The 115,343-nt window shown below is 55.7% G+C and carries 75 protein-coding genes and 6 pseudogenes; 37 read left to right on the top strand and 44 right to left on the bottom strand.

Features of this window, described 5'->3' with window-relative positions:
- Positions 1-137: 137 nt before the first annotated feature.
- From HDF09_RS21020 to HDF09_RS20000, 4 genes are all read right to left on the bottom strand, one after another.
- Positions 138-446 (bottom strand): enolase C-terminal domain-like protein, encoded by a 309-nt coding sequence (locus HDF09_RS21020; protein ID WP_260181844.1) that lies wholly within the window; start codon positions 444-446, stop codon positions 138-140.
- A gap of 1,086 nt (positions 447-1,532) precedes the next feature.
- Positions 1,533-2,024 carry an arsinothricin resistance N-acetyltransferase ArsN1 family B gene (locus HDF09_RS20010; protein WP_183769237.1) on the bottom strand — a complete coding sequence of 164 codons (492 nt, stop codon included), beginning with the start codon at positions 2,022-2,024 and terminating at the stop codon, positions 1,533-1,535.
- Positions 2,025-2,036: 12 nt separating this feature from the next.
- Positions 2,037-3,110 carry an ACR3 family arsenite efflux transporter gene (gene arsB, locus HDF09_RS20005; RefSeq protein WP_183769236.1) on the bottom strand — a complete coding sequence of 358 codons (1,074 nt, stop codon included), beginning with the start codon at positions 3,108-3,110 and terminating at the stop codon, positions 2,037-2,039.
- Positions 3,110-3,520: an ArsR/SmtB family transcription factor gene (locus HDF09_RS20000; protein ID WP_183769235.1), complete on the bottom strand. Its 411-nt coding sequence runs from the start codon at positions 3,518-3,520 to the stop codon at positions 3,110-3,112. Before HDF09_RS20000 ends, arsB begins: the two co-directional genes overlap by 1 nt.
- A 71-nt stretch (positions 3,521-3,591) precedes the next feature.
- Here HDF09_RS20000 and arsM point away from each other — a divergent pair, with 71 nt between their 5' ends.
- Positions 3,592-4,494: an arsenite methyltransferase gene (arsM, locus tag HDF09_RS19995; protein ID WP_183769234.1), complete on the top strand. Its 903-nt coding sequence runs from the start codon at positions 3,592-3,594 to the stop codon at positions 4,492-4,494.
- A gap of 24 nt (positions 4,495-4,518) precedes the next feature.
- A complete protein-coding gene (locus HDF09_RS19990) occupies positions 4,519-4,920 on the top strand; it encodes an arsenate reductase ArsC (RefSeq protein ID WP_183769233.1) in 402 nt (133 codons plus the stop codon).
- 1,414 nt (positions 4,921-6,334) lie between these two features.
- On the opposite strand, the gene HDF09_RS19985 is transcribed toward HDF09_RS19990, so the two are convergent.
- Entirely contained in the window at positions 6,335-7,807 is a 1,473-nt protein-coding gene (locus HDF09_RS19985) for a GDSL-type esterase/lipase family protein (protein ID WP_183769232.1), read from the bottom strand.
- Between the two features lie 223 nt (positions 7,808-8,030).
- Between HDF09_RS19985 and HDF09_RS19980 the strand changes: the two genes are divergently transcribed.
- The 5 genes from HDF09_RS19980 (at position 8,031) to HDF09_RS19960 (ending at position 19,327) form a co-directional block, all read left to right on the top strand.
- Entirely contained in the window at positions 8,031-9,563 is a 1,533-nt protein-coding gene (locus tag HDF09_RS19980; protein ID WP_183769231.1) for a family 43 glycosylhydrolase, read from the top strand.
- A 566-nt stretch (positions 9,564-10,129) separates the two neighbouring features.
- On the top strand, positions 10,130-13,738 hold the full coding sequence (locus tag HDF09_RS19975; protein ID WP_183769230.1) for a carboxypeptidase-like regulatory domain-containing protein: 3,609 nt from the start codon (positions 10,130-10,132) through the stop codon (positions 13,736-13,738).
- Between the two features lie 98 nt (positions 13,739-13,836).
- Positions 13,837-14,655 (top strand): SGNH/GDSL hydrolase family protein, encoded by an 819-nt coding sequence (locus tag HDF09_RS19970; RefSeq protein WP_183769229.1) that lies wholly within the window; start codon positions 13,837-13,839, stop codon positions 14,653-14,655.
- A 69-nt stretch (positions 14,656-14,724) separates the two neighbouring features.
- The gene (locus tag HDF09_RS19965; RefSeq protein WP_183769228.1) at positions 14,725-16,902 is read left to right on the top strand and encodes a glycoside hydrolase family 3 C-terminal domain-containing protein; all 2,178 of its coding nucleotides are present in this window, start codon (positions 14,725-14,727) and stop codon (positions 16,900-16,902) included.
- A gap of 43 nt (positions 16,903-16,945) precedes the next feature.
- Complete coding sequence (locus tag HDF09_RS19960; protein ID WP_183769227.1) at positions 16,946-19,327, top strand: glycoside hydrolase family 31 protein; 2,382 nt, start codon at positions 16,946-16,948, stop codon at positions 19,325-19,327.
- A 40-nt stretch (positions 19,328-19,367) separates the two neighbouring features.
- On the opposite strand, the gene HDF09_RS19955 is transcribed toward HDF09_RS19960, so the two are convergent.
- The 5 genes from HDF09_RS19955 to HDF09_RS19935 form a co-directional block, all read right to left on the bottom strand.
- Positions 19,368-21,764, bottom strand: coding sequence for a glycoside hydrolase family 95 protein (locus HDF09_RS19955; protein WP_183769226.1), 2,397 nt, complete (start codon positions 21,762-21,764; stop codon positions 19,368-19,370).
- A gap of 10 nt (positions 21,765-21,774) precedes the next feature.
- Positions 21,775-23,850 carry a beta-galactosidase gene (locus tag HDF09_RS19950; protein WP_183769225.1) on the bottom strand — a complete coding sequence of 692 codons (2,076 nt, stop codon included), beginning with the start codon at positions 23,848-23,850 and terminating at the stop codon, positions 21,775-21,777.
- A 61-nt stretch (positions 23,851-23,911) separates the two neighbouring features.
- Entirely contained in the window at positions 23,912-25,228 is a 1,317-nt protein-coding gene (gene xylA, locus HDF09_RS19945; RefSeq protein WP_183769224.1) for a xylose isomerase, read from the bottom strand.
- A gap of 49 nt (positions 25,229-25,277) precedes the next feature.
- Positions 25,278-25,532, bottom strand: coding sequence for a hypothetical protein (locus HDF09_RS19940; RefSeq protein ID WP_183769223.1), 255 nt, complete (start codon positions 25,530-25,532; stop codon positions 25,278-25,280).
- A gap of 22 nt (positions 25,533-25,554) precedes the next feature.
- On the bottom strand, positions 25,555-27,243 hold the full coding sequence (locus HDF09_RS19935; RefSeq protein WP_260181843.1) for a sodium:solute symporter family protein: 1,689 nt from the start codon (positions 27,241-27,243) through the stop codon (positions 25,555-25,557).
- A 393-nt stretch (positions 27,244-27,636) separates the two neighbouring features.
- Here HDF09_RS19935 and HDF09_RS19930 point away from each other — a divergent pair, with 393 nt between their 5' ends.
- Together HDF09_RS19930 and xylB are read left to right on the top strand one after the other, a co-directional pair.
- Positions 27,637-28,905: an ROK family transcriptional regulator gene (locus tag HDF09_RS19930; RefSeq protein WP_183769221.1), complete on the top strand. Its 1,269-nt coding sequence runs from the start codon at positions 27,637-27,639 to the stop codon at positions 28,903-28,905.
- A 35-nt stretch (positions 28,906-28,940) separates the two neighbouring features.
- Positions 28,941-30,422: a xylulokinase gene (xylB, locus tag HDF09_RS19925; protein WP_183769220.1), complete on the top strand. Its 1,482-nt coding sequence runs from the start codon at positions 28,941-28,943 to the stop codon at positions 30,420-30,422.
- A gap of 107 nt (positions 30,423-30,529) precedes the next feature.
- Here xylB and HDF09_RS19920 read toward each other — a convergent pair whose 3' ends face one another.
- Entirely contained in the window at positions 30,530-33,181 is a 2,652-nt protein-coding gene (locus HDF09_RS19920; protein ID WP_183769219.1) for a glycoside hydrolase family 3 C-terminal domain-containing protein, read from the bottom strand.
- Between the two features lie 185 nt (positions 33,182-33,366).
- Here HDF09_RS19920 and HDF09_RS19915 point away from each other — a divergent pair, with 185 nt between their 5' ends.
- Complete coding sequence (locus HDF09_RS19915) at positions 33,367-33,807, top strand: hypothetical protein (protein ID WP_183769218.1); 441 nt, start codon at positions 33,367-33,369, stop codon at positions 33,805-33,807.
- Between the two features lie 300 nt (positions 33,808-34,107).
- On the opposite strand, the gene HDF09_RS19910 is transcribed toward HDF09_RS19915, so the two are convergent.
- The 10 genes from HDF09_RS19910 to HDF09_RS21015 all read right to left on the bottom strand — a co-directional run bounded on the left by HDF09_RS19910 (position 34,108) and on the right by HDF09_RS21015 (position 49,783).
- The gene (locus HDF09_RS19910; protein ID WP_183769217.1) at positions 34,108-34,926 is read right to left on the bottom strand and encodes an ROK family protein; all 819 of its coding nucleotides are present in this window, start codon (positions 34,924-34,926) and stop codon (positions 34,108-34,110) included.
- Between the two features lie 329 nt (positions 34,927-35,255).
- Positions 35,256-35,771 carry a polysaccharide deacetylase family protein gene (locus HDF09_RS19905; protein ID WP_183769216.1) on the bottom strand — a complete coding sequence of 172 codons (516 nt, stop codon included), beginning with the start codon at positions 35,769-35,771 and terminating at the stop codon, positions 35,256-35,258.
- A 384-nt stretch (positions 35,772-36,155) separates the two neighbouring features.
- Positions 36,156-37,484 carry an IS1182 family transposase gene (locus tag HDF09_RS19900; RefSeq protein WP_183769215.1) on the bottom strand — a complete coding sequence of 443 codons (1,329 nt, stop codon included), beginning with the start codon at positions 37,482-37,484 and terminating at the stop codon, positions 36,156-36,158.
- A gap of 231 nt (positions 37,485-37,715) precedes the next feature.
- Positions 37,716-38,315 carry a TetR/AcrR family transcriptional regulator gene (locus HDF09_RS19895; RefSeq protein ID WP_183769214.1) on the bottom strand — a complete coding sequence of 200 codons (600 nt, stop codon included), beginning with the start codon at positions 38,313-38,315 and terminating at the stop codon, positions 37,716-37,718.
- 22 nt (positions 38,316-38,337) lie between these two features.
- Entirely contained in the window at positions 38,338-39,084 is a 747-nt protein-coding gene (locus tag HDF09_RS19890; RefSeq protein WP_183769213.1) for a 3-oxoacyl-ACP reductase family protein, read from the bottom strand.
- Between the two features lie 606 nt (positions 39,085-39,690).
- Positions 39,691-43,476, bottom strand: a complete 3,786-nt coding sequence (locus HDF09_RS19885; RefSeq protein WP_183769212.1) for an RICIN domain-containing protein — start codon at positions 43,474-43,476, stop codon at positions 39,691-39,693.
- Complete coding sequence (locus tag HDF09_RS19880) at positions 43,359-45,077, bottom strand: glycerophosphodiester phosphodiesterase family protein (RefSeq protein WP_183769211.1); 1,719 nt, start codon at positions 45,075-45,077, stop codon at positions 43,359-43,361. Before HDF09_RS19880 ends, HDF09_RS19885 begins: the two co-directional genes overlap by 118 nt.
- 177 nt (positions 45,078-45,254) lie before the next feature.
- Positions 45,255-46,043: a DUF1868 domain-containing protein gene (locus HDF09_RS19875; RefSeq protein ID WP_183769210.1), complete on the bottom strand. Its 789-nt coding sequence runs from the start codon at positions 46,041-46,043 to the stop codon at positions 45,255-45,257.
- A 193-nt stretch (positions 46,044-46,236) separates the two neighbouring features.
- Positions 46,237-48,861, bottom strand: coding sequence for an outer membrane beta-barrel protein (locus HDF09_RS19870; RefSeq protein ID WP_260181842.1), 2,625 nt, complete (start codon positions 48,859-48,861; stop codon positions 46,237-46,239).
- A complete protein-coding gene (locus tag HDF09_RS21015; protein WP_311720111.1) occupies positions 48,788-49,783 on the bottom strand; it encodes a TonB-dependent receptor in 996 nt (331 codons plus the stop codon). The genes HDF09_RS19870 and HDF09_RS21015 overlap by 74 nt, the downstream gene beginning before the upstream one ends.
- 331 nt (positions 49,784-50,114) lie before the next feature.
- On the opposite strand from HDF09_RS21015, the gene HDF09_RS19865 reads away from it, so the two are divergent.
- Entirely contained in the window at positions 50,115-51,356 is a 1,242-nt protein-coding gene (locus HDF09_RS19865) for a hypothetical protein (protein ID WP_311720110.1), read from the top strand.
- Positions 51,357-51,795: 439 nt separating this feature from the next.
- On the opposite strand, the gene HDF09_RS19860 is transcribed toward HDF09_RS19865, so the two are convergent.
- Both HDF09_RS19860 and HDF09_RS19855 read right to left on the bottom strand, forming a co-directional pair.
- Positions 51,796-53,028, bottom strand: a complete 1,233-nt coding sequence (locus tag HDF09_RS19860) for an IS110 family RNA-guided transposase (RefSeq protein WP_183769208.1) — start codon at positions 53,026-53,028, stop codon at positions 51,796-51,798.
- A 341-nt stretch (positions 53,029-53,369) separates the two neighbouring features.
- Positions 53,370-53,696: pseudogene (locus HDF09_RS19855) on the bottom strand (Rrf2 family transcriptional regulator); the annotation flags it as partial.
- 103 nt (positions 53,697-53,799) lie between these two features.
- Between HDF09_RS19855 and HDF09_RS19850 the strand changes: the two are divergent.
- Positions 53,800-54,831 carry an MBL fold metallo-hydrolase gene (locus tag HDF09_RS19850; RefSeq protein ID WP_183769207.1) on the top strand — a complete coding sequence of 344 codons (1,032 nt, stop codon included), beginning with the start codon at positions 53,800-53,802 and terminating at the stop codon, positions 54,829-54,831.
- Between the two features lie 226 nt (positions 54,832-55,057).
- Here HDF09_RS19850 and HDF09_RS19845 read toward each other — a convergent pair whose 3' ends face one another.
- Complete coding sequence (locus HDF09_RS19845) at positions 55,058-55,888, bottom strand: oxidoreductase (RefSeq protein WP_183769206.1); 831 nt, start codon at positions 55,886-55,888, stop codon at positions 55,058-55,060.
- 41 nt (positions 55,889-55,929) lie between these two features.
- Positions 55,930-56,409 (bottom strand): Rrf2 family transcriptional regulator, encoded by a 480-nt coding sequence (locus tag HDF09_RS19840; RefSeq protein ID WP_183769205.1) that lies wholly within the window; start codon positions 56,407-56,409, stop codon positions 55,930-55,932.
- 130 nt (positions 56,410-56,539) lie between these two features.
- Here HDF09_RS19840 and HDF09_RS19835 point away from each other — a divergent pair, with 130 nt between their 5' ends.
- From HDF09_RS19835 to HDF09_RS19820, 4 genes are all read left to right on the top strand, one after another.
- Complete coding sequence (locus tag HDF09_RS19835; protein WP_183769204.1) at positions 56,540-57,019, top strand: nuclear transport factor 2 family protein; 480 nt, start codon at positions 56,540-56,542, stop codon at positions 57,017-57,019.
- A 71-nt stretch (positions 57,020-57,090) separates the two neighbouring features.
- On the top strand, positions 57,091-58,104 hold the full coding sequence (locus HDF09_RS19830; protein WP_183769203.1) for a zinc-dependent alcohol dehydrogenase family protein: 1,014 nt from the start codon (positions 57,091-57,093) through the stop codon (positions 58,102-58,104).
- Between the two features lie 1,017 nt (positions 58,105-59,121).
- Complete coding sequence (locus tag HDF09_RS19825) at positions 59,122-59,625, top strand: hypothetical protein (RefSeq protein WP_183769202.1); 504 nt, start codon at positions 59,122-59,124, stop codon at positions 59,623-59,625.
- On the top strand, positions 59,612-60,553 hold the full coding sequence (locus HDF09_RS19820; protein WP_183769201.1) for an aromatic alcohol reductase: 942 nt from the start codon (positions 59,612-59,614) through the stop codon (positions 60,551-60,553). Before HDF09_RS19825 ends, HDF09_RS19820 begins: the two co-directional genes overlap by 14 nt.
- A 378-nt stretch (positions 60,554-60,931) precedes the next feature.
- Here the strand turns inward: HDF09_RS19820 and HDF09_RS19815 are convergent, their stop codons facing one another.
- The gene (locus HDF09_RS19815; RefSeq protein WP_260181841.1) at positions 60,932-63,625 is read right to left on the bottom strand and encodes a glycoside hydrolase family 2 TIM barrel-domain containing protein; all 2,694 of its coding nucleotides are present in this window, start codon (positions 63,623-63,625) and stop codon (positions 60,932-60,934) included.
- A gap of 236 nt (positions 63,626-63,861) precedes the next feature.
- Positions 63,862-65,025, bottom strand: coding sequence for an IS481 family transposase (locus tag HDF09_RS19810; protein WP_183769200.1), 1,164 nt, complete (start codon positions 65,023-65,025; stop codon positions 63,862-63,864).
- A 335-nt stretch (positions 65,026-65,360) separates the two neighbouring features.
- Between HDF09_RS19810 and HDF09_RS19805 the strand changes: the two are divergent.
- Positions 65,361-65,765 (top strand): annotated as a pseudogene (locus HDF09_RS19805) (ArdC family protein); the annotation flags it as partial.
- A 567-nt stretch (positions 65,766-66,332) separates the two neighbouring features.
- Here the strand turns inward: HDF09_RS19805 and HDF09_RS19800 are convergent.
- Both HDF09_RS19800 and HDF09_RS19795 read right to left on the bottom strand, forming a co-directional pair.
- Positions 66,333-69,848, bottom strand: coding sequence for an alpha-mannosidase (locus tag HDF09_RS19800; RefSeq protein ID WP_183769199.1), 3,516 nt, complete (start codon positions 69,846-69,848; stop codon positions 66,333-66,335).
- A 289-nt stretch (positions 69,849-70,137) separates the two neighbouring features.
- Positions 70,138-73,554: a TonB-dependent receptor gene (locus tag HDF09_RS19795; RefSeq protein ID WP_183769243.1), complete on the bottom strand. Its 3,417-nt coding sequence runs from the start codon at positions 73,552-73,554 to the stop codon at positions 70,138-70,140.
- 199 nt (positions 73,555-73,753) lie between these two features.
- Between HDF09_RS19795 and HDF09_RS19790 the strand changes: the two genes are divergently transcribed.
- The 3 genes and pseudogenes from HDF09_RS19790 (at position 73,754) to HDF09_RS19785 (ending at position 75,455) form a co-directional block, all read left to right on the top strand.
- Entirely contained in the window at positions 73,754-74,857 is a 1,104-nt protein-coding gene (locus HDF09_RS19790; RefSeq protein ID WP_311720102.1) for a LacI family DNA-binding transcriptional regulator, read from the top strand.
- 192 nt (positions 74,858-75,049) lie between these two features.
- Positions 75,050-75,291: pseudogene (locus HDF09_RS21010) on the top strand (IS6 family transposase); the annotation flags it as partial.
- A 20-nt stretch (positions 75,292-75,311) separates the two neighbouring features.
- Positions 75,312-75,455, top strand: coding sequence for a hypothetical protein (locus HDF09_RS19785; RefSeq protein WP_183769198.1), 144 nt, complete (start codon positions 75,312-75,314; stop codon positions 75,453-75,455).
- 109 nt (positions 75,456-75,564) lie between these two features.
- Here HDF09_RS19785 and HDF09_RS19780 read toward each other — a convergent pair whose 3' ends face one another.
- Positions 75,565-77,799 (bottom strand): GH92 family glycosyl hydrolase, encoded by a 2,235-nt coding sequence (locus HDF09_RS19780; RefSeq protein ID WP_183769197.1) that lies wholly within the window; start codon positions 77,797-77,799, stop codon positions 75,565-75,567.
- A gap of 182 nt (positions 77,800-77,981) precedes the next feature.
- Here HDF09_RS19780 and HDF09_RS19775 point away from each other — a divergent pair.
- The 3 genes and pseudogenes from HDF09_RS19775 to HDF09_RS21005 form a co-directional block, all read left to right on the top strand.
- Positions 77,982-78,807, top strand: a pseudogene (locus HDF09_RS19775) (IS91 family transposase); the annotation flags it as partial.
- A 497-nt stretch (positions 78,808-79,304) separates the two neighbouring features.
- Positions 79,305-79,634, top strand: a complete 330-nt coding sequence (locus tag HDF09_RS19770) for a hypothetical protein (RefSeq protein ID WP_183769195.1) — start codon at positions 79,305-79,307, stop codon at positions 79,632-79,634.
- 150 nt (positions 79,635-79,784) lie between these two features.
- Positions 79,785-79,913 carry a hypothetical protein gene (locus HDF09_RS21005; protein WP_260181838.1) on the top strand — a complete coding sequence of 43 codons (129 nt, stop codon included), beginning with the start codon at positions 79,785-79,787 and terminating at the stop codon, positions 79,911-79,913.
- A 418-nt stretch (positions 79,914-80,331) separates the two neighbouring features.
- On the opposite strand, the gene HDF09_RS19765 is transcribed toward HDF09_RS21005, so the two are convergent.
- The 3 genes from HDF09_RS19765 to HDF09_RS19755 form a co-directional block, all read right to left on the bottom strand.
- Positions 80,332-80,718 carry a hypothetical protein gene (locus HDF09_RS19765; RefSeq protein ID WP_183769194.1) on the bottom strand — a complete coding sequence of 129 codons (387 nt, stop codon included), beginning with the start codon at positions 80,716-80,718 and terminating at the stop codon, positions 80,332-80,334.
- Positions 80,719-81,989: 1,271 nt separating this feature from the next.
- Positions 81,990-83,852: a choice-of-anchor D domain-containing protein gene (locus tag HDF09_RS19760; protein WP_183769193.1), complete on the bottom strand. Its 1,863-nt coding sequence runs from the start codon at positions 83,850-83,852 to the stop codon at positions 81,990-81,992.
- A complete protein-coding gene (locus HDF09_RS19755) occupies positions 83,849-85,738 on the bottom strand; it encodes an NHL repeat-containing protein (RefSeq protein WP_183769192.1) in 1,890 nt (629 codons plus the stop codon). The genes HDF09_RS19760 and HDF09_RS19755 overlap by 4 nt, the downstream gene beginning before the upstream one ends.
- A gap of 362 nt (positions 85,739-86,100) precedes the next feature.
- Between HDF09_RS19755 and HDF09_RS19750 the strand changes: the two genes are divergently transcribed.
- The 3 genes from HDF09_RS19750 to HDF09_RS21420 all read left to right on the top strand — a co-directional run bounded on the left by HDF09_RS19750 (position 86,101) and on the right by HDF09_RS21420 (position 87,700).
- Positions 86,101-86,946, top strand: a complete 846-nt coding sequence (locus tag HDF09_RS19750) for a helix-turn-helix domain-containing protein (protein ID WP_311720095.1) — start codon at positions 86,101-86,103, stop codon at positions 86,944-86,946.
- An 8-nt stretch (positions 86,947-86,954) separates the two neighbouring features.
- Positions 86,955-87,245 carry a TetR-like C-terminal domain-containing protein gene (locus tag HDF09_RS21200; protein WP_311720093.1) on the top strand — a complete coding sequence of 97 codons (291 nt, stop codon included), beginning with the start codon at positions 86,955-86,957 and terminating at the stop codon, positions 87,243-87,245.
- A gap of 200 nt (positions 87,246-87,445) precedes the next feature.
- Positions 87,446-87,700, top strand: a complete 255-nt coding sequence (locus tag HDF09_RS21420) for a LysR family transcriptional regulator (RefSeq protein ID WP_183769190.1) — start codon at positions 87,446-87,448, stop codon at positions 87,698-87,700.
- Here the strand turns inward: HDF09_RS21420 and HDF09_RS19735 are convergent.
- Positions 87,662-88,534 carry an inositol oxygenase family protein gene (locus HDF09_RS19735; RefSeq protein ID WP_183769189.1) on the bottom strand — a complete coding sequence of 291 codons (873 nt, stop codon included), beginning with the start codon at positions 88,532-88,534 and terminating at the stop codon, positions 87,662-87,664. The two genes, HDF09_RS21420 and HDF09_RS19735, sit on opposite strands and share 39 nt — an antisense overlap.
- 561 nt (positions 88,535-89,095) lie before the next feature.
- On the opposite strand from HDF09_RS19735, the gene HDF09_RS19730 reads away from it, so the two are divergent.
- Both HDF09_RS19730 and HDF09_RS19725 read left to right on the top strand, forming a co-directional pair.
- Positions 89,096-89,926 (top strand): Ca2+-dependent phosphoinositide-specific phospholipase C, encoded by an 831-nt coding sequence (locus HDF09_RS19730; protein ID WP_260181836.1) that lies wholly within the window; start codon positions 89,096-89,098, stop codon positions 89,924-89,926.
- A gap of 159 nt (positions 89,927-90,085) precedes the next feature.
- A complete protein-coding gene (locus HDF09_RS19725) occupies positions 90,086-91,111 on the top strand; it encodes a LacI family DNA-binding transcriptional regulator (protein ID WP_183769188.1) in 1,026 nt (341 codons plus the stop codon).
- A 2-nt stretch (positions 91,112-91,113) separates the two neighbouring features.
- Here the strand turns inward: HDF09_RS19725 and HDF09_RS19720 are convergent, their stop codons facing one another.
- Positions 91,114-92,415, bottom strand: a complete 1,302-nt coding sequence (locus HDF09_RS19720) for a GRP family sugar transporter (RefSeq protein ID WP_183769187.1) — start codon at positions 92,413-92,415, stop codon at positions 91,114-91,116.
- A 351-nt stretch (positions 92,416-92,766) separates the two neighbouring features.
- Here HDF09_RS19720 and HDF09_RS19715 point away from each other — a divergent pair, with 351 nt between their 5' ends.
- Entirely contained in the window at positions 92,767-94,425 is a 1,659-nt protein-coding gene (locus tag HDF09_RS19715) for an alkaline phosphatase family protein (RefSeq protein ID WP_183769186.1), read from the top strand.
- Between the two features lie 354 nt (positions 94,426-94,779).
- Here HDF09_RS19715 and HDF09_RS19710 read toward each other — a convergent pair whose 3' ends face one another.
- Positions 94,780-96,474 (bottom strand): TonB-dependent receptor domain-containing protein, encoded by a 1,695-nt coding sequence (locus HDF09_RS19710; protein ID WP_260181835.1) that lies wholly within the window; start codon positions 96,472-96,474, stop codon positions 94,780-94,782.
- Here HDF09_RS19710 and HDF09_RS21415 point away from each other — a divergent pair.
- The 4 genes from HDF09_RS21415 to HDF09_RS19695 all read left to right on the top strand — a co-directional run bounded on the left by HDF09_RS21415 (position 96,469) and on the right by HDF09_RS19695 (position 99,339).
- Positions 96,469-96,798: a PLDc N-terminal domain-containing protein gene (locus tag HDF09_RS21415; RefSeq protein ID WP_406705128.1), complete on the top strand. Its 330-nt coding sequence runs from the start codon at positions 96,469-96,471 to the stop codon at positions 96,796-96,798. The genes HDF09_RS19710 and HDF09_RS21415 overlap by 6 nt on opposite strands.
- Before the next feature lie 48 nt (positions 96,799-96,846).
- Entirely contained in the window at positions 96,847-97,281 is a 435-nt protein-coding gene (locus tag HDF09_RS19705) for a DUF6632 domain-containing protein (protein ID WP_183769185.1), read from the top strand.
- Between the two features lie 45 nt (positions 97,282-97,326).
- Entirely contained in the window at positions 97,327-97,719 is a 393-nt protein-coding gene (locus tag HDF09_RS19700) for a DUF6632 domain-containing protein (RefSeq protein ID WP_183769184.1), read from the top strand.
- Between the two features lie 249 nt (positions 97,720-97,968).
- Positions 97,969-99,339, top strand: coding sequence for an alpha-L-fucosidase (locus tag HDF09_RS19695; RefSeq protein WP_183769183.1), 1,371 nt, complete (start codon positions 97,969-97,971; stop codon positions 99,337-99,339).
- Between the two features lie 545 nt (positions 99,340-99,884).
- On the opposite strand, the gene HDF09_RS19690 is transcribed toward HDF09_RS19695, so the two are convergent.
- The gene (locus tag HDF09_RS19690) at positions 99,885-101,825 is read right to left on the bottom strand and encodes a winged helix-turn-helix domain-containing protein (RefSeq protein WP_183769182.1); all 1,941 of its coding nucleotides are present in this window, start codon (positions 101,823-101,825) and stop codon (positions 99,885-99,887) included.
- Positions 101,826-102,115: 290 nt separating this feature from the next.
- Between HDF09_RS19690 and HDF09_RS19685 the strand changes: the two genes are divergently transcribed.
- The 4 genes from HDF09_RS19685 (at position 102,116) to HDF09_RS21000 (ending at position 108,884) form a co-directional block, all read left to right on the top strand.
- A complete protein-coding gene (locus tag HDF09_RS19685; protein ID WP_183769181.1) occupies positions 102,116-102,814 on the top strand; it encodes a hypothetical protein in 699 nt (232 codons plus the stop codon).
- A gap of 638 nt (positions 102,815-103,452) precedes the next feature.
- Positions 103,453-106,611: an ATP-binding protein gene (locus HDF09_RS19680; protein ID WP_183769180.1), complete on the top strand. Its 3,159-nt coding sequence runs from the start codon at positions 103,453-103,455 to the stop codon at positions 106,609-106,611.
- Between the two features lie 89 nt (positions 106,612-106,700).
- Entirely contained in the window at positions 106,701-108,122 is a 1,422-nt protein-coding gene (locus HDF09_RS19675) for an FAD-binding oxidoreductase (protein WP_183769179.1), read from the top strand.
- 105 nt (positions 108,123-108,227) lie between these two features.
- Positions 108,228-108,884: a hypothetical protein gene (locus HDF09_RS21000; protein ID WP_260181848.1), complete on the top strand. Its 657-nt coding sequence runs from the start codon at positions 108,228-108,230 to the stop codon at positions 108,882-108,884.
- A gap of 96 nt (positions 108,885-108,980) precedes the next feature.
- Here the strand turns inward: HDF09_RS21000 and HDF09_RS20995 are convergent.
- The 7 genes and pseudogenes from HDF09_RS20995 to HDF09_RS19640 form a co-directional block, all read right to left on the bottom strand.
- A pseudogene (locus HDF09_RS20995) lies at positions 108,981-109,349 on the bottom strand (PAS domain-containing protein); the annotation flags it as partial.
- A gap of 137 nt (positions 109,350-109,486) precedes the next feature.
- Positions 109,487-109,831 carry a hypothetical protein gene (locus HDF09_RS19665; protein ID WP_183769178.1) on the bottom strand — a complete coding sequence of 115 codons (345 nt, stop codon included), beginning with the start codon at positions 109,829-109,831 and terminating at the stop codon, positions 109,487-109,489.
- A 33-nt stretch (positions 109,832-109,864) separates the two neighbouring features.
- Positions 109,865-110,645: pseudogene (locus HDF09_RS19660) on the bottom strand (IS5 family transposase).
- 153 nt (positions 110,646-110,798) lie between these two features.
- Positions 110,799-111,935 carry an aKG-HExxH-type peptide beta-hydroxylase gene (locus HDF09_RS19655; protein WP_183769177.1) on the bottom strand — a complete coding sequence of 379 codons (1,137 nt, stop codon included), beginning with the start codon at positions 111,933-111,935 and terminating at the stop codon, positions 110,799-110,801.
- A 30-nt stretch (positions 111,936-111,965) separates the two neighbouring features.
- Positions 111,966-113,138 carry a radical SAM protein gene (locus tag HDF09_RS19650; RefSeq protein WP_183769176.1) on the bottom strand — a complete coding sequence of 391 codons (1,173 nt, stop codon included), beginning with the start codon at positions 113,136-113,138 and terminating at the stop codon, positions 111,966-111,968.
- 166 nt (positions 113,139-113,304) lie between these two features.
- The gene (locus tag HDF09_RS19645) at positions 113,305-113,499 is read right to left on the bottom strand and encodes a hypothetical protein (RefSeq protein WP_183769175.1); all 195 of its coding nucleotides are present in this window, start codon (positions 113,497-113,499) and stop codon (positions 113,305-113,307) included.
- A gap of 495 nt (positions 113,500-113,994) precedes the next feature.
- Entirely contained in the window at positions 113,995-114,981 is a 987-nt protein-coding gene (locus HDF09_RS19640) for an IS481 family transposase (protein WP_183769174.1), read from the bottom strand.
- Between the last annotated feature and the right edge of the window lie 362 nt (positions 114,982-115,343).

Raw genomic sequence — 115,343 nt, 5'->3', positions numbered from 1 at the left:
ATGTCCAGCTTCCCGCAAAAGCGCTCGAACCCATCGCCACCGTCCTCGTTCTCAATACCAATTAGATCGAGTGAAACTCTTCGGTAGGATCGAAAAGGGGCTTTCGGCGGCGGACACGTCGTCACTCTCGCATCGGTCTACTCCGAGTCAACCGGCATCTGTGTCAAAGATGCCCAAGCTTCGCCGTCTGGAAAGGAATACCTCTCCAAGCAATCCTGCTTGACCTGGATACTGTATCCCGGTGTCTGAGGCATCAGGTAGTGGCCGCGACGAATGCGTACCGGGTCGGCAAAGTGCTCATGCAGATGGTCGACGTATTCGATCACGCGGTCCTGCATGGTCCGGCTCACGCGAAGGTAGTCGAAAGCCGAAAGATGCTGGACAAACTCACAAAGGCCAACACCGCCGGCATGCGGGCAAACCGGCACGCCCATCTTCGCAGCCATAAGGAGGATCGTTCCCCCTGGCGGTATAACCGCGTAATGGTGCAATGGTTTCGCTGAATGCCATATCGCGCGACCCTCGCCAGTTGGTCCGCGGACATCTTCACGTAAGTGCCGGACGGAACAGAGAGCATCTGCATGCCAGCCAACCCTTCGAACGTCGCCAGAGCCGGCAGGCGTGTCCAACTGCTTCAATCCCGATTTGGAGAAGACCCGCGTGGAGCATACATGTGCGCAGACCATTCCGCCATCCTTGAGCTCCGCGAGTATGCCGAATGGTTGGATAAGACGAGAGACCGCCTCTGCATCTCTTGCAGATACTGCCTGATCAAGATCTCGTAATTGACACGGTTGTCCCTCCGCCACTAGAGAAGTCTAAGCCAACTCAGCGCGGATTGTTCGACGGCCTCTGAGGGCTATCCAACTCTTACTCTTGATGCAAATTGGATTTTGTTCCCTCGTTAGTTGAACGGAATCTTCTGATCCGATTGGTCGGCCAAGGATGGATGGCGCACATCTGACCGAACCACCACAACAGGTGGCCCCATCTTTGCGGATGTTTGCGCCATCCTTGCACCTACGCCCATTCATCTGCCCCCTTTAGGGTATTTAGTTCTGAAGCGATAAGCGTAATGTGTTTCCTGAGAGTTCAGGTTTGATTGGTCATTCCTGTGTGCTGTCCTGCATCGGCTGCCGGGCACAGAACAGCTAAGACCAAGGGGGCAGCAGCATGATTACGTTCGCTGTGGGGGTTCTGTTTACCGTGATTGTTCTCGTTGGTTTTAGTTTCCTCTCGACAGCCTCGGTGGCATGGTTCTTCAAATACCGGAAACCACACGATACCTTGCCCTCAATAGACAAGAACAATTGATAAAACGAGTTAGCTGTCTGTCATCCCACTCGGCGTTCAGATTGGACTTGACGCGCCCAGCCGCCTAGTTCCACCGAACGAAAGCTCAAGGAGACCGTTACGAAACTCGAATCTTGGATTTCGCTACTGGAGTGATGGAAATTTCGGGGGAGAACAGTGAGGACGAGCTCGGGGCTCAAATCCATCAGCAGTTTTGCAGTTGTTCGGTCATTAGCTCATCACCTTTCGGTTAGCAGGAGTTGCCAATAGCCAACATCGATCCACTGGTCGAATTTGTTGCCGACCTGCCGGAACTGCGCAACTTTCTCGAATCCGAACTTTTCGTGGAACGCGACGCTTGAAACATTCGGAAGGGCGATGCCACCGATCACTGTGTGAAGCTGGCGATGTCTTAAATCGGCCAGAAGGGCGCGGTACAACTGCGATCCGATGCCAAGCCTCGTTGCTTGCGGTCGCACATAGACGGTTGATTCGACGGAATGACGGTAGGCACAACGGCCTTTCCACTTGCTGGCGTAGCAGAATCCCAGGACCTGCGCGCCTTCTTCCCACACTAACCAAGGCAGGTTCTGAAGGGTGTCCTGTATGCGCTGCGCCATGTCTTCTGAAGTAACGGCCTGCTCTTCAAACGTGATGGTTGTCTCAAGAACGTATTGGTTGTAGATGTCACAGAGCTGCGTTGAATCACTGACCGTGGCCTGTCGAATCATTGCGAGAACTCCTTAGAAAAGCCTCTTCCTCATCCAGAATGCGACGTTTACCAGTCCGATGAGGGCTGGCACTTCGATCAACGGACCGACCACGCCAACAAACGCCTCTCCAGAGTTCAGCCCGAACACAGCCACAGCTACAGCAATGGCGAGTTCAAAGTTGTTGCCTGCTGCGGTGAAGGAAAGTGTTGCTGATTGCGCGTAGTCAGCTCCCAGCCGCTTGCCCATCCAGAAGCTGACTATGAACATGATGAGGAAATAGACCACCAGCGGAAGCGCGATCCTCACTACGTCCAGCGGCAACCGCACGATCAGATCTCCTTTGAGGGAGAACATCACGAGGATGGTGAATAAGAGCGCGATGAGCGTGAGCGGGCTGATGCGTGGAATGAAGCGTCCCGTGTACCATTCCTCGCCCTTCGACCGCATGAGCACGTACCGCGTGACAAAGCCCGCAGCAAACGGCACTCCGAGGTACAGGCCAACGCTTTTCGCAATCTGTCCAATGCTGATGTCTACGACACTGCCTTGAAGACCGAACCACTTCGGTAGCACTGTCAGGAACGCCCAGGCATAGAAGCTGTAGAAGAGCACCTGAAACACACTGTTGATCGCAACCAACCCGGCCACGTAATCTGTGTCACCCTCAGCAAGGTCATTCCAGACCAGCACCATTGCGATGCACCGCGCAATGCCAATCAGGATCAAACCGCGCATGTAGGCCGGTTCGCCGCGCAGGAATATCACAGCAAGCGCGAACATCAGTACGGGACCTATGAGCCAGTTCTGTACCAGTGAGAGGCCGAGTACCCGCTTGTTGCGAAAGACTTCGCCCAACTTCTCATAGCGAACCTTCGCCAGCGGCGGGAACATCATCAGGATGAGGCCGATAGCAATAGGAATGTTCGTCGTTCCTGCCTGAAAGCGATTTACGACGGTAGCCGAGCCAGGGACGAAATGCCCGATGCCGACGCCTATCGCCATCGCAAGGAATATCCAGAGCGTCAGGAAGCGGTCGAGAAACGACAACTTCTTGCGAGCTGCAGGCGCGCAGGTTTGACCTTGAGAGATGAGCGTAGGAGGCATCAGCAAGCCTCGCAGCAGTTGTCTAGGACCTGTGCAGGAAGAGGCGCGCCATCCAGTGAAGCGTACTTGGATGGTGAGCAACACGCCTTCACCAACTGGGCTCGATCCTTCTGCATCGTCTTCTCTTCCTTCAGCCATTCCAGAGTTTGTTTCAGGATTTGTGCCGCGCCGATATGTGGTGGCATGACGATCCGATAGTGCATCCACTTTGCTTCGCGCCGCGCTGAGACAATACCGGCGCTACGGAGGTAGGCCAGGTGGCGCGAAATCTTAGGCTGTGGTCCGCCAAGAATCTCCACGAAGTAACAGACACAAACCTCCTGTTCTCCCATGAGGTTCAAGAGGCGAAGCCGCGTGCTATCACCCAGGGCTTGGAAGAACCGCTCAATATCGTATGTTTGCTTTGCCATGTTTGATGTATACGCCTTGACGTATACGAAAGCAATACATATATTCACCTAAGCAGATATGAGGAGGCAGTATGTCGGAGCAAATCTTGGATTCGATCAGATCGAAGTATGGAGCAGTTGCTCAGAGCAATCTCTCGAACGAGCACGCGGGAGTTCAGGCAGTCGCCGAAGCGTTTGGGTACTCCGCCGAAGAACTCACTTCTATTCCTGCGGATGCAAATATGGGGCTTTCGTGCGGGAATCCAACTGCTACGGCTCACCTGCGTCCCGGTGAGGTCGTCGTCGATCTTGGGTCGGGTGGTGGCCTCGATGTGTTCCTCGCATCGAAGATGGTCGGCCCAACGGGCAGAGCAATTGGCGTTGATATGACGCCATCAATGATCGAGCGCGCCAGAGCCAATGCTGTCAGCGATAGTTACACCAATGTGGAGTTCTATCTGGCAATGATCGACAAGGTCCCACTGCCCGATGCTTCGGTCGATTGCGTCATCTCGAACTGCGTTCTAAACCTAGCGCCGGACAAGCCGTCGGTGTTTCGTGAAATATCTCGCATCCTGAAGCCGGGAGGGCGGCTCGCGGTGAGCGACATCGCCCTGAAACACGAACTCCCCGAAGACATTGCCAAGAGCATGGCTGCCTACGTCGGGTGTATCGGAGGTGCGATCAAGATGGATGATTATCGGGAAGGGCTGCTTGCCGCAGGTTTCGAGCACGTTGAAATCGTCGATAGCGGCTCTGATCTTAATGCCTACGCCAAGGTCGAAAATCAGGCTGGTTGTTGCTCGCCCACAATGGGTGATACAGCCGCCTGCTGTGCGCCCGCGCCGAGCAGTGAGCCCACGGTTCACGAAGAACTCACGGAATTGCTCTCAAAGTATGACGTGAACGCAGCAGCTGCGAGCGTGAAGGTATATGCGGTCAAACCCAGCAGCTTGGCGTCGAAATCGTGCTGCGGTCCGACCTGCTGCTCTTAGCTCAAACCAAGATTGGGAGTACCGATGTTTAGAGTGATCTTCGCTTGTGTTCACAATGCAGGACGGTCCCAGATGGCTTCTGCGTTCTTCAATCACATGGCCGATCCAGCAAAGGCTGAGGCCATCTCGGCAGGTACGGAACCTGGTTTACGCATCCATCCGGAAGTTCTGGTTGTGATGCAGGAAATCGGCATCGACCTCAGCGACGCCAAGCCGCAGAAGCTGACTGAGGAGCTGGCGCGTGACGCCCAGCTCCTCATAACGATGGGATGTGGTGACCAATGCCCCTACGTGCCGGGCCTCAGACGAGACGACTGGCCCTTACACGACCCGAAAGGCTTGCCAGCAGATGAGGTGCGAACTATCCGCGATGACGTAAATGCCAGAGTGAAGAACCTGATCGAAACAGAGAACCTCGGAAAGTAGGCCAAGACCGAGGAATTAAAAGGCGCGCCGGAGGGCGCGCCTTTGTCGTTCAACTCGCCCGTAAACCCGAACCTGAGTTTCGTAACAGTCTCGAACAGGCCCGCTGAGGAGGGTCGCGAAGGAGGCAAACCAACGAAGAAATCAATGCTTCCATCGTGCGGAAATACGATGTTCTGTGCGTGGCTCTGACCATCGGCATCACGTGTACATATTCCAACCGTTCCGTTAGGCCAATACGTACGGAAGCCATTTAGCGAATCGCCTTCGAACGTGAACTCTATAACACCTTTGTAGCGATCATCGTAAGGCAGAATTTTGCCACGGAAATCAATGAATAACTTTCGTTGACGTTTCCAAAGCAGCAGGAGCGCCGAATGAAATGCAAAAGCATCGTTCGTCAATCGCGCTAATTCATCGAAGCTAATCAGTTGATAGCTGCCGGACAGTATCCGCACGCTATCGTCGTGTATAGCGTAGTCAGAATGAAATACCGCGTTCCGAATGGTGTGGCTGTAGATGCCTTTCAACGCAGCGCCTACCTCTGCAAAGCCTGCTTGAACTGCCATTTTTTCGATTTCTTCAATCTTGGCAATTGGATTTGCAGGAACGATGCGAGTCTTCTTGACACCGCTTACCTTATAACCTTTACGTTTGTTTAAGTGAATCAGGGGTGACGTAGAGTATTTCAGGCCGAGGCGCAATCGCAACAGGTTCGCTAAAAGATCGTATGGAACGCTCATCTCGATCATGTGGCTATAAGACATGAGCGCAATACGCGCTTGGGTGTTGGCCGGATTGGGAAAGCTGTCTTCCGGTAACTGAAGCCGTTGTAGTTGAGAGCAATCCTCTAGAAATGCGATGGATTCCGTGTAGGAATCCCAACCTGTATCCTGCATCCCCGTCACACGCACCATAGTGCAAGCCCATTCAAACATCCGGTGGACTTGATTGAAGTCATCACACCAGAAGAGAGGGTTCAGGATGTCAGCGTAGTGCCTTATTCTGTTGACGGGCTGGTCAGTCGCTTTTTCATCTTGCTCTGACAATACGATACACTCCCACAAATGATGATCTTCGTGGTGGGCACAGCAGGATTCGAACCTACGACTTCCACCGTGTGAAGGTGTGCTAAAGGTGGACGGCTGCACATTCTAAATGGGATAATAGCCGGTAGAGTGGGCAGAAGCCGGCATTCCGGGCTCTGTTTGGCATCAAATTGGCATCAAGTTTCTAACCAGTGGGCGTGGGCTGACCGTGGGGGTTCAGCCCATTTTCTTTGCTTTATAAGCTAAGAACCCTATACCCCCTGTGTTCATAAAATCATCGTGGTCTATGCTGTGGAATCAGACCGACTATGGTCTTGCTTTTGGAGTAGGACCCTTCCGGTCCATGCATGCACCGATGATCCGTTGATTTACCGGAATGCTTGCAGGAGGGCATCTGCCCAGATTTCGTAGCCGGCATTGCTCGGGTGTACTCCGTCAGGCATCAGCGACTTGGGCAGGGTCTGATCTGATGCAAGAAACTTCGGTCCTAGGTCGACGATTTTAATGCCTGGTCTGTTTTCAAAACGTTCGACCAAGAGCTGATTGACTCGGCGAATCGGTTCACGAAGGGGATCCTCCGGGGCGAAGCCACGAGGGAAGATGGACATAAGGATAATTGAGCTCGTCGGGGAACGATTTTTCAGCTCGCGGCAAATCTCCTCGATGCCGTCAACGACCTCAGCCGGTGAACTAGCGCGTGCGTTCTCTGTTCCGGTCAGATTGTTAGTACCGATGTTCACGATGATGAAGTCTGGATGAAGTTCATCGAACTCGCCCTGACGGAGTCGCCAGAGAACATTTTGTGTACGGTCCCAGCCAAAGCCCAGATTGAGAACAGATATATCGCCAAACGCATGCTGCCATGCGGGCTCTCCATTGAGGTGTGATGCGGCTGGCACACCTGCCCAGAAATGGGTGATCGAATCGCCGATGAGGACGATTCGCGGATTCATCATCTTTCCAATAGCTAGTTCGGCATGGTGACGGGCGTACCAGTCGTAGGAGTCTTGTTCGAGACGCTCGACAGGGATCAGAGCCGTATTGATATCCGTCATCGACTCGAGAGATCTGCGCGGTTTCTCGCCCAATAAGCGTGCTAATGTAGGCTCGATTGCCTCTGCCATCTTGTACTGCCCCTTTGTGTCGGGATGCAACGCACCAGGATGGCCGGGCAGTCGCGGGTCGTAGTAGATGGCAGCGTTGAGCCTGCCATTCAGAAAGAAGATGCTGCTGATATCGAGATATGTGACGCGTGGGTTCTCGGAATAAACGCGAGCGAGATAGCGATTGACCTCCTGATCTACAGCCGATTTTTGTGGTGAAAGCTCACTCGGCAGCAAGCCGATCAGCAGGATGTGTGTTGAGGGAAGACGTTGTTCTAATTCGGCAACGACCGCGTCGATACCAACCTGGGTCTGAACGGCGCTTTGGTTCGCTACACCCGTATTGTTGGTGCCGATCAGGACGACGACCACCTTAGGAGATACACCGCCGAGTTCTCCATTCTTTATGCGCCAGAGTAGATTAGCCGTTGTATCTCCACTGAAGCCGAGGTTAATGGCGCTTCGTGCTCCGTAAAAGGTCTGCCAGGTGGGTTGGAAGTTTTCGTCGGGGAGCTTCGACTTCTCATAGTTCTGCGTAATCGAGTCACCTAGTAGTAGAAGCGGCGTATCTGGATGTGCTTTGACTGCCAGAAGAACAGCATCGTGCCGCTGAGCCCACCAGAGTTCGCCTAAGCGGTCAAGCGGAATCGCGCCAAGATTTGCTTGCGGAGAAGTCTGACTCGAAGCCACACTGATCAAGACAAGTAGCAGCGCAAGCAAGCGACCGAGAAAATTCATAGAACCCAAATATATAAGAGGCCCCTCATATATAAGAGGCCAGTGGTCGATTAGATCATCCGCAAAAAACCTCAGCACCTTGAAGCAGCGGATACAGTCGATTTTTGGCTGACCGCTATAGCTATATTGGAACATGACAAGTGTTAGCCTTTAGTCTTCATCAACAACTGGTGTCCATAAGGCTCAGGGGCATATCCATGGCAGTTCCACTTCAGGCTTACGCATGATTACGCGCCGCCGTTTCTTCCGCGATGCATCCGCAGCGTCGCTCGCATTCAGTCTCACGCCTGGTCTGCGGATCCTATCCGCAGAGATCCCGTCCAGCGTCTACACCAATCCCATTATGGGCGGAGATCATCCCGACGCTAGCCCCATCCGGGTTGGCAACGAGTTCTACCTCACTCACTCCAGCTTTGACTACGCCCCAGGTCTGCTCATCTGGCACTCGCTCGACCTCGTTAACTGGAAGCCCGTCGCCGCCGCGCTGCATGGCTACTACGGCAGCGTATGGGCACCCTACCTCTGCGAGTATCAGGGCCACTTTTATATCTACTTCCCCGCCAACAACCGTCTCTTCGTCGTCCACGCCTTACATCCCACCGGCCCATGGAGCGAGCCCATCGACCTCGGCGTCTCCGCCATCGACCCCGCCCACATCGCCGAGAATGGCCGCCGATTTCTCTACACTAACGGTGGCCAGATGCTCGAGCTCACGCCCGACGGTCTCTCTGTAAAGTCCCCATCTCGCCCAGTCTTCGAACCCTGGCCCGTACCTTCCTCCACGCGCATCGAATGCACGTGCCTCGAAGGCCCTAAGCTGCTTGCGAACAATGGCTACTTCTATCTGAACGTCGCCGAAGGAGGCACTGGGGGCCCGGCCACGAGCCACTCCGTCATCAGCGCCCGGAGCCGCCACGCGGAAGGCCCTTGGGAGTTCTCGCCCTACAACCCCATCATCCATACGCAATCGCGAGACGACCGCTGGCTCAGCCTTGGCCACGGCCGCCTCGTCGATACTCCGGACGGCAAGTGGTACATGACGGTGCACTCTTATGAGAACGGCTATCGCACCCTTGGCCGCCAACTCCTGCTCCTTCCCATCGTCTGGACGACAGACGGTTGGTTCCGTGAGCAGCCGGAGACCGGCGCCGACTCAGTCCTCCCCATGCCCGTACCCGGCCGAAGCCAGCAGTCATTCCTCGACCCATCGGACCAGTTCGTAACTGCAGAGCTCGGCCTTCAATGGGGGTTCTGGCATCAATACGACTCGACGCGTTTCGATACAGGAAAGGGCTACCTCCGCCTTAACGCCAAGGGCAAGGGCCTATCCGACACATCGGTCCTCACCGCATCCGTGGGAGGTCACGCATACACCGTCGAAGTCGATGTCGAGATCGATCCCGACTGCGAAGCCGGCCTCCTCCTCTTCTACGACCCCGAGCACGCAACCGGCATCACACTGGGCCCTCAAGACTTGAGTATCCGAGCAGGCAACGGTCTTGTTTTCAACCACTCATTAGCCAACCCCACCCGCGCGACCCTTCGCATCGTCAACGACCGCCAGGAGATCGACTTTTACTTCCGCTTGCTTGATCAACCATGGCAGCGTACCCAAGAATCGGCCGAGATCTCCGGAATGCACCACAACATCCTGGGCGGTTTTCTCGACGTCCGACCTGCCCTCTCAGCCTGGGGTACTGGCTGCGCCACTTTCCGCAACTTCCGCTTCTGGCCCCAAATAAACCTCCCCACTTGATTTTGCGCGTTGCATCAGGACCACCGAGCGCCACATCATCCCACCAAACGTGCGTCCCGACCGGTGCGTCTACTAATTTCGGGGAAGGGCATCAACCAACTGCGATCTCTAAGAGTCGCATAACCGGCCTTGGCGAGCAGCAAGAGGTGTGGCGCAAATCAAACCACATAGATTTCCTCTCGGTATTGCTACGGAGCTTGCCCTGAAAGATCAGGGCCTACGGAGCGGCTGTGTCTTTGTAGGCGCTTTCATTTATTCCTTGTTCCCTACTTACATTGCTGTTGTAAAGGGTGAGTGCATTAAAGTCCATTGCCATAATAATATCTTGTCGCGCGCTCATTCTATGGTGCTTCGTTTTGCGCCTCAACCCCATCAAGCTCCTTGCTCTCTACAAAACATTCATAAAAATTGGTTTTTATCGCCCAAATTTCCTGGTTGACTGTTTCTGTTCGCGTGTTCTATGCTCATTCCGATTTCGTACAAGACTAAATCTATTCTCTGGCATAGAGCTATCCACCAGCAATTAGTTCGTGTCGCAAAAAAATTGAAGTGAAAGAGGCCGCACCATGCTTTTCGCAAAGTCTAACCTCCAACTCAAGTGGAGCTTCGCTTTACTCCTCTTGCTGACCGTCTGCTTGCTCGGCACCGCACCACACATGCAGGCGCAGACCACTGCCAGTCTCTCGGGCAACGTGGTCGATACTACCGGTGCCGTCATCCCGGGAGCTACGGTCACCCTCACCAACACCGCAAGCAGAGACAAACGCGACGTCACCTCCAACTCATCCGGCTACTTCACCTTCGCCGGTGTCATCCCCGGGACCTACACGGTGCAGATAGCGGCGCCCGGCTTCCGCGGGTTTCGCCAGGATAATGTGACAGTCGACCCGGGAGATGTGCGCAATCTCAACAACCTCAGCCTCACCGTCGGCGGCACAACCGATACCATCACTGTAGAAAGCGCTGCCAACGAGATCGCGCCGCAGGACTCCGGCGAGCGCTCGGCACTGTTGAGCACCAAAGACATTGATAGGCTTCCGATTGAGAGCCGCAACCTCTCTGAGTTGCTAAAAATTCTTCCTGGAACCACGACCACCGCGAGTAGCAAGGGCAACGGCCCAGGGTTCGACTTCAGTGATAACGGGTCTTCAGGTTCTGCGGTTGGAGTAGGTCTCAACACCAACGGCGCCCCCTATCGTGGAGGCACGGCCTATCTTCTGGACGGCGCAAGCATCATCGATCCCGGTTGTGCGTGCTGGTCCATCGCGACCGTGAACCCGGATATGACCCAGGAGGTTAAGGTTCAGACCTCCAACTTCGGCGCCGATGCGGCCCAGGGTCCCGTCGTCATCAACGTGATCAGCCGCTCCGGTTCATCAGAGTTCCATGGTCAAGGGTATTTCTACGCGCGTAACAGTGTGCTGAACGCCAATACTTGGCAAGACAAGCACAGCACAACTCCAACGGCGCGGCCGGACGCTTCTTACTACTATCCGGGTGTTAGCGTGGGGGGGCCGATCCTTATTCCGCACACCAACTTCAATCACAGCCGTAAGCTGCTTTTCTGGGCTGGGTTCGAAGATTTTCGTCAGACTCTTCCAGCGGCCTCACCCTTAACCTCTTATGTGCCGACGGCAGCGATGCGCGCGGGCAACTTCAGCCTCAGCGATCCGGACAACGCCGCACTCTGCGCTACGAGCACAGGAAACGATTTCTGCCAGTCACTGAACGGCGGATACGCTCCGGACGGAACGAAACTGAGCGGTACGCAGATTCCTGCGCAGTATCTCGATCCGGGTGCGCTGGCATTACTGAAGCTCTTCCCCCAGCCCAATACGAATCCCTCGAGCAACGGCAGCGGCTACAACTACTTTCTGCAGACGACCAATGTCCACAATGGATATATCTACCGCGGCCGCGTGGACTACAACCTCAGCGACAAAAACAAGTTGTTTGTGAGCTACCAATACGGCAGCGACTCCGAGACCAGCCTGGCACATATCTATTACACGCCTTCCAATGCCATCGCCTATCCTGGCGGTCCGCTTGTAAGTGCCGTTCATTCTCACGTGTTGAGCGGCAGCTACATTCATGTGTTTAACTCCGCGGCGACCAATGAACTACGCGTCGCCGTGGGCTGGCTCGACAATCCGTTCTCTGCCAGCAACCTGAAGGCGATGGAGATCTCTACCCTCGGCTATCCCTACGGCAGCGTTTACAACAATGCCTCCCAGCTTGTGCCGTCAATCAACTCGCCGGGAGCCCGTACGTTGCCCGACATCTCACAACCAGACCTGTTTGGAAATGGCGGAGTCTACAACACCAACAAAAAGGCCCCGTCTGTGGCCGATGACGTCACGTTCGTCTACAGAACACATACTTTTAAGATGGGTGGTTACTGGAGCCGGTCCGGTAATAAGCAAGAGACCTATGGTTCTCCCAACGGGGCGCTCTCATTTGCAAGTGGGGCAAAGACCGATCAGGTCACCGGCCTGACCATAGGCACGGTCAATCCGCTGGCAAACTTTCTGATGGGCATCACAAGTGGATTCACGCAGAACAACAGTAATCCCACCGACGACATGGCCTACACCACAGGCGCCGGCTATTTCCTGGATAACTGGAAGACGACCCGCCACCTGACGCTCAACCTCGGACTTCGCCTCGAACACCTCGGTCGATGGCAGGACAACACTGGTACCGGTCTTGCAGTGTGGGAACCGAATCGCTACGCTGCCGACGTCAGCGCAGGCAAGATCTATCCTGGCGTCTATTGGCATGCTACCGATGGGTCTGTCCCGAACGGAGGATCTCCCGTACAGACGATCTTCTTCGAGCCTCGTCTTGGACTCGCCTATGATGTCAAAGGCAACGGTGAGACCGTTGTACGCGGCGGCTGGGCGGCCTATCGCTGGAACGATCAGTACAACGACTATGCTGGTCCGCTCCAGACATCGCTCGGGGTCAAGACGTACAACTCCAGCAACAATCAAGCAATCACCCTCAAGGAGGTTGCAGCGCTCGGGGCGAACTCAGCGTCTCTCGGCTCTTTGCCTTCGAGCGTGTATGCAACAGATCAGGCTGACGACAAGGTTGGCGTGACCTATGCTTACAACCTGACTATCTCACAGCGCATTCCGCGCAACATGCTGCTCGAGGTAGCTTATGTTGGTAACCAAACCCAGAACATTCTGATGGGCGGACAGAGCAACGGTTCTGGAGTAGGCGGGGCAAACTTCGTCAACCAGAACAAGATTCCGCTCGGCGGTCTCTTCAAACCAGATCCTATTACTGGGGCTCCTGCACCGGTCGATCCAGAGAACGTTCCCAACATCGTGGACTACTTCCCCTACTACAAGGGCTACGGAACAAATGCAATCTCGGTCAATACTCACTCGGGTTATGCGAACTATAACGGTGCGCAGGTCAGTCTGCTTCGCCAGACGGGCCGTGCAACTTTCAATGTCAACTACACCTATTCAAAGTCCCTTGGAATCGTTGGGAGCACACTCGATGCATTCAACGTCGCCAATAACTATGGCGTGCTGAACATCGATCGGCCTCACGTCATCAACACTTCCTATGCCTTTGATCTTGGCTCGCCCATTCACGGTCATCTCTTTGCGGGTGGATTTGTGAACGGGTGGACGCTCTCCGGCACCACCACCTGGCAGTCAGGTGGTAACCTGCAGGCAAACACAAGCCAGAATCTCGGCTTGACCATCGAGAACACCACGCTTGGCCACACCGTAGGGTCATCCACTTTCTACGGAACGCCATTCAACAGTGTGCTCCCGCTAACCATCTGCAATCCTACTGCCGGCCTCAAGAACTATCAGCACGTCAACCTCGATTGCTTCACCGCGCCACAGATCGGGCAGGTTGGAGACCGTCAGGCCCCGTATCTCAGCGGCCCGTCCTTCTTCGACTCCGATCTCGGCGTTTACAAGAGTTTCCACATCACGGAGCACCAGGCGCTGGAGATTCGCGGATCTGCCTTCAACTTCCTCAACCACCCGCTGCCCGGCTACAGCACCACGGATCTGGTGACGCTGAAGCTTCAGACTCCAAATAACAGTTCCTTCGTCTCTCAAGTCTCGAATGTCGACCGTGGCATCACCGACGCGAAGTACACCCAACGCACCCTGTTGCTCGCAATCAAGTACCACTTCTAACGGAGCTGTTCTTGCTTGCTGAACTGGACGAGCTCTGTCGCCACCTGCCCTGGCGGCAGGGCTCGTCTCATCTCGATCGAAACCTTTCGGAGAACTAAATGAAGGTTGCAACTAGCCTCCTGCTTTCTGGTGCTCTTTCGTTCATTGCCTCTGCCGGTATTGCTCAGAGTTCAACCGTCCCCGCGTCGCCCCAGGCCGTCGATCCCATCTACATACTCCCCCCCGCCTCATTGAACACCCAGCAGGTATCCACACTGCAAAAGCTCGGCGCTGACTGGCCACAGCTCGGTCGCTATCGCGAGGAGAACGCAAAGCTACCTCCGCCCGAAACAGGCGAGTCTCGCATCGTCTTTATGGGCGACTCCATCACCGACTCGTGGGGCCGCAACGTCCCCACTCCATTTTTTCCCGGCAAGTCCTACATCAATCGCGGGATCTCCGGCCAGACCACAGGTCAGATGCTCGTACGCTTCCGCCAGGATGTCATCGACCTTTCGCCGGCAGCTGTCCTGATCCTTGCCGGAACCAACGATCTCGCAGGCAATACTGGCCTCTCGTCACTTCAGATGATCGAAGATAACCTGCAATCAATGTGCGAATCCGCGAAGGCTCACGGCATTCGCGTCATCCTGGCGTCTGTTCTTCCGGTTAGCGACTATCCATGGCGTCGCGGTCTCCATCCCGCCGCTGAAGTCCGTCAACTCAACGACTGGATCAAACACTACACACAGTCTAACGGATTCGTTTACCTCGACTACTACTCCGCGATGACCAATGATCAGGGAGGCCTCGACGCCGGCGTCTCCCCCGATGGTGTCCATCCAAACGCTGCCGGCTACGCCATTATGGCGCCGCTTGCCGAGAAGGCCATCCAACAGCCGGTCAACCAGACGACGGTGCCAACAATCACCAAATAAGCAGGATTCTGCACTCAGCGAACGCATTCGCTCTACAACTCACACCGAACGATAGGAAATATTGCCTCCATGCATAGGTTCAACCGATCCGTCTCCATCGTGTCTGTACTCGCTGTCGTCTCCATTCCTCAACTCCTCCAGGCGCAGCAGGGGTATCGCTTTCAGGACACGCATCTCCCCGCCGAAGAACGCATCACCGACCTGATCGGCCATATGACGCTCGAGGAAAAAGTGCAGGCGCTCAGCACAAACCCAACCATCCCCAGGCTTGGCGTGGTCGGAACACAGCACGTTGAAGGGCTGCACGGGCTCGCCCTCGGAGGTCCTGGCGGATGGGAGGGCAAGAACCTCCCCGTCATTCCCACGACACAGTTCCCCCAATCGCGCGGACTCGGCCAGACTTGGGATCCCGCGCTCGTCCAGAAAGCCGCCGCTGCTGAAGGCTACGAAACTCGCTACGCCTACGGTAAATACCATCGTGGCGGCATGGTCGTCCGCGCACCTAACGCCGACCTCAGTCGCGATCCCCGCTGGGGCCGCAGCGAAGAGTCTTATGGCGAAGATCCGTTCCTGGTCGGAACCATGGCTACTGCCTTTACCCGCGGCCTGCAGGGCGACGATCCGCACGTCTGGCTCACCGCGTCGCTCCTGAAGCACTTCCTCGCCAACAGCAATGAAGACGGCCGCGACGGTTCCTCCTCGAACTTCGACGAGCGCCTCTTCCGCGAGTACTACTCAGTCCCCTTCCGCATGGCCATCCAGCAGGGCGGGGCCAATGCCATGATGACCGCCTACAACGGATGGAACGGCGTACCGATGATCGAAAATCCTGTGCTTCGCTTTACAGTCATGAAGGAGTGGGGATTCGACGGTATCCTTTGCACTGACGGCGGCGCTCTCACCAATCTTGTCACCCATCACCATGCCTTCAAAACCATGTCCGAAGCCGCCGCGGCTGCAATTCACGCCGGTATCAACCAGTTCCTCGACGACTACCGCCAGCCCGTCATGGACGCGCTCAAACAGAACCTCATCACCGAGCAGGAGATAGATGCCAACATCCGCGGCGTCTTCCGTGTCATGCTGCGGCTAGGCATGTTGGACCCTGCAGAGCATATTCCCTATGCCAAAATCGGCACCTTAGATCAAGCCAAAGGTGATCCCTGGAACTGGCCTGAGCGACACGCTCTCGTACGTCAGGTCACCGACGAGTCCATCGTGCTTTTGAAGAACGAAAACAACATCCTTCCCCTTCGTCCCGACAACGCAAAAAACATCGTAGTCATCGGCCCACTCGCCGATCGTGTAGCACTTGACTGGTACAGCGGTACTCCCCCCTATATCGTGACGCCGCTCGCAGGAATCCGAACACGGGCTGGATCTTCCTCCTCTGTCACCTTTTCGAAAGGCGATGATCCAAACGAAGCTGCCGCTCTTGCCGCCAAAGCCGACGTAGCCATCGTGATCGTGGGTAACCACCCTACTTGCGACGCTGGATGGTTCAAATGCGCACTGCCGAGCGAGGGCAAAGAAGCGATTGATCGCAAGAGTCTCACCTTGGAGCAGGAGGAGCTCGTCAAGGCTGTCTACGCCGCCAATTCCAAGACCGTTGTTGTACTGCAAACGAGCTTCCCTTACACGACCAACTGGACCCAGGAGCATATACCAGCCATCCTGCAGATCACTCACAACAGCGAAGAGCAGGGAAACGCCCTCGCGGACGTGCTCTTCGGTGACTACAACCCAGCGGGACGTCTAACCCAGACCTGGGTTAGCTCCATCGATCAGCTTCCTCCCATGATGGACTACGATCTTCGCCACGGACGAACTTACCTTTATCTGAAGCAGAAGCCTCTGTATGCCTTCGGCTTCGGTCTCAGCTATACGACTTTCGCCTATTCGAATCTGCGCGTCAGCCCATCCAGCCTCGCGCCGAACGGCGACCTGACCGTCAGCGTTGACATACGCAACACAGGTGCGCGAGATGGTGACGAAGTCGTTCAACTCTACGTCGCCTATCCTCACTCAGCCGTGTCGCGTCCCATCGAAGAGCTAAGAGGCTTCGAACGCACGCACATTCGCGCTGGTGAATCCAAAGCTGTCACTCTTCACCTACCTGCGCAGTCGCTCGGCTACTGGAGCCAAACACAACATGCCTTTGTTGTTGAACCTGGCCCCATCGAACTTCGAATCGGTGCCAGCTCGGACGATATCAAGCTAAGCAAAACCTTGAACGTCGCCCGTTAGTCACGGACCCTCTGATAGATACTTGAACAAAGAAGAGAAAATTATGTCCAGGCACATCCGCACCGCTGTCCACTTCATTCCGCTCTCTTGTCTCTGCGCGCTCCTGGTAACTCCGGTGACGCGCGCTCAGCAGCTGTCGCTCTCTCGCGATAATGCCACCGTGCTCGTCGAGCCCTACGCGCCAAATATCGTTCGCGTCTCCATTAGCCTGCGGCGCGAGGATGCACTCGCTGCACCTGGTTATGGCATCGTAGCGACGCCAGCTCCTACAGGATGGACAGCCGGGAGCGACACTTCAGGTGACACCTTGCGGTCCAACCGCCTTGTCGTCACGGTCTCACCCCAGGGGCCGAAGTGGGTTCCCACCGGAACCAGCGCCGACATAGCGAAGTTCTTCAACGGCTCCACTCCAGGCGTCGGCCTCTCCATCAAAACCCCCAATAATGCGGACCTCGTTCGCATGCAGGGCTGGCAGATGTCGGTCCCCAACCACAAGGACGGCAACGCCGACATCCTCTACGACCGCCGCTCCACTGACGCACCCTTCTTCCAGGTCGGCGCCAGCTTCGCCTCACCACCGGATGAGCACTACTATGGCTTGGGTCAGAATCAGGAAGGCTACCTCGACCATCGCAACCATGTACTCCGTTGTGCTCACGACTACAACGCACCCTCTGGCCAAAGTGTATGTGTACCATTCATAGTTACAAACAAAGGTTACGGCATCCTCTGGGACAATCCATCCGCGACCACCGTCGCCTTCGGATTCAACGATCAGGTACGTTGGACATCAGATGTCGGCCAACGAGTCTCTTTCTTCGTCATCGCTGGTGCAACTTACGATGAGATCTACGCCGGCTATCGTCTGCTCACTGGCTCAACCCCTATGCTCCCAAAATCCGCATACGGCTACATTCAGAGTAAGCAGCGCTATACCAGCCAGGCCGAACTTCTCGGTGTGGCGCACGGATATCGCGAACGCCACTACCCAATCGACGACCTAGTCATCGACTGGTTCCACTACACCATCATGGGTCAGATGGACATGGATCCCACCAAGTGGCCAGACCCCGCGGCGATGAACAAAGAACTGCACGCCTTGAACTTCCACACCATGATCAGCATCTGGCCCCGCTTCGTACCAGAGGGCCGTTACTACAACACCGTGCTAAAGAATGGATGGTTCGAGCACCTAGCCGACGGCACGCCTACCAATGGCTTACCCTACGACCGCGCCGGCTCAGACATCGACATCACGAACCCGGACGCTGCAAAGTGGTACTGGGACGTCGTCAAAGAGAACTACATCAGCAAAGGTTTCGACGCCTTCTGGGCCGACGAGACCGAGCCAGATCTTCCTCCTAACGGAAGCTACTTCCACATTGGCCCTGGCACGCAGTTCTTCAACATCTACCCCCTCTTTCACACTGCAGCTTTCTACAATGGCTTTCGCGAAGACCTTCCGACTAGGGCGCTCATCCTCGCTCGCGACGCATATCTCGGCGCGCAGCACAACGGCGCCATCTTCTGGTCCTCCGACATCAGCGGAAATTGGGACACCCTGAAACGTCAGGTCCCAACCGGCATTAACTTCGTGGCATCGGGTACACCCTACTGGAGCACCGACATCGGCGGCTGGCAGTATCTTCCCTCGCATCACACTCCGCTGCACACCCCGCTCATCGACCCCTCTGATGCCCGCGAAAACATTGGCCACTACGATGACTATCCCGAGCTCTACGTCCGCTGGTTCGAGTACGGAGCCTTTCAGCCCAACTTCCGCAGTCACGGAAGCCGTCCGCAGAATGAGGTGTGGTCCTACGGCAAGCAGGCCGAACCAATCCTCGTGAAGTATCTTCGTCTTCGCTATCAGCTCATGCCATACATCTACAGCCTCGGCCACATGACCAACCAGACCGGTGCTCCCTTCATGCGCGGCCTGTTCATGGACTTCGGAAGCGACCCCAAGGTTGCCAATATCGCTGACGAGTATATGTTTGGACCTGCTCTGCTGGTCGCTCCGGTAACAGAGCAGGGAAGTACATCACGCGAGGTTTATCTGCCTGCTGGAACTGACTGGTACAACTTCTGGACGAATACGAAAGTGCATGGTGGACAGACCATCACTGTCGATGCTCCCATCGACACGATTCCCCTCTTCGTTCGTGCCGGTTCAATCATTCCTCTTGGCAGTGTTGTTGAAAGCACCAACGAAGATCAGAAGATCGATCGCGTTCGCGTCTACCCTGGAGCCGACGGCGACTTCGACCTCTACCGTGACGACGGCAACACCTACAACTACGAGAAGGGCCAGTTCCAACTTACCCATCTTCACTGGTCCAACGCGACAGCCAAGCTGACCCACAGCGGTCCAGACGCATGGAGCGCGCCCGATGCCTCGGTCCTCGAGGTAGAAAACCGATAGATAGAGTCGCATCTTCTGAGACGGGTTACTCGCACGCGCTCTAGCTAACCGTTCGCAGCAACCCGTCGAGAACCTTCCTCGCTCCAGCCTTCATCTGCAACTCCCGAACAACCGATCCATAGCGAACTCTGACAACCCCATCGCGCTCTGACAGCAGCCTCAACTCAGTCATTCGCCCAGCTTTCCAGGTCACTCCAACTGTCATTCCTCCTATCGCCCTTAGCCCGTCGACTCGGCCCTCGGGCAGTGCGGAGGGTAATGCTGGAAGCACGCGAACTTCATTCGGACGGCTATCCAGCAGCATCTCCGCAATCGCGGCCGTGGCCCCAAAGTTGCCATCGATCTGGAACGGCGGATGCGAATCCCACAAATTCGGAAAGCTTCCCGCCGAACTCTGTTTAATAGGATCCACGGGATTCCAGAGGTTTCGGAGTAAGGCATAAGCATGGTCTCCATCTCCGAGCCGCGCCCACAGCAACATCTTGTAAGCAAGCGACCAACCCGTTGCGCCATCGCCTCTTACCTCCAGCGACTGTCGCGCCGCCTCAGCCAGCTTCGGAGTTGCTTCAGGATCGATCTCTTCTCCTGGATACACGGCCCACAGATGCGAAACATGACGATGATGCGGATCGACCTCGCGATATGGTTCAAGCCACTCCATCACGCGGCCGTCGGCGCCAATCTGGATAGGAGCAAGCTGCGCCTGCGTCTGGATCAGCTTCGTTCGTAGATCCTCGTCCAGTCCAAGCTTCGCCTCCGCCTCTGCCGTCGCGCCAAACAGGTAACGAAGATTCTCCTCGTCGATCGCAGGTCCCATGCACACGCTGGCCTTCCGTCCATCGGGCATGTAAAAAGTGTTCTCCGGCGAATTGGAGGGTGCCGTGACAAGCCATCCATGCTTCGGCTCGTGAACCAACATCGACAGATAAAACTCCGAAGCGCCCTTCATCATGGGATACATGCGTCGTAGAAACTCCGCGTCGCCCGTGTAGAGATAGTGCTCCCATATGTGCTGGCACAGCCACGCGGAACCGATAATAGTCGAACCCCACGAAGCCTCTTCTCCGGGTGACGTGAAGCCCCACGCATTCGTCATCACATGCGCGACCCATCCATCGGCGCCGTAGTAGCTCCGTGCTGTATGTCCGCCGGGCACCTGCAGGCCTTCCATAAGAGCGAACAGAGGATCCGTAAGATCTCCTAGTCCCGTTGGCTCCGCTGGCCAGTAGTTCATCTGCACATTGACGTTCAAGTGCCAGTCGCCCTTCCATCCAGGATGGATGCCCTCTGCCCAAAGCCCTTGAAGATTTGCCGGCAGGCCACCCGGACGAGACGACGAAATCAACAGATAGCGGCCAAACTGAAAGTAGAGCGCCACCAACCCAGGATCGTTCGCTCCCAAATGAGCCGCGGCTAAGCGGTCTGCGGCCGCGCTCTGCTCCAGAGCTGCGTCTCCCATCACAAGCGATACTCTGCGGAAGTAGCTGCGATAATCCGCTTGGTGGCGCGCCAGTAACAACGCATAAGACCGCTGTGCCGCCGCGCGCATATCCTGCAAAGCGGCGAACTCGGCGTCATGGCTGTGACGGCCTGCGAATCCTCGATAGTTGGTTGCCGCGGTCACCAGTAGCGTAACCTCGTCAGCGCGAGAGATCAAAAGAGAATCGCCATCGACTGGTCTTATCGTGCCGCCGCGAATGAACGCTCGCACACGGGTGGCATACCGAAGGCCAGCCATGTCGTGCACGCCCGAGTCCAGCGCGCCCGTCATCACCAAGCCATCTTTACCATCGGTCTTCGTCTGGAAACGCTCCACTCTGCCCAGACGAACGCGCAACGAAAGCGAACGCGATCGGCTCGCGCGCAGGTGCACCACAATCACCTGGTCCGGGGCGCTTGTGAATACTTCGCGTGTATAGCGCACTCCATTTGCCTCAAAACTCGTCGTCGCCACAGCCCCATCGAGATCAAGCCATCTGCGATATTCGCTGGCGTTCGCATCCTTCATCCCATCAAACGAGAGCAGCAGTTTTCCCAACTCTTCGTACGAACCATAGCGAGGATCGCCGCTCCCCGCATCAGCCGATGTAAAGCTCTTATTTACCAGAACCTCGGCGGCCACATTGTCACCCGCAATCAGAAGCCTGCGAATCTCTGGGAGCTCTTTCGCAGCGTCTGTGCGATCCGAGTCGTGGGGTGAGCCGGACCACATCGAACTCTCATTCAGGTCCACTCTCTCCTCGGAGATGCCGCCATACATCGTCGCTCCTAGCCGTCCATTGCCCGTTGGCATAGCCTCCTCGAAGACGCGTGCCGGCGCACCGAAGCGCACCAGCAGGTCACCGGAAGGCACGTAGCTCTGGGCCGCAAGCATGGAACTGAAGCCCAACAGCAACGTAAGCGCGCCACATTGTTCCACCTTAGTGAAGCCGGACAAAGCGGTCCTCCTACTTACTACCGGTCGACTCCTGAAGCACCACGACACCAAACCGTGGAAGTGAAACGCTCGCTGTGTCCCCACCCTTGAGCACATCGTGCATTGCATGTGGCAGCTTGATGACGCGCATCTCCGATCCATAGTTCGTCAGAATGAGAACCCGCGTCTTTGTGTTCGACCGTATCGCCACATCCACGTCTGCCGGAATCTCAGGCAATACTGCCGCGACGCCGCTCTCCTCGAGCATCCACTCCGCAGCACGTCTCATCGCAGCCGCATCAAGCCCCGTGCCAATGTATGTAATAGTTCCACGCCCAACTTTGCGTGTCACAGCCGCGGGCTGTCCGTCCAACCAGCCGTTGCTCGTTCCGTAACGCATCAGAACCTGCGTAGCCTGATCCATTACGCCAAGCTGTTCGGCCCAGATCGTATCCTGCGCATCTCCCCACACGCCGCTCACCGGCACTGTTTGATCCAGCGCGTAAAACTGCTCAACCCTCGCTCCCAGCATTGCGGCGAGTGGTCCCGGTTGCCGCTCTGGAAATAGACTGTTGTCTTCGTCCTTCATGGCACTCCGCTGCCCTAGCACGAGATTGCCACCCGTACGAACGTAAGCCTCCAAATTCTTTGCAGCCTCCGGCGTCAGTACGTTCAACGCCGGAGCGACGACCAGTTTGTACTGCGTCAGAGGAGCTGTATCCGCAATCACGTCAACCGAACCAGCAAGTTTATGCAGCGGAGCGTAGTAACTTAACAGAGCCTCGACCGGATCGAATGCTTTGTTGTGCCTCTGCCAATTGATAGCCCATCGACTCGAGTAGTCCTGCAGCACCGCAACCTCCGACCTCACAGTCGTTCCAGCCAGCACTGGAGCGGCCTTCTCGAACTCAGCCCCAATCTGCTTCACCTCGCCGTATAGCGGGACGGGCGTCCCATCGGCTCCAACCAGCGTACCGTGGTACTGCTCCTGTCCGTTCAGCGCACTCCTCCACTGCCAGTACTCCACTGCATCCGAGCCATGGCCAATCGCATTCCACGCCATAGCCCGAACCTCTCCCTTATCGAGCGCATTGTTGTCCGTCTGCCAGTTCACAAAGCCCGGCTGCGTCTCCATCACCCAGAAGTTCTTGCGCAAAAATCCACGAGTCAAATCGTGTGTCGCACCATTGCGCACTGGGTCCAGATGTCCGGCCCCCACATAATCGTCCCACGAGGCAAAGTCCAAATCCTGCGCCACGGTGTAGTGATCGTATGCGTCGAACCACCCCATCATGTTCGTAGTGATCATCTGTCGAGGCTCAGCATGCGCGCGAATCGCATCCAACTGGTTCTTCTGATAACTCCGCCAAGTGTCGGAGACGAACTCTTTCCAGTTCAGCATCAGGCCCGGGTTGCCCCCATGTTCGGCGATCGGAATCTGACTCCAATCCTGGTAGGTCTCGCTCCAATAAGCGGTCGTCCACCGCGTATTTAGATTCTCAAGCGTCCCGTACTTTCCGCGAAGCCAGCTTTGAAATTGTGCCTGGGTAGTTTCTCCATAGCTCTCATTGGCGTATTCGTTGTCAATCTGCCAGCCGATAACATTCGCGTCATGACCGAACGCCTCGGCCATCTTCTCCGCGACCCTCCGGCTCAGTTCGCGATACTTCGGATCGCTCCAGTCGAACTGTTGGCGATTTCCATGTCCATCCTTCCTGCCGTTTTCCATGGTGCGTAGGGTCTCAGGATACTTCTGCGTAAGCCAGGCTGGCGGCGCGGCGGATGGCGTCCCAATCACAACCGCAATGTGATGCCGTTCCGCCGCACGCACTGCATGCTGCAGCCACTCCAGACGAAACTCGCCCTCGTGCGGCTCGATGGTGCTCCACGCAAACTCACCCACGCGCACAAAATTTACATGCGCCTGTTCCATAAGCGTGAGATCCGCGTCCCATCGGCTCTCCGGCCACTGCTCGGGATACCATGCCGCTCCAAGCCTCAATGCAGGGCGCCGCGCATCTGTGGGCAACGCAACCTGGGCAAGAGCAGGGACACTCAAGGTCAATAGGACAAATGCAGATCGCACAACCCAACACCGCAAAATCATCGAAACTCCTTTACTCGAGAACCACACCGGTATTCGCGGTCCGATGCTGCTCTTGCCTCGACTACAGGTAACGGTTAATCAGATTTTCCAACTGCTCCTGCCGCCCTGATCGCGGCTGGGGATTGATATTGCGTTCTTCGCTTCGGGCAGCGATTGCCTCCAGCGACTCCTTGCCCGCAAGCATCGCCTTGTTCTCCGGCAGATCCCAACCCGCATAGCGCGCGTCCACAATCTCAGCCAAACGCCCTTCCTCATGAATCTTCGCAGCAATCAGGAACGCACGAGCGCACATATCCACGCCCCCAATGTGCGCATGCAGCAGATCCTCCGGCTCCGTTGACTGCCGCCGTACCTTTGCGTCGAAGTTCATTCCGCCCCTCCCGAGGCCCCCAACCTGGATCACGTGATACATCGCCAAAGTCATCGAGTACAGATCTACCGGAAACTGATCCGTGTCCCAACCAAGCAACGGGTCGCCGCGGTTAATATCGAGCGAACCAAGAATCCCCAAGTCAGCGGCTGTGGCAATCTCATGCTCGAAAGTGTGTCCGGCCAGCAACGCATGATTGGCCTCAAGATTTACCTTCACCTCGCTCTCAAGGCCAAACCTCTTCAGAAACCCAAACACGGTCGCCGTATCGAAGTCGTATTGATGCACGGTCGGTTCCTTCGGCTTCGGTTCAAGCAATATTTGGCCATTGAATCCGATCTTGTGTTTATACTCGACCACCAATGCGAGCATGCGGCCCATCTGCTCCAGCTCGCGCTTCAGGCTTGTGTTCAACAGCGTCTCGTAGCCCTCGCGCCCGCCCCACAGTACATAGTTTTCGCCGCCCAACTTCTTCGTTACATCCATGCAATGTTTAATCGTCGTCGCACTGTAAGCAAAGACTTCTGGGTCTGGGTTGGTCGCGGCGCCGGACATAAATCGCGGATGACTGAACAGGTTCGCCGTACCCCATAGCAGCCGTGTCTTTGACGACTCCATCTTCTTCGCCAGGTAGTCCGACATGCTGTGAAGATTCGTAATTGACTCACGCAGGGTTTGCCCGTCGGGAGTGATATCGCGGTCATGGAACGTGTAGAAGGGAAGATCAAGAACGCGAAAAAGGTCGAATGCAGCGTCTGCCTTGTCTTGCGCAGCCTGCATCGCATCGCTGCGGTCCATCCAGGGGCGGCGAATCGTCGGCGCGCCGAATGGATCGCTACCGTTCATCGCCAGACTGTGCCAATAAGCGACTGCAAATCGCAGATGCTCGCGGAGTGGCTTTCCCAACACTGTTCGGTCCGCATCATACCAGCGGTACGCCAGATCGGATGTGCTCTCGGCTCCCTTGTATTCCACTGTCGGAAAGCTACTGAAAATCGATTGCCCCATATATCCCCCCAAATAAAAATGTGTCTTGCGCTTTGTACCGCACAGAAACTCAATCCACCGAGTGCGCCACTGGTCGGAACCGCACCGTGTAGGAACCTCCGAAGAGGGTCAGTAGAACGCCCCACCAGAGCGTCGGCTGTAGGTTCGCCAGAACTGTGGCGGGCTCGTGTCCGAAACGCTCAAAGATGCCTTGGCTTAGTAGAACCAGACCGTCAGCCAGCATCAAGATGCCGCAGAAAAACCATATGGAGAGCTTTGCTCTGCGCTTCTGCAAATTCTGATCTTGCGAACGATTGTCTCTCATCGTGTCTCCTCGCAGCTCGCTTCTAAAAAAACACTATATTCAGAATGAAAAACACAATGATCACCACGACTGCCCAGAAGGCAGGCTTCTGCCATAGCTTTTCGGCGCCGTCGCTAGGCAGCGGAGTTACTCCGTAGACCAGCCCAGCAAGTTGGGCGGTGGGCGTAGCCGTTGTCATCAGGCTCACGGTCACTGTTATCACAACGCAGATCAGCCAACTCCACAGCGCACGATAAAGGTTCTCCGCCATCGGACGCGCATCAGGACTCATCGCGATGTATCGCAGACCGTCGGCATTCAAACGAACCCAAACAAACATCCCTATCGAAGCTGCGGTTCCGGCCAACAACCCCCAGAATCCGCCAGCTCTCGTCGCCCTCTTCCACAGCATCCCCAAAATTACGGTGCCAAAGAGTGGCGCGATAAAAAAGCTGAATAACGCTTGAACGTAATCCATGATCGACGCCGCGTTCATCACCAGGTAGGCCGTCGCAATCGATACAAGCATCCCAATAACGGTTGACCATCGTCCCATCGCTACGTAGTGCTTGTCAGACGCTCTCTTGTTGATGAAGGCGCCATAGAGGTCATAAGTCCAGACAGTCGAGAAGGCACTGATATTACCCGCCATTCCGCTCATAAAGCCCGCTATCAGCGCCGTGATTCCGAGCCCTAATAACCCGGGGCCGCAGTAGCGAACCAACATCAACGGCAGCACGTCGTCGTAGCTGTGCTGTCCGGTCACCTTCGCTACACTTCCGGGCACCAGATGAAACACCATGGAGCCGTCGGCGTTGTGCAGTCCAAGCGCAATCAGACCGGGCAGGATCACGATCAACGGCACTGCCATTTTGAACGCCGCACCGATCACCGGCGCCATCTTTGCGGACCGCAGGCTGTTCGCGCTCAACACCCGCTGCACCACAAGAAAATCCGTCGTCCAATAGCCGAAGCTGATAACAAACCCCAGCCCAAAGACGATGCCCGTCCAATGCACGCCCATCGGGTTGTCTTTGAACCCTCCAAGCGTGTTCCACAGGTGCGTGTAGTTGGTATTACCTACGTTCGTCGCAATCTGCGCCTTCAGATTCGTCCAGCCATGTGCCTCGATCAACCCCAAGATTGGAATCGTTGCTGCGCCCGCCCATATCAAAACAAACTGCAGCACCTCGTTGATGATTGCCGAGCGAAGACCTCCAAGCATTACATATAACGCAACCGTTCCCGCGCCCACCCAGATCGAGAACGTTAGATTCCAGCCAAGCACTGTCTGCATCACGACAGCCATGGCATACATGTTGACCCCGCTCATCAGGATTGTCATCAACGCAAACGACACGGCACTCAGTGCTCTTGTGCCCTCGCCAAACCTCAGATGCAGATAACCCGGTACAGAGTGTGTCTTCGAGATGTAGTAGAACGGCATCATCACGATGCCCAGAAACAGCATTGCTGGAATCGCGCCGATCCAGTACCAATGGGTTGCAAGCATCCCGTATTGATATGCTGCCCCTGCCCATCCCATCAGCTCCAGCGAGCCCAGATTCGCTGACACGAAGCTCAGCCCAGCCACCCACGCCGACATCTCCCTTCCAGCAAGAAAGAACTCTTCGCTCGTGTTCGTAGACCCCTTCACATAAAACCCAATGAAGATGACCAAAGCGAAGTAGAGCAGCAGAATCAGGACGTCGACTGGATTAAGTCGCGTCATCTGGGCGCCGAGTAGAGAAAAGCTGAAAGCGACAGAAAGCATTATGTACTACGAAAAGCCTTCCAAAAGGTGGGTGAAGCGTCAGGGAACATCAAAAACCCTATTTTACTCGCGACCCGAACTATATCGGCTACTCCATAAAGTTGTCAATGATGATTGGGTCAACCCCAAATCCATATCATCGCGCTGGCCGCACAGAATTAGGTGTTTGCAGGTTTTTACACACCTCTTTCGAGATCGTTCCACTTATCTCTATAAAATCGCCGTGGCACACCGCTATACTGGACCTCGAAGAAATAGTTCTTGCGATTTTATTAACTCAGGGAACCTCACGCACATCCCTGCAAAGTCGAGATGGAGCACTGATGAACTCTCAGCTCGTGCGAGCGCACCATGTCTGCTAAAGAAAGAACAGAGCACGTCGACAAAGGATTCAGGCGCGTCGACCTCGCCTATGTCGAGCTTGCATCAAGCGAGATCGCTCGTGACATCAACCGCGACATCGTATTGGAAATCGTTCGTTCCAAGCAGCCCATCTCGCGTGCCGACCTCTCACGCGTCTCTGGCTTGCAGCCTAGCACTGTCTCCAATATCGTCGAGCAACTCCTACAGGAGACTTGGATCGTTGAGGGTGCCGTAGCCCGCAGGCCCCGCGGCCGCCGCCCGACCATGCTCTCGCTCAACGACAATCTCGTCATGTTGGTAGCCGACCTCCGGCCACGAAGGGCAATCCTCGCCATTATCGACCTCAACGGTCGCATGCTCGCGCACGAAGAGATCAGCATCTTCTCGGATCCCGAACGATCCGTCGCCGGCATGATCGAAGCCATGCAGGCCATGCGCGATCGCTTCCCACACAAAACCTTTGAAGGCGTCGGAATCAGCGTGCCGGGCCGCGTCCATCCAAAGACAAACCATCTCATTCACGCCCCTAATCTCAAATGGACGGACTATGACATCAAGGGAGCGATCCAGAAGAAGCTGCGCCTTCAGGTCGAACTCGACAACGATGCGACGGCCTGTCTACTCTCCGAGCTCTGGTTCGGCCGCATGGATAAAACGCGTAACGCAGTTCTAATCAGCCTCTCCGAAGGCCTCGGCACCGCGATCTTCGCCAACGGACAGATCGTCTCGGGCCTCAACGGCCTGGCTGGCGAGTTCGGCCACATCCCAGTAGACCCTGCCGGCCCTCTCTGCGGCTGCGGCAAGCGCGGTTGCTGGGAGACGCTCGCTTCATCCGACGCGGCCCTGCGCTTTTACTCCGAACTCAATCCAAACGCAAATGTCACCTCCATTCAAAATCTCATGCACCTCGCCGAAGAAGGTGATTCTCTCGCCATCAAGGCGATAAAGAAACAGGCCCTGCATCTCGGGCAAGGCCTACGCCTCGTCACTGCGGCCCTTTCTCCGGAACTCATCCTCATCACCGGCGCTCTCACCACAGCGTGGTCTACCTTTGGCTCCATCGTGCAGGACGAGTTGGTATCGGGAATTCTCGCAGGTTCTCCCCCCCGCCTTGAGATCACAACAGGAGGAGAGATGGCCCGCCTTCGTGGAGCTGCCGCCATCGCACTTCAGCGGCACTCCGGCTATCACAGCTCATCCCGCCGCGGCACGAAAGATAAATCGAATGCAGGCAAGCGCTCTGAGACTGGTAACTAACCCAATCAACGTACACAATCACGAGACTCACATCTATGTATCTAGGTATCGACTGCGGCACGCAAGGGACAAAGGCTCTCCTGATCGATGAGCAGGGCATCGCACTCGGTCGAGGACATGCCGCGCATCAAGTCATCCAGCGATCCTCCGGCGCCCGCGAGCAGGATCCTCAATGGTGGATTGAAGCCCTCCGACTCTCAGTCAAGCAAGCGATAGCACAGGCTCCCGGCCATCCCATCGAAGCCCTCGCAGTCTCCGGCCAACAGCACGGCCTTGTCGTTCTCGACGAGCGCAAGCAGGTCATTCGCCCCGCCAAGCTTTGGAACGACACCGAAACAGCAACGCAAAACGCGGAACTCATCGCCCGCTTCGGGGGCCAGCAAGCCTTCTTCGAGCGCTTCGGCATCATCCCCCTCACCGGCTACACCGTATCAAAGTTGCTCTGGCTGCAGCAGCGGGAACCAGAAAACTTCGCCAGAATCCGTCACATTCTTCTTCCCCACGAGTACCTCAACTTCTGGCTTACCGGCAATCTCTGCGCGGAGTACGGCGACGCCTCCGGAACCGGATACTTCGATGTCCGCAATCGCACCTGGGCCGCCGAGGTCCTCGCCTCAATCGACCAGGGTACTGGCCATCTCCTTCGCGCGCTCCCGACCCTCGTTCCCGCGCAGCGAATCATCGGCACCGTAAAACCGGATGTAGCTGCCGATCTCGGCATCTCCAACTCCTGTCTCGTCGCCAGCGGCGGTGGCGACAACATGATGGGAGCCATCGGCACCGGTAATGTCACCGAAGGCGTCGTCACCATGAGCCTTGGCACTTCCGCTACCGTCTACTCCTTCCGCAACAAACCCGCAGCCAGCCCTAACCCGAGCATCGCGCCCTTCTGCTCCTCCTCCAACGGCTGGCTTCCCCTCGTCTGCACCATGAACGCAACCAATGTCGTCACACAGACCCTGGATACGCTTGGCCGTACAGTCACTGATATTGAATCGGCTCTGGCCACCACGATTCCCGGAGCGGATGCCCTGACCTTCATCCCCTTCCTCAACGGGGAACGCACTCCCGATCTGCCGTCTGCGCACGGCTCTATCCTCGGGGTCTCGGCGTCCAATTTCACTCCAGAAAATCTCATCCGCGCGACGATCGAAGGAGTCAGCTTCGGCATTCTCGAAGGCCTCGATCTCATTCTCGATGGCACAAACGCGAAACGCATTCTGCTCATCGGAGGCGGGTCACGTTCCGCGCACTGGCGCCAGCTCCTCGCCGATGCCAGTGGCACAGACGTGCACGTTCCTCTTGAAGAAGAGGCCGGTTGTCTCGGCGCTTGCATTCAGGCCATCTTCGCCGCTCGCAGCGAAATCGGCTCGCCGGAGACCTTCATCGAAATCTGCGATCGTTGCATCAAGCTCGATGACCAGCGAACCGCCTCGCCCAATCCTGCCAGGGCGTCACAATACGCTCAAGCGCGTGCAGCGTACAAGCATTATCGGATAACTCAATACGGCGTCTAGTTCCAACGATCCGCTGTCTTGCCAGCTGCCATGCCAGTAAAGTAGAGGATACTTAGTCTGTAACTGTTCAGCAGAGCTGATCCCGGCAGTCCCTCTTGGATCCATATCTAGTGTGGGAGTTTTAACGTGCCTTGCACGCTGAAGCTGGCGGTTTTCCCAAGACGACTGTCTGGTTGAGATCCGCCTACCGCAATAACATAGCTACCCGGAACAACGGCTCGATTGCCCTTATCGTCCACTTGGGACAGGGTACGAGAATCAAGAGTGAAGGTGACATGGGTTGTTTCGTCCGGTTTCAGATGCAGACGCGTGAAACCCGCGAGGGCTAGGTTCGGAGACACCGAGGAGTAAGGTGGCATCAGATAGAGTTCCGCGACTTCGTCTCCCTCTCGAGTCCCTGTGTTCTTCACATCTGCTTCGGCTGTAATGGAGTCACCGGCCTTGAGTTTTGAACTAGAGAGCCTGAGGTTTTGATAAGAAAAAATGGTATAGCTAAGCCCATAACCGAAACCATAAAGCGGTTTGCCCTTGAAGTAACGGTAAGTTCGGTTGGCCATGGAATAGTCACTAAAGGCGGGCAACTGTTCGACCCCGGCATAGAAGGTCACGGGAAGACGCCCGCCGGGGTTGTTTTGCCCGCTTAGAGTTTCAGCAATTGCTTCCGATCCCGCTTCCCCGGGATACCAGGCTTCTAGGATGGCTTTGGCATGCTCCTGAGCCCAGTTGACAGAGAGAGCAGAGCCGTTCATGAGAATGACCACCAGCGGCTTACCGGTCGCGGCAAGTGCTTCCAGAAGTTCTTGCTGCGCAGCGGGAAGCTTGATGTCCGTCCGATCTCCGCCGGCGAAGCCTTCGACATGGAGGGACATCTCTTCACCCTCGAGATTAGGAGATAAGCCTACAAACGCAAGAATGACATCAGATTTCTGAGCGATTGCGACGGCCTCTTTTCGTAAATACGAAGACTGTGGAGTCCACTCGAATGAGAGGTCTGCGCCGCGGAGTGGCGCGTGATGTATGTACTCGACTCTAAGATCATGTGGATTAGTGTCCACGAAATTCAGTCGAAAGTGCGAATCTAAACTATTCTCTGACGGGGAGTCACTTGCAATGAGTTTTCCATCAACAAAGATCTTAAATTGCTCGTGTCCAGTGCAGGGATAGCAGTCACCAAAATGCATTGCGAGCGCAAGATCTCCCGTCTGTGGAGCTGTGATGGTTCCGGTCCAGCGGACAGCAAAGCTATTGGAGGGCACGCCGGGCGTTGGAGCAGCGGAGTTCCAATCGAAGTCAATCGCCTTGTCAATACGTGTCGTTACAGGGTTGCCTTGGAAAGTGCTGTCGGAGAAATACTCGGCCTTCAGCCCGTTTTCAACCGCTGATTTGCTGGGATGAAACATGGTGCGAGGAATCGGTAGAGGCACCTGATCCGCATACGGCGAGCCCTGAGCATAGAGGATCATTGAGTTCTTAAACTCAGCTGCAATGGCGTCGACAGGGAGTTTGGGGTCTTCGGCAATTGCATTGTAGTTGCCTTCGATGGCTGCCAAGGAGGCAGCATTAGGTCCTATGACGGCGATTGTACGAGTGTTCAGGTCGAGCGGCAGAAAAGAGGAGTCGTTTTTCAGCAGCACCATCGACTTCCTGGCTGCAGTTTTGGCCAATTCTCTGTGGGAGGGGGAGTGGACTTCGGAGAAGGGAATCGCTGCATAGGGGACCCGGGAAGCGTCATCGAAGAGGCCAAGACGATACCGCGCAAGGAGCAGTCTTTTAAGGGAGGCATTGATCTGTGATTCGCTAATGAGATGTTTTTTCAGAGCTTCGGTGAGAGAGAGGTAGGTCTCGCCGCAGTTTGTATCTGTGCCGGCTTCAATGCCTGCGACAGCTGCTGCCTCCTTGCTCGGTGACAGATGATGTGCCGTCACTTCATAAAAGTCGTCGATGGCACCGCAATCAGAGGTGACGAAGCCTTTGAAGGACCAGGCGTCACGAAGAACCGTTTGGAGAAGGTATTTATTTGCGCAAGCGGGATAGTTGTTGATCGAGTTATAGGCGCACATGATCGAATCGGCTTTCGCTTCGGTTATGGTGGCCCGGAAGGCGGGAAGATAGGTATCCCAAAGATCGTAAGGTGAGGGATCAACATTGGCGCTATGACGAGTCGATTCTGGGCCACTATGTACGGCGTAATGCTTAGGAGTAGCGATTGCTCTCAAGTAGTGAGGATCATCTCCTTGGAGACCTTCGACAAACGCTACGCCCAGACGCGCGGTAAGAAATGGATCTTCCCCATATGTTTCTTGGCCGCGGCCCCAGCGTGGATCGCGAAAGATATTGATATTCGGCGACCAGATAGTAAGACCGTAATAGATGGAATGAATGTTGAGGCGTACGGCTTCATTGTATTTAGCGCGAGCTTCGGTAGAGATTGCCGTTGAGATCTGGTGAATGAGCGGAGCGTCCCAGGTGGCGGCCATACCGATAGCCTGAGGAAAGAGTGTGGCGTATCCAGAACGGGCAACGCCATGAAGACCTTCGCTCCAATAATCATAGGCAGGAAGATTAAGGCGCGGGATTGCTGGTGCAGTGTTAATGAGTTGAGCGATTTTCTCGTCAAGGGTCATGCGTGACATGAGGTCATTGACTCGTTCATCATCGGAGAGAGATGAGTAGAGAAGTCGCTTTGACGATTGCCCGAACGAGGCAAGAGGCAAAAGACCTAACAAAACAATAAGAACGGAGATCAAATGTAACCACATAGAACGAGTGTCTCCAAAGACATTAGCAATCCTACCGCCTTGAGGCCAGTTTCTTATTTGCTTGTTCGACCGAACCCTCTATTCCTAAGCCAGGTTCGAGGGATTAAGGCGACCGAGATGCCGAGTCTTGTTGGCTCCCGTCGTTACAGACGGCAGAGAGTAGCCTTGCTTTTACATGAGGCATTATGAAGAAAACGTACCAACATGACTATCTTCGCCGCACCAGACGAAAGGTGGGCCCCGATCGATGGGAGTTCCTCTGGAGAGAAACTGACGAAACTGGTGTGCGACTACGCCGCACAGCCATCATTGGAACAGTCGAACAGTATCCAACCGAGACATCTGCCCTCGTTGCAGCCAATGGCTTGAGGATGCGCATCAATGGCGATTTGTACCGCCAGCATCTAAAGCCTCTTTCTATTGGAACCCCAATCGCTGAGTTATTGGAGATATATCCGCGCTTGGATGAGGCGATGATTGAACTCGCATCTGTATATGCCAAGGCTGTCCATGAGAAGGCCGGCCAAAGCGCCGTGACCTACCGAAAGGGACTCTGGTCTCAGTTTCTAAGGGGCGGCTTCAAGAGGCTTAGTGGGACGCGGTTTGTTGAAGCTTCTCATCGATGAATAGATACCGCTCCCGAAAATCGCCGCTCGATTCGACATCGATACCACCTTCGCCAAAGACAGTTGTCCACGAAAGTGTCTAGATGGCCGAATAGTGAAATCGTAAAGGTGCGTTTCCATCTCGCGTGATGTGCAAAAGCAAGAGCTGACCTAGCAGCAAACTCTGATTAGACTTCATGTTGGCTGGTACCCAGCATCTAATTTTGGTTTGACTAGTCTCGCCGTCGCAGCCAGTCTGCCATTGCTCCCAGCAAAGCCGCGTTCTCAAAGTGAGACGATATTTTCAGAACGCCTGCCAGCTCAAGTGGTCCTGATCGCATTGCGGGCAAGAAAGTCTCCGAGCTGCGAGAAATGGAGCCGCCTAAAATGATTGGGCAGAAGATAGGTCTCGACAACCAGACGGAGCTCTTTTCCAAAGGCCAACATCGTATCAGCCGCAACAGCATCGAAGTTGGACTTCACCGCAATCTCTTTGACCGATCTATATCGCCCGCTGCGATCTTCATGCAGTTTCATGATGCCACGGGTGGAAATAAATTCTTCGACTGTGCGGCCCTTCCAAGGGAGAGCATAAAGATCGCAATTGTTGGGAAGAATTTCAGCTGCGGGCACCGCTCGTCCATCTATCGCAAATGAGGCGCCGATCCCCGTCCCCAAAGTAATTCCAATTGCCCTAGCCGCGAATGACTCTTGAAGCTCACCAAGAAGAAAGGCGTCTGCATCGTTGAGGAACACGACGTTCTTTTCGTCAATCCCGAATCTAATTGCTAGATGTTTACAAACATTGACGCTATACCAAGCAGAGAATTTGTGTTGCAGCCACGAAACCCCAGTCGAGTATTCGAATGGCCCCGGCATCGCAACCGCGATTCCTACTATGGCCTCCGAAGAGTTCAGAGCAGCCAGAGCCATGCGACCAACTTCGTCGACCCGGTCAAACAGATATGTTGCTGAACCACCTTCGTTCAAGGCTAGGGATGCTCTGGTTCCGTCGAAAGGGCTGCTCACCTTCGCAGCCATGGCGGCAACGTGGCTGCCTCCTAAATCGAAGCTCACGACGACCCCGCTGCTCGTTGAAGCTGCCATCTGACCAGGATTGGATTGCGAAATACATCGCATACCCGGTCCAAGGAACCCAGAAAAGTTACTCTTTCATTGCCAGAAGGAGAGACCCACCAGAATGGGTTTATCCTGCCACTCTACCATAAAAGCCCCTATGCGGTCGAAGTAATTGGGAGCAGCTGAGAAGTAGCGGATGCCTGCCTGAGCCATCGCAGAGACCGTCCCCCAGGTACACCCAGGAACATCGCTGATCATGGCTGAGTCAACGCGGACTCCGCATTGATGGCCTACTCGGTTGAGTAACGAAACAATTGCAGAAGTTCTTCAGGCCGGTAAAGGCCAGTAAGCTCGTTTGCGTACATCCCGTTGATCGCGACCCAACCCCTCTACACAGCGCTGATCAGCTCTTCGCGCTCTGACTCGGTCTTGGTTCTCAGGAACAGATCTGCTCCCCAGAGAACCTCGAGGTTCCATATGAATCGCGCTCCCTGCGGGTAGTTGGCCGTGGCCCGCGCTAGTGCAATTCCCTTGGAGATATTGGTCATTTGTTTTGCTTCGATATTGCTCTGGAGATCGGTAAACCCAAGGTCATGGTGAGAATGAGGCAGGATGAAGATCTCGACTTTGCGTACCGGTTCGACTCGAACGTCAGCCGAGTCCGACTTGCCTGCGATTTCATAGTCAAGACGCACTTGCGTTGCTGTTTCAACCGGATCGACATAGACGCTGAATGTATGTGTCCCTGTAGACAGAACGCGTCGGTCGACTTCCTCGTGGTCGGCGCGGACCACCAACATTGCATCCGTTCCGGTGTGCCCAATCGTTAGTTGGATCGGTTGGAGAAGTCTCGCGCCTTTTTTCGTGATCCCGCGAATTGGCACGGCAAAGCTCGGCTTCTCCATGGAGGTCTGATCTTGGTCAACAGCCAAGAGTCGAGCTCGCGCACATATGACCCCGACTACCGCCGCGAATCCTCTTATGACCTCACGTCTGTCCATCTTTGGCGAGAGATTCCCTTCGAGCCAGGCAGACGGGCTGAACAGGCCGCCGCGAGCCAAGGATACGTTCGTTCGACGGGAATGCTAATGGATCGATGATTGTATGTAAAGAAACGAGCATGTAAAGAGAGTGAGAATTACATTAAGCGTCACTAATAATGAGCGATATTTACATGCGGGACGTTCGAGGTCGTTACGAAACACAATTGAGGAGATGCGAGAGGAGCGACGAAATGTTCACGCTGATTCCCCGAGACTGTGAATCGTGAGCCCTGGAGCGGCACCCTGTCACAGTTGGTGAAGGGTCCTTGTCACTTTAGCTGCACCGAGCACGTTTGTGATGCGCTTGAGGTTGTATGCCATTGTCGCGAGAGCAATTTCAGCCTTCGCGCCGGACAATCCACGTAGCAGGAGACGCGGGTGCCCGAATATTCGATACTTGATCGTCGCAAATGGGTGCTCGACGGTGGATCGACGCAACCGCATCGCTTCTGGCGTCACTCGTTCCTGCATACGATTCAATGCTTCTTCATATAAGTGGCGGGCTAGACCACGCCTCGGAGCCTGCGTGCAGCGCGACTTGAGAGAACAGGCACCACAGTCAGCGGCTGAAGCTTTGTACATGGTGTAACGGTCTTTTTGATTGGTGTGCTTGCGCAGAAGCGTCTTGTTGCCGGGACAGACATACGAATCAGTGTCAGCGTTGTAGTGGAAGTCAGCGCGACCGAAAAGACTGCCGTCGCCTTGGTTGTTCACCGTTCGCATGACTGGAACATACGGAACCATGCCCGCCGCTTCGCAGTGAGCGACCTGCTCTCCATTGGAGTAACCGGCGTCCGCTACCACCTTGAAGCTGCTTGCTTCAATCGCTTCCTTCGCAGCCTCCGCCATAGGCTTCAGACAACGGATATCGGAGGCATCAAGAACGACGGCGTGGGCGACGATCAGCGCATGTTCCGTATCTACGGCCGTTTGGATGTTGTAGGCCGGGAGAGCTTGCTGACGAACCAACATGAAGCCGGCCTCTGGCTCCGCATTTTGCTTCAGCTTGTCGAGTGCAGCTTGTACGGCGGATTGATCGATCATCGTCTTCTGCTCTGTGTCCGCTTTCTCCAAACTGTCGAGATAACGCTGTAATGCGATCCTTTCGCGAACAGTGTCGATGCTGGCCACAGCGCGGAACTTGGAGCCATCGATGGCGATCCACTCTCCACGAATCAAACCGCAACTCTTCGCAAACCGGACAAGTGTTGCGCCAGCTGCGGTCACCGCTTCGCGGTGGACGCGGCGGAACTCCGCGATGGACTTGTGGTCTGGATAGAGTCGTCCCAGTAACCACATCAGCTCTACGTTACGGAGACACTCGGCTTCCAAGCGTCGCGAGGATCGAATCTGATTCAAGTAGCCGTATAGGTATAACTTCAACAGATCGCGTGGATCGTAGCCGGGGCGACCGGTGTCGGCTGCTACTGCGCGCTCAAAGCCTAGCTCAGTCATCGCCAGCGTGCCGACGAACGCGTCGACGACACGACACACATGATCGGCTGGCACAAGCTCATCGAGCACCTCGGGGAACAGTGTGCCTTGGCTGCGGCCTTCACCTTTGATATAAGCCATAATCGACAAATTCCTCGCCCTTGCGAGGACATCGTCTCACTACTAGCTGTTTAAATCACCCAAACTTTCCGACCGGAACATTGCGAGTACGCCTAAGGCCAAATGGCGAGACCGGCGTTTTCGGGCACCAATCCTCGGAATGCCGCTCAACCCTATGTCGATGAGCGCGTTGGCCTGTTGTCACGAGCCAAGATTTTGCAACACGCGCAATCAATAAACAGAAGCCAACTTTTACAGGATCGATAATTTAGTACCGGCAAATACTATTGACGCAACTACAGCGATTCGTTTTAGGGCTGGCCGAGTCTTTCCTGCTTTCGCCGCGATCCTCATTCCTGCCAGCGTGCTGTCAAAGAAATCGGCGAGACTCTCAATGTCTGTAGGAGCATCTAGTTCGCCTTCCAGTTGAGCTCGTCTCAACGTATCCATGAGTGTTTGGCGTTGTAGCCTCCCTGCACTGCGGGTAATTTGCGTCACCTCTTCATCTCGCATCCCGAACTCACAGACGGCATTGATTCCCATGCAACCATCTGTACTGGAAAGATCTTTGCGCTCCGCAAACTGGATAAGTGCTCTCCGGACAGCAGCAAGGGGTGACCCTGGGCTCTGGAGTTCCAAATTGATCGCGCGAACGCTCTCCGCGACATAGACTTCGAGAGCCTTTAGAAAGAGGGCACGTTTGTCCCCGAAAGTGTCATACATGCTTTGTCTCCCAACATCCATCGCTTGCATCAGGTCTTCCGTTGATGTGGCAGCAAAGCCCTTTTGAGAGAAAACGGATATGGCACGATGAAGAGCTTTCTCTTGATCAAATTCCTTTGGTCGGGCCATATCCTTCTCTCCTCGTTTTCAATTATGCGATGTATCCGCCGTCGATTGTGAGGCTCGACCCTGTGATGAACCCGGCCTCATCGGAGGCGAGATACGAGACAAAACCGGCAATTTCTGACACATCTGCCATTCGCCCAAGCGGAACCAGGGTCTTCACCGCCTCGGCATGTGGCGCACTCATGTCAGTTGCAGTCGGACCAGGCTGGACATTGTTGACGGTAATTGCCCGAGGTGCGAGGTCGATGGCAGCTCCTCGTACCAATCCGACGAGGGCAGCTTTGGTCATGCTGTAAACGCTTGCCCCAGGAAAGGCTGTGCGAACGGCAGTGTTACTGCCGATCAGGATGATCCGTCCTCCGTTTTTCATATGCTCCGAGGCCTCTTGTATGCCGATAAATGCAGCTCGGACGTTAATGTCCAACATGCGATCGAGGTCTTCGAGGCTGTAGGTGCCGACGGTTCCCCGAATCAAGATTCCGGCATTGTTGACGAAAATATCCAGTTCGCCCAACTCTTTTACGACTTGATCGACTGCCGCACGAATGTCGTCGGCAGAGGCGCTATCCGCTTTGATCGGGAGTGCCTTGCCTCCCGCAGCTTCGATTTCGCTTGTGAGCCGCTTCGCTTTTTCTTCCGAGTTGGAATAGGTAAATGCGACTGCTGCGCCGTCTGATGCAAGCCGCCTTACGATTCCTTCGCCAATTCCTCGCGAGCCACCTGCCACGAGAGCGACCTTGCCTGTAAATGATCGACCGTACTTTTCCGTCATGTCCATTCTCCGTTTTGAGTGCAACTTAACATTTTGGATTATATTATCCAGAAAAAGATTCAGATTTTCTCTGATCAGTCTGCTCGACTCCATATGTTCCAGGATTAGTGACGAGAAACTCGCATCCGGCAAGGAAAAGCTCGGGTCGCCAGGGTCGAAACCACCAGACCGGCGCGACCCCAACCCACTTGCCGAGAGCTGGAAGGAGCTGACCTCGGCGCATGCCCCAGCGACCGCCGACGTCACGGCGTTTGTGGCTGAGGCCCACGACAGGGCCGGGGCATGGGCCAAGAACACAAATGGCGAAGGGCGCGCGCGACAATGCCGCGTTCATGCGGCGCATGAGCGGTTGCACCCGTTGGCCGAGCGGTGCCGGCCAAGCAGATCGATCTCGGGGCGAAACTGGTGGGGCGGTGATCAAACGGCGACGTAGCCACAATGCGTCCAACGGAGTTAATGCAACAGAGCCCTGTTGACCGGATAGAACCCGGCGTCCGTAGGCGTCAGCTGCCATTGTTGATTGGCCGGACCGAGCACAAAGAAAAAGCCGGTCGAGGAGGTCTTGCGCTCCTCGACCGGCGATCAGAATATAACAGCACTCACCGTTTAGTCAGGCTGCCTACAGGCGGTCCCAAGTGGCCCAATGGAGCAGCCACCGCCCGGACCATTGCCGCCGGAACTGCCACCGCCGGAACTGCCACCTGCACTGGACGTAGGCGCGGGATATACCCAGAACGCTTGAGCGTTGGTCCCATTGCAATCGTACTGATCCAATCGCAGACCTTGACTGGTCGAAGAGAACGGGACATCCAGGCACTTTCCGCTGCTGACAGAGACAAAGTTGTAGGCTCCCGAGGGCAGGCGAACCGCTACCCATTGATCGTTGGTTTGATCGTTCATGGTCCAAAGATCGATCCCAGCCTGGTTCCAGGTTACGCTGGGACCACCAGCTACATCTATGATGGTTCCATAGCCGTCCTCAATGTTGTAGGAAATTCCAAAGAAGCTCGCGGGCGAAAACCACCATTGCTGAGACGGCCCGACTCCGCATGGCCACTGATCGAGAGCGGCGCCAGCTGTCTGCTGTCCACCGAAGACGTCGAGGCAAAGTCCGCTATTTACGTTCTGAATGGCCCACGCCCCAGGACCAATCGGGGAGTTAGCCGGCAGCTTCTGCGGACCGCTGGGCGGCGGGCTGCTGGGCGGCGGAGTGGGAGACGACGTTGGAGGAGGCGCAGCAGCTGTGGGCGCAACCGGATTGCCCGGCGCAGGATTGACCTGCACGAGTGTAAAGGCTTGCGCATTGGTGCCGTTGCAGGAGAACTGGTCCAGTTGCAGCCCGTTCGCATTGGAAGCTCCGGGCACATCCAGACAGAGTCCATCATTCTGAGCGACGAACCGGTACACGTTGTTGCCATTGCCATCGGTCCACAGATACACGGCCTTCCACTGTTCGTTGCTGTCCCCTCCGTAACTCCAGAGTTGGATCGGCGTCTGGTTGCCGGTCGCTCCAGTACCTCCGGTCACGTTCCATGACATGGCCACAAAGCGACTGTGGACCTGATAGACACCATTGCCGACGGAGGTAAGCTGCCACTGCTGATTGGCTTGGTCGTTTCCACAGGTCCATTGGTCCAGACGCGTGCCCAGCGCAGTTCCCCAGTCAAACACGTCAACACAGGAGCCGTCGTTGACGTTCACCACGTTGTACCACGCGTTCGGATTGGGCGTTGGAGGAGGAGGAGGAGCAGGAGCCGTGGGCGCAACCGGATTGCCCGGCGCAGGATTGACCTGCACGAGCGTAAAGGCTTGCGCATTGGTACCGTTGCACGAGAACTGGTCCAGTTGTTGCCCGTTCGCATTGGAGGCTCCGGGCACATCCAAACACAGCCCGCTGTTCTGAGCGATCAGATTGTATACGTTGTTGCCATTGCCATCGGTCCGTAGATACACGGCCTGCCACTGTTCGTTACTGCGCCCTCCGTAACTCCAGAGCTGGATCGGCGTCTGGTTGCCGGTCGCTCCAGTACCTCCGGTGACGTCCCAGGACATGGCCACGAAGCGGCTGCTGACCTGGTAGGAACCGTTTCCGGTCGGCGTCAATTGCCACTGCTGATTGGCTTGGCCGTTTCCACAACTCCATTGATCCACCACTGAGCCGAGCGCGGTTCCAAAATTCAGATCATCCACGCAAAGGCCACTGTTGACATTCACCACGTTGTACCACGCGTTCGGATCGGGGGTTGGGGCAGGAGGAGGCGCAGCAGCCGTGGGCGCAACCGGATTGCCCAGCGAAGGCGTGACCGGCACGAGCGTAAAGGCTTGCGCATTGGAGCCGTTGCAGGAGAACTGGTCCAGTTGCAGCCCGTTCGCATTGGAAGCTCCGGGCACATCCAAACACAGCCCGCTGTTCTGAGCGATCAGCTTGAATACGTTGTTGCCATCGCTATCGGTGCGTAGAAATATGGCCTGCCACTGTTCGTTGCTGTTCCCTCCGTAACTCCAGAGTTGGATCGGCGTCTGGTTACCGGTCGCTCCAGTACCTCCGGTCACGTTCCATGACATGGTCACAAAGCGACTGTGGACCTGATAGACACCATTGCCGACCGGCGTCAACTGCCACTGCTGATTGGCTTGGTCGTTTCCACAGGTCCATTGGTCCAGACGCGTGCCCAGCGCAGTTCCCCAGTCAAACACATCAACACAGGAGCCGTCGTTGACGTTCACCACGTTGTACCACGCGTTCGGATTGGGCGTTGGAGGAGGAGGAGGCGCAGCAGCAGTGGGCGCAACCGGATTGCCCGGCGCAGGATTGACCTGCACGAGAGTAAAGGCTTGCGCATTGGTACCGTTGCACGAGAACTGGTCCAATTGTTGCCCGTTCGATGTGGAAGCTCCAGGCACATCCAGACACAGCCCGTCATTCTCAGCAATGAATTGGTACACATTGTTGCCATTGCTGTCGGTCGACAGATAGGCAGCCTTCCATTGCTCGTTGCTGGCTCCTCCGAAACTCCAGAGTTGGATCGGCGTCGTATTGCCAGTCGCTCCTGTTCCTCCGGTGATATTCCACGACATGGCCACGAGGCGGCTGCTAACCTGGTAGGAGCCGTTTCCGGTCGGCGTCAATTGCCACTGCTGATTGGCTTGGCCGTTTCCGCAGCTCCATTGATCCACCACTGAGCCGAGCGCGGTTCCAAAATTCAGATCATCCACGCAAAGGCCACTGTTGACATTCACCACGTTGTACCACGCGTTCGGATTGGGGGTTGGAGCAGGAGGAGGCGCAGCAGCTGTGGGCGCAACCGGATTGCCCAGCGCAGGCGTGACCGGCACGAGCGTAAAGGCTTGCGCATTCGTGCCGTTGCAGGAGAACTGGTCCAGTTGCTGCCCGTCCGACTTGGAGGCGCTGGGCACGTCCAAGCAGAGGCCGCTGTTTTGGGCGATGAATTTATAGATTCCGTTCCAGTTGCTGTCGGCTCCCAGAAGCACCGCTTGCCATTGCTCGTTGCTAGCCCCGCCATAACTCCAGAGCTGGATCGGGACCTGGTTGCCGGTGGCTCCAACGCCGCCGGTGACGTTCCACGACATCGCCACGAAGCGGCTGCTGACCTGGTAGATCCCATTGCCGACCGGCGTCAACTGCCACTGCTGATTGGCCTGGCCATTTCCGCATTGCCATTGGTCCAGACTGGTCCCCAGGGCCGTTCCAAATGCAAATACATCTGCACAGAGACCACTGTTGACATTGACAACCTTGTACCAGCCATTGGTGTTGATCGTTCCCGCATGAGTGATTTGCAGTTTGAAAAAGTGCACATCGGAAGGAGCCGTTGTTTGGCCGTAAGCTCCTGCCTTGAAATATGAGGCTAGGCCGCCAACACCGAACGTGTTTAAGACAAAAGGCGTCCCCCCATTGATGCTTACTGAAAGCTGATTATTGGAATAGTTGATCTCATAACTGAAAAGGGTGCCGACAGGAACTTGACCGAGGAACGTTCGTAGCTGATTTCCTCCAGCCGTTGTTTGCTCCACTCCTATCTCGATATTTCCAGCCGAATCATAGTACAACTCGGCAAGGGGCTTCTCCCCGGCAAGATGCACCTGACCGATGACGACACTACCACCTGGATCTTCCACCTTGAGCGTTGCGTCCAACTTATTGGTCCCACTCGGAAACCAACTCGCTGCAGAACCGTCTGCATTCATTTCGCGTAATTCGGTTCGGCAGTGTGCCGAATTAGGCGTTGTGACGCAGTTGATTCCCGGATCCTTCATCCCCAAAGAGCCATCGGAACTGTTCGTGAAAAAATATTGGTCCTGGAATCCCCCTTGGAGTTGGGAACTGCTGATAGTCGTAGGGTTTCCCGGAGTACCCGTAGGTAATTGCAACTCCCACTGAGTGAGATTAAAATTGGTTGCCGGGGATGCGGTGCCAATGAGCCAGGCGCTGTTGGTGGGGTACCGATCGTGCCGGCACTGAGGCAAGCGGGATTACCTGCCTGACAAGCGGGGGCGGGGGCAGAGGCTTGAGCCTGGGTGCAGTTCGCCCACTGCCCTTGCGGCAGCTGCATATAGCAAAGGTTCCGCTTATTCTGTTGTTGCAGTAGATTGCTCGCGGTGGTTGGGTCGTCCGTAATGAGGTATTGGAAGCCTTGACTGAGGAGGAAGCTGAGATTGGTACGCTGATCACTGTGGTCTACGGGCTGGGTCGGATCAATGGGGCCTGTCCCGTTCGGATTGTTGTAGAGATACTGATCAAGGATGTCGCAACAGCTACCGTTTGAGGACCGGAAGAACTGAGGTGTCTGGGTGGTGTCGCCATTGGGGTAAAACTCGCCGACTGGATTGAAAGCTCCGACGGTCACCTGCTGGTTCTGGTTCTGTTTGGCGGCTGGCAACACGGTTTGGGTTAGAATGCCGCCGGGCTCCTTGAGGTTAACTTCCACCGCAGCCATCTGGACCGGGCCGGAATGCATACTGGCTAACCAGTTGACAATGCCCTGTTCGCCGCCGAAGCCGTTGTTCCCGAAATCTGTTACATCGAAGCCTCCATCCTCCGTGTCTGTAATCGTTGTGGTCGTCGGAGCAACATTCGCAGTGTTGATAACCGGTATAAAGATTACATGTTGGGAGTCTGATCCGAAGGTAGTAAAGAAATCCGTAGTTCCATTGGGAAATAGAGTCGCCGGCATCTTAAAGACCGCTGAGGTGAGGAAAGAACGCCCGAGGTCGTCGTTTTTTGCTTTTACGATAGGCAGTGCAGCTCGCGCTACGTCAATACCCTGGATGTCAAGCAAGACGACCATGCGGATATGATTTTTGCTGATGTAGTCAAGAGCATCCGCCAGGGTGGGCGGATATTCGCCGAAAGCGTTGTTGAATCCATTGCAGCCGTTATTAACCGCATTTAGCAGACTAACGCTATCCCGTAGTACGGTGTTGCCCAGGAAGGATCTCGTATCCGACAGTAGCGTACCGTTCACTGCGGGGTTTTTGGCATCGTTGAAGATGGAACCGGGAGGGGTGAACGGATTGTACGGATTTGCTGAGCCAGGCGAAAAGACTGAACCCAGCCCGCACCACTCTCTTCCCCACGTCTTATCATGGCTCAGGATTGGCACCCCGTCGCTCGTCAGTTTGACGTCGAGTTCGATCATCTCCCATCCCGCTTGCGCAGCTAATCCGATCGACTGCAAGGAGTTCTCCGGGACACCTGCCGCCTGGCTCAAGCCGGCCAGCGCGTGGATGCCACGGTGGGCGGAGAGCATAACGAGATCTGAATGCGGGTTAAAAAGCGCACTCATAATATTCGGAGTATCAAAATTGTTAGGGTTTGGGTTGGCAAGGGTCGTTGTCCATACGGTGTTATTTGCCGGTTCGACAGTATCCTGTGCGGCAGCAGTGTGGGGCAGGGCTACAGTCGTCCAAATGAAGCCGGTAAGTAGCACCCATAGGCGCATGAAATCGAAGTAACGTTTCGGGCGGAACATCGTGTGTCTCCTATCAGGCAGGAACTAGGCGTTTGATCGCCAAGGCGATCAGTATGTTGTCGAGTCGTGTGGGCAGAAATGTTGTTAAGCGATCCGGACCAAAGGATTTGCGGCCATCTGCAAATTCCAGTTCGCAGGCCGATTGGCAAGAGAACTAGCTGGTAAGGCGTTCACGGCTTAGGTGCGCAAGAGTGTACGTATCTCGAATCGGTACATGTCTTCGAACGTACAAAATTCAGGAACGCCAAGTTCGATCACCGGCGCGGCGGCGACAATGATCGGGATGTGATGCTGAAGTAAGTCTTGATATTCTCGTCTTTCCTCGAGCGTAAAGCCGCGGATCTGATATGCAAGGCTGATATGAAATCCGAATGTCGCGTGGTTCTTCGCGCGATACAGAAATACTTCGTCAGCCAGGCGATCACGAAGCCTGCTAAGCTTCACCTTCTCATTCTGGTCGGCGGGCACGAGTTGGAGCCCGCTCGCCAACTGAGGAGCAATTGTTTTCTCTTTGTCTAAACGGAAACGTATTGGCATCTCCTCCTGTATTTTGAATTGCGCGAACCTCTGCCCGATGATGCGATTGCATTCTGTAATTGATGCTTTGATAGGGACGTCTTGGGGCCATTCAGACTGGCTGCGGTCCAAATCGTTCGCACCGCCAAGTATGGTGACGTGATAGCTGTCGCTGGGCAAGATCGCCAGTTTGGGCGCAAAGGAGCTTGAACGCAATGCATCGCCCACTGCCGTCACAGTGTCTTGCACGTGGCTTTGTTGCGGAAGGTGGCAGATTACGGTGTTTCCAGCGAACGGCCGCCGAGTGCCATCGGGATTGAACTTGAGGTGCGTGTCTTTGGGAATAACGGTGAGCTTAAGGTCATCTCCTTCGGAAGGGGGTAATCCATTCTGCTGAGCTAATAGCCAATGCGGAAGTATTGCCGATAACGAAAATGCAGCGGCGCTCAAAACAAAATCTCGACGGCTACGAATTGATTCTATGTAAGGCAACATTCTTGTCCTTTTTCTCAAAGAAATTAAGGCGAGTGTTCACGTCTGAAATAGGATGCGTGTCGCTCTGATTCACTATCGTTGGCGGAGCATCATTAAGCCCGACGAGAGGCGGCAACGTGAATTGCCGCTGCCTCTCGTTGTATTCGTTTCAAAACGCGAACCGCATCGCTACTTGCACCTGACGCGCAGGAAACGCGCTGGAGCTGCCGCTGAACGTACCGAAGCTCGCACTTGGATTCAGTACGCCGGTGGCGCTCACCGTTCCGATGTTGGTAGTTGGAGAGATATAGTTAGTCGCGTTTAGCACGTTGAAAGCTTCTATCCGGAATTCGAGAGTCTGGCCTTCGGATAGGAGCGTGAAACGCTTATGCGCTGACAAGTCAAACTGACCAAAGGCCGGTCCGCGTAGATTGTTTCGTCCTGCGTTTCCAAAGAGCTGTGAACCCGCTGCGGCAGAAACCCCAGCGATATTCAGGAAACCGCCGACGGCGCTATTCGTCTTGGTGAGTGTGTGTCCGTATACTGCGGCGTTTGTGCTCACTAGATTCGGACGAAGGGTGTAGGCCGCGCTGGTTGTTGACACCACTTGGTTTGAGTTCGGCGTGTACGCCAAATTCATCGGTACGCCACTCGTCACGATGTTCGTACCTGTCAGTTCCCACCCTCCAAGAACCTGTTGCACAAGTTTTGGCGATGTTGATCCGAATCGCTGGCCCTTTCCGAACGGCAGATCGTAGATGAAAGAGGTCGTATTGTTCAGCGGCTGATTGTATCCTGACGGTCCTCGGTCTCCAGCGACGTTCCTGATATTTACAACAGCGCTGTCGCCGTTGCCCGTTTCAAGATCGGCGCCCGAAAGATCGTAGGCCTCCGACCATGTGAACGAGTTGATAAGGAAGAAGCCGTTCGTGAAACGGCGCATAAGTTTAGTTTGCAGCGAATTATAGGTGAGGAAATTAGCGTTAAGTTCTGTGAGGATGTCAGTGAAATTTGCAATGGGTCTGCGATTGAGCAGAGACGCAGTGCCCGTGGAGGTGCAGGCTCCCGAAGAGATCTCCGTCGCAATGCAGGTACGGGCCTGGTTGTAGTCGCCCAAAGTTGGGATATGGACGCCGTGACTGCCTACGTAAGCAATCTCAAGCGTCATTTGCAGCGGCAGTTGCTGTTGGACCGATAGGTGATACGCCTGGACGTACGGGGTGCTGAAATTCTTTGGCGTGTAGCGGGTCTGGGCTCGTACAGTTGAGAAGTTGCTCGGGCCGGCGAAGTTGGTCTGGTAGCCATCTTGCGTTCGACGAAAACAGGTCGTCGGGTCCTGGGTTAGAGAAGTGCAGAGCCCCTGTCTTGGAGTCTGATTGACGGGCAGAGTCGCGGAATAGTTGTTGGGCCCGTTGTACGCCAAGAGGCCTTCTCCGCCGAAGCGAAACAGATAGGCATAACTGATCCCGTAGCCACCGCGAAGGACTGTGCCTGGGCGCGCCTGATAGGAGAAGCCCAGACGAGGAGCGAAGTCCTTATAGTCAGGATTTATGAGGGCACGATCCGCGAGCGAAGATCCGCCGACATAATGCAATTTATAGATATGGCCGGGTGTTGTGCTATTGACATCTTTCCCTGTGCCCGCCTGAAGCAGTTGATTGTTGACCGGATCATAGTTAAGGAGTTTATTGTCCTGCTCATAGTAGGGAGACATAAACTCATAGCGCAGGCCAGCGTTAATGGTGAGGTTGGGGAGGGCCTTCCAGTCATCCTGGATGTAGCCGAAATGCCAGAAACGCAGATAGTTCACTTCGTTGAATGCGTTAAGCGCGTAATTGCTCCGCGCGCCGAAAAGGAAGTCCGTCAGATTCGCTGCTTGCACCGTCGTTGCCGCGCCGGCCGAACTGTACTGGCCAGAGTACGTATCGGACCCGAACTTCGGATGAAAATCCGAAATCGCTTGCGCTAGCCAGCCGAATTCATATCCGACCTTCAGGCTATGCTTGCCCTTGATCCAGGTGTAGTTCACCTTTGGGTTGGCTTGCGTTGGGTTCGTGAACTGAAGAGCAGAGGCTGACGTGCCGAACTGCGTAAAGCCAGTGACGGTCTGCGTATTGAGGCCTCCACCGAGGGATGGATCTTGAGGAACATTGGGTATTCCTGCCAAGAGGTTCGGTTGACCGATAAGTGCGGGTATCTTGCCGCTTTGTGTCCACGTCTCGCCGAAGCGGAACTCCAAGATAGATGTAGGCGATAGAACCCAGTTGTAACCTGCGGCGAGCTGACGGGTGTATGCATAGATCGTTCCAGCGCTATTTCCGCCGGCTAAGCCTGGAATGTTAGGTGGCTGAAAGGTCGAGGCCCCCCGCTGGCTATAGCGGAAGAAGCCACTTTGACGCGGATTCATAACGAAATCGGCACGCCCGTCTCCCTTGTTCTCAAAGTCAGTCGTAGCTGGTAAATATTGGAAGTTGTTTGCAGTGAGTGCCGCGCCGGGGATATTCGGGGTCGGCAAGAGTTTGAAGGCTGCCAACGCTACAGGATCGATGTTCGGGTCGTTCAGAGGAACCTGACCGTTGGCATAGACTACCCCGGTGTACGGGTTCTTCACTGGAATAGGTGTGCCCGTAGGTGTGCCATCGGTAGTGAAAAGGCCCCCAAGTTCAGCTTGTGTCGGAAGATTCGCAGTCGTCAGGAGATGAGCGACTGAGCGCAGACCTTCATAATCGACGAAGAAGAAGAGCTTGTCTTTGATAACCCGCCCGCCAAGTGTGCCGCCAAATTGGTTTTGCACCAGCGTCGGCTTTACAACCGGTACCCAGGAATGGACCGAACGAGTTGAGGACGGTGTTACGAAGATAATCGTAAGCGCCCCCGTGAAAAGCATTGGCACCGCTGCGCGTCGTCGCGTTGATGATGGCACCACCTGCGCGACCGTATTCGGCGGAGTAATTGTCCGTTTGGACTTTGAATTCCTGAACGGCGTCGGGCGATGGACTGAACGCCTGGTTCGAGAAGCCCTGGTTTGCCTCTTGATAGGCGTTATTGTCGATACCGTCGAGTTCGAAGTTGTTGAGCTGTGAGTTGAGTCCGTTGATGTTATAGGACGCATCTCGCGGAGGATTCGACGTAACCCCGAGCAAAGACTGGCGAACACCTGGGACGAGCTTGGAGAGATCCGCATAGGCACGCCCATTCAGGGGCAAGGTGACCGCTTCGGCTGATTGGATGGTCTGACCACGGTCGCTTGTGTCGGTCTCCAACTGGCTTGCCGCCCCCGATACGGTCACGCTCTCTGTGCTGGCTCCAAGCTTCAGTCCAATATCGACCCGCTGTCGTGCGCCCACATTGACTGTAAACCGATCAGTGATCGAAGAACTGAATCCGGTGGCTTGGACGGTCACCGTGTACTCACCCGGTTGAACGTTCGTAAAGTCGTAACTGCCGTCTGCATCGGCCTGACGAGTGACCTTGATGCCCTTGGCCGGATTCGTGAGAACAACGGTCGCTCCGGGAACGACCGCGCCGGTTGGGTCTTTGACCGCGCCGAGAACCTCGGCTGAGTCGAACTGGGCATGGCAGTGTGTGGCTGAGGAAAGGATTAGAAGGAGGATGACGACATATTTGCAGAGTGAAAGGCTGGCTTTAGCGGATGTTTTGTCAACGTCGTTGCAGTATCTGGACACGAACAGGTGGTGCAAAACACTTAGATTCACGGCGGCTACTCCAATAAGAACGGCAGTTCGATTTTCGTATACAAGGGTTGCGGCCTTGTCAAACGCAGGACGACCCTAGCAGCCTTGCGAAGGGAGGCCAAGACATTTCGCCGCTACGACACCGTTGCATCGCGTAAGTCTATTTTTTAGAATGATGTATCAGCGTCGGCAGGACAATATAGATACATAAACACCAAATGAATTCGATTGGGCAGTGTTCATACAGGTGTGGTCTACTTGGTAGGTTTGAAGAGGGCTTAAGATGTGCGCCGCTAGCACGAAGGAGATCAATTCATCCAGGAGCGCTGCGAGTGATCCACGGCGAGCGTTAGTGCAAAGAGTCGTCGACTCTGCCGCGTTTGCAAAGAGCGAACGGCTTTCGAGTTTTCTGACCTGTATCTGTGAACTCACTCTTGCTGGCCGGTCCAGCGAGATCAATGAACAGAAGATCGGAACCGCGGTCTTCGGGCGACCGCGCGATTACGACTCGACTATCGACGGTATTGTGAGGCCGCAGGCAAGTCGCTTGAGACAGCGGCTCGACATCTACTTCAACGGAGAAGGTTCGGAAGAACCACTACGCATCACCCTTCCGCGAGGAAGTTACGTCCCTATTTTCGAGCCTCATGCGAACCCGAATTTAGCTCCCGCTGTGTCGAACCCCTCCCCTGAGAGTTCTCCGGCGCCCGTCCCCACCGAGTTCCCCGCGATTTCGCCGAAGACAAGAAGTACACCTTGGGTATGGATAACCGTAACTATCGTGCTCGTCGCGCTTCTAGCCCTTGGGATTCTTAGAACCATACCTACGACCATCACCTCCACAACATCTCATCCCTTATGGAGTCTCCTCTTTCGCCCAGATCAACAAACAATGGTCGTTCCAAGCGACACAGGACTGGTGATGTGGCGAGGAATCACCAAGCAAAACATCGACTTGGCGGAATATCTACTTGGCAATTACCGTTCGAAGACCGCGGAAGGCAACGCCAAGGAACAGGTAGATGTTGCCGACCTTGCGAACCGCCGATACACATCGATCGTCGACTTAGACGTGGTCAAGTCCTTGCAGCATGTCGCAGACTCTGAAAGGAGCAAGTTCGACCTCCGCTACGCCCGCGACGTCCGTCCGAACGATTTGAAGTCGGGAAATGTTGTACTCATCGGGGCAGCGGCGGCAAACCCTTGGGTAGAGCTTTTTGAGCCCAAAATGAATTTTGTCTTCTCGGATGCACATATCCGCAAGTACACAGTTCTGAATCGGGCTGCGGTCGGGACAGAACCATCCAAATGGAGTTCAGACTATGACGATCCTCAAAAGCGGGTCTACGGCGTAGTCGCGTTCATGTCCAACCTTAGCGGAACAGGAAACGTGCTTATCCTAGAAGGAACCTCAATGGCAGGCACCGAGTGTGCTTGGGATTTCGTCTCCGACGACTCTTCACTGCTCCCCTTCTTGCATCGGATCAAGCGTGCTGACGGAACAATTCCTCATTTCCAGTTGGTCTTGGAAAGCATTAATCTGAACGATTCCTCGGTAAAGAGGACTATTCTTGCTTGGAGAACGATGGACTGATGGTGCGATTCCAGCGATCGTCGGTCCTTCGCTCGGGCTTCATCTCTTGCTACGAGCAATATCCGTGGCACAACGGCGGTCTCGAACACGTGGGTCTTAGGCGCGATTTGGGATGGTGTCAGATCGGGCTTTACGAAGGTAAAGCTCAGAGACTTCACCACAGCCTTATGGAATACGCTCCACGGACACCCATCTGCGGACGAGCAACCAGTGGGTGTGACCAACACTTCAGCTGGCGGATGGGTTAATGTGAGTGGTGAAGCCGCGCGGAGTTGGTCCAGTGTTTGCCCACGATAGCGAATGCGAAGTGTGTATCGGCTTGCGCCGGAGCGTCGCCAGGCTTCAAAGACAATCTGAGAATCTGGGGGGTATCGTCTGCACGCCCATCCGCTGTCCAGTGCAGGCCGAGTAACGAGGCTAGAAAGAAACAGAATTTCGATTAGGCTGGCGAGGGCGTGATTTGGACGTTGAATCCCAAGTTCTTCAAGCGGTGGATGAGGTGAAGGGCTTGCTTGTCTTTGGCGCGATGGTTGAAGTGGTTAGCGCCGAGATCCTGGTAGAGGGTTCCAGACTTGAGCATATGGTAGGCGGTGGTGAGCAAGGAGGAGGCTACGGCTCCGATAGCTTTTTTGGGGCCGCGGCGGCTGCGCAGGCGGTGGTATTGAGCATGGAAGTAGCTGTCCTTGGTGCGCGCGGCCGCCCAGGCGCATTGCACTAGAGTGGTCTTGAGCCACGGCGCACCTTTCTTCATGCGACTGGAGCGCCGCTTGCCCGCGCTTTCATCGTTGCGGGGACAGAGTCCAGCCCAGGAAATCAGGTGACCGGCGGTTTCAAAGCGGCTCATATCGACCCCAATCTCGGCGATGATCACCTCGGCGGAGAGTGAGCTGACGCCAGGAATGCCGTTCAGCATTTCGAGGGCGACCCGAAAAGGTTCGACGTTGCCGTCGACCTCCTTATCAATGCGAGCGATGGCCGCGTCCTGGGCATCGATCTGATCCAGATGCAGCTTCAGCATAAAGCGATGATGATCCGTCACCCTGCCGCGCAACGCCGCTTCCAGTTGCGCTGTGGTGGCGTGAATCCGCCGGTCTGCCAGTGCGGCTAGTGCCTTGGGGGCGGTGTGGCCAGCGATCAGGGCCTGGAGGATGCGGCGGCCAGAGAGACCCAGAACATCGGTGACCACCAAATCCAGCTTGATGTTGGCGTCCTCCAGCGTCTTCTGGATGCGCTGAATATGACTGCTGCGCTCGCGCCCGAACTGCTTGCGGGTACGCAGCAGATCGCGCATTTGCTGGGTTGGTTGGTCGGGCACAAAGCTCGCCTTGACCAGTCCATGGGCCATGAGCTCGGCCAGCCAGACGGCGTCGTTAACGTCGGTCTTGCGCCCCGGCACATTTTTGACGTGGCCGGCATTGGCCAGCACCAATTCGAACTCGCCGTCGGAGAGAATATGCCAGACCGGCTTCCAGTAGACGCCGGTGGCCTCCATGACGATATGCGTACAACCTTCCGTTACAAGCCAATCGGAGAGGGCTATCAGTTCCTCGGTGGTTGTCTTGAACGTCTTAATTCCTGTCGTCACCTTGCCGTTCCTAAAATGACGAACGCAGGCCACCACCGTCTCCTTGTGAATATCCAGACCAGCGCAATGCGGATGCAGAAGTTCCATCGCTTCTCCTCTGCGCCGCTGGCGTGGAGCCCCGATCGGAGAAATCTAGAAAGCGCGCTCCGGGGCGGTAAACTGCCCGTGGCGACAATCCGGGGTGCTCAAGGGGTTCCGGGTCCGACTGTTACACGGGCTGATGCGCACCAAACTCATACCGACCTCAATGCCCACGACGCGAAAATACTCTACACCAACACGCTTGCACGTTTCATCTATCGCGGGTCGGAAACACCGGTGGGGGACTGTTACGAAACTCGTCGACAAGCTGTCCGGCCTGCCGCATCGCTCAGGAGAAGATGACGAATCGCTACTGGTCCGATGTCGATGCGGATGCTGGGAATGAGCTACACGGAAGAGCGATCAGAATCAGAAAGATTATCCAGTTCTTCCAGGCTTTGATGAAGCGTGCGAGTAGCGAGCAGACCGAGGACAGCCTCTTCCGCATCATTGGCCAGCGCCTCAAAAAAACGTTCGACATTTGAACTGACGAGACGACGTTGAGGTACATCCGGCCGTGGAATCCATAGCTTCTTTGTTCCCATGACCGAGCAATAAATGTCGCGTAGCGTAATTTCTGCCGAAGGACGGCCAAGGCGTGTTCCGCCGTTCTTGCCCTCCAGCGAGTGCGCCAGCCCATCACGAACCAGAGGCACCAGCAGCTTTCGTAGAAAGCTAGGATTGGCGGCTCTTGCACGAGGCTGGCCGTCGTGGAGCGCGAGCGACGCGTGAAGTACAGTTTCTAGCCAACGCTGTTAACCTAGGAGTGAGGGATACATGTCGAGAGTTTTCATCGTAAGAGCCAGCATGGTGGCGATTCTTTGCCTGTCTTCGTTCGCCGTGATGTCGGCGCAGCTTCCGGAGCCGGATGGAGGGACGATCGAGCGCGGCACGTCGCCGGCTCACTGGCTGTCTCAGGGCTCGAAGTGCATGGAGATTCCAGAGTGGCAGGTGCATGAGTACAACCCGAACTTCTTTATCCTGCGGCAGTCCCCCTGCACGGACTACGAGAAGCCGTTCGTGTTCCTGTTCTTTGGCAAGGACAAGGCGTTGCTGGCGGATACCGGATCGCGTAACGGCAATATTGTTCCCGCGATTCAAGTCACGGTCAAGAACTGGCTAGCACGCAATGGGCGCACCAGTATTCCGCTGCTGGTGGTGCATACGCATGAGCACCGAGACCATGTCTGGGGCGACAAGGCGCTGCAGGCAATGAACGATGCCGCGATCCCGGTTACCCTTCTGCCGGCGGAGGTCGAGGCGACCAAGAAGTTCTATGGGATCGAGCACTGGCCAACCGACATCGGGCATGTCGATCTGGGCGGGCGTGTGATCGACGTGATTCCGATTCCAGGACACAGCGCGGCCAGCGTGGCCTTCTATGACCGGAATACGGCGATCCTGCTCTCCAGCGACAGCCTGTATCCCGGCCGTTTATACGTGCAGGATTTCGCAGCATTCCAAGCGAGCACGGAGCGGCTGATCGCGTTCACGAAGGACAAGCCGGTGGCGCATGTGCTGGGCAACCACATCGAGGAGACGAGCACACCATTTCTCGATTACCCGGTGGGCACGATGTATCAGCGCCAGGAGCATGAACTGGCGCTCTCGCGCGGATCGCTGCTGGAGTTGGAGGACGCTCTGCTGTCATTGCACGGCGTGCCGCAGCGGCTGGCGCTGCGCGACTTCTCGGTCTGGCCCTCGGGGCCGAAGTTCACCAGGCCCGGCGACCGGGAGAGGTTTCAGCAGCATGAGAAGGAAGAGATGGAGCGGATGTGGGACCACACTGCCCAACCAGGAGTTCATTAGGGCGCTTGCTTGAAGCGGCAGCAGCCGATTGAAATCTCTCAGGAAACCACTTAAGCGGTGGAGCTTCAGGAACCGATTGAGGGGAGCTGCTGAGCACGAAGGTCCTGACAAATCTATCGTCATCTCCGGAAAGATACTGGTTCCCTTTATGCTCTCCAGCGGGTAAAGAGATTCCTTAAATCACGGTTCGGGGCAGTCCCGATAGGGAACCTAACGTTTCACGGGACTAATGTTCGAAGTCCGTCGCGTAGCTAAGATCTTTCCATTCTTTCCCCAGCTCGATCTTGGCCAGATCGTTTGCTTCCGCCGCATTGAATGCGTCAATTCCAAGGACGATGCGTAACGGTGGCTCCTTAACCGAGGCTAGCTTCAACAATGCTGCTGCAGCCCTAGTCGGGTCCCCGGGTTGTTTTCCGTTGTAGTCGCGCTGGAAGCGCGCTGTCTTACCCACCGTCGCATCGTATTCGGGACGTCCTTCCCGCAGCTCGGTTGACGACCCTGCGAAGTCCGTACGGAAACCACCTGGTTCAACGATGGTGACCTTGACGCCGAGGGGTCCTACTTCTTTCGCGAGCGTCTCGGAAAAACCCTCCACGCCCCATTTAGCGGCTGCATATGGTGCGCGTCCAATGGGTCCGACGCGACCTGCGATGGAAGTGACCTGGATGATGTGGCCTGAACCCCGCTCCCGAAAATAAGGCAGCACGGCCTTGGTGAGAATAATCACCCCAAAGAGATTCGTTTCAATTTGCGCGCGAAAGTCCTCAAGCGTGGTGTCCTCAATAGGAGCAACATTTCCGTAACCAGCGTTATTGACCAGAACATCGAGTTTTCCGAAAGTCCGAATTGTAGCCTTCACGGCCTCACCTGCCTGCGTTTCGCTGGTGACATCAAGAGAGAGGGGCAGCACGAGATCGCCATATTTATCCTTCAACTCCTCCAAATCTTCGGTATTGCGAGCAGTCGCGGCTACCTGGAAACCTGATGAGAGCGCCGCCTCCGCAAATGCCCTTCCAAGTCCACGCGAACTACCTGTGATGAGCCAAACCTGTGACATCGTTCCTCCTATTGCTGCGCCACTGCATCTTGCAATGTGTTCTAACTCTTGTTTTGTACCGATAGCCGAACTCTGCTGGTGGTCCTCTTCGCACTCTCGCGAATCTCCAATTCAGTGAGGGCCTGTAGCAGAGTGCGTTGCCCGAGCATGGAGAGGATCGCCTCCTGCGCGTCGTCAATCAACTCTTCGAAGTAGCCTTGTACGTTGGAACTCACCAGGCAGCGATGCGGAATTCCGGTTCGAGGCGCCCAGATTTTGGTATCGGCTACGACCGCGCCGTAGATTTCCCGCAGGGTGATCTCTGCTGCTCGTCGTGCGAGACGCACGCCACCGGTCTTGCCCATCTGGGACCGTAGGAGTTTGCTCTGGACGAGCGGCACTAGGAGCTTGCGGACGAAGCTGGGATTCGCTCCGAGGCTCTTCGCCAACTCGGCGGAGGAGAGCTGGGAAACGCTGTTCCGGTCCGCCAACGCCAGGCTGAGCATGATCTGAAGCGCTGTAGGAAATCGAACGTCGATCAAAGGTGAGGCCTCCTCCTCCGTCAAAATTATCTGTACCTATGATACTTGCAGAATACCCGTCGATATGCTTCAATGATAGATACAGTTGGGTCAATTATTGACCACTAACGATTAGCGAATGGAGACTCCGATGTCTGATGAACTGGCTGTGCAACAGGTTCTCGCCCACTATGTCCGGGCTCACGATCGGCGCGACGGCGCCGCCATGGGGGCGCTCTTCACGCCCGAGGCGCGCGTGACGATCTTCTACAACAACAATCCCGACGGGAAGCCGGAGCTGATCGGGGAACTCGCCGGGCGCGAGGCAATCGCCCAGGCGACGACGCATATGATGAAGCCGCACCCGCCGCGAGGGTGGAGCCACAACGCCACCGACGGCCTGCTGATCAACATCGACGGAGACCACGCGACGGTCGACGCCCAGTTCATGGTCTTCACCATCCTCGGTGACGCGAAGCCGTCGAGCGGCTGGCCGGCGGGCGCGGCGGGTGCGATGGGCACGATCACGCCGATCGAGTCCGGTTACTACACGCAGAACCTGGTTCGCGTGGACGGACAGTGGCTCATCGAGTCGCTGCAAGTTCGCCATAACCTGCCGTTCGCCTTCTGAAGCGGAGGAGTGAGATGAAAACGGTTGTCTAGCGACGTCGCCATCTAGCAGCATAAGGAAGCAGTGACACAATGCGTTACTACAAATTCAGCGCGGCCGAACGTAAGCTTGTTATGGCCGAGGCCGAACTTCCGGAGCCGGGACCTGGACAGGTCAGGGTGCGCGTAGCGGCCGCGAGCCTCAACTACCGTGACGTTTTCATGATCTCGCGGTTCGGCGACGTCGGGATCGACAATCGCATCCCATTGTCCGACGCAAGTGGCACGGTCGACGCGGTTGGGGACGGAGCGATGCGTTTCCAAGTTGGGGAACGAGTCGCAACGATATTCTTTCCGGATTGGATCTCAGGCCGGTTCCGGTCCAGCTACGCACCCTCCGCATTCGGCGGCGAAGGCGCTGACGGCGTGTTGTCCGAATACGTGATCGTGCCGGAACGAGCGCTTGTCGCATCGCCTGCATTCCTATCGGACGTGGAGGTCGCGGCTCTCCCTTGCGCCGGCGTGACGGCCTGGCATGCGCTCTTCGTTCGTGCCCCGCTCGAGCCCGACGACAGGGTCCTCATCCAGGGGACAGGTGGCGTCGCGCTGTTTGCACTGCAATTCGCACACGCCGCCGGCGTTCGCTGCATCGTCTTGTCATCTTCCGACGACAAGCTCGAACGCGCTCATAAGCTTGGCGCGTCCGACCTCATCAATTATCGCGATACGCCGGACTGGCACTTGGCGGTCCAAGAAATTACCAAGGGCGAGGGCGCTACACACATTTTGGAGGTCGGCGGTCAGGACACCTATGAACGGTCCCTGCAGAGCCTGGCGCCCAACGGCACCATCGCGCAGATCGGCGTGCTCACGGGCTTCCACCTTCGACCGAACCTTTTGCCGCTTTCCCGTCTTAACGCGAATATCGTGGGCATCCAAACCGGTTCACGCCAACATTTCGAAGACATGAATCGGTTCATTGAGGAGCAAAGACTCACCCCGGTGGTGGATCGCGAATTTACATTCGACGAGGCTCTTCAAGCGTTCGCGCATATGGCCGAGCAACGTCATTTTGGAAAGCTGGTCATCAATGTCGCTGGGGGCTAGGCCTCTGGCGACGCTAATAACATTACGAAATAGAACTCATTCCGGCGAGGCTGAATGTGAGAATACTAATAGCGGCGCAAGCGGCTACATCGGGTCTGCCATAGCCAGGGCTGCTCTCGATCAAGGGCATGGGGTCGGTGCAATTCGCCGTCCTGAGTCGACCTCCATGCTTCTCGGAAGTGGACAGTTCGAAGGTTCGGAGTGGGTGCTGCGAGTTTCGTAACAGCCTCGTTCCTTTCCGCAACGCCCTCCCCAATAGATCTTGCGTGCAGACGCACGCGCAAAAGGAAACCAAGCCTTCCTAGTGGGTGAGTGTACCGGGACAGGCGTTACGTTGTGGACCTGAGACATCCGTTACAAGCCCCTTGCGGAGGCGAAGGCTCGAGTTCGATAGTTCGAGAAGACCTATATCTAGGAGTCGAGGCCGTGGGAATGTGGGAATCCTGAAGGGATTTCCAAAGAGTGTGGGAAGGGTGGGAAGCCGGCTTCAGGGCTTTCCATGCTTTCCACTCTCTGTCATTTCCATGGCCTGCTATTCACTCGGAAATGCTGGATGAACGGCTAACTAGAGCAACTGTGCAGCCCGCCGTTCTTCGCCACTAGATGATTCTACGAATCGTAGGGGCTCAGCACGATGCAGCGTCGAGGCGAAAGTCTCGATTTCATCGACAACGAGAACACGAATGTTCATCGCCCGGTCCCTTGGAAAACCAGAGAAGATGCCGTGGTCAGGGGAAATTGGATCGAGACTAGAAACCGATGGTCTTGAATCGAGGAGACTCAAACGTCCCCTCGATCTCCGTAGAGCTTTTCGAGGCACCCTGGTATTCGCCAGGCCACGCCCGTTGCCTTCTTTGCAACTCCAGCAGGCCTTTCACTATGATCGAGGGATTCGCCACGCGCGACTTTCTCGCCGAGGGGAAGCGACATCAGGTTTGTGGTAGAACGGTCTCTTCCGTCACTCAAGGTTTGACAGCCTTCCGAGGCTGTTCCGGAATTCATTGAAGGAGTTATTGCATGGCAAGTGCTTATTCGCGCAAGACCTCGGAGATACGTAGCGCTGGTCTCGCGATCGCAACAGCCGGTCTAATCGCCGGGACATTGGATCTAGCGGAAACCCTGATTGTGTTCGGAGCTAAGTCTCCTCTCGTGATCGCTGCAGGCTTGTTGGGGATGCAAAATGCTTCCCGCGGCGGCGCGCCGATCTACATCCTGGGAGTGCTGCTGCATTACCTGATTGTGTTTTCCGCGGCGGCTATCTACTTCGCAGTGAGTCGCAGGTTGCATTTTCTGCTCGAACACTGGCTGATCTGCGGCTTGTTCTTTGGCGTAGCGATAGATGTTGTTATGAGAATGATTGTTCTTCCGCTTTCGGCCATGCACGCGAGGGGACCTTATCAGTACCACGAATTAGCTCACGGGCTGGCCGCTCACATGATCCTCGTTGGGCTTCCTATAGCGTTCAGTGTTCAGCGGTTCGGCAGAGTCGCTGAGCCTGAGGGTGAAAATGTCGGCCGTTAAGTCTCGCAATATTCTCGTACTGGGAGCCGGAGAACTCGGTCTCCCGGTCCTGCGCAACCTGGCGCGCCGCGCAAAGAACGTGAAAGGGGTCAAGATCAGCGTACTGCTGCGCAGCAGTGCGGTGGAATCCGATGCGCCGGCCAAGCAACGCGATATCGCCGAAATCCGCAGCCTGGGAATCGAGATCGTCATAGGCGATCTGGTGAAAAGCTCGATCGAAGAGCTCGCATCGGTGTTTGCACAGTATGACACTGTGATCGGTTGCGCTGGCTATGCCGCTGGGATCGACACGCCCATGAAGCTGGCGAAGGCCGCACTGCAGTCGGGCATTCCCCGTTATTTCCCATGGCAGTTCGGTGTCGATTTCGATGTGATCGGGCGCGGCGGACCGCAGGACATCTTCGACGCACAGTTGGACGTGCGTGAGCTGCTGCGTGCCCAGACCGCTACCGAGTGGGTCATCATCTCGACCGGCATGTTCATGAGTTATCTATTCGAGCCGGAATTCGGCGTGGTCGACCTCGAAAGAAGCGAAGTTCATGCGCTGGGCACACTCGACACCGCTGTCACACTGACGACTCCTGATGATATCGGAGCTCTGACCGCCGAGATCGTGTTCGCCGAACCCACCATCCGAAACGAGATTGTATATCTGGCCGGCGACACCGTGACCTACGGAGAGGTTGCTGACAAGCTAGAAGCGGCTCTGCATCGCCCGTTCAGCCGTTCGGAGTGGACCGTGCCATTTCTGATGGAAGAGCTAGCACGCGACCCGCAGGATATGATGCGGAAGTATCGCGCCGCGTTTGCGCTGGGGCGCGGAGTGGCCTGGAGCAAGGACTGGACGTTCAACCAGCGCAGTGGCATTCCTGTCACCGATGTGGGTGCGTGGATCGACGCCAATCTTGCGCTAGGTCGTAGCGGGTAAGCGTATAGGCTGCCTACCCTATACCCGTGTGGTGGCACAATCTGCTGTACATCGATGCCGCCCCTCTGCGCCAGCGCTGATGAAGCGTCGGCCAGTCTCACCCTAAGCCACCCAGCGCAAATCGCCGGACCCGCCACGAAAAGCCTATCGTGATCAATTGTCAGTGATTGCATTGGCGATTATGCCGTCATCGAGGACTGTGGAGGATAGCCGCACTAAAGCCCGTTTTCAAGGAGCGAGTCCAGATGAATACGAGAGATCGGGCCGCAGGGAGCCGCAGAGCTAACCGAAATCGACTGATCAACGAGACGCAGATAGCCGTGCGGAAAAGGGGGACAGGCTTATCGACGCGAATTGTAAGGGAACCTATGCGCGACGTTATTGCACCTCTATCGCGGAAACGATCGCGTCTCCTTTGGTCGGTCTGAACTCAAGAGTGACCATGCCATCCCTGGCATTTACTACGAAATGCTGTTGATACGCGGTCAGCGCACCTCCCGCGGCTGCTGCCACATCCAGATTGGTCAGAACTTTCTGTCCGTTCGCGAAAACGTCGAAAATGCGATCTCCGGGATGAAGAGACGGCTCAACAAACGTGAGGACTACGCTATGCGGGCCGTCATCCACCGGAACACGATAGGTGAAAGTTCCGGTGCGGTATGTGGCAGCGACCTCTGGGCTGCGGGTCCCGGCAATTGACGCCGGCGCCGGAGCTCTGAACCCACCTCCGGGACCGGTGATAACTTGCGCCGTTCCCCCCTCGAAGAAGGTGTCCGATCCAAAGTGCTTTTCCGGACTTGCGCCAGCAACCAGCGCGCCGCAATCGATATAGGTTTCCTTCGCGGCGGCGTCGGAAAGACGCCACTGAACTTTATCGTCTACATCTCCCTTAGGGAAGGAGCCACTTGCAATGAGGTTGTTCGCGCCAGGGCTGAGAACGATGCCGTTCCAGACACAGATGCGGTCCGGGCAGTTTGCGAGCACTCCAACCAGCTTTCCATTTACCTTCAGCGAGGTCATCGGCGCATTGCTGTACACGCGCACCTCGGCCATCCGGTAGGCTCGCTCGATATAGAGGCTGGAGTTGATATGGACTGTTGGCGTCGTCGTCCAGTTGGCTTTGTAAAAGAAGTACGGGTCCTTCCTATACTTATGGTCAAAGGTCACGATGCCCTTGGTATTAATGTCTTGGGCATTGCCCTCGCTCCGAGTGGTGCTTCCAAAGTCGAAGGAATTCCAGATAAACGTACCCCACAGATACGGCTTGCTGCGCATCGTGGACCAGTTCTGTTCGTGAATGTAGGATTCGTATTCCTCCGCCTGGGGCCGGTTGCGAGACTCTGGGCCACCCAGCGCATTGTCAGAGTGCAGTGAGATAGCGCCCCCGGCGCCATATTCGGTTACCGCCGTGGGCTGTGCCGGCCGCGTGCGGTGTAGGGTGTCAAGATGAGAACCTAAGTCGGATGGCTTGCCGTAGTACCAGCCGAAGTAGCGGTTCGCACCGGCAAGGTCGGTGACCGAGGCTGTGATTGGCACCACAGTATCGGGTGCGTAGCGTATACCCTCACAGCAAGTCGCCAATGTTGTGGGCCTGCCTGGGTCCAACTCGTGCGCGAGTTGGTTCAACTCTTTGAGCAAGGGCAGGGGATCAGGAACGGCTCCGGTCTTGTTCCCGACAAAGGCGGGTATGCTGTTTCCAAAATCGATCTCGTTGCCGATGGACCAGGTGATCACCGAAGGATGATTGAAGTCCTGCGCAATCAGCTCTTGCAGTTGCTGCCGGGCGTTCTCACGAAGCTCCGCCGTCGGTTGCAAGCTCTCTCCCTGTGTCCACTGGCTTACGAGGGGTATCTCATCCCAGAGCACAAGTCCATCGCGGTCCGCTAGGTCGTGAATCGGCTGGCCGTGCTGGTAGTGGGTCAAGCGGATGCCGGTCACTCCCATCTCACGCATCATCGCCTCGTCCGCGGCAACGTCCTCCGGTTCCGACGCCCAACCCTTACCTTCACGATCTTGGTGATAGCCGACGCCGTGTACGGCGACGTGTTTTCCGTTGAGGAACAATCCATTCTGCGCGTCGAAGCGAACCTGCCGGATGCCAAAGGGGAGAGAGACGCGATCTACCAGTTTGGATGACTTGTTCGACAGTTCCACCACCAGGCGATACAGGTAAGGATCCTCCACACCTTGCCAGAAATGCGGATGAGGCACAGCGATGTCCGCGGTCCTCTCCACCACGTTCGCTGGTCCGACTGTGACGGACTGCACTTGTTGTGCGGCGACCTTGCCTTGCGCGTCAACGAGCAGAGTTCGGAGCACAAGGGCACCACTCTGCTCACTGTCGTTGCGGACTCGCACGCGCACCTGCACCTTTGCCGAGGCAGGCGTAGCGGACGTCGTCTTCGCATAGACGCCGGAGGAGCCATGGTCCATCAAATCAATGTGCATCTTCCTGGTGAAAATGAGGTTTACCAGACGATACAAACCGCCGTAAACAAAGAAGTCTCCCGTAAGCGGCAACACGTCGGCAGTCGAGCTTCCCAGCGCGGGTTTGGTGTTGTCCACCTTCACCGTGAGTGTGTTCTCGTGACCTGGCTTAAGTGCTGCCGTGCTGTCCAGGCGAAAGCGCGAGAATCCTCCACGGTGCATGCCGAGCAAGGTTCCGTTCAACCACACCGTGGCGATGCGGCTTGCCGCATCAAATTGCAGAAAGCTTTCCATACCAGACACGTTCGCCGGCGGCGTGAAAACAAGCTTGTACCAGCCAACTCCCTGCGTCGTTACCACGTTCTGCGCGGTGTTGCTATGGGACGCGGGCGCGTCCTTGTAGTAGCCCACCCGGTTCCAGGTGTGGGGCACGCTGACGGTCGTCCATGTTGCGTCCGGTTCCGCCTGTAGCTCCGTGGCAGATTCCGGCCCTAATTTGAAGCGCCATCCATCGCGGAGTGACATCTCGACACGGGGATCGGCAACCGTCGAACGGTGGGTCCCGCTCGTTGGAGACATCTGTGCCTGATTTTCCAAGGTGAGCGGCAAGAAGCACAGCATAAGCAAACAGTGAATGCGGCGCAAAGGTAGGCTCCATGTGATCGCGTGGTTAAAGAGACAGCGCGATTATAGGCATCACATAGATCGCTGTCACCGGGCTGTGTGGAACCGACATTGAGGCGCTAAGGGCTTTGAGAATCATTAGGTCGAGAGAGCCGTGCAAACTCCGACTTTTCCGGGGTCACGATGCTTCTTTCGGTGCGTCCTCCAGGCGCTCCTGTGTAGATTGACGACAACAGGCCACGGCACTCATCGACAGCTCAGAGCACTCTTCGCGCTGCTCTGAAGCGCATCTCTTCGGAGCTGAATTCTCCGATTTCCATATCTCGAAAGAAGACTCTGTAGAGTCCTGGTGTAATAAGCTCGACACCCAATTCTTCGAAGCGGAATACTTCGCTGATGAAGACCCTGTTCTTGTGCCAGCTGATGTCGCCGCTATTGTTGACTCGTCGCAGCAGGAGACCCTTTGGATACCTGAACTCTGGCAACTTGCGTGGCAGTCGGATCGAACTAGGGATGTAGAGACTTGCGGGAACTTGATTGTTCAGGCCTTCGTGCGGACGCTCGTTATTGAATACATAGCGAAAGTTATCGAATCGTCTTTGCTGTGCGCGAAGGGATGCCGCAGGCGGTGTTGTTGTGTCCTCTTTCAGTGTGCGATGCATCCGCTCATGACGACCGTTTTGTTGAGGTCGGCCTGCTTGAATGCGCTCATGTACGATCCCGAGCTTCATCCAGCCGAGTGAGAGCTTCGACAGTCCCAGTAGCCCTGTGCCCGCAAAAGGTGCCCCATTATCCGTCCTGATCCGTGCTGGAACCCCATGCTCCCGCATGGCGGCATCACAAATCGCTCGGACCTGGCTTAGGTCCATTCGCGAGACAATCTGGCAACGAATCAAGTAACGGCTGTACGCATCAGTGATCGTGAACGGATCGCAGCGCTTGCCGTCACCGGTGATGAAGTAACCCTTGAAATCCATGCACCACAACTGATTCGGCCCCGTGACCAGAGAGAACGGCTCTGAGCATGGCATAGTGCGCTTTCTCTTCCTCTGCGGACTAGTTAAGCCCGCACGGCTCAAGATGTTGCCAAATGTACTAGCTGCAGGCCACACCATGTCTGGCTGTAGCATCTCCAGCCTTGCTTTGAGCTTCCGCGCGCCCCAAGATGGATGCTTGGCCCGAAGCACGAGGATGGCGTTCTCGATCGGCTCTAGCGTCGCGTGGGAGCAACCATGCGGGCGGCGACTGCGATCTACGAGTCCTTCTGGCCCCGTCTCGTGGTAGCGGTTGATCCAACGGTAGCCCGTTGGGCGGGAGATTCCATACTCACGGCACAGGTCCGCTACGGACATCTCCTCTTTCTGATAACTCGATAAAAACTGAAGACGTTGATCCATGATCCGACTCTCTTTCCAGGGCATACAACATCGTCGTGCGTGCCCAAAGCCGCGGAACTGTCGCCGTCGCGCTCCGCTGTAAACCATGTCTCCGGTCTGTTTTGTAACGGAAGTGCTAAGTACGCTCATGGGCTCCGCCCCCGCGCCCCTCAAGGGGTCTCCCCAGTCTTCCGCGCTTCGCTTGTGCAGACCTCCGCTGCGCTGCGCCCTTTCCACTCCCGCTATCGCTCCGTTCCAAGGGTGGGAGATACCCCTCCCCTTGACGCTTGCTACCCCCGCCTTCGCCAGGTGGCGTTCGGCATGTACATGCCGCGTTTCAACGCGGAAAGTGCAGCAGCCAAACCCAAGGAGAAGACACCATGAGCAACAACGACGCCATCGACAGCAAGAAGCCCTCCACCAAACAGGAACTGATCGCCGCCAACATCAAGCTCTTGATTGAGCAGTTGGAGGCCGGAAAGTCTGACGCCCTCACCAACTACCTCACCGCCATGAGCCGCTTTCACAATTACAGCTTTGGGAACGTGCTGGAGATTGCGCGGCAGATGCCCACCGCGACCCGCGTGGCTGGCTTTTGGGCATGGAAGAACTTAGGCCGCAGTGTGAACGCGGGAGCCAAGGGCATTCGCATCCTTGCCCCCATGGTCGGCGTTCGCCGGAAGAAAGACGAGGAGGCAGAAAAGGACATCACCAAGCAGAACACTCGCGTGTTGCTTGGGTTCCGCAACGCTTATCTGTTTTCTATGCCAAGCCTCACCAGCGTTCTCCCTAAGTTGACGATGCCCTTGGCTGCCATCCTTTGATTGTTCCACGACCGGGGGGGTGGCGCTCTGCTCGCTGCAGGAACAGTAGGCGTGCAGATTATGCGACCGACTTTTACCCCATTGCCGATCACACGCTCCTAACAACGCATCACGGGTAACGAAAGTAGGATTAGCGATTGGAATCGGCCGCTGCGCAGCCAAGGCAATCAGCGTCGCCATGCGCGTTTCTGGTTACTTACTCCAGTGAACCTGGGCTGTGGAAGTGATTCGCCAATCCACTTGGCCTGAAAGCTGGAAACCAGCCGTAACTCTTAATTGCTCGGACTAATTGCTCCGACCAAAGCACAAGGTTCTTTCAGGTTGTACTTGTTCTCTTATCATGGCACCTCTCGTAGAGGGGTAGCGAAATGGCCTTGAGGCTCTCAACGCTTTGCGCGGAGCGCAGGGGAGTGTTTAGGGTTCTGCGTTGCGGGCGGGAAAGGCCCGCAGGAGGGGGCCGGAAGACGGCGGCACTTGCCGGAAGTATGCGCATCGGCAACCGAAACCCTTTTGAAATAGAGCGCGCGCCTAACGAGCGGTTTTCATTGCCGGATTCGGCGGTGCGGTGCCGTTCAGCGTATCGTAAAGCGATTGTGCAGCATCGAGCTCCGGGTTGGCGTCCACGCTGGAAATCGCGAGAATACGAATCTTGTCGTTGTTCGGCAGCTTGAGTGTTTTTGCGCCGCCAGACACCTCAATGGGATAGACAAAAAGATAGGAATAGCGATACGGCTCGTTAAGCCCTTCGGCAGTGTGTTGATGCGAGGCATACCATGCAAGATCAGCGGGCTTTATATACCCTGGTTGGAGTCCAAGATAGTCTTCCGGATATCTCGGGGAAACAGGGCGCTGTTCTCTCTGCTGTAAATCCGTCGGCGGCCAAACTGCATGATTCGCCGAGATCGCCCAGTCGTGTTCCGGCGTATGCTTCCAGAGGCGCGTATCCCAGAGACCGATAAAGCCGGTCCAATCTTGGATATCAAGATCAACCTTCGCGTTATCGACCTGGAATGACGCCTTCTGATCACCATCAGCAGACGCAGCGAGGATGTAAATACGGGTGTAGTGGCCCTGGGGCAGCTCGATCGTCTGCCCTCTGGCAACGAGGGCATTTGGTTGGCCTGTCTTGGCAGGCGCAAGATTGAACCCCACATCGTGATACGTGATTTTGGAGGGCAGCATCTCCGCTGGCATAGCATTTCCCGTTCCATCAAATCCCCCATTTTGGGTCTTTGTGTCGTCATTGCTTGCTCCAGCTAAATCATAGGGAAGCGACACGGGTTGCGACTTTACCGCGCTTAGTTTCGTGGGTGCCGGGTGTAGACGTAATGCAAAAGTTCTCGGTTGATACGCGGTAAAGGACGTTCTGAGTTCGCCATTGCCTATATCTGCGGATCCGACGGGTTGTTCCTGAGCGTTCACCTCGCGTGCGGCAACAATCGGTCCCGCAAAGGAAACGTGCACGTCCGGCGCATTTTTTCCGTCAAGCTCAACCATCCGAAGAATTATCTCATCGCTCGCTTCCGCTTTCTTCAAGGCAAGCACACGAATGCGGGAGTTGTTCAAATGGAGAAGAGAAAAGCTCTTGCCCAGCTCTCCCTTGTGCTTCACCGTTTGGAAGGCGATCAGTGGATCATTCAGCCGGTAAGCCTGCCAGTCAGTCTGAGCTTTGCGCCAATCGCCAGCGTGTCCGACTAGTCCAAACACAAACTCGTGGTGGCCCCAGTCTTGATTGGCCTGATCGCTGTATCCCGAAGGACGACCATTTGCAGGAGGCTGTATTCCCGGAGACCGAATCAGCGTCAGCCGGAGTGTGTTGTCGCTACGCTTGTCGGATCCATTTTTGTAATCGGTCAGAACGGTCGTTCCGAAGAGACCGCTCTTATCCGAGAGATCGATCCAGCGATGGGACGCAACCTCGAACTGTCGCTCGTTAGCGTTCGGTCGCTCTATGGTGCCAATCTCCCAGTTGTACGTGGCATTCTCATTCGTTGCGCTGAGCGGAAACGTTGCTTTCAGATTGGCCGACAGTGTCTTCCAGTCGATCGCATTGCCAAACTCCACCCGATTGCCGCTATCTCCTGCTGTAAGACTTACCGTCTGAACAAACTTGGATCCTTCACTCTCGCGGGTTACTTCCAGGGAAACACGAACAGGCCCATTCTCCTTAATCCGAATTTGGGCTGGGCCAGCAACATAAGCACGCGGTTCTGCCTGCTCCTGATCAAAGTCCATATTCCACGCCGGATACACCTTCGGGTTGTCATTGGAGATAGCCAGTCGGATCGGAGCTGCGAGCAACTCCTTATTGAGAGACTTGTCTTCGATGCTTGCAACATCGCCGCCCGCATTCAACTTGATGCGGTAGCGACCATTCTCAAGAGATGACCCCGATACCCTAAGGTCTGAATGCGAGTTCGAAGCCTGTGCGGATGAAACGCTGTAGACCGCATAGCCGACAGGCGGTGCGCTGGCCAGAAAAAGAATCTTGCCGTCTGCAACTTGCGAAGGGACTTCCTTTCCTTCCGAATCATTTACCCGGACGGCCCTCGGCATGCCTCCAGGCAAGGCAACGGTCGCCTCCACGATATCTTCTCGTGCGATATTCAGGGGATTAAAGATAACAATCGGTACGCCGCTGACATCTGTGTCAAGTCCTGAGGCGATCGCCTCGGTCGCGTCGGTCAAAATACCTGCAAACTGCTTTCCTACGATGGCGTCGTCGTTCCACGCAAACTCATACGACCGTGGAGTCGCGGTACCGGCTCCGGTATCGTGAAAATGCCCCGCAAGCTCCAGCATCCAGGCCTCATTGAGGCGCTGTTGCGGATATGCCCGGCCGCCCATCCATGCCGCTGCGACCGACGTCTTTTCTGCGGCATCCGCCAGCAGTTCGTTTTTGAGGATCCAGCGTTTGTGATAGGCCTGCGAAGTGAGAGAGCCTGCAGAGTGATTGATCAGTTCGAGATCACCCTTGTATGACGGCAAACGCGAGGACATCGCCGGTGTTATATCGTTGAAGATCTGATCGGCAGCGGATTCCACAACGTGCACGGGCCCTTCACCAACCCTGACCGGGGAGCCGCTGGGCTGAGCCGTCGGGGCTTCGCCCATTGCGAAAGGGCCCCTTGGCGGCGACGGCAGTACGGTCTCGCTCTTGGTAACAATGGCTTCGAGCAGCTTTACCGTCGATTCTTGTGTTGCTCCTCCGATATCGCCAGTCCCAACATAGTGGTAGTCGGCAAAGACGCCCGTTATTTTTCCATTGAGATCAATCCGCTTGACCCAGTTCTGTTCGAGCGACCTCTGGCGTGCAGTCGCGGCCGCCTGTTGCGGGGTGAGCCTCGCCCTCTCCTCACTGGTTAGCTGCGGCCCTGCGGCAGCCGCCTGCTCCGTGGGCTCCTTGCTGATATCCGTGTAGACATTGCTGCCATAGCCACCGGGATTCAGTGCCGCAATCACTCCTTTTCCATCGGGACCCAGCCACATCCCGACATTGAAAGGAATACCTTCAGGCGTTTGCTCGGGTGATTCAGGCCCTCCTACCTTCGCTGCAGGCTGCCATTGCGCATTCAGCTTCTGGGTGGAAAAGCCCTTCACGCCGGAGTGCGCGAGGATACTGGGAAGAGAGGCCGGAAAGCCAAAACAATCAGGCAGCATATATTCCGCGCTGGCTTTTCCGAAGTCCTTACGAAAATATTCATTGCCGTAAAGGATCTGACGAAAGATACCCTCCGCACTGGGAAGATTGACGTCGCCTTCCTCCACTGAGGAACCTGCGGGATACCAGCGGCCCGCTGCAACGTACTGTTGCATTCGCGCGTAGTCCGCGGGGAAATACTCCTTCATCAGCCGGTATCGATTCGCGCCGGTCCAATTGAAGACATAATGCGGGTATCGATCGATGTAGTCGAAGTTCACCCGCATGGTTTTTAGCAGGTACTCACTAATCGTCTGTGGAAACTCCCACCGCCACTGCGTATCCAGATGCGCATAGGGGACGACGTATAAGGTGGGAGTGGTGGTGATATCGGGGGCCTTCATTGTCTGTCCGTGTGCTACGAGCTGGGAGACCGTGGCAGCCGACAGAAGGCAGCCGAGCCAAAGAAACTGATGGATGAATCTGATTCCGGAGAAGCGCAGGGGCGAAGGTGTCAGGGGGAGCATCATTTTAGGCATATTAGAGTCCGTTCACCCGCAAGAGGGCGGATATGGTTTGTGGTTTTGAAAAAGATAAAAAAAGACACTGCATGCGGAAGGCTATGCAGTGTCTTTTGAAGTCGACAAGCGGAACCAACTGATTTTCTCCTAACACGGTCTTGTATCAAGAGTGCTAAAAAGCGTAGCGCAGGCTGAACTGGAGCTGACGCTCCGAGGCATAGGTACCGCCCTTGCTGTTGACCTGACCGAAGGTGCTGCTGGTCGGGCCTACATCAGGATTGTCGAGGTTCGGATGGTTGAGGTAGTTGAATGCCTCCGCCCTGAAGACCACAACATGGTTTTCGTGGCTGGGGATGATGTGGAACTCCTTCTGCAGCGCGGCAGAGAAGCTCTGGAAGCCAGGGCCGTAGATTAGGCCACGCATACCGCGAGGAGCGTAGGTACCTGGCGCCGCCGACGACCAGACACCCGAGCCAACACCTTCAAACCACTGGCCGACCTTGGTATTACCGGCGAACACGTGAGGCAATCGGGGATTTCTGGATGCAACCCAGAACTGATTGCCAGATCCAGGACCAACTCCCGCGTAGTCGGTGCCCTGTGAGACGGTCTGCGGACGTCCCGACTGTCCCTGGATGGTTCCGGAGAACTGCCAGTTGCCGAGGAGGGTGCGGCCGAAGAGATTGCTCATGTGGTTGGCGATGCCGATGTCATACACGTAATTGATCACGAGGACGTGACGCGTATCGAAGTCGCTGGGACCGAACATACGGGAGTTGTTATAGGCATCGACGATATTGGTGCCGTTCGACGAACCATAGTCGAGGCTCTTGGACCAGGTATACGACGCGCCGAAGAGCAGACCCTTGGTGAGGCGGCGCTTCAGGTTGGCCTGCATGGAGTGATAGAACGCGCCGCCAGTGTTCTGTGCCTCAATGATGGTCGAGAAGCCCTTATAGGGACGCAGGGAGTCGGCGTTGATTTTGTTGATGAGATTGGCCGATCCGGGAGCGAGCGTCCCAGGCTGGAGCTGGTTGATATTGGCAAGTTGCTCCAGGTGGTAGCCGCGGCGGCCAACGTAGCTCAGCGTAAAGACCGCGACATTGGTAAACTCGTGCTCCACGGTCACGTTCCATCCCCACGCCTCAGGGCTGGGGTACTTGTAGGCGTGCGAGGTAAATGCCAACGGAAGCTGGTTGACACCGATACCGCCGGGATTGTCGACGCTGCCGTTGGTTACCGTGGAAGCTGGCTGGAACGGAGCGTTGCCGCCAACATGTACGGTGTCGCTGATGCCGAGGCGCTGCATGTAGCGCCCCGCGCCGGCGCGAAAGACGGTGCCGGGCGATATCTCATAGGCAAAGCCTATGCGCGGCTGGATGTTCGAGTAAACGGTCGGAGAGTAGTTGGAGTCGAATCCGCGGAAGAGCCGCGAATAGGTGCCACTGAGGATGGCGTCTGGCACGTGTCCTTTGGCCGAATCGGGGAAACCACTGCCGGGGATGACGACACCGTTATATGCATCGCCGCCGGTGAGGAAGCCGGTGGAGGAGCTTACCGTGGGAGCAAGTGAAGGACTGTAAACGCTCGGATTGAAGAACGCCTGGTTGCCCCACAACGCGTGGTACGACTGCATGATGTCGTAGCGGATGCCATACTCCAGCACGAGCTTCGAGTTCACGCGCCACTGATCCTGCCCGAACATGCTGTACATATTGCCGCGGAATAGCGTGTAGGAGCGGGTTCCGATCTCGCCGTAGGTATTGAAGACGCCGAGAGCAACATTGGCGATGGCAGCCTTCGAGTTTATAGCCTGGCCGTCGGTGAAGCTGAACAGACCGTTCTGGTTGTTGGTGGTTCCGGGCCGGGTGTTGTCGACCGAGATCTGGTCGTAGTTGTTCTCGCCGGCATACTCCCACTGGCCGCCGAACTTGAGCGTATGCCTTCCCCAAACCTTGGTGACGGTGTCGCCTGCGTCGTAGACGATACCGCCGGAGCGCGACGGATACGGTCCGCCGTCCAGCGTGCCGAAGTTTGCAATCTGGATGGTCGGAATCTTGTTAGGCACAACCTTGCTGGCTGAGCCGAAGAGATATGGGTAATTGATGCCGTACTTCGTGCGGTCAGACAGACCCGAGGACGTATCGATGCCGATGGTGACGTGGTCGGCCGCGCCAGAGGCGAAGGCATCGTTGACCCAGGTGGGGCTCAGGGTCCAGGTCCAGTGCACAACGCCGATCTGGTTGGGCCGATGGAAGATGCGGGGATTGGTGTTGAAGTTGCCGAAGTGGGGCTCGTAGTCATCGTAGTTGTAGTTCAGCAAGCTGAAGCGGAAGTGGTGTCGATCGGCCGGAGCGAAATCGACCACAACCGAATCTTTGCGCTGCCTCTCGGTATAGAGCGCCGTGTCGCTCCAGTTGCCACCGGGGTTCCCGGTAAGGTTGGGGGCGGGGTAGGCGTTCAGCAGGCCAAGGCCATTGGGGCTGAGTGCAATACCGCATTTTCCACCGCTGAAATCGTTGTTAGGACATGCCTGACCCGTGTTCGGGTTCACAAGCTGTATCGGGGCGCCGTAGAAGATGTTCGATCCAAGCAGCTCGCCGAAGTCGCCCTGGCGCATGCGCAGGGTGGGCACCGAAAGCGGCCTGGCGTCGGTGCCACTTTTCTGCGCGGTGTCGTCGTGGTTGAACTTCACCCACTCCTGACCAACCAGAAAGAACAGCTTGTCGTGATTCTTGTTGAAGCCGGGGAAGAAGACCGGGCCGTTGAGGTTCCAGCCGAACTGGTTGTAACGGAAGGCGGCTCGCTTGAGCCCCTGGTTATTGCGGGTCCACGTATTGGCGTTGAGCGCGTTGTTGCGGAAGTACTCGAAGGCGCTGCCGTGGAACTCTGAGGTTCCGCTCTTGGGCACCATGCGGATCTGACCGCCGGAGGTGCGGCCATACTCAGCCGCATAGCTTGTCGTCAGTACCTGGATCTGCGAGGTGGAGTCCACATCGGCTACGCCGACGCTTGTGCCATTGGAGCGCGTGCGCACCATCGGTGCGCCATCGAACGTAATCACGCTCTCCTGTGAGCGCGCACCATTGACATTGATGCCGTTGTCGAGGCCGAAGGCGAAGGCCGCCATCGAGTTGCTACGTACGACGCCGGGCTCCATCTGCGCGAGATAAAGCGGGTTGCGGCCGTTGAGCTGAATGTCCTTGACTTGCTGCTGAGTGATGAGCTGGCCGACCGCCCCGCTCTCGGTCTGAACCGTGTTAGCGCCCGCCTCGACGGTAATCGAGATGGTGGTGTCGCCAACCTTCATTGCGATATCGATTTTTCGTCCGATGCTGGGATCCAGGTGCACGTCGTTGAGCGTAGTGGTTTGAAAGCCAGGCTTTCTTACGTGAACACTGTAGTCGCCGGGCGCGAGGTTCGTCACGGTGAAGGCACCGTTTTCATTGCTCGTGATCGTTCGGTCTGCGAGAGTCGCATTGTTGTGAATCGAGATCTGCGCGCTTGGAACAAGCGCTCCGGACGCATCAGTCACGGTTCCACTGATGGAGGATGTATCAGATTGGGCTAGGATTGAAGTCGTGGCCATGAACAAACAAACGATGAGAACCACTACGATGCGGATATTGAGCCTATCGTCTTTCACTTAAGCCTCCCAGAAAACAAATACAGGTTGTTTTATGATTGCGTTATCATGTTGGACAATTGTTTACATATTTTGTTGCTACCTTGTCAACCAAAAAGGTGTAAATTTGCCGCAAATGTGAATCGACCAATTTAGAATCTGTATGATGGGCCTCTCACAAATGAAAAGGACGGCAGGCAAGTCTTCTCCCACGAAACGGGCAACACTTGAGGATGTGGCACGGTCGGCCGGAGTAAGCCCGATGACGGTCTCCCGCACGATCAACGGCCACCCCTATGTCACGGGGGAGACAGCGAAGAAGGTTCGTGCGGCCATTCGTCGCCTCAGTTACCGGCCCAATCACGCTGCCCGTGTGCTAACCGGACAGCTCTCACGCTCCATTGGTCTCATTGTTCCCGATATCGCGGATACCTTCTTTTCCGTCGTTAGTCACGCCGTCCAGGAAACCGCGCGCGAAAGCGGCTATCTGGTATGGTTAGCCGCATCCGACGAGGATCCAACGATCGAAGCCGCTCAAGTGGAGATGATGACTCATCATCCTGTTGACGGTATCCTTCTTGTTCCCGCCGACAGCCGGAACGGCTATCTCAAAACGCTAGCTTCAGGAACGACGCCGATCGTCACCATCGATCGTCCTATCGAGATTGCAACGACGGATTCTGTTGGTGTCGAAAACAGAAGAGGAGCGCGACTGGCAGTAGAACATCTTATTCAACACGGTTACAAGAAGATCACATGTATAGCGGCGAACTCCCATCTGCTGACCGTCAAAGAGCGCATCGCTGGATACAAAGAGTCGATGCGACGTGCGAAGCTGCCTTGCCCAAAAGAATTGCGAGTGTCCAGTCCTTCCGCCGCGAAATCCGCTTTGTCGGAGCTGTTCGGATCGCGCAATCGTCCTGACGCGCTCTTCACAACCAACAACTCCTCAACAATCTTGGTGATTGAAACACTCCAGCAATTAGATATCGAAATGGGCAAGGATGTCGCGCTCGTGGGCTTCGACGATGTCGCCTTCTTCACCTTGATAACCCCGCCTGTAACCGCCGTCCGTCAACCCGCTGCGCAACTCGGAAACATAGCTGCTCGGCTGCTCCTGCAGAGAATCAATGGCGAATTTAAGGCGTCAAGCATCAGAACGGTGCTTCCTGTCAGCCTCACCATACGCGAATCTTGCGGATGCAAAAAGGGAGACGCCGGAACTTCGAAGGCGAGTGCCCAAATAGCTTTAGCACTTATTGACTAGGGAAACGAGTTTGACGTTACCGACATCCCTGTAAGTCATCTGTCAAGTTAAGGCACGGGTGTCCCGGGCACGCTCGCGAGAGCGTGCAAGTTCGTGCGCTCCAGGATGTTCTGTGCGCACCGTGCCTCTCGGGGCTCTGTTGTAATCACGGGCGTGTCGTAGTCTGGAGTCGTTCGTCGAGGAACCTCGTTCATGTTCGAGCGTCGTTTCGCTGTGGATATCATCCTGGTGTGTGTTCTCTGGTACTGCAAGTATGGGATAAGCTACCGGGATCTGGCGGAGATGATGCAGGACGCGGCGTGGACTTGGGTCCGTCCACGATCATGCGCTGGGTTCATCGCTACGCGCCTGAGCTTGAGAAGCGGGTCCGCTGGTACCCGGGGTACCGTGCGACCTCGTGGCGAGTGCACGAGAAGTATGTGAAGGTGGGTGGCCCGCGCGAGGCTCTCAGACAATGAAGATGGCCGTCGCTACGATGAAGGGGTTCGAGGTGATGCGGATGATCCGCCGAGGACATTGCCTCACCTGTAAGCCGCATGTCAAAGACGAGGTGCGCTTCGTAAACAAGCTGTTCAACATCTTCGTTATCGCTGCCTGACGTAAACCGCGTAACGGACGAAGTGCAACTAACAAAGATAATGCAACGGGCCCGCAATGAGCCTGGCGACTTGCGGATCAACAGGATCTCCGTCGGGCCCCAAGTCTCGCTAGTTACTCGAAATAAGTTGAGGCTTCCACTGACTGCCCCATTCCGACGGCCTTTGACCCATTACGAAGTGCAGGGTTCCTCCAGCCTGGATCTGCTCCCATGTGATGACCGGAATGTCCAGTGGCTTTCCGTTAAGCGTCGCAGACTGGATGTAGACATTCTGCGCTGAATTGTTGCTCGCCTCCACGCGAAATGTCTTTCCGCTCGCCAGGCGCAGTGATATCTGTTCATACATCGGACTTCCGATCATGTACTCGCCGTTCGCCGGGTTCACTGGATAGAAACCCATCGCGGTAAACAAAAGCCATGCCGACATCTGGCCGCAATCGTCATCGCCATCCAGACCGCCCGGACTCGCCTCATATTCCTTCGCGGCAATCTTGCGCACCATCGCTTGGGTCTTCCACGGCTGGCCGCCGAAGTCGTACAGATAGCCGTAGTGGTGACTCGGTTCGTTGCTGTGCACGTTGTGGCCGCCGCTGAAGTGCTGGTCAAGCTTGGCGTCATAGGATTCTACACCGCCCATCAACTGAATTAGTCCTGCCTGATCGTGAAATGGCGACCACGTATAGACCCAGGCATCACCCTCCGTCCACCCGGAGACAGACCGATTTTGATTGTCATCCCTCGAACCGCCGATCGGCGCCCAGCCACCGTCCGACGTCCTCCCGTTCATCAATCCGATGGCAGGGTTATAGAGATTGCGGTCGTTCAAAGACCGTTTCAGGAAGAAGCGGTAATCCTCCGTTCGGCCGAGTGCTTCGGCAATTTGTGCAACGCACCAGTCGTCGTAACTATCCTCCAGGGTTCGCGAAGCCGCCTCGTCCGTTTTGTCCGTTGGAATAAAGCCAAGCTGCTTATAGTAGGTGAGCCCCGCGCGAGCTTCGTAGGGAGTGTGCTCTTCGCGGTCCAGCCATCGGCGAGTCGTATCTCCATCCGGCGGTGTCATGGCGTCCTTATAGACGGCCTGCCATGCCACCTGTCGATCGAAGCCCTTGAATCCCTTCCTGAAGGCTTCGGCAACGAGCGAGTCCGCATGCGTTGCAATCATGATGTTGGTGTAGCTCGGATTTGGCCACTTGGGCATCCAGCCGCCTTCTTTGAAATTCTGCAGGAGGGCGGTGATCATCCCGTCAATGCGCTCTGGGGCTAGCAGAGTCAGCATGCTGTTCTCGGCGCGGAAAGTGTCCCAGATAGAGTAGGCGGTATAACTCTCTCCAGCGTGAATGGTGTCGTCGAAGGCGCTGTAGTAGTGCCCGTATTCAGAGAAGATTCGCGGATACAGCAGCGTGTGATATACCGCCGTGTAGAGTCTGGTCTTGTCCTCATCCGTCGCTCCGCTGAGCTGAATTCGCGATAATTTCTCGTTCCACTTTGCGCGAAGATTGTCCTGCACGGCTTGGAAATTCCATCCGGATAGCTCGTGTTCGAGATTCGCGCGGGCCTGCTCGATGCTGACGAACGACGTACCAACACGCACCTGGATCGTCTGCCCGGGTTTGAACTCCGCGTACGCCCCGCGACTCAATTCTGCTTTGGCGTCGTCCATGCCGTACGTCTTCATGTTCAAAGGCGCCTGCTCAAACTGGACCACGAAGTAGCCTCTGAACTTCGGCAGCACAAACGGTCCGAGATGCGCATCCATCCGATGTGGGTTAAAGCCAGTAATCTCGCGTGTTTCAGGATTGATCGACGCCATCCCTGAAATTCCAGGGCGCGAGGCTTCGACGATGACGCGAGCCTCTGCGGTCTTTGGAAAAGTAAGCCGCAAAATCGAGCAGCGCTCAGTAGCCGTCATCTCCACCTGGATCGTTCCGTCTGCTCCGGCATCCAGCGAAACACCGTAGTAATCCGGCCGCGCATTCTCGGAGCGATGGCTGTAGGGAAGTTTGCGTAACTCTGGCGTAGTACGCAGTTCGCCGACTTGCGGGATAACCGTCACGTAGCCGTAATCTCCCATCCAGATCGCGGGCTGATGCGTGCCGATGAACCCCGAGATCGTCGTGTCACCGTAGTTGTACGATGTGACGCTGATCTTGTTCTGTCGCGTCTGCGGTGTCCAACTCGTCATGCCGAACGGCGTCGTCACAAAAGGCATGGTGCCGCCGTACCCAAGAGCACTACGTTGCGTTCCGATCAAAGTATTCACATATGACGCCGCATCGTTTTGGGCGGCTAGACCCGAGAATGGACACACCGTGAGGACGATGAGACCGACTGCAAACCTGTTCATGATGGAGAATTGTATCTTGCACGTATACGCTGGCGCCAAGCTCCCAGATTACTCCTGGGAATCGCAATTACTCTCGTCAGCGACCCTTGGATCACGACAAAACCGACTTGAACGAAGCCGCTGTGAGTGCGGCGTACGCATGCGCGTGTGGTTAAGCCAGCCTTTTGATGGCGCTGAGCTACCTGCTCTTCCGTGCCAGTGCCGCCACCATGCTCGAGGTCGCTCGCGACCCGAAGCATCTCGTTGCCGACATTGGACTGCTCAGCATGCTGCATACCTGGGGACAGAACCTCCAGCATCATCCCCACGTCCACTGCGTCGTGCCGGCCGGTGGTCTCTCCCTCGATGGTTCCAGATGGGTCGCAGCCGCGTCACGCTTCTTCCTGCCTGTCCGGGTTCTCAGCCGCGTCTTTCGCGGCAAGTTCACCGCGGAACTCAAGCAACTTATGGTCCAGGACAAGCTGCAGGTTCATGGCTCACTCAAGGAACTCGCAGCACCGGAACGCTTCCAGCGTTTCCTCAGGCAGCTCTTCTCCAAGGACTGGGTCGTCTATGCCAAGCCACCGTTCGGCGGCGCCGAACACGTCCTCAACTACCTGGCCCGCTACACCCACCGCGTGGCGATCTCCAACCATCGCCTGGTCAGCTTCAAGGACGATAGCGTCTCCTTTCGATGGAAGGACTACGCAGCCGGCAGCAAGCAAAAGGTCAAGACCGTTTCAGCCAACGAGTTCCTACGACGCTTCCTCATCCACGTTCTGCCCAAGGGGGCCTCGTTCGCATCCGTCACTTCGGCATTTTCGCCAACCGTAAACCGTCCGTATCGTTGCTGCGTTGCCGCTTCCTGCTCAAGGGCGCTGCGCCACCACAACAGCCTCCTCCAACAGCTCAGATCGAGTGTCCGCTCTGCTCAGAGTCCAGCTCGTCGTCGAACGGATCACCAGCCCTCAGCTCCCCTCTGCACCGACCAACATCTCACCGTCCACGCCCCGCCTCGATAGCTCTTAATCCACCATGACGGACGCCCCTCTCAACCCGGTCGACCCAAGCCGTGCTCAAGCACGCAACGCATCCTCGCGCTCACTCGAACCGAAACGGCCCCACAACCGCCCGGCTTTAGTTGCCGAACGGACCCTTTCTGTCGTCACGTCTCAACACCCCCTGCGTTCGAGACCTTGCCGACCCCAGGAAAAGACGCTGTCCGAGCCGGAATTGTCCATTCAAATTCCACAGCAGCTCACCGCATCCGCCGCGCCAACGGCTTCCTTCAAACGGCCCTATCAAAACTGCCCCGACAGACTGCGTTGCAGCTCCCGGTTTCGTGCAGGGGCAGCCCTGATAGGGGCCTAACGTTTTTCATTACCTATCTTACGTCTGTCTCGGGATCGACAATTGCAGCGCGTCATCCTCCTTCTAGTGGATGTGAGCTCACAATGGAGCTGAGGTTGATGACGCTACCACGGCACCATCGGGCTCACCCAGACCCAGCATCAAGCAAAGTCACCATGAAGATTGATCGCTCAACTTTTCCGAACTATGACGACACCACTCAAGTGCGCGCCTATGAACTTAAGGGCGACATTCTCGTTGTCGCAGTTACTCCGGAGCCGGTCATGAAGGAGAAGTTACGATTTCTAGGCTTGGATGTCCATGTCGAAAGGATTGTCGCAGCAATCACCGAACCAGATGGCCAGGTACGAAGTCTTGGCACTATTCCGAACCGGATGGAGTCGATACGCAAGCTCATCAAGAAGCTTGGCCCAGTGGAGAAGTTGCGGGTCTGCTATGAACCGGGCCGACTGGCTATGTTCTTTACTGGCAGTTGGCGGACTTAGGTGTGCAGTGCGAGGTGATCGCCCCGTGCAGCATGGAGTTATCAACGCCCTCCTGCCATCTGGGCTGGTCTGCGCAAACGACAACAGAGCGCGTCGGAAGGGGCTAATGAGATTGCATGGAAGGCACAACACCGACTACATAAGCGATACGTGAGACTGTCAGCCGCGGGTAAAGACAAGAGGAAGATCGTCACAGCGGTGGGCCGCGAACTGCTGGGCTTCATCTGGGCCATAGGAATCAAAGCGGAAGCGACTGTCATGCAGCGAATAGCAGCGTGAGAAGAAGCAAGAACCTCCCTGAAAAGAAAAAACAAAAGCGAACCCACTGGTGAACATCGTCGTCCAAATCGAGCACAGAGCCAGCAGCAGATGGGGCAAGCACGAAGGAGAATCCTCGTTTGGCCTATGCGACAGGCTCAGCCGGACTCGCGACAAAAGTCAGAGGCAGCTCCCGACGGATCAAGATTATGCGATTCCGACCCGCGAATATCAGACTGATCAATCGTCGCTGAAAACGGCCCCGACTGCTGCTCGCTCTGTCCTCGAACAACGACGAAAACAACAACAAGAACAAACCCATCGATCGCATAGGTTGACACGGTCACTCCATATCAGCCCTTTGAAACGCATATGTCGTCTACGGGCTGACATGCCCCGGACACCGAAGCCGCGGGAATCCCTCAACGCTCCTTCCAGGTCAGTGCGTTCGGCACGTAGGCCGCCACCACTCACCCGACTGCTGCAGCGTGACGGTGATCGGCGCCGCCTTGGGCGGCGGCGGGTGCCCAGGGTCGGCTGGCTCATGCTCGAGAGTTCCTTTCGCCTCGATCCTCCCTGGTCCCCACACACCGGTGAGTCTCACGTAAGGAGAACCAGGCGCCTTCATCGCGCTGAAGGTTCCAGGCTTGCTGCGGGTGAAGCTGCTGATATCGATCGATCTGCCTATCGTGTTCAACGACAGATGCTTGTCCATATCCCCCTCCACACGGATCATCAGCCGCTCGCCCGACGGCGTGCAGAGATGTCCATCCCCGTCCAGGTGGGTGGTGAGGGTTGGGTGGGAGCCGGTATCCACAGGGCTCAAGGAAAGATGGAGCTGGTAGGTTCCTTCCGGCGCCGTGAAGCTTCCTGCTCCCGACCACCAGGGCGCAGCATGGAATGAGCCTCCAGTGAAATGGGCCCACGGAACCCAAAACTCAGGGGCAGCAAGGTATGCGAACCCGACAACGACCAGAATTAAAAATAAGACATGGCGGGCTCGCAATTTGCATGATTAAAAACAAGACATCGCGGGCTCGCAACTGCGGGCTCTTTTGCGGTAATCCGGAAGAGGCGTTGGACATAATACCTTCTCTGAGCGACACCATAACACTGCCATCGCGCCACCGCGAAGTGGAATCGAACTCTCAAAGCTCAAGCCAGGTGAGTGCGCTGAGCATGCAAACAGATAGACTGCCCAGAAATATCTGTCGTGGCACATCTCGTTAGATGGGCCCAAGAAGTTGGCATGGAGTCTCGGAATCTGTCTCACCCAGCTTCCGACGAGGACTTCTCGCCAGCCGAGAGGCTCTGCCATGCCCGTCTCAAATCTTTGCACCAGAGCCCCATTTCTAGCTCTGTTATCGGATACGAAAGACAATCCCAGCACCTAACCGGAGGTTGTTCTGTCGGTCGCCCACAGCGTTCGGAAGCTGCGTATACAGGTAATCGGCCTGCAATACCCGTACAGCAACACGATGTGAAAGAGACAAGTCCAATCCCCCTCCTGTTGAGAAGGCAAAAGAGTTCGCGGTCGACGAGGAGGTCGTCATCGTGGGGAAGTAGCCGTCGAAGCCATGCGCCTCACCGAATAGCACCTGCGCGAAGCTGGAGAGCCTGTGGCCTGACCGGTGAGTAACGCGTGGCCCAAAGAGGTATGTGATCCGACCGACACCATCCGCGCTTGAATTGATGTTGTTTGCGTGGGCACCGCCCACCTCGGCAACGGCGCTGAGCCAACCAAGGAAGTGAAGATTTACCTCCGCCCGGCCACCTGACATATAAAAGCAACTGCACCCGCCCGGCGGCGCATTTGCCCTGATGGCGTTGTAGCTCACAGCGAACTCCAGTGGCGCGGCCTGGCGTCGTGACTGGGCACAGACCTTGATCGTATCCCCGCCCGCAACCAGGAGAAAAGTTGCAAGAGCCAGGGACTGAATTATCGATCTGGATGAAAGATGTCTATGCACGCGCTCTCCTATTTCAAGATCAATGTCACCGTGGTGGCATGTTGTATCGAACCGCTGGTGCCCGTCACGGTAAGGATGTAAGTCTTTGTTGCGCTGTGGCCGGCGAATCCACCAGAACCGCAACCTGTCAAACAATGATTCCACCGACGAGCATGACGGCCAAAAGGACTTGGAGTGCGAGAGGGCGTATGCGCTTTCTTTTGAACCAGGGCATAAGAAGCACCGCAAAGGCTATCGCAGCGCCGCCTTCACCGACTCTCGATCTGTCGAATCTGCGAAACGGACTTGATGAGGTTGCCGCGAAGCTATTGGAAACAGCCACTGTTAGCGTCGAACTGGCTGCATTGCCGTTCGGTGTGACCGACGCCGGGGAGAAGGTGCCCGTAACACCAGTTGGCAGTCCAGAGATCGAAAGATTGATCGCACTTGGAAACGAACCATTTGCGGGTGCCAGTGCGATGGTGTATTGGCCCGAGGCTCCGCGAGCGATGGTCTGTGGACTGTTCGTAGCAGTAATTGAAAAGTCGGGGACAAGGGCAGCGACGCCGGAGCCCGAGAGCTGAGCGGTGTGAGGAGAGCCGGAGGCGTTGTCCGCCACTGAGACGAACGCCGCATAGGTGGTGCTTGAAGATGGTGTAAACACCACAGAGATACTGCATGTTGCACTGGCCGCTAGGGAAGTGCCGCAGGTGGTTGTGAGCGTGAACGCGCTTGCACCGGTGCCCGCGATGGTGATCCCGGTGATCGCCAAGCTTGCGTTGCCAGGATTGGAGAGTTGCGCGACCAACGCCGACGCGGAAGAGCCGACGGTCGTGTTGGGGAAAGATAGGCTGGTGGGACTCAGAACCGCCTGCGGGCTTGCGGGTGCTACTCCGGTACCGGTGAGCGCAGCAGTTTGAGGAGAACCACTGGCGTTGTCCGCAACCGAGATGGAGGCGGAGTAGGCACCCACGACGTCCGGCGAAAACGACACCGTGATGGTGCAGGCCGAGCCCGCGGCCAACGAACCTCCGCAGTTATTCGTCTGAGCAAACTTCGTCGCATTCGATCCGATCACGGTGATACCGGCGATAGTAAGCGCCGCGGTTCCGGGATTTGAGAGTGTGATCCCTTGCGTAGCACTTGTCGTGCCCGTGATTGTGTTGCCAAATGCAAGGCTGGTCGGACTCAGAACCGCCTGCGGCGCAGCGGGCGCAACGCCCGTGCCGGTCAATGAGGCGATCTGGGGGGATCCACTAGCATTGTCCGCAATCGAGATCGACGCTGAGTACCCGCCAGCTACATCGGGAGAAAAGGTAACCGTGATGACGCAACTTGCGCCTGCTGCCAGCGATGTGCCACAGGTGTTGGTCTGGGCAAACTTGGTAGTGTTCGTGCCAGTGACGCTGAGGCCCGTCAATGTCAATGCGCTCGTACCAGGGTTCGAGAGGGTGATCGACTGCGAGGCACTTGTAGAACCGGTAGTTACATCGCCGAAGCTAAGGCTTGTTGGACTAAGTACCGCTTGCGGCGCGCCAACCCCTGTCCCAGTTCCCGTCAGTGGAATCGTTTGTGTTGGATTTGGGACACCATTCAGTGAATCGTCTGTTAGCTGGATCGACCCCGTGTCGAGACCTACTGCTATTGGACTGAAGCTGACTGCAATGCTGCAGGCGCTGCTTGCTGCCAATGTCCCCGGAGTGGTAGAGGTCGGCGTCAGAAGGGCGCAGGCGCCGCTTCCACTGCTGCCCAGGACGAAGCCTGAAGAGATGCTGGGGTTATTCCCGGTAGCAGAGACTGGGAAGGTGAGGGGCGCTGTGCCGATATTTGACACGGTGACTGCCTGTGGGCTGTCGCTGCTGGTTGCGCCTACTGCTGTCGATGCGAAGCTCAGGCTTGGCGGGTCGGCGAGGTCGATTTTTTCTACCAGACCCGTGGCGGAGGCGATGTAGAGATTTCCCTGCCCATCAAGTGCAACGGCGGTGAAGAAGTCGCCTTGAGGCTTGCTCAAGAGGACGCTCTCCGCGTATCCGGTGGCCGTAGGACTTTCTTTGAGAATGCCTTTGTTCTGGTCCGCGATGTAGACGGCCCGGTGCCGTCAACGGCAACCGCAGAGGTCGTGGCGGCAAGTGCGACAGTGCTCTGGGTATAGCCGCCGGCGGAGAGTGTCTCCTTCACAACGCTGCCTGTGTCCTGATCGGTGAGATAGACATTGCCGACGCTATCTACGGACATTGCCGCAATATTGCCAATCGTGGCTACTGCGCTCTCTGTATACGTCTCTCCCGAGAGCGTTTCTTTGACTATGCTTCCGCCGTTTGAGAGGGAGATATAGACGTTTCCACTTGGATCCACTGCAACGTATGCGGTCCCCCGATAGGCGTTCATGACCGGAACGACGGTCTGTATAAATCCACTGCCGGAAGGAGTCTCCTTGAAAACCTGGTTGGTGCCCGGATCGGGAAAGTAGACGCTTCCGCCGCCATCGACCGCCACGGAAAAGGAGTTGAACAGGCCGCTGTCCACGCCTGTCTCCGCGTAGCTGCTGCCCGTCGGCTTTTCCTCCAATATCTGATGATTGCCGGTGTCAGCGAGGTAAAGGTTACCGCTGTCATCTACATCGAGACTCAAGATGGGACTGGTGCGCGTCAGCAGGGTAGTGACCTTGTCGGGCAAAAAGGTGATCTGCGGCCCGACTCCCTGGCCATAGAGATACGCGGTCGCGATGCGCTTCCCGGATGCATCGGTCAGTACCGTTGCTCCTACTCGATTGCCTGTGTATTTTGGCGAGAAGACCACGTCGACCGTACAGGTATCGCCAGCGGAGTAGAGCTTGCTGCTTCCGTTGGTGGTGCAGGTGCCTGTGCCCGCATCTGCGAAGTCCTGTCCTGCCTCGCCTTTGGTGAATACCGACGAGCCGCCGACGCTGCCGGCGCTGTCAAAGCTAAACGTCAGCGTGCCCTTGAGGCTGGAGCTTCCGGTCGAAGTTCGAAAGAAATCGACACCCCCAGGTTGAATGCTGAGGGAAGGGTTGCCGGATATGTCCGAGGCAAATATGTTGCCGTTGCCATCGACCGCGATGGTGGGTGTCGTTACGGAAGTCAGGACTACACTCTGGGTATAGGCACCGGCGTTGAGTGTCTCCATGAGGATGCGATTGTTGCCAAAATCGGCGATGTACAGGTTTCCGCTCTGATCTACCGCAACCGCGAGTGGGTCGCTCAATCCTGTGCCGACAGTCGTCTGCGTGTAGTTGCTCCCCGAAGGCGTTTCTTTATAGACAGTGCTGCTCCCCGCATCAACGATGTAGACATTCCCGCTGTTATCGACAGCCAGGCCGTATGTCGCGGAGAAGCCACTGCCGATGGTGCTCTGTGCATACGTCCCGCCGGAGAGAGTCTCTTTTAAGACGCGGTTGGCGGAGTCCGCGATGTAGACATTGCCGCTCATATCGACAGCGATACCCCGAGGTGCGTTTAGCCCAGTCCCAACGGTGGTTTGCGTTCCATATCCACTTGCTGTCAGGGGCACCTTGACGACGCGGTTATTGCCGAAATCAGCGATGTAGACGTTGCCGCTGTTGTCCACTACGACGCCCCGCGCGTCGCTAAGGCCACTGCCTATCGGCGTCTCGGAATACGGAAGTTGCCGGATGCTCTGCTTCAAACCAATGGCGCTATTACTCACTGTGTAAAGGTTTCCATTCGCATCGACCCCCAGGTAGCCCTGCTGCCCTCCCGTGACCAGCGTGACTCCGTGCACCAGGTGTGCGGTCTGCGAGTTCGCGACACCCGCCACAGCCAAGACCGCGAGGCTGAGCAACACTCTTAGAGAAAAGAGCGACGGGGAGATAGGGGGATAGTGGTTCGAATAAGCTACAAAGACGGCATTCTTCATTGAGGGTCCGCCAGGAGTACGCAAAGCGTTCTCGGTAGTTGGTAAACAGGAAACCGTGTAGAGTCATTGATCCTGTTGCGTTGAGAAGGCTGTCTGTCCTAATAACATCGAGGTGAGGACGCAGAGGATTCCACTCGAGCGCGAACCGATCTGCCGCTTTGTTCACGTCAAAACAACTGTAGGCATGAAGCAAACTAGACACATAGTAAAAATCCGACATTCAAGAAAAAGAGATGGAGCGTAGTATTCGGGATATGATCGACGAATCATAGAACCACTGTGGTCCGATTTCGCTCATCAGATTCCACGCCGCGCAGTTGTTGATTGTTGCAAAGGGCTCGGTATGGAAAGCGAGGGCATTCATGCACACACTTCATTCGTCATTGCCGTGTCCCGAATTGAAGACTTACGTACGCGCCTACGCCCAGCGAGAGTTCGACCTTACAAGTGCGGAGGTTGTGCAGCCTATGCCCGCTTGTCTCGAGCAAATCATCGAATTTGAATTTGGCAATTTCCCAATCGTTGAATTCGGCGACGGGAGCCTCCACCAGACTCACCAGATTGTTGTGGTTGGTCCAAGTGCGTATCGCCGCGCTAACATTCGCCTTCGTGGTGGGCTCCAGTCGTTCGCCATCTTCTTTCAACCGATGGCATTCTGGCAGCTCTTCGGCATACCGGTGAGAGAGCTCGCAAACCAACACTATGATTGTTGCGACGTGATCGGGACCGATATTCATCAACTTTGGAATGAGATGGCGAACAACGCTTCTTTCGATAAACGGGTGAAACTCGTGGAAGCGTTTCTTCTCAAAAAGGCTCGACGTTCCATCGAAAACACTCCGATCATGAGTGCCGCGCTCTATATGTTCGCGCAAAATGGGAAGACTCGAATCGATCACATTGCCAATCGCACTTCATTGAGTGTTCGTCAGTTCGAACGGCGTTTCTCTAGCGAAATTGGAATGAGTCCTAAGCTTTTCGCCAGAGTCTCTCGATTCCAGATGGTGCTTGATGCAAAGGTCAAGAGCCTCGACTCCTCATGGTTAGATTTGGCCCATAAATTTGGTTATCACGATCAAATGCACATGATTAAGGACTTTCAAGGTTTAAGTGGATTCTCCCCAGGTTCCCTGCTGGAGCAACTTGGCGACATGCGGCCACCGGCTCTCGCCGCCGCCGAAATACGACCAAACGTTCAACTCGATTAAATTTCGCGGTGTCCCTTGCGAGCTGGATTAGTAACGCTAACCTAGAGGATCGTTGGCCGGCTAAATCGAAGCCTTTCTCAACTGTGCCAACAGGCCGATTCGCTCATCGAGGAGCTGTTGTTCGTGTTCCGGGCGGATTACTGAGCGCAGAGACTGATCGGGAGCTCCTGATTGATGCGATTGTCGCCCCGGTCTACTACAGGCTCCTCCTCCGTTTCGCCCCGCTGACTGAGGCATATTGCAATCAACTGATTGATCAAGCACTTCTAGGCGTTCGCCCGAGAAGAGGGCTTCGATGATTGCCTACATGCCATTTACCGCGCCTCCTGATTGGGTGCCGTAACATCATAAGAGAACTGCCGCTTAAGATTCTTCGCAATTATGGGAAGGATTCTGACTCTTGGTTCTGTTCGATATACGAAGGCAGTGTCAACCGTCCAATCGACGCCGATGAGCGGGCTTCTTCTGCTGATGCAGCTTTCGCAAAGTAGTATTGCTCATGGGCAAAGCTCCTGACCTAAACGATGTCACCGCATTTGTCGCCGCAGCCAAGGCTGGAACTCTCAGCGGGGCAGCAAGAGATATGGGTCTCCCGACCTCGACGGTGAGCAGGGCTCTTACACGCCTCGAAGAACACGTTGGGGTGCTCCTGATTCGACGGAATCAGCGAGGGTTAGTGCTCACGGATGTCGGGTTTCTTGCCTTAGACGGCAATTTACCAAGCAATTTTGTCCGGAAAGAATTCTGCAAATAAGTCGTCGTAATAAGGCTTGAGTTGATTGAAGTCCGGCTTGATATGCCCTTTGGAATAAAGATCATATGGATTGAACTTCAGAACCCAGGGCAACATCGCGCGGTCTTGCTCGTTGCAGAGATAGTCGTAGGCGCCGTGCCGATGCCAAGCGTAAAACGAGTGATAGCGCAGCATGTACAGACTCTCCAGCGGCAGGTAATTCTTCATGACCTGATGAATGTAGCCATCGTGTCCGAAGGACATCGTCACTTTATCTAAGCCACAGTTTTCTTCGTAGATGCCCAATTTTGTCTGGTAATGCGAGTTTTGAGAGTCGGGGTTGGCTTGGAAATATTCTGGAAAAACGACTGCGCCAGAATATGCACAGCCTGTTGGAAAGGTATCCCCGACGACCCCCCACTGCGGTTCCCCGTAGAGGCAAAGACATTTGCCGAGATCATGCACAAATCCTGTTGCCACCATCCAGCGCGGATGACCATCTTTCCGAATCGCCTCGGAGGTTTGGAGCAAATGTTCGAGTTGCGTCAAATCGGTGTCGGGGTCGCTGTCATCGACCAAAGTGTTTAGGAATTCGGCTGCTTCCCAAATGCTCTTTTTGCCACGCGTGAGCCTGAAGTATTGATGTTCTTTATCCAACGCGTAAGCGTGAGTTTGGTAAGTGTGGTTTAGGCGGTAGAATTCGGCGACACCGGGATCGGCTTCTGCGTCATATTGGCGAAACTCCGTCTCCGATTTACCTTCCTTATATCGTCCTTCAAGGAACTCCTCCCATTCATCCACATCGGGGGATAATGGGTTCTTGTGAAGCTCGGAGATTTGCGGTGTTGAGCTCATATGGCGCTCCTCTTGGCGATCTGCCAATAAAGTTACCGCTAACTATACTCAAAATAGGGATTGTCTGGCAAGATATTTCTGCAACGAACTGCCTCTGCAGGCGGGAGAGGCATCGATTCCTGGCGGTTTTCGGGCATCGTTGCGATTCATTGTGAACGAATCACCATTCACAGATACGACACATGTACCCCGTAGGCAGACCAGTCCGGTCTCTTGGCCGCCAATCGAGAAAACAAATCTTCGAATCAAACTTATTGAGCCGTACGCGGCCATAGCTTACCAGCGCTTTATATGTCCCTCAGGGACTCTTGACGTCCATCCACACGGAACAGACAGTCGATCTGCTGGAATGTTCTGCACCGGTGGACGGCCTCTACCCGCTGCAGTTTGTTCCAACTGAAAACGCGGAAGGCGACGAAAAGCTATTCGGCAGAGTATGGTCGTATGCCGGGAGGGGTGATCAACCCTTCAACCTTTCGACTGATTCGCGCCAACGTTCCGAGTAGAGTCGAATAACCGTTGCACTAACGAAACAGGCAGGTCTTCCGCCGGACGCTGATTTTGATCCAAACCGCGAGATGGATAAACCCGGATTTAAAGTTATCCATATACCTGATCAATCAGCGCAGCTCTTGTCTCTTGTTTACCGATTGCCTCAAAGAGATCCGAACCTGGTCGAAGGCCCATCCTGGGCATGTCCCGCTATTCCTATTGATCGAAACCAAACATGGTCGCACCCAGTCGATACCCGATAGCGTTGAAGCGGAGCCATTTACAAGTGAAACATTCGATGCGCTTGATAAGGAAATCCGTTCTGTTTTCTCCGATAAAGAAATGATTTTGCCGGACAAGGTGCGTGGCGACTATCAGACCCTCGAAGCGGCCGTACATGCAGGCCAGTGGCCCACCCTGGTGGAGTCGCGCGGCAAGGTGATTTTTCTGATGGATCAAAAAAACGCCGGACCTATAGACACTGCCGGCCACCCTCTACTACAAGGCCGCGTGCTATTCACAAACTCCGATCCGGGCAAGCCCGACGTCGCTTTTGTGGAAGAAAACGAAGGCAGTCCGCAGCTGATCGATCAACTCGTGCGCCAGGGTTACATCGTTCGAGCTCGCGCCGACGAAAGCACAATTGCGGCCCGCACCAACGACACCACCCGTCGTGACGCTCTCTTGCATTCCGGTGCGCAAATGATCAGTACAGATTATCCGTTGTCAGAGCCCTCGAAGTGGACTGGCTACAGCGTCGGATTTGCGGACGGTTTGCCAGCGCGTTGCAACATCATTAATGCACCGGCTACCTGCAAGAGCAGCTTGCTCGAGCCGAACGCGATGAGTGGTGGAGTGCACTCGCCGGAAAATCATCCGGTTTCCCGGAAGTTGAAATAGGCCAGCGTGTTTCCGAAGTGGAAGAACGACAGCAGGAGGGACGCGAGATGAAGCTTCTTGTAGCTCACAATATGCCCCTGTAGGCTATAGAAGCTTCATTATTTGCAACCATCAGACTTTCACGACGCTTTAGTATGCTGTTGCAGGAAGGGGCCACACTTGGCAATACGTCTCAAAGATATCGCACGCGACCTCGGGATTTCGACGGTTACGGTATCTAAGGTGCTACGTGGCAATCAAGACATAAGTGAGAAAACGCGCGCACGCGTGCTTAAGCGAATGCAGGAGTTTCACTATAAGCCCAACATGCTGGCCCGTGGCCTCGCAAGCGGTCGAACGTACACAATGGGCCTCGTAGTGCCTGATCTGGTTCATCCTTTTTTTGCAGAGTTCGCAAAATCGCTCGCCGGTGTTCTCCGCGCTTCGCATATGGCGCTGTTGCTTGCGTCTTCAGAAGAAAACCCAGAGCTTGAACAGCAAGAGATTCGAACGCTTGTCGGGCGCGGCGTAGATGCGCTGCTGATTGCTTCAAGTCAGGCACGTCTCAAAAACTTCTACGAACTTGGTGACGAGAAGACGCCATTTCTCTTATTCGACCGAAACTTTCCTTATCTCTCGGCCCACTTTGTCGGCTCTGACGACTACAAGATCGGCCGCATCGCAACCGAGCACCTGATCTCAATCGGGAAGAAGCGCATCGCTCACATAGGCGGTCGTGAGATAAGCCCTTCGCTCGAGCGCCTCAGAGGATATCGCGACACCCTTCAAAACCAGCGGATGGAGACGCGCGAAGAACTCATCGTAACGTGCAATCGTTTCGAAGAGCTGGGTGATGAGGCTGGATATCAAGCGATGCAGGATCTTCTGAAGCTGCGTAGGCGTCCAGATGCCGTGTTCTGCTACAACGATCTTACTGCGATCGGTGCGATGCAAGCGACACGTGAAGCCGGGCTCAAGACGCCGGAAGATATTGCGTTTGTCGGGTCCGGCAACCTGCGCTATGCCAAACATCTACGGATACCCTTGACTAGTGTCGACCAGCAACCGGATTTGCTCGGTGTTCGTGCAGGAGAACTCGCTCTCGAACTGACAACAAATCCTGATCTGCCTCCGAAGACAATCCTATTGGAACCAAGGTTAGTCGTACGTCAATCCACAGTGCCAAATCCTGAGCAGAAAATTTAGCTCTATGAGAATCCTGTCTGCTTATAAAGACGGTAGCCACATCCAACCAAACTCACCAGAAGCAGTGCCGCAAGGATAATAATCCACGCGAAATTCATTGCGAGGGGAGGCACAACAGCCTTAGCTCCTAGCCAGACGAAGACAGCGATTGCGGTCAGAATGATGGCATAATCCCACCAGCGGCGCCCTTCAGAACGTTGGTTCAGCTCTTCTCCGCTCTGCGCCAGCAGCACTCGGTTGTAGTCCAGACCATAGCGATCACATTCACGTTCCAATGCTTCGTTTCTGGAGGAATGCTCAGCAGTGGAGGCCTTCGCTGTGCTGATGAAGAGCGCGCCGAGAATCATTACTGCCGAACCAGCTAGCACCAATAGTCTATGTCTATTGTCCGCAGTTGCGAGCTCCCCAAATACGAGGGCTCCCCACGCAAGTCCCCAAAGCTGATTAGTGTTCGAGAGTGGGATGCCGCGACCGATACCTAGGTATTTCGCGGCGAATTGTTGAAACATATCACCGATCACCCAGACAAAACCGCCGAGGAATAGCCAGAATAGAAACTGTCCGCCGCGCACCAGTTGAAAAACCGACGAGTGACGCCCACCATCCAGCGTCCACGTGAGTAGACACATGGTGAGTAACTCCCCAACGGTGAACACAGTCACAAATGAAAGCGGGTTCATGCCGCTCAGGTAGGCTTTTCTATACGGAACGTACATCGTTCCCCACATCAGGCTCGCTCCTATGGCCGCGAGCACTCCTCCGAACACATGGTGACCGCTGGGGCTTGTATTGCCATGCAGTGTGCTGAACCCGAGCATAATCGCCGCTACGACGATGCAAATCGATCCAAGCAACACTTTCGCGATTGTCTTGCCGTCAGCTCCATCCAGCTCACGAAATAGCACGCGGCCCCAAAATAGCCCTACGAGTGCATTTGTATTCCACATCGGAAAGGCGATCGCCAGACCTACATCGCGTATCGCAAAAACCGTTAACGTATTGGCAACCGCCCAAAGCGCCCCCGCCAGGATCGCCCACACTAGCAGATGTTTGCACGTCATAAGGTCCCGGAAAACATAGACCGTTCCCTTCAGTAAGGTTGGAAAAGTCCATCGTGCCGTAAATACTCCCGCGACCATACACAATGAAATAGCAAAAGGAGAAAAGCCCGCGTTGACGAGCTTTGTCGGTGCTTCCGCTGCGCCCAACCAAACTCCCGCGGTCACGCCACAAAGGACTCCCAGCGTATGCAAAGAACCGGTGTCCCCGCGTCGGCGAGAAGCTTTTTCGATCTGAGTCGCCATCGTGTTGTCGTCCCTTGATTAGTTCAATGTAACCAGATAAGTAAACCGAGGCCGAACGCCAACACACCCAAGGGGATCCAAAAATGCACATCTGTCAAAACGGCTTTTGTTGTCCGCAATGCTCGCAAGTTCAAATCTCTCCGCGACGTCATTTATAGTTACCGATAACGTTTGTGCTGAGACGTTACCCGTTGTGGACTTGAAATGTCAATTGATTCTCTTGTGCATACGAAGCCATTTCCGAATCTCTGGCACTCTCATAAAACAGGAGCTCGTCATCTCGACCGGTGTTTCCGAAACGGTTTTATCAATTCGCAAGAAATATAGCGTCGCTGGTGAGGAGCCATCCGCATGAAGAAGTTGGAGCATCTGTTCGTTTTTCTAACGCTCCTGTCTTTCTGCACGTCGGCAGCGCACGGCGACGCTTACGACGCCCAGCCAAAGCTTGTCATCATTCTCGTATTTGATCAGTTTCGAGGAGACTATCTTGATCGGTATCGTGCCGAGTTTAAGGAGAAGAATGGCTGGAACCTGTTTCTCAAACAGGGTGCTCACTTCACTGACTGCTACTACGATTACGCCAATCTTGTCACGGCTGCAGGTCACGCAACCATCGGCACTGGAGCCTACACCGACTCCCATCAGATTCCGTTGAACGAGTGGTATGAGCGCTCCTCTGACGGCACGCTGCGACAGGTGAGCTCCGTCGCCGACGATCGTTATGAGCTTGTCGGTGCTCCGGCCGGGACAAAAGATCTCATCGGCGCCTCCGCCCATCGAGAAATGGCCACGACACTTGGAGATGAGCTCGTACTCGCGACACGGGGACGCTCCCGGGTCTATGGTGTATCTATGAAGGACCGGGCTGCGATTCTTACAAGTGGCCACGCCACAAATGGAGCTTTTTGGGTGGACCATGAAACGGGCCGATGGGTCACTTCGACTTACTGGATGAAAGATCTTCCGCAATGGGTCAGAGATTTCAACAACGGCAATCATGCGGCAGACGCTCGCGCAAAGAGCCACGTTCCCCAGGGAAGTTTTTACGAGATGGTAGGCAGGAGCTCTGCGAGCGTCCAATATCAGCTTGACTTCGCGCAGGCCCTCATCGACGCCGAAAAACTCGGCAAAAATCCAGCCGGCGTTACGGACATGATCACAATCTCCATCTCTTCAACTGATATCAATGGACACGCCTTCGGCCCGGACGACTCCTCGCAGGAGGCTCTCATCGTTCAGTCCGATGCCTTGTTGGACACCTTCTTCAGCCATCTCGATCAAACCCTTGGTCTCAAGAATATTATCGTTGCGGTCACAGGGGATCACGGCGTAGCAACGAGCCAGACAGCCGGTGATGCCGATCGCATGCCCGTGCTCGGATTTTCTCCTGAATCGTTCACAAAGCCGCTCGAAACGATGTTGGAGCAGAAATACCCACTCAAAGGCAAGGGCGCCTATATCCTCCAGATGGATAACCCTTACTTATTGCTAAACCGGGAAGCATTTGAGGCGGTTGGTCTTTCTGAGGAAACGGCAGAAGACACAACAGCGGATATGTTGCAAGAGGTTTTCGCGAAATTCAGTGACGCAAAAGAAATGGAAAGTCGCAAAGAGCTTCCGGTTCTAACGCACGTCTATACAAGCAAACAGATGCGTGAAGGACGTTTGCCCGACACGCAATACAGCCGTTTGATTGCGCACAGTTATTCGCCCAACGTGGGCTGGGCACTCCATATCAATTTTGGTCCCTACCAGTTTCCTTGGAAGGGAAGTGGCACGACACACTTCACAGCCAATAGTTATGATCGCCATGTCCCCCTGGGGTTCTTCGGAGAACCGTTTATCCCGGGAACCTATCACACTATGGTGGCGCCGGTTGATATCGCTGCTACATTTGCGTCGCTCCTACGTATCAACCGCCCCAGCGCGGCGGTTGGCCGGCCATTGACGGAAGCCCTCAGAGCGGAGGGGCCGGGCTCTAGCTGGGTCATCGATTCGGGACTGAACTAGGCTCAAAAAAAACTAATCATCTGGGCAAGTCTCCAAATAAAGACAGCGCGATCGTGACGTGATCGATCATCGCACCTCCTCCTTTCACAGCGCTACGGATTCGTGCTGCCCTAGCTTCGCTCCCAACCCTCCTTCGGAACACCCACCAGCACCTCCAACATCCTCTACGGGCCTCGCCAAGTCCAACTTTTAGGAAGGTTCGTCTTCTGATTGAACTCAAAATCTTGATGGAAGCGTTCCTGGGCTCGAAGATGAGCAACCTCCATGCAACATCCGTTGCGTGTTCTTTTTTCAAACTTAAGACCGGCGGCGGAGAAGTGTCTCGCCACCGCCGGCTCCTAGGTCGGTTGAAATTTAGAACAGCGCCTTGAGTGCAAATTGGTATTGCCGAGGAGTGTAGTTTGGATCTGTTGCGGAGATCTGTCCGAAGGCCGAGTTTCCAAACGCATCGCCTGAGTTGCCGTTTGGCATGTAGAAGTTTGGCGTGTTTGAGATGTTGTAGGACTCCGCCCGAAACTGGACTCCCAGACGCTCTGTAACGGGAAAGGTTTTGAAGATGGATAGGTCGACGTGGCGGAAGTTTGGCCCGAACAGCGAGTTTCGCTGAGTCGTGCCAACTGTACCGAGTGGTTGAGGGGCAAATGCCGCCGTGTTGAAGAAGTGCGAATTGGTTTTGTGGCTGAGACGAGCGTCCATGATCTGATCAGGACGATCCTGCCCTCCGCTGTTTTGCGGGGTCGCTCGATTGTTGAAACCGTGTGCAATGCCATCACTCTCTATGGGATTGTCGACACCTGCGCCGGTTTCAATGATGGTGAAAGGCTTGCCACTCTGCCAGACGAGAATCGTATTGGCTTGCCATCCGGAGAGGAAGGCTTTCTTGACGCCGATGAAGTTCTTCCCGTACTGCAGTTCGTAATTCAAGCTGAGAGCGAAGCGATTCTGTATATCGTTCTCCGAATTGGCGTACTCGATCTGGCGGATGCGAGTTGGATCTGCGTCGCTCCAGCCCTGGTTGCTACCTTGTTGAGAGAAACCGGTGATGTCGCTCAGCGACTTACTCCAGGTGTAGTTCGCATCGAATGCCAGCCCTTTGGTAAAACGACGCTGGAAGGACATCTGCAGACCGTTGTAGTTAGATATACCCTCGCTCGCGATATAGCTAACAGTACCGACATTGGGAAGCTGGGCTTGGAGTTGATGTGCTCCTCCCACAGGATTGGACGGACTGCCTACCGGAGCCAAGGGGTTGAATGGTGCGGGTTGGTTGATGTTATTGATCGACTCCGGCAGGTGCTGGCCAACGTTACCGACATAGCCGATTGTGAAGACATTGGAGCCAAACTGTTGCTCTACCTGGACGTTGTACTGCTGGATCATCGCCGTCCTGAATTTTGGAGCTTCGGCTACGAACGCGAGTCCGGTAATGCCTGCTAGGTCGGATACGTTGGGTGGAACAGGAGTGGGCAGACCTTCGTTGATAACGCCGGGTGCACCTATCGTCGCGCAGTCCGGGTTTTGGCCCGCGAGAGCACCAAGACTCGCTTCAATCTGAACCGCGATGGTGGACTGGCAGTTGGGGCTGAAGATTGAGGTGAACGGTGGGTTCTTCAGGTCTGCGTTAGAGGTGTAGTTGCCGGGGAAGTAGCTTATCCCATAGCCGCCGCGCACGACGGTTCCCGGGGTCAACTCTGCTGAGAAACCGAGGCGCGGGGCGACGTTTGAGTAGGTGGTGGAAATGTTCACCTGCGAGTTGACGCCGTTAAGATTGGCTATCTTCAATGCGTTTCCAATGTTTGCAGGGGATAAGGTGACAGCCTCTGGGAAATCGAAGTTCGAAATACGGTTATGTGCTTCGGTGAAAGGAGTGAAGACGTCGTAACGAATGCCTGCGAGCACCGTCAACTTCGGGCTAACCTTCCAACTATCCTGCACGAAGCCACTGGGCTCCCAGCTACGGTAGTCGGGAGGAAAAAGGTTGAAGTTGCGGGTTTCTGATGCGTAGGCTCCGACCAAGGTTGATGCAAGCTGGTTATCCTGTGTATGCAACAAGGATTTCTCAGTACCATGCCAGAAGCGCTTTGGTTTGGCTTGACGTTTGGCGTCTTCACCGCGGCTTTTTTCCTTACCCTCGGATATATCTATGGGGACGCAAAAAGGCGTCAAATGCCTGCTTGGGCCTGGGTGATTGCCGCTTTCCTCATACCCAATTTGATTGGATTCATCCTTTATTTTGTGTTCCGAGGGCCTCTCCTTGGGCCTTGCAGTTCCTGTGGCAAGCCTATTCGAGGGGGAGAAGCATTCTGCTCACACTGCGGATGCTCGCAGGATTCCAGCATCGGACGCATTGCAGCTGACAATCGCACAATCTGAAGTAAAAAAGGTGGTAATAACCTTGCATCGCACAAAACGGAGGACGGTATGAAACGTGAGCGCGCCTTACAGGTCGTGTTGGTGATGGTGGGCTTGTTTTATTGCTTTTGGGGCTATCTCCTGTTCGACGATCTGTGGCACTCTAGGTGGCTTAGCGGGCATAGTGACGTCATGCCGATGTTCCTGAGCCTTAACACGGCGCTTGGGGTCTGTCTGTTGGTGGCCGTTAATCAGCCGGCCAAGCATCGCTTGATGATCGCCTATGGGGCGTGGTCAAGCCTTGCCCATGGGTTCACGATGACAATCATGTCGGCGCAGGCCGTGGCGCACGGGATGCACAGGAAGGATAGCCCCCAGGACATTGTGATCTTTGGCGTGATTGGAGTCACGCTGCTTGCACTCTTCCCGGCAGAACAAGCATCACCGGCCGTTCTTCCGGAGCGGATCGTCCGCCAAGCCGAAGCTGGAACCACCTCTTCTTAGGGCCGCTGGCGCGCTTGCAACAGGATTCGCCCAAAGGAGGTCAATATGAAAAGAGAACGCCTAAACACAAATCGCCCTGGTGATCGTGGGGCTGTTCAATCTGTCCATAATTTATTTTCTATATATGGATCTGTGGCATTCCGCGTGGCTTTTGCAGAAGATGAACGAGGGCGAACCGATGTTTCTGAGCTTTTTATTCCTGTCGGGGTCTTTCTACTCATGGCCGCAAGGAGACCATCGGAATATCGCTCGATGATTGCTCTAGCAGCTTGGTGGGACATCTCCCATGGCGGGGTGATGGCTATTCAAACCGTGAAAGCGTGGATTCACAGCGTCCACCGGAACTTTACTGATGTGATCGTATTCCTTGTGATCGGAGTCGTCCTGTTAACGCTTCTGCCAGCAAAACGAGAGGCAGTCGCGCCAGGAGTTGCGTGAACGAGCGCAGAAAACCCAACTCGTCTTGCTATTCCGCTGGGCGACAAAAACTGTCCGCCATCCCACCGCATCCGGGACGAAATCAGTACGCAAAGCCGGATAGTGCGCAGTGATCTAGGCAGCTCGAATTTCAACTGACGCTAACAGGCCGAGTCACTCATTGTGCGTTTTGGCGATCTCGCAACAAATGATGATGTAATGAGTGCGGAAAGACTTCAGGTGGGCTTGGTGCAATCAGAACGTGACAAGATGAGGAAAAATCTGACGATTACCAGGCTCACATCGGCTTTGCTGCTCATCCTGGGAATGACATCTGCGACGGCGCAGCAGCAATCAACCATATCCGACGATGCAGCCGCCTCCCGTATTGCATGGTGGCGCGACGCCAAGTTCGGTCTCTTTATGCATTGGGGTGTGTATTCCATTCCCGGGCGCGGCGAATGGGTGCAATGGGACGAGCAGATTCCAGTCAACGAATACGCCAAGCTTGCCGCCCAATTTCATCCTGACAAATTCGATCCTGACGCATGGGCTGCAACTGCAAAATCGGCTGGCATGAAGTACACAGTCCTCACCGCGCGCCACCACGACGGCTTCGCACTCTTCGACGACCCCGACAGCACCTTCACCTCCATGAAATCGGCCGCTCACCACGACTTCGTCGCCGACTACGTGAAAGCCATTCGCGCCGCGGGCCTTCACGTTGGCCTCTACTACTCCCCCCTTGACTGGCGCTATCCCGGCTTCTTCTTCCCTGGCATCTATCAGGCCAACGCCAACGAGATGCGCGAGCAATACCACCGCCAACTGAATGAACTCGCCTCTCACTACGGCAAGATCGATATCCTCTGGTTCGATGGCGGCGGCGTCGACTGGCTCGGGTTCAACGGCATCGCCTTCAAAGGCGGATGGAAGGCGCGGCCAAAGGATCAGCACTACTCCGGTTCGTTCACCTGGCAGGATGATCAGGCCGTGGACAACCTCAGAAAGCTCCAGCCATCCCTCATCATGAATGACCGTACGGACGCCCCCGCCGACTTTCTATCGCGCGAGGGCGACCAGGCCATGGGCAACTTCGACAACCAGCATCCTTGGGAACTCTGCACCACACTCACAACCGGAGCATGGGGCTATCAGCCGAGCGCCAGCATCAAATCACGAGACGAGGTCATTCGCCTCCTGGTCGGCGCCGTCGGACGCGATGGAAATCTGCTTCTCAACGTCGGCCCACCCCCGGATGGACAGATTGTGCCGGAACAAGCCGCGCGTCTCCGAGAAATTGGCGACTGGCTCAACCGATACGGACAAAGCATGTACGCGACCCGCGGCGGTCCATATCTGCCGGGCGACTTCGGCGTCTCAACCTATCACGACAAAACGATCTATCTTCACATCCTCCATCCCGCTGGCGCTACACTCTCGCTTCCCGCTCTTCCGACCAAAATACTGAGTTGCTCGAGCCTCACAGGAGGAACCGCCGATTGCAAACAAGCCAATGATTCTGTGGAGATCACACTGAACGGAAATACGGATGCCGTCGATACAATCGTCGCGCTGACACTTGCATCGCCAGCGGCACAGATCAAGCCGATCACAACTCCAGTTACCGGCAAGAATTAAAAGCGACACACTCAGTTGGTGATAACAGGCCAATGCCGCCACCTCGATCAATGGCTATGCAGTGACGTCCTACAGTTCGCAGGGACTTACTGCAGACCGCGTCTTGGTGAACCTCGACACCCAAGTTCACGCGTCGTTTATCGACAGCCGATTTGCCTATGTCTCTGTTTCGCGCGCCGCACAGGATGCTCAGATCTATACAGATGCGGCATGTATGCTTTCCGCAAGCATCGGACAAACGATAACCAAGACTTCAGCCGTTACGTTGGAGACGGCCCTTGGAATCCAATGCGCGTTCCTTGACAGCGTATCCTCGGATCATTTTTTTATATGCGAGACAGCCCAATCACAAAAATTATCGATGAAGACACTAGACTTTGAGAGCAAGATAAGGGTCCGCAAGGTCATTGATTGAGTACTCCATCATCGCTCCGCTCGACTCCTGCAAATTCAAAAAAAATCTTCAATGCAGACTATCTGTCTTTATTAAGACCTTTACCTTCTTAGCAAAAGACACAACCGTCTACCAGGTTGCTCTTTTCTCGCTAGAAGAAGAATTCGCGCTTAAATGCTTCATGGCGCTGGCGGGCTACGTTGATAAGTTTAGAGAATTCTGCTTCGGCACGGAGGGTATCGAGGAGCGGGTCGGCCGCAAAATAGGGATAAGGAAAAAAACCACCTTGAATGCTGCTTTGCAAGACGCGAAGCGCTGAGGCTTTGTCTCCGATCGTCGCATACGCTTGAGCGATCTTGTATATGGCTTCGGGATCAACCACACCGTGCTCGACGACCTTGGCTTCCAGTGAATGCAGGATTGCGGAGGCCTTATCGTTCTCTTGTTGAATTCCAAAGCTGAAGGCCTTTCCAATCTCAGCCTGGAGAAGAGACGGATCGAGTTCAAACGCATGATCGAAGTTCGTCTCTGCCTGCTGCAAGTTTTTTTTGTAGTACTCACCGAAGCCCCGATAGAAGGCAATGAAGGGCCCATCATCTGTCTTAGGAAGGCTTTGGAGAAATCTGTCGTATTGACCCAGATAGAGATAGGCATTAAGGGCCGAGGTATTAATTTTTACGCCGGGATCGAGTTGGCGAGCCAATTCACACTCGCGGGCAGATTCCGGCAACATTCCGGCAAACCTATAGGCATAGCCCAGTTCCCAGTGAATCTCTGCCTGATTGGGATTTGTCTTGAGAGCTTGCCGCAATAGAGGCACAGCTTTTTCTACCCTTCCCGTGTCGGTGAACATGTTTGCCATGTAGATTCGGGTAATCATCTCATCCGGCTCGAGCGAGAGAGCCTTTTCAAAGGCCGCCTGAGCCATGCGGTAGTGCTCCACTCCGCCGAACTGGAACGAGGCATTCGCAGTGTAGGCTTTGCCAAGATTGGCCCAGGAGAGGGCGAAATGTGGTGCGAGCTCGGTCGACTTCTTCAACATTTTGACAGCCATTGGGGCGTCTCCTTTGGAGTAAAGGTCTACCCCGCGCAAATAGTATTCGTAGGCGAGCGGACTGACAGGCTCGTCGGTCTTTAGTCGCCCCGCCTCGGAGGCGGAGAGCGTCAATTCCAAACCCCGAATAATCTGTTGCGCCACTTGGTCTTGAACCGTGAGAAGTTTGTCGTATTTAAGATCGAATGCGCCTTTCCAAAGAAGATTCTCCGTCTTGACGTCGATCAACTGGCAGGCGATTCGCAAGTTGTCACCTTCACGCAGAAAGGTTCCAGTGAGGAGCGTATCGACCTTCAGGCTCGCGGCAACTGCCGGAATATCGATAGGCTGGGTTCTGTATTTCTGGACTGAATATGAAGGCCGGACAGTCAGTTCACTGACGTAACCAAGTTTTGTAATGACCGCGTCGGCAAGTGAAAATCCGAGGAATTCGGTATTCGGGTCCTGTTGTAGGTTCTGGAACGGAAGAACCGCTAGGCGGCGGGGCAACTGCCTGTGAACGGATCTGTTTCGATAAGCCATATAGCCCAAACCGCTTAGCACAACTGCTATCAGGCTGAGGACGACGATGACCGGGCGAAGCCAGCCTCTCTTTTTGTTAGAGGTCTCATTAGCGGTAGAGGCCCGACGCCGGTCCCTGATCAAAGAGTCTGCGCCAGGAACCAAAATATCTTGAGCGGTTTCCTCGACCGAAATGACCGAAGGAGCGGCAACGGTGTGGTTATCCACCTCCACATGCGAGACGGGCACGGCAAAGCGATATCCCTTCCTGGGCACCGTCTCTATGTACCTATGACCATCAGGGCTCTCGCCTAGCTGTCTGCGAAGTGCAGATATGTTGACGGTAAGGTTGGCCTCTTCGACAAAGCTGTCGGGCCAGACTTTGCGCATGAGTTCTTCCTTGGTGGTCAGCCGGCTACCGTTCTGGACCAGGACCAACAGAATTTCGAAAGCCTTAGGTGTGAGCGAAATCGGATTCCCGTCACTCTCCAGCAAGTGATTTTCGGGGTCAAAACGAAATCCGGAGAACTCATACAAATGACTGACCTCCAAAGATTTAGCGGGATTTGGAAATCCTTTGGAAATTCCTTGCAAAACTCTTGATCAGCCTTAGGGACACCCCAGCCCCATTTCGCTACTGTGGCCGACATTGCTGGTCGCTATGAATGCCCTGCGGCGAAAGGCTTGAAGAGATCGAACTTGGCTCTTCCCCGTTTCCCGTTGCTCCGCCTTCGGCGACCAGCGTTTCAGCAACCTCCCTCTCAAGAGGGCGAACAGGTCGGGGGTTTCATGATTCGGCCTAATTTTACCAACGAATGGAGAATGCGATGAACAACATGGTAACGCAGTACTGGAAACGCCTGGAGATCGGCACAATCATCTTCGCTTTAGCATCAACGATAGCGGGGGGAAGCCTTTCGGCGAAGGCCTCAGCCCAAGACAAGAAAGATGAGATCACTTTTGATCTGGTGGCAAATCCGCAATTTGTCGACTGCCTCCGTAAATCCTCGTATGAAGAGCCCAGAGCACGGGCGACTGTCACTCGAGGCAAACTCAACGACACTCTAATTCTGGATTTGGATGGATTCAAACCCGGTCTCGCCTTCGATCTGTTTACCGTACAACGCAGTCCGTTCCTGTCAGACAAAACGCCCGATCCGAACTTCAAAACTGTTTTTAAGGGTAGCTTCGGTCTTGCGTGGTATCAGTCGGACATTGAGATCAGCAAGCACACCGACGACGGCCATGTTCGGATCAAGACGATCCTGCTGGACCAGATCTTCGGTTTCGATCCGGATACGGCCCTTCCACCGACCAACACCTTCCACCTGGGTTTCTGGTTCAACAATCCAAAGGACGCTGCGACGTGCGGCTTCCCCGCGGACGATCCGACCAAGTTCACTCCGTTCAACGGAGAGCACAACGCAGGGCCACTCGCGATGATCAGTGTGCCGGATGAAAAGACTCAATTGGGACCGCTCTGCACCGATCCAGATCCTTCCCATCCGGGCAGCTGCAATCCCTAAAAAACCCTCGCTTGCGGTTGGGAGCGGGTTAATCAGCAGTAGCCCGCTCTCCGTTTTCAGGAGGTCGATTCCACAGCGTAAAGGAGCAAAAGACAAATGAACATGTTCACCGATCGGGAACGATCCATACGCAGGATTACTAAGGGTGTATCAGACATCCTCCTGACCTTTTCGCATAACCGAAGCCAGCACGGCGATTCCCAACGATTGGTCTGGAGACGGCCGATATCTGATCTTCATCGACTTTCCAATCGGGCTAGCCCAACTCGACGTATATGCGATTTTCAACAACATTCCAGAAAGCTTTACCGGATGCCGGCGCTGAGGTCAAGTTCTCTTATGATGGCAAATGGGTGGCATTTACCGGATCGGGTGGGTGGCCCCATGGACAACTACCAGAACGCTGAGATTTTCGCGTCGAAATTTCCCACTTCGGGTGGTCGCATCCAGATCTCGAACCATGGACAGCTATCGCTTTATCCAGTTCGTGGCAGGTGCCCTGTAAGCCGAGATTACAAAAGAACATTGCGCACAAGGTCGGCCTACGCATCAAGCGCCGAAATATCCGTGAGTTCGATCCGCCATTGGGTAACTGCATATTTCCGAACGTTCGTGCTGTTCTTCGGTAGTATTCAGGGGTGACGCCGATCCGCATTGAGCTATTAGGTAAGCTGCGCTTTACCTTTGGGCAGAATCCGGTCACTTCGGTCAACACGAACCGCATGCGATCGCTGCTTGCTTATCTTGTGCTCAATCGCGAAGCGGCACAATCACGCGAACATCTTGCGTATCTTCTTTGGCCTGAGTCGGTAGACACGCAGGCCCGTACCAACCTGCGGCAATTGCTGCACAATCTTCGCCGCGCCTTACCTGTCGAGTGCTCTTTGTTGGTAAGTGACAATCACTCGGTTCGTTGGCTTCCTGACGACTCTTGCGCGATTGATGTAGCCGAGTTCGAGTCAGCGAAGCGGGCGGCTGAGCATGGACCTGAAAGCGACGTAAGTGCTTCTCGTCAAGCGCTCGAAGATGCAGTGCGCCTCTATCAGGACGACCTGTTGCCCGATCTCTATGACGAATGGATCCGGCCGAGGCGCGATCTGCTCCGCCAGCAGTTCGCGGATGTTCTGAGCCGTCTCGTCGGTCTGCTCGAAATGATCGGCGACTATAGGGAAGGCATTCGCCACGCTACTCGGCTCGTGGCCCTTGATTCGCTTCGGGAGTCGTACTACCAGACACTCATGCGGCTCCATGTGCGCAATCACGACCGGTCGAGTGCTCTGCGGGTCTATCACCAGTGCAAACGTAACCTGCAGCGCGAGCTGGGTGTCAGCCCTGCCAAGGCGACGCAGGAGATTTTCACACAGGCGCTTAAATCTGACGATCTTCCAAACGGCCCTGCAGCATTTCCGCCGTTCGCTTCAACAAAACCGCAACCGATGGTAGGCCGGAAGTCAGAGTGGGAGCGCCTGATCGGATGTTGGCACCGCGTAGTAGCGGGCGAATCTCATCTTGCTTTGATTGTGGGAGAGCCCGGCGTTGGCAAAACTCGTCTGGCTGAGGAGCTCTTTGACTCTTGTTCCCGTCAACTCGGCCGAACCGCGGCGCTCGCCCGCTGCTATACCGCGCACGCACAATTGGCGTACGGACCGGTGGTCGAGTGGCTTCGAACGGAACCTCTGAGGCTCGTGCGCGGCCAGTTGCCCAAATCCCAGCTCGCTGAACTGGTCCGACTTCTCCCCGAAATTCTTGCCGAGAACGCCGATTTATCGCCGCCTCAACCGCTCACGGAAAGTTGGCAGCGGATGCACCTGCACGAGGCATTGAACGCGGCATTCCGGCTGGCTCCAAAGCCGCTGCTACTGCTGGTCGATGACCTTCAATGGTGCGATCACGACACCTTCGACTGGCTCCGTTCTCTGTTCCGTTCTGCGCCAGCCGATCGGTTTCTGGTGATCGGTACCGTCCGCACGGGAGATACAGATCGGAACCACCCTCTAGCAGGACTGATGCGAGAGTTGGACCAACACGGGCGATCGTCCGAGATCGCTATCGATCCGCTTAGCGTGGAGGAGACTGCAGCACTTGCCGCTCAGACTGCGAAGCGCGAGATAGATCCCGTTTTCCTGAGCAGCCTGTATCAGGCTACGAAAGGTAACCCGCTTTTCGTTGTGGAGAGTGTGCGTGCATCACTCGATGACCACGCGTCAGAGAGCACGGTGCCCCCACGTCTGCAGGCGGTGATCACGGCACGCTTCGCGCAGCTTTCGGCGCCTGCCTTCGAACTGGCCGGGCTTGCAGCAACCGTTGGCCGATCTTTCACGCTTGATCTACTCGCCAAGGCAAGCGATTGGGACGAAGACAGCATGTCGCGTGCGTTAGAAGAACTATGGCAACGTCGTATCATCGATGGCCAGGGTGTGGACGCATATGACTTCACTCATGGCCTGCTGAGAGAGGTTGCGTATGTCGAATTGAATCCTATTCGGAGAAGGATGCTGCATCGCCGCGTGGTTCGCGCCCTTAAGGAACTTTATCCGCCGGAGTTCGAGGCGTTGAGCGGATGGTTGGCAGGCCATTACGATGCGGCTGGGATGGCTGAAGAGGCAATTAATTCCTACAAGTCTGCAGCTTTCGTAGCGAAACAGCGATTTTCCGATGCCGAAGCTGCAGGCTTGATCAGGCGCGCGCTGACCCTCTGCAGAGATCTTCCGGAATCCATAAAGCGTGACAGGGAAGAGCTCGGACTGCTCGTGGTGCTTGGTCCGCCTCTCGTCAGGACTGCTGGTTACAGCATGCCAGAAGTCGGCGAGACTTACGAGCGTGGGCTCATCCTATCGAAACGGTTGGGCGATCAAAATCATCTCTTTCCCCTTGTAAGTGGCTCCTGGCTATTCCACATCGTACGAGGTGATCTGGAGGAGTCGAGGCGACTCGCGCAGGACTCAGTGGATGATGCACGACGCGAAGGGGCAGCTGCACAGGAGATGGCCGGCCATTTTCTTCTTGGCACCAGCCTGTTTCATCTTGGACGGCTCCATGCGTCGTGGGAGGAGATCAAGATGGCTGATCCGTCGTCAGAAGGGCCTCCACATCCCGCGCTCTCTCTATTCGCAGGTCCGGACGTGGGCGTACTCCAGCGTGCGTATTTCTCGCATCTGCTTTGCTTGTTCGGTCTTGCGGGGGAGGCAATTTCGAAGAGCGACGGATCGATCGCGCGCGCACGTGGATTCTCTCACCCATTCACGCTGGGGATCGCCCTCGACTATGCTGCGATGTTGAACGTTTACCAGGGAGAATACGACCTCGCACTAGCCCGCGCCAACGAGGCTTCTGAGATTTGTCGGAAATATGGATTCGTCTATTATCTGGCGGTGGCTGAGATTATTGCGGGCTGGGGGATTGGCCTGCAAGGAGATGTGTCAGCCGGATTGAGTAGGATCCGACCGGCCCTCGACACGTTGAAATCGGTTCGAGCGGAACTTCGCCTGCCTTTCTACTATGGCCTTTTGGCGGAGGTTTGCGAACGCGCTGGTCAGGTAAGGGATGCCCTTGCCAATATCGCCACTGCATTTGCCTTTCTCGGCAAGAACGCGGAGGCATGGGCAGCGCCTGAACTCTACCGGATTCATGGAGATATCCTCTGCAGAAGCGGAAGTTACTCCCAGGCGCAAGCAAGCTATCGTCAGGCAGTCGAACTTGCTCGGCGGACAGGCGCATCGTTGTTTGAGATCAGGGCAGCCACCCGGCTCCGTGATCTACCCCCGTTGAAAACCACCGAAATCGCCGCCGAACGCTAATTGGGCCCGCCTTAGAACGTTTTCGGAACGCCTCGCAGCGCAAAGTAGTCTTTGTATCCGTGATTATTTCCCCGGATCTGGAGAGACCCATGAATCAGGAAGCCATCGCCCAACTTAAGAGCCAGCTCCGCGGGGAATTGATCGAGCCCTCGGATGAACGCTATGAAGAGGCCCGCAAAGTATACAACGCCATGATCAGCCGCAAACCGCGACTGATCGCCTACTGCACCGACGTCGCCGATGTGATGGCCGCGATTCGATTTGCGAGCCAACACGATCTGCTTGTCTCGGTTCGTGGTGGCGGCCATAACGCCGGAGGCCTGGGAGTTTGCGACGATGGCATCGTAGTCGATCTATCGCAGATCAAGTACGTTCATGTTGATCCTGCTGCACGAACCGTGCGCGTTGGTGGAGGTTGCACTTGGGCCGACGTAGATCACGGCACGCACGCCTTCGGACTTGCTGTGCCATCCGGAATCATCTCGACCACCGGTGTAGGTGGTCTGACGCTGGGCGGCGGCATGGGCCATCTGACAAGGCAATACGGCCTGACAATCGATAACCTTCTGGCTGCTGATGTAGTGCTGGCAGACGGAACATTTGTCACGGCCGACGCCGATCAAAACAGCGACCTGTTTTGGGCAATACGTGGAGGCGGCGGGAACTTCGGCGTCGTTACGTCATTTCTTTTCCAGGCGCATCCAGTTTCAACAGTGTGCGCAGGCCCGATGTTGTGGGAACTGGATCATGCAGCCGACATTATGAAGTGGTACCGCGAGTTCATCGTGCAGGCGCCGGAGGAGATCAATGGATTCTTTGCATTTATCACTGTACCCCCCGCGCCGCCGTTTCCCGAAGCTCTGCACTTCAAGAAGATGTGTGCCATCGTATGGTGCTACAACGGAGGACTCGAACAAGCCAATGAGATCCTGGAGCCGCTACGTAGTTTCCGCTCGCCGTCTTTCGAATTCTTCGCACCAATGCCATTCCCGATGCTGCAGGGCATGTTCGACGGACTCTACACTCCGGGCCTTCAGTGGTATTGGAAGGCGGACTTCGTCAATGAGTTGAGCGACGAAGCGATCGCACTTCACGTAAAACACGGGTCGGACCTTCCGACATTGCACTCCACGATGCATCTCTACCCGATCAACGGTGCCGCACATAAGCCGGGACGAAATGACACTCCATGGAGTCATCGCAACGCTGTCTGGAGCGAAGTCATTGTCGGCGTTGATCCGGATCCGGCCAATAAGGACCGCATCACGTCCTGGGCCAAAGCATATTGGGAGGCTTTGCATCCCTACGGAACCGGCGGCGCATATGTCAACTTTATGATGGACGGCGAAGGAGAAGACCGGATTCGCGCAACGTATCAGGACAACTTCGACAAGCTGGTCAAGCTCAAGGAAAGGTATGACCCGACCAACTTCTTTCGAGTAAATCAGAATATTCCAGCACACGCGAACTCGATGGCTTCCGCCGATCAGACACTCAGCCATATTGGTTGAACGTCTTCCAGCAACGAACCCTTGCTGTCTATTAGCTGTACTGGTCGATCATCTGCTGACGAGACAGATATAAGTCGTGCGAGATCAGAAAGGAACGAATGAATTATGGAGTACCGCGAAACGAGTTTCATTTCACATTCTCACCTGCTCAGAATGGCCAGGCTTTCGCAACGAACCGTCGATTACGCGATCAAAGCATATGAGCTAAAAAGTATCGAAGCCTGCCGCCTCGTTCACCAAGCCCAGCACGACTTGTGCGAGTTGCAACTTCGATTCGGCGATCAAGGTAGCACTCTAAACGTCGCAAACGACTTCTTTGATGAGAACGCGCCACCAGCTTGTTTCGCATTGCGCTTGTACGGCGCATTACTTGTCACGGTTACAGCGGCCACGGAGATTGCGCAAAATACTTTGCTCATTTTGGAGAGCGATCGCGAGAGCGAATCTTCCATTTCGTCATACAAAGAGGTGGAAAATTTCATCAATGGTCTTGTGCGCCTGTACACCGTAGCCCTATTCAATCGGGAGATTCAGCACTCGAGAGCAATCCTGAATGCCCTGAGTGGTCATCTATGGCTTGCATCGACACTCGACCTTGATCAGATAGTAATCGCACGGCGTGCGGGATCCGTTGCTCAGTTCGAATTGTCGATTGTCCGCTGCCTGGGTCAAATCGCCGAGCAAGCTTGCGAGATAGCCGACGTGATTACGATGTGGCTTGGAGGACAGGACTGTCCGGAGATTGCACGCTGGGCTGCCTGAATATTTAAACTTCGTCCCGCCATCACGAGTGTTGGTCTGGGCGATTCCGGAAAATTCGCGATTCGCTTGAGTCCCGAAAGAAGATTGCGCAATGTCCCTAAAAACCAGCACAACGCCAACGATCTCCTTGTTCTTTCCACGTATGGGCGCTCCACTGTCGTCAATGGGTAACTCCGACCCATCGCGTCGGACCGGGAGGGTGTGGTTCGCGAGCCCGACTACACCGCCGACTCGAAGAACCTTCGCAACGGGGCTCTCTACGGGCTCCCTCGTGCCTTCGTTAATAATCCGAAACACACTTTCGAGTGGCTGCCCTTTCGCCTGCTCGCTCTTCCAACCCGTCGCCTCCACGGCGGCAGTATTCATCAACGTTACTTTCCCAGAGGAGTCGCAGACAATGACGGCGTCCCCAATGCTCTCCAGAGTCGTCTCTAAATAGTCGCGCCGGAGTTCAGTCTCGTACAACTGCTGTCGAAAAGCCGACGTGATCTCGCGAAAGAGAGCATTTCCGTACCAAAGAAGCAGGACCGCGTAAACGCACCGCCCCCAATACCGATTGCGGACAGTCTGCCCAGAATACGCGTCAGTCTTACACGATTTGCTTAGCGGATATTGGTCTGCTCGGAGGTGAGTTCGGCAAGTTCGACACGTAGGATATCCATTGCTTGCTTTTGCTGGTTCAGCAGATTGACATTGGGTTCGTTTGAAAGTGTGTCTTTCAGCAGAATTTGGTTAATGTCGTTGAAGCTTTTGTAACTTGGCCGTCGCCGTCCGGTAAACAGACGGATGAAAGACGGCGTCCCGCGCGGAAAATGCCAGTCGTATGGGTTGACCGATGCGGCGCGAACCTGAATCAGGACCTCTCCTGGGGCCAGAACAGGTCTGTCTAATTCCTTGTATTCAAGAACGTCGGGTGGACCGTAACGGCGATAGATGATTGCCTGCATTGGCTAGCTTTCGAGACACCAAGTATACGGAACCTAGGGCGTATCCACATATAGCTTGAGCCTGAGCCATGCGCATGCGAGAGCGGTGAAGGAGCGGAAAGCCTGTATGGTTTTGCAGTACCTTGTGGCGAAGCGCCGGAAGTGTTTGAGCTTGTTGAAGCATCGTTCGATGCGGTTGCGGTGCTTGTAGAGTTGGCGGTCATAGGCTCGCTGTAGCTTGCGATTACATTTGGGCGGGATCACGGCCTTCGCACCGAAGCTCTCCGACTGTGCCACCAAAACATCTGCATCGTAGCCATGGTCGGCGATGACAGCTTCCGCAGTTTGCCCTTCGAGCAACTCTGCAGCCGGTGCATACTCTCCGGCCTGTCCTGCAGTGATGCGGAACCGCAGAGGCAGCCCGTCTTCGTCGGCCAGCAGATGGATTTTGGTGCTCAGACCTCCTCGGGAACGCCCCAGAGCCTTGTCTTCTTCGCCCCCTTTTTGCGGCCCGTGGCCGCTTGCTGGTGCGCTCGCACGATCGTCGAGTCGATCATCAGGTACTGGTTTTTCTTGTCCCGCACCAGATCGTCGAAAATGCGTTCCCATACCTTGCTTCGCGCCCAGCGCATAAAACGAGTGTGGACACTCTTGTACTTGCCATAGCGCTCTCTGGAAGATCACTCCATCGCGCCCCAGAACGCAACACCCACAACACGCCGTTGACGAAGTGGCGGTTGTCCAGCGCCGTCCGCCCCACATGCTCTACTCGACCCGGAAGCAGGTCCTTGATCCGCTCCCACTGCGCTTCACTCAACTCGTATCGACTCGCCACACTCCAACTGAAACAAATCAGTACAAATCTGAAAAGTCTATATGTGGATACGGCCTAGCTACCGTTCGCGATTCAGTCTCGATGAGTGACTTGGCGATTTGGCACTCGTCGAGAATGCTGCAGCTTCGCGATAGCGGAAAATCCGGCAGCCCGCTAAAGATTAGCGCACTTGGCGTTGTTCCGCCCGTCCGGATCCTGACGCAAGCTTTGCATCAAACGGAGTTTGTCCAGCAACTCGGCGGATATCTGCACTTGAAACGAGGCGATGTTATCCTCCAACGGGGCGCTGTTGAAACCGCGTGCCGCTGCCTTATATCGTGCAACGCACTGCTTGCCCGGGAACGCGTCGGAGCCGTGAGCCATGCTCCAGAACTCTGCCAGGCCGAACCACACAAAGCAAGCCTGCAAGTAGTTACGCAATGGCAACCGCACACCCGTCCAGGGAGACACAACCACAGCGTCGTTAGCTCGCAAGTCGTCGCTGGCGACCCACGGCTCGCAAGTTTCATGCATGTAAAGCAGTGAGTGAATGGACTCGTGCACGAGAGCTTCCGCCAGAATGCCAGCATCCACTGCCGGCAAATGCGCGTTGCAGAAAATGGAGCGGCCGACGTATTCACCTGTAGATCCCGAAGAGAATCTCCCATCGGCATCCACGATGAGGTTGGCTACCCTGGTGAATTTGCGAACAAATGCAGCCAGCCGTATATCGACGGCTTCCAGTCCATCCATGGCAGCCTGGAAACAACTCAGCGCCTTCGCCTTCAGCGAGAGATCGGTATAGCACGACAACTGCAGCGACTGGTCTAATGCGTTGGACGACTTGAAACAAGTCGCCGCCGGACTGGCCGCATCAATCACGAGGCCAGAAATCGGCGTTTGCGCAATAATAATTCCCTCTTCGCTCAAGAAGAAGTCGCCTAGCGCTGACCAAGAGGTGAAGCTCCGGATCGCGACATCCTCCCTGGCGCATCCGCTACGAATCTGCTCGATTGTGAGGACGTCGTCTAGATAATGCCAGATGTCGCGGTCGTCGCAGGCACCTGGGTGGTTCCAAAGTACTCGGGTCGAGGTCTCAGGTGCCAGCAACACGCCACGCAAGCTCGCGGCATCGGTTCCAGTAAGCAGCTTCTGGATCTCTTCGCCCCGGCTCTGATCCTGGGCATACAGCTCGCGTAACTTCGCACCGAGCGCCTGAGCGAGAACCGAGGTGTAGTTTTCCTCGGCGGTGTCCAACGACGTCTGCTCGGAAAACTGCCATCGGAGGGTCTCAACAACGCTGTCCAACATCGAGTAATTGTCTCCCTAACTGTGGAGGAGCTAGTCGGCCACCGCAGTAAGACCGGCTTTCTGCAAGTCCGTAGCCATCCGCTGCCGAATGTGGCAGAGGACTGCGTACAGATCACGGCAGTGCACGCTAGGGTTGGAAAAACCAGCAGCGTGACTATAACGATGTGGAAGGTATCCGCCGCCGCAGACTTGGCGGTACTCACACGCCCTGCAAACAGCAGGCAGCAGATCCTGGTTCTGAATACCAATCTGGTACAAGGGCACGTCCCAGATGGCCTCGACGTCATGCGTCCTCACATCGAGCCCAGTTCGTGTGATGCCGTTACCGCAAGTGCGCAGCGTATCAAGCGGCTCCCACGTTCCATCCGACTCCACCATGATGTCTGTAACTGGATCGGGACCCAGGCCATCGAATCCCCAGCCGCGACCAAGTAGGAGGCTCATGGCCGTTTCAAACCAGCGAATGTGGGGCGGCGAAGGCAATCCGTACCAGTAGTCGAACAGTTCGCAGTAGTATTTCGCGAGCGAACCAGCGGGCCAGGGTGGCCGATTATCGTGGTGATAGTCCGGCCAGAGGAAATCAATCCTGGGAACGCCAAGGTCCACGAAATGCTTCAGGACTTCAGTCCCGCGAATGGCCGGATCAGCTACGGTCAGGATACCCCAAGTAGCGGGATACGAGCTGGCCAGCAACTCGATTGCACGTCGCACCTGCGTATACGATCCGCGCCCGGCGTGATCAATGCGCACCAAGTCGTGAATCTCAGGTGGCCCGTCGGCACTGATGCCAAGCAGAACGTCGTAACCGGCCAGCAGCTCCATCCATCGCTCATCGAGCAGCACACCATTGGTTTGCAGTGCGATGAGGAACGGAACACAGGCGGATTCAGCTGTGCGCTTGGCGAGTTCCAGAAACCAACCCATCCACTCCCGCCCTGCGAGCAATGGTTCGCCCCCGTGAATTCCGAGCACGACACGGCTAAGTTCATGCCGGCGTGCATACGCACCGATGCGCGTCAGGGACGCCTCTGCGATTTCCCGCGACATCAAGCGCGGGCGGGATGTGTAGGTTGTATCGCCCTTGTTATACATGTAGCAGTAACTGCAGTTCAGATTGCAGCGCCCTGCCACCTTCATCACAAAGGTAGTGCCGAAATAGTATTCGCCGAGTTCCGGGATGGATTTGAATTCGATGTTCTGCAAGGGAACTCCGTTATTCGATTACGCTCCATCCCTACGCCCGAAATCGGCGAACGGACGCTCCTCACCGACCTTCCCAAACGACTTGCTTGGTCGAGCAAGACCTAGATAGCGGCCGGATCCCGTGAATCAATCGCGAGCATGCGACTCGATGAAAGGGCAGACCGCTTCAAGCGTGCTGGGAGAAGGTCAGGCGGCCGAACTTCGTGGAATCCATTTTTGGTCTTTTGTGCTCCGATTTCGCAGACGCAAGAATCTCCTGAAGAATCGGGTTCAAGTCTTTGACACCAGCCTCGAGCCCCTGACCTTTTGTGTCGGTCGAGACTACGATGCGGGCATCGGGGTAGCTAGTCGCGTGGTTCATGAATCCTCCTAGGTGTGGGGCGGCGCAGGGAGTCCGCCGGTTAAGGGACTTTGGAATTGCCCGGCCCGGATGCACACTCGCCAGCGTCAAAGGAGAACTTTCGTCGGCGTTCACGTTTGGCTTGAGGTTATGCCGCGCGACTGCCTCAACTCGCACGATCGACGGAATAATACATTGGAGTGGGGCTGGCCGTCCAATCTCTCGCGAACGTATGAACGACTCTCTTAACAAGCATGAGATTCATCCAGTTATTGACAAGGGTTTACGCGTTTGAGCAGGCCCGCGAAGATATGAACACCTTGGGCGGGGTACCTTTGGCAAGATCGTCATCAAAGTGGGCGCATAGCTCGCACGTACTAACGGCAGTCTCGGACTCGGGCAGTCGGCTCTTCTTACTCAATATATGGGATGTCTAACGGAAACTTGCTTCTGTTACGCACTTCGGGCAGCGAACGCTCAGTTGGCGCGTTCAGGCCAATGCACTCATCGACAGGCTCAGACCACTCTTCGCGCAGTTCTAAAACGAAGCTCTTCCACATTGAGTTCTCCAATCTCCAGTCGGATCGAGCTAGGGATGTAGAGACTTGCGGGAACTTGGTTGTGCAGGCCCTCATGCGGGCGCTCGTTGTTGAACACGTAGCGAAAGTTATCGAAGCGACTCTGCTGTGCGCGAAGGGATGCCGCAGGCGGTTTCGTCGTGTCCTCCTTCAGCGTGCGATGCATCCGCTCATGGCGACTGTTTTGTTGCGGTCGGCCTGCTTGATTGCGCTCATGCACGATCCCGAGCTTCATCCAGCCGAGCAAGAGCTTCGACAGCCCCAGAAGCCCCGTGCCCGCAAACGGTGCGCCGTTGTCGGTTCTGATCCGTGCTGGGACCCCGTACTCTCGCATGGCTGCTTCGCAGATCGCTCGAACCTGGCTGAGGTCCATACGCGAGACGATCTGGCAACGAATCAAAAAGCGACTATGCGCGTCAGTGATCGTGAACGGATCACAGCGCTTGCCGTCGCCGGTGGTGAAGTAGCCTTTGAAATCCATGCACCACAGTTGATTCGGACCCGTCACCAGAGAGAAAGGCTCTGAGCATGGCGTGGTACGTTTTCTCTTCTTCTGCGGACTGGTCAAGCCCGCTCGGCTCAGGATGTTGCCGAACGTACTGGCCGCAGGCCACACCACGTCTGGCTGTAGCATCTCCAGCCTCGCCTTGAGCTTTCGCGCGCCCCAGGACGGATGCTTGGCCCGAAGCGCAAAGATCGCGTTCTCGATTGGCTCTAGCGTCGCGTGGGAGCAACTATGCGGGCGGCGGCTGCGATCTACCAGTCCTTCCGGTCCTGTCTCGTTATAGCGATTGATCCAGCGGTAGCCCGTTGGACGGGAGATTCCATACTCACGGCAAAGGTCCGCTACTGACATCTCCTCTTTTTGATAACTCGATAAGAATTGCAGACGTTGATCCAAGATTCGACTCTCTTTCCAAGGCATACAACATCGTCTTGCGTTGCCCAAACCTGAGAAATTGTCGCCGTCGCGCTCCGCTGTAAACCATGTCTCCGGTCTGTTTTGTAACGGAAGTGCTAAGTACGCTCAGTGGGCTCCGCCCCCCGCGCCCGTCAAGGGGTCTCCCCAGTCTTCCGCGCTTTGCTTGTGCAGACCTCCGCTGCGCTGCGCCCTTTCCACTCCCGCTATCGCTCCGTTCCAAGGGTGGGAGATACCCCTCCCCTTGACGCTTGCTACCCCAACCTTCGCCAGGTGGCAGGTAAGACAAGTGTTCAACGCCAGACAGTGGCTTGCGGAGAAGAGATGATGGCAGCTTGCTCGATAGGTCGCATTTCAACATTCGATGC

Origin of the sequence: Edaphobacter lichenicola (assembly GCF_014201315.1) — a bacterium.
Taxonomy (GTDB): domain Bacteria; phylum Acidobacteriota; class Terriglobia; order Terriglobales; family Acidobacteriaceae; genus Edaphobacter; species Edaphobacter lichenicola_B.
This window is presented reverse-complemented; position numbering and strand designations above follow the sequence as displayed.

Bases quoted from the DNA above. Each gene is read 5' to 3' on its own strand.
- HDF09_RS19785 (WP_183769198.1), top strand. From the start codon at position 75,312: ATGAAGATGGCCGTCGCTACGATGAAGGGGTTCGAGGTGATGCGGATG.
- HDF09_RS19970 (WP_183769229.1), top strand. From the start codon at position 13,837: ATGAAGGTTGCAACTAGCCTCCTGCTTTCTGGTGCTCTTTCGTTCATT.
- HDF09_RS21420 (WP_183769190.1), top strand. From the start codon at position 87,446: ATGGGCAAAGCTCCTGACCTAAACGATGTCACCGCATTTGTCGCCGCA.
- HDF09_RS19910 (WP_183769217.1), bottom strand. From the start codon at position 34,926: ATGCGATGTATTTCGCAATCCAATCCTGGTCAGATGGCAGCTTCAACG.
- HDF09_RS19920 (WP_183769219.1), bottom strand. From the start codon at position 33,181: ATGTGGTTACATTTGATCTCCGTTCTTATTGTTTTGTTAGGTCTTTTG.
- HDF09_RS19845 (WP_183769206.1), bottom strand. From the start codon at position 55,888: ATGTCACAGGTTTGGCTCATCACAGGTAGTTCGCGTGGACTTGGAAGG.
- HDF09_RS19715 (WP_183769186.1), top strand. From the start codon at position 92,767: ATGAAGAAGTTGGAGCATCTGTTCGTTTTTCTAACGCTCCTGTCTTTC.
- HDF09_RS19830 (WP_183769203.1), top strand. From the start codon at position 57,091: ATGCGTTACTACAAATTCAGCGCGGCCGAACGTAAGCTTGTTATGGCC.
- HDF09_RS19905 (WP_183769216.1), bottom strand. From the start codon at position 35,771: ATGGAGAAGCCGAGCTTTGCCGTGCCAATTCGCGGGATCACGAAAAAA.
- xylA (WP_183769224.1), bottom strand. From the start codon at position 25,228: ATGGGGCAATCGATTTTCAGTAGCTTTCCGACAGTGGAATACAAGGGA.
- HDF09_RS19950 (WP_183769225.1), bottom strand. From the start codon at position 23,850: ATGATTTTGCGGTGTTGGGTTGTGCGATCTGCATTTGTCCTATTGACC.
- HDF09_RS19685 (WP_183769181.1), top strand. From the start codon at position 102,116: ATGAACAACATGGTAACGCAGTACTGGAAACGCCTGGAGATCGGCACA.
- HDF09_RS19810 (WP_183769200.1), bottom strand. From the start codon at position 65,025: ATGCCCTGGAAAGAGAGTCGGATCATGGATCAACGTCTTCAGTTTTTA.
- HDF09_RS19980 (WP_183769231.1), top strand. From the start codon at position 8,031: ATGATTACGCGCCGCCGTTTCTTCCGCGATGCATCCGCAGCGTCGCTC.
- HDF09_RS19665 (WP_183769178.1), bottom strand. From the start codon at position 109,831: ATGCAGGCAATCATCTATCGCCGTTACGGTCCACCCGACGTTCTTGAA.
- HDF09_RS19835 (WP_183769204.1), top strand. From the start codon at position 56,540: ATGTCTGATGAACTGGCTGTGCAACAGGTTCTCGCCCACTATGTCCGG.
- HDF09_RS20010 (WP_183769237.1), bottom strand. From the start codon at position 2,024: ATGATTCGACAGGCCACGGTCAGTGATTCAACGCAGCTCTGTGACATC.
- HDF09_RS19655 (WP_183769177.1), bottom strand. From the start codon at position 111,935: ATGTTGGACAGCGTTGTTGAGACCCTCCGATGGCAGTTTTCCGAGCAG.
- HDF09_RS19700 (WP_183769184.1), top strand. From the start codon at position 97,327: ATGAAAAGAGAACGCCTAAACACAAATCGCCCTGGTGATCGTGGGGCT.
- HDF09_RS19900 (WP_183769215.1), bottom strand. From the start codon at position 37,484: ATGGCTTATATCAAAGGTGAAGGCCGCAGCCAAGGCACACTGTTCCCC.
- HDF09_RS21415 (WP_406705128.1), top strand. From the start codon at position 96,469: ATGCAACAAGGATTTCTCAGTACCATGCCAGAAGCGCTTTGGTTTGGC.
- HDF09_RS19770 (WP_183769195.1), top strand. From the start codon at position 79,305: ATGAAGATTGATCGCTCAACTTTTCCGAACTATGACGACACCACTCAA.
- HDF09_RS19825 (WP_183769202.1), top strand. From the start codon at position 59,122: ATGGCAAGTGCTTATTCGCGCAAGACCTCGGAGATACGTAGCGCTGGT.
- HDF09_RS19915 (WP_183769218.1), top strand. From the start codon at position 33,367: ATGAAGAAAACGTACCAACATGACTATCTTCGCCGCACCAGACGAAAG.
- HDF09_RS19960 (WP_183769227.1), top strand. From the start codon at position 16,946: ATGTCCAGGCACATCCGCACCGCTGTCCACTTCATTCCGCTCTCTTGT.
- HDF09_RS19965 (WP_183769228.1), top strand. From the start codon at position 14,725: ATGCATAGGTTCAACCGATCCGTCTCCATCGTGTCTGTACTCGCTGTC.
- HDF09_RS19895 (WP_183769214.1), bottom strand. From the start codon at position 38,315: ATGGCCCGACCAAAGGAATTTGATCAAGAGAAAGCTCTTCATCGTGCC.
- arsB (WP_183769236.1), bottom strand. From the start codon at position 3,110: ATGCCTCCTACGCTCATCTCTCAAGGTCAAACCTGCGCGCCTGCAGCT.
- HDF09_RS19645 (WP_183769175.1), bottom strand. From the start codon at position 113,499: ATGAACCACGCGACTAGCTACCCCGATGCCCGCATCGTAGTCTCGACC.
- HDF09_RS19640 (WP_183769174.1), bottom strand. From the start codon at position 114,981: ATGCCTTGGAAAGAGAGTCGAATCTTGGATCAACGTCTGCAATTCTTA.
- HDF09_RS19790 (WP_311720102.1), top strand. From the start codon at position 73,754: ATGATGGGCCTCTCACAAATGAAAAGGACGGCAGGCAAGTCTTCTCCC.
- HDF09_RS19705 (WP_183769185.1), top strand. From the start codon at position 96,847: ATGAAACGTGAGCGCGCCTTACAGGTCGTGTTGGTGATGGTGGGCTTG.
- HDF09_RS19975 (WP_183769230.1), top strand. From the start codon at position 10,130: ATGCTTTTCGCAAAGTCTAACCTCCAACTCAAGTGGAGCTTCGCTTTA.
- HDF09_RS20000 (WP_183769235.1), bottom strand. From the start codon at position 3,520: ATGGCAAAGCAAACATACGATATTGAGCGGTTCTTCCAAGCCCTGGGT.
- HDF09_RS19850 (WP_183769207.1), top strand. From the start codon at position 53,800: ATGTCGAGAGTTTTCATCGTAAGAGCCAGCATGGTGGCGATTCTTTGC.
- HDF09_RS21020 (WP_260181844.1), bottom strand. From the start codon at position 446: ATGGCTGCGAAGATGGGCGTGCCGGTTTGCCCGCATGCCGGCGGTGTT.
- HDF09_RS19755 (WP_183769192.1), bottom strand. From the start codon at position 85,738: ATGAAGAATGCCGTCTTTGTAGCTTATTCGAACCACTATCCCCCTATC.
- HDF09_RS19940 (WP_183769223.1), bottom strand. From the start codon at position 25,532: ATGAGAGACAATCGTTCGCAAGATCAGAATTTGCAGAAGCGCAGAGCA.
- HDF09_RS19820 (WP_183769201.1), top strand. From the start codon at position 59,612: ATGTCGGCCGTTAAGTCTCGCAATATTCTCGTACTGGGAGCCGGAGAA.
- HDF09_RS19860 (WP_183769208.1), bottom strand. From the start codon at position 53,028: ATGGAACTTCTGCATCCGCATTGCGCTGGTCTGGATATTCACAAGGAG.
- HDF09_RS21000 (WP_260181848.1), top strand. From the start codon at position 108,228: ATGGAGTACCGCGAAACGAGTTTCATTTCACATTCTCACCTGCTCAGA.
- HDF09_RS19795 (WP_183769243.1), bottom strand. From the start codon at position 73,554: ATGGCCACGACTTCAATCCTAGCCCAATCTGATACATCCTCCATCAGT.
- HDF09_RS19750 (WP_311720095.1), top strand. From the start codon at position 86,101: ATGCACACACTTCATTCGTCATTGCCGTGTCCCGAATTGAAGACTTAC.
- HDF09_RS19695 (WP_183769183.1), top strand. From the start codon at position 97,969: ATGAGGAAAAATCTGACGATTACCAGGCTCACATCGGCTTTGCTGCTC.
- HDF09_RS19935 (WP_260181843.1), bottom strand. From the start codon at position 27,243: ATGACGCGACTTAATCCAGTCGACGTCCTGATTCTGCTGCTCTACTTC.
- HDF09_RS19890 (WP_183769213.1), bottom strand. From the start codon at position 39,084: ATGACGGAAAAGTACGGTCGATCATTTACAGGCAAGGTCGCTCTCGTG.
- HDF09_RS19720 (WP_183769187.1), bottom strand. From the start codon at position 92,415: ATGGCGACTCAGATCGAAAAAGCTTCTCGCCGACGCGGGGACACCGGT.
- xylB (WP_183769220.1), top strand. From the start codon at position 28,941: ATGTATCTAGGTATCGACTGCGGCACGCAAGGGACAAAGGCTCTCCTG.
- HDF09_RS19675 (WP_183769179.1), top strand. From the start codon at position 106,701: ATGAATCAGGAAGCCATCGCCCAACTTAAGAGCCAGCTCCGCGGGGAA.
- HDF09_RS19780 (WP_183769197.1), bottom strand. From the start codon at position 77,799: ATGAACAGGTTTGCAGTCGGTCTCATCGTCCTCACGGTGTGTCCATTC.
- HDF09_RS19930 (WP_183769221.1), top strand. From the start codon at position 27,637: ATGTCTGCTAAAGAAAGAACAGAGCACGTCGACAAAGGATTCAGGCGC.
- HDF09_RS19990 (WP_183769233.1), top strand. From the start codon at position 4,519: ATGTTTAGAGTGATCTTCGCTTGTGTTCACAATGCAGGACGGTCCCAG.
- HDF09_RS19735 (WP_183769189.1), bottom strand. From the start codon at position 88,534: ATGAGCTCAACACCGCAAATCTCCGAGCTTCACAAGAACCCATTATCC.
- arsM (WP_183769234.1), top strand. From the start codon at position 3,592: ATGTCGGAGCAAATCTTGGATTCGATCAGATCGAAGTATGGAGCAGTT.
- HDF09_RS19800 (WP_183769199.1), bottom strand. From the start codon at position 69,848: ATGAAGGCCCCCGATATCACCACCACTCCCACCTTATACGTCGTCCCC.
- HDF09_RS19880 (WP_183769211.1), bottom strand. From the start codon at position 45,077: ATGTTCCGCCCGAAACGTTACTTCGATTTCATGCGCCTATGGGTGCTA.
- HDF09_RS19985 (WP_183769232.1), bottom strand. From the start codon at position 7,807: ATGAATTTTCTCGGTCGCTTGCTTGCGCTGCTACTTGTCTTGATCAGT.